This is a genomic window from Alloalcanivorax xenomutans (assembly GCF_032810065.1).
Taxonomy (GTDB): domain Bacteria; phylum Pseudomonadota; class Gammaproteobacteria; order Pseudomonadales; family Alcanivoracaceae; genus Alloalcanivorax; species Alloalcanivorax xenomutans.
In genome coordinates this window covers 3,825,001-3,938,526 of sequence record NZ_CP136538.1, presented here as the reverse complement: position 1 = coordinate 3,938,526, position 113,526 = coordinate 3,825,001, and the positions used below count along the sequence as shown (strand labels likewise).

Annotated in this window: 107 protein-coding genes, 2 tRNA genes, 1 other RNA gene and 1 pseudogene (2 of these 111 cut by a window edge); 70 read left to right on the top strand and 41 right to left on the bottom strand. The window is 61.8% G+C overall.

Annotated elements, in window-relative coordinates:
* The 3 genes in view from alc to uraH are tightly spaced (at most 31 nt apart) and all read right to left on the bottom strand, a layout consistent with a single transcriptional unit that may run on beyond the window.
* A protein-coding gene (gene alc / locus RYH70_RS18240; protein ID WP_080531610.1) for an allantoicase crosses the window boundary here: on the bottom strand, positions 1–595 show its 5' portion. It extends 392 nt beyond the left edge of the window; only the first 595 of its 987 coding nucleotides appear in the window; it begins with the start codon at positions 593–595; its stop codon lies off the left edge, out of view.
* Positions 596–626: 31 nt separating this feature from the next.
* Positions 627–1,841, bottom strand: a complete 1,215-nt coding sequence (locus RYH70_RS18235) for a urate hydroxylase PuuD (protein ID WP_317009479.1) — start codon at positions 1,839–1,841, stop codon at positions 627–629.
* A gap of 15 nt (positions 1,842–1,856) precedes the next feature.
* Positions 1,857–2,210: a hydroxyisourate hydrolase gene (gene uraH / locus RYH70_RS18230; RefSeq protein WP_022993608.1), complete on the bottom strand. Its 354-nt coding sequence runs from the start codon at positions 2,208–2,210 to the stop codon at positions 1,857–1,859.
* Between the two features lie 84 nt (positions 2,211–2,294).
* On the opposite strand from uraH, the gene puuE reads away from it, so the two are divergent.
* Both puuE and uraD read left to right on the top strand, forming a co-directional pair.
* Positions 2,295–3,200 (top strand): allantoinase PuuE, encoded by a 906-nt coding sequence (puuE, locus tag RYH70_RS18225; RefSeq protein ID WP_055099509.1) that lies wholly within the window; start codon positions 2,295–2,297, stop codon positions 3,198–3,200.
* On the top strand, positions 3,193–3,723 hold the full coding sequence (gene uraD, locus RYH70_RS18220) for a 2-oxo-4-hydroxy-4-carboxy-5-ureidoimidazoline decarboxylase (protein ID WP_022993606.1): 531 nt from the start codon (positions 3,193–3,195) through the stop codon (positions 3,721–3,723). Before puuE ends, uraD begins: the two co-directional genes overlap by 8 nt.
* On the opposite strand, the gene RYH70_RS18215 is transcribed toward uraD, so the two are convergent.
* A complete protein-coding gene (locus tag RYH70_RS18215) occupies positions 3,703–4,944 on the bottom strand; it encodes an amidohydrolase family protein (protein WP_317009478.1) in 1,242 nt (413 codons plus the stop codon). The genes uraD and RYH70_RS18215 overlap by 21 nt on opposite strands.
* A gap of 223 nt (positions 4,945–5,167) precedes the next feature.
* On the opposite strand from RYH70_RS18215, the gene wrbA reads away from it, so the two are divergent.
* The 16 genes from wrbA to RYH70_RS18135 all read left to right on the top strand — a co-directional run bounded on the left by wrbA (position 5,168) and on the right by RYH70_RS18135 (position 22,319).
* On the top strand, positions 5,168–5,842 hold the full coding sequence (gene wrbA / locus RYH70_RS18210) for an NAD(P)H:quinone oxidoreductase (protein WP_026948220.1): 675 nt from the start codon (positions 5,168–5,170) through the stop codon (positions 5,840–5,842).
* Between the two features lie 108 nt (positions 5,843–5,950).
* Positions 5,951–6,958, top strand: coding sequence for an ABC transporter substrate-binding protein (locus RYH70_RS18205; RefSeq protein WP_022993603.1), 1,008 nt, complete (start codon positions 5,951–5,953; stop codon positions 6,956–6,958).
* Positions 6,959–6,990: 32 nt separating this feature from the next.
* Positions 6,991–8,007, top strand: a complete 1,017-nt coding sequence (locus tag RYH70_RS18200) for an ABC transporter substrate-binding protein (RefSeq protein WP_317009477.1) — start codon at positions 6,991–6,993, stop codon at positions 8,005–8,007.
* A 220-nt stretch (positions 8,008–8,227) separates the two neighbouring features.
* Positions 8,228–9,274 carry an aromatic ring-hydroxylating dioxygenase subunit alpha gene (locus tag RYH70_RS18195; RefSeq protein WP_317009476.1) on the top strand — a complete coding sequence of 349 codons (1,047 nt, stop codon included), beginning with the start codon at positions 8,228–8,230 and terminating at the stop codon, positions 9,272–9,274.
* A complete protein-coding gene (locus RYH70_RS18190; protein WP_233917915.1) occupies positions 9,271–10,632 on the top strand; it encodes an amidohydrolase family protein in 1,362 nt (453 codons plus the stop codon). The genes RYH70_RS18195 and RYH70_RS18190 overlap by 4 nt, the downstream gene beginning before the upstream one ends.
* The gene (locus tag RYH70_RS18185; RefSeq protein ID WP_317009475.1) at positions 10,632–11,849 is read left to right on the top strand and encodes an MFS transporter; all 1,218 of its coding nucleotides are present in this window, start codon (positions 10,632–10,634) and stop codon (positions 11,847–11,849) included. Before RYH70_RS18190 ends, RYH70_RS18185 begins: the two co-directional genes overlap by 1 nt.
* A 5-nt stretch (positions 11,850–11,854) precedes the next feature.
* The gene (locus tag RYH70_RS18180; protein ID WP_022993598.1) at positions 11,855–12,838 is read left to right on the top strand and encodes a Rieske 2Fe-2S domain-containing protein; all 984 of its coding nucleotides are present in this window, start codon (positions 11,855–11,857) and stop codon (positions 12,836–12,838) included.
* A 558-nt stretch (positions 12,839–13,396) separates the two neighbouring features.
* Entirely contained in the window at positions 13,397–14,455 is a 1,059-nt protein-coding gene (locus RYH70_RS18175; RefSeq protein WP_022993597.1) for a porin, read from the top strand.
* A 93-nt stretch (positions 14,456–14,548) separates the two neighbouring features.
* Positions 14,549–15,343 (top strand): cysteine hydrolase family protein, encoded by a 795-nt coding sequence (locus RYH70_RS18170; protein ID WP_317009474.1) that lies wholly within the window; start codon positions 14,549–14,551, stop codon positions 15,341–15,343.
* Complete coding sequence (locus RYH70_RS18165; protein ID WP_022993595.1) at positions 15,340–15,765, top strand: cupin domain-containing protein; 426 nt, start codon at positions 15,340–15,342, stop codon at positions 15,763–15,765. Before RYH70_RS18170 ends, RYH70_RS18165 begins: the two co-directional genes overlap by 4 nt.
* Positions 15,762–17,390: a CocE/NonD family hydrolase gene (locus RYH70_RS18160; RefSeq protein WP_317009473.1), complete on the top strand. Its 1,629-nt coding sequence runs from the start codon at positions 15,762–15,764 to the stop codon at positions 17,388–17,390. The genes RYH70_RS18165 and RYH70_RS18160 overlap by 4 nt, the downstream gene beginning before the upstream one ends.
* 19 nt (positions 17,391–17,409) lie before the next feature.
* Entirely contained in the window at positions 17,410–18,282 is an 873-nt protein-coding gene (locus RYH70_RS18155) for an ABC transporter ATP-binding protein (protein ID WP_022993593.1), read from the top strand.
* Positions 18,282–19,085: an ABC transporter permease gene (locus RYH70_RS18150; RefSeq protein ID WP_022993592.1), complete on the top strand. Its 804-nt coding sequence runs from the start codon at positions 18,282–18,284 to the stop codon at positions 19,083–19,085. The genes RYH70_RS18155 and RYH70_RS18150 overlap by 1 nt, the downstream gene beginning before the upstream one ends.
* 23 nt (positions 19,086–19,108) lie before the next feature.
* Positions 19,109–20,461 carry an FAD-binding oxidoreductase gene (locus tag RYH70_RS18145; protein WP_022993591.1) on the top strand — a complete coding sequence of 451 codons (1,353 nt, stop codon included), beginning with the start codon at positions 19,109–19,111 and terminating at the stop codon, positions 20,459–20,461.
* The gene (locus tag RYH70_RS18140; protein ID WP_097058662.1) at positions 20,458–21,276 is read left to right on the top strand and encodes a creatininase family protein; all 819 of its coding nucleotides are present in this window, start codon (positions 20,458–20,460) and stop codon (positions 21,274–21,276) included. The genes RYH70_RS18145 and RYH70_RS18140 overlap by 4 nt, the downstream gene beginning before the upstream one ends.
* Before the next feature lie 14 nt (positions 21,277–21,290).
* Positions 21,291–22,319: an ABC transporter substrate-binding protein gene (locus RYH70_RS18135; protein ID WP_317009472.1), complete on the top strand. Its 1,029-nt coding sequence runs from the start codon at positions 21,291–21,293 to the stop codon at positions 22,317–22,319.
* Here RYH70_RS18135 and RYH70_RS18130 read toward each other — a convergent pair.
* From RYH70_RS18130 to RYH70_RS18110, 5 genes are all read right to left on the bottom strand, one after another.
* Positions 22,304–23,032 carry a GntR family transcriptional regulator gene (locus RYH70_RS18130; protein ID WP_317009471.1) on the bottom strand — a complete coding sequence of 243 codons (729 nt, stop codon included), beginning with the start codon at positions 23,030–23,032 and terminating at the stop codon, positions 22,304–22,306. The genes RYH70_RS18135 and RYH70_RS18130 overlap by 16 nt on opposite strands.
* Before the next feature lie 5 nt (positions 23,033–23,037).
* On the bottom strand, positions 23,038–23,421 hold the full coding sequence (gene hpxZ, locus RYH70_RS18125) for an oxalurate catabolism protein HpxZ (protein WP_022993587.1): 384 nt from the start codon (positions 23,419–23,421) through the stop codon (positions 23,038–23,040).
* Between the two features lie 39 nt (positions 23,422–23,460).
* Positions 23,461–24,630 carry an amidase gene (locus tag RYH70_RS18120; RefSeq protein ID WP_317009470.1) on the bottom strand — a complete coding sequence of 390 codons (1,170 nt, stop codon included), beginning with the start codon at positions 24,628–24,630 and terminating at the stop codon, positions 23,461–23,463.
* A gap of 492 nt (positions 24,631–25,122) precedes the next feature.
* A complete protein-coding gene (locus RYH70_RS18115) occupies positions 25,123–26,715 on the bottom strand; it encodes a gamma-glutamyltransferase family protein (RefSeq protein WP_284455479.1) in 1,593 nt (530 codons plus the stop codon).
* Positions 26,716–26,739: 24 nt separating this feature from the next.
* The gene (locus RYH70_RS18110) at positions 26,740–27,579 is read right to left on the bottom strand and encodes a sulfite exporter TauE/SafE family protein (protein WP_022993584.1); all 840 of its coding nucleotides are present in this window, start codon (positions 27,577–27,579) and stop codon (positions 26,740–26,742) included.
* Between the two features lie 390 nt (positions 27,580–27,969).
* On the opposite strand from RYH70_RS18110, the gene RYH70_RS18105 reads away from it, so the two are divergent.
* Positions 27,970–28,350 carry a VOC family protein gene (locus RYH70_RS18105; protein WP_284455478.1) on the top strand — a complete coding sequence of 127 codons (381 nt, stop codon included), beginning with the start codon at positions 27,970–27,972 and terminating at the stop codon, positions 28,348–28,350.
* Between the two features lie 149 nt (positions 28,351–28,499).
* Here the strand turns inward: RYH70_RS18105 and RYH70_RS18100 are convergent, their stop codons facing one another.
* Positions 28,500–29,462, bottom strand: a complete 963-nt coding sequence (locus RYH70_RS18100; RefSeq protein WP_022993582.1) for an isopenicillin N synthase family dioxygenase — start codon at positions 29,460–29,462, stop codon at positions 28,500–28,502.
* A gap of 121 nt (positions 29,463–29,583) precedes the next feature.
* Positions 29,584–30,492: a LysR family transcriptional regulator gene (locus RYH70_RS18095; RefSeq protein WP_233917929.1), complete on the bottom strand. Its 909-nt coding sequence runs from the start codon at positions 30,490–30,492 to the stop codon at positions 29,584–29,586.
* A gap of 125 nt (positions 30,493–30,617) precedes the next feature.
* On the opposite strand from RYH70_RS18095, the gene RYH70_RS18090 reads away from it, so the two are divergent.
* Genes RYH70_RS18090 through RYH70_RS18080 form a run of 3 tightly spaced genes read left to right on the top strand, consistent with a single transcriptional unit; the run spans position 30,618 to position 33,686 of the window.
* Entirely contained in the window at positions 30,618–31,412 is a 795-nt protein-coding gene (locus tag RYH70_RS18090) for an SDR family NAD(P)-dependent oxidoreductase (protein ID WP_317009469.1), read from the top strand.
* 49 nt (positions 31,413–31,461) lie between these two features.
* Positions 31,462–32,376 (top strand): aldo/keto reductase, encoded by a 915-nt coding sequence (locus RYH70_RS18085; RefSeq protein ID WP_233917931.1) that lies wholly within the window; start codon positions 31,462–31,464, stop codon positions 32,374–32,376.
* 2 nt (positions 32,377–32,378) lie between these two features.
* Entirely contained in the window at positions 32,379–33,686 is a 1,308-nt protein-coding gene (locus RYH70_RS18080; RefSeq protein WP_233917933.1) for an NTP/NDP exchange transporter, read from the top strand.
* On the opposite strand, the gene RYH70_RS18075 is transcribed toward RYH70_RS18080, so the two are convergent.
* Positions 33,683–34,789 (bottom strand): hypothetical protein, encoded by a 1,107-nt coding sequence (locus tag RYH70_RS18075; protein WP_316308858.1) that lies wholly within the window; start codon positions 34,787–34,789, stop codon positions 33,683–33,685. The two genes, RYH70_RS18080 and RYH70_RS18075, sit on opposite strands and share 4 nt — an antisense overlap.
* A gap of 628 nt (positions 34,790–35,417) precedes the next feature.
* Between RYH70_RS18075 and RYH70_RS18070 the strand changes: the two genes are divergently transcribed.
* From RYH70_RS18070 to RYH70_RS18060, 3 genes are all read left to right on the top strand, one after another.
* Positions 35,418–36,542 carry a Fic family protein gene (locus RYH70_RS18070; RefSeq protein ID WP_284455471.1) on the top strand — a complete coding sequence of 375 codons (1,125 nt, stop codon included), beginning with the start codon at positions 35,418–35,420 and terminating at the stop codon, positions 36,540–36,542.
* Between the two features lie 83 nt (positions 36,543–36,625).
* The gene (locus RYH70_RS18065; protein WP_284455470.1) at positions 36,626–36,838 is read left to right on the top strand and encodes a helix-turn-helix transcriptional regulator; all 213 of its coding nucleotides are present in this window, start codon (positions 36,626–36,628) and stop codon (positions 36,836–36,838) included.
* Positions 36,828–37,181 (top strand): hypothetical protein, encoded by a 354-nt coding sequence (locus RYH70_RS18060; RefSeq protein ID WP_041356890.1) that lies wholly within the window; start codon positions 36,828–36,830, stop codon positions 37,179–37,181. The genes RYH70_RS18065 and RYH70_RS18060 overlap by 11 nt, the downstream gene beginning before the upstream one ends.
* Positions 37,182–37,262: 81 nt before the next feature.
* Here the strand turns inward: RYH70_RS18060 and RYH70_RS20940 are convergent, their stop codons facing one another.
* Together RYH70_RS20940 and RYH70_RS20935 are read right to left on the bottom strand one after the other, a co-directional pair.
* Complete coding sequence (locus RYH70_RS20940; RefSeq protein ID WP_202935623.1) at positions 37,263–37,571, bottom strand: helix-turn-helix domain-containing protein; 309 nt, start codon at positions 37,569–37,571, stop codon at positions 37,263–37,265.
* A 123-nt stretch (positions 37,572–37,694) separates the two neighbouring features.
* A pseudogene (locus RYH70_RS20935) lies at positions 37,695–38,141 on the bottom strand (hypothetical protein); the annotation flags it as partial.
* 198 nt (positions 38,142–38,339) lie between these two features.
* On the opposite strand from RYH70_RS20935, the gene RYH70_RS18050 reads away from it, so the two are divergent.
* Positions 38,340–38,642, top strand: coding sequence for a putative quinol monooxygenase (locus RYH70_RS18050; RefSeq protein WP_007182542.1), 303 nt, complete (start codon positions 38,340–38,342; stop codon positions 38,640–38,642).
* Positions 38,643–39,069: 427 nt separating this feature from the next.
* Here RYH70_RS18050 and ssrA read toward each other — a convergent pair.
* Positions 39,070–39,427: a transfer-messenger RNA gene (gene ssrA, locus RYH70_RS18045) on the bottom strand.
* Between the two features lie 300 nt (positions 39,428–39,727).
* On the opposite strand from ssrA, the gene RYH70_RS18040 reads away from it, so the two are divergent.
* Complete coding sequence (locus RYH70_RS18040) at positions 39,728–40,012, top strand: hypothetical protein (protein ID WP_022993563.1); 285 nt, start codon at positions 39,728–39,730, stop codon at positions 40,010–40,012.
* A 66-nt stretch (positions 40,013–40,078) separates the two neighbouring features.
* Here RYH70_RS18040 and smpB read toward each other — a convergent pair whose 3' ends face one another.
* Positions 40,079–40,555: an SsrA-binding protein SmpB gene (gene smpB, locus RYH70_RS18035; RefSeq protein ID WP_022993562.1), complete on the bottom strand. Its 477-nt coding sequence runs from the start codon at positions 40,553–40,555 to the stop codon at positions 40,079–40,081.
* Between the two features lie 140 nt (positions 40,556–40,695).
* Here smpB and RYH70_RS18030 point away from each other — a divergent pair, with 140 nt between their 5' ends.
* Together RYH70_RS18030 and RYH70_RS18025 are read left to right on the top strand one after the other, a co-directional pair.
* Positions 40,696–42,096, top strand: a complete 1,401-nt coding sequence (locus tag RYH70_RS18030; RefSeq protein WP_063140245.1) for a sodium-dependent transporter — start codon at positions 40,696–40,698, stop codon at positions 42,094–42,096.
* A gap of 4 nt (positions 42,097–42,100) precedes the next feature.
* Entirely contained in the window at positions 42,101–42,397 is a 297-nt protein-coding gene (locus RYH70_RS18025; RefSeq protein ID WP_022993560.1) for an RnfH family protein, read from the top strand.
* 7 nt (positions 42,398–42,404) lie between these two features.
* Here the strand turns inward: RYH70_RS18025 and RYH70_RS18020 are convergent, their stop codons facing one another.
* Complete coding sequence (locus RYH70_RS18020; protein ID WP_063140244.1) at positions 42,405–42,812, bottom strand: outer membrane protein assembly factor BamE; 408 nt, start codon at positions 42,810–42,812, stop codon at positions 42,405–42,407.
* A 109-nt stretch (positions 42,813–42,921) separates the two neighbouring features.
* Here RYH70_RS18020 and fur point away from each other — a divergent pair, with 109 nt between their 5' ends.
* Positions 42,922–43,326: a ferric iron uptake transcriptional regulator gene (fur, locus tag RYH70_RS18015; RefSeq protein WP_014996190.1), complete on the top strand. Its 405-nt coding sequence runs from the start codon at positions 42,922–42,924 to the stop codon at positions 43,324–43,326.
* Between the two features lie 120 nt (positions 43,327–43,446).
* On the opposite strand, the gene recN is transcribed toward fur, so the two are convergent.
* Entirely contained in the window at positions 43,447–45,117 is a 1,671-nt protein-coding gene (gene recN, locus RYH70_RS18010) for a DNA repair protein RecN (protein WP_284455799.1), read from the bottom strand.
* A 245-nt stretch (positions 45,118–45,362) separates the two neighbouring features.
* Between recN and hrcA the strand changes: the two genes are divergently transcribed.
* The 8 genes from hrcA (at position 45,363) to greA (ending at position 56,604) form a co-directional block, all read left to right on the top strand.
* Positions 45,363–46,406, top strand: coding sequence for a heat-inducible transcriptional repressor HrcA (gene hrcA, locus RYH70_RS18005; RefSeq protein ID WP_317009467.1), 1,044 nt, complete (start codon positions 45,363–45,365; stop codon positions 46,404–46,406).
* 227 nt (positions 46,407–46,633) lie between these two features.
* Entirely contained in the window at positions 46,634–47,227 is a 594-nt protein-coding gene (gene grpE / locus RYH70_RS18000) for a nucleotide exchange factor GrpE (RefSeq protein ID WP_022993555.1), read from the top strand.
* 113 nt (positions 47,228–47,340) lie between these two features.
* The gene (gene dnaK / locus RYH70_RS17995) at positions 47,341–49,263 is read left to right on the top strand and encodes a molecular chaperone DnaK (protein ID WP_022993554.1); all 1,923 of its coding nucleotides are present in this window, start codon (positions 47,341–47,343) and stop codon (positions 49,261–49,263) included.
* Between the two features lie 98 nt (positions 49,264–49,361).
* Positions 49,362–50,495, top strand: coding sequence for a molecular chaperone DnaJ (dnaJ, locus tag RYH70_RS17990; RefSeq protein ID WP_317009466.1), 1,134 nt, complete (start codon positions 49,362–49,364; stop codon positions 50,493–50,495).
* A gap of 47 nt (positions 50,496–50,542) precedes the next feature.
* Positions 50,543–51,370, top strand: coding sequence for a 4-hydroxy-tetrahydrodipicolinate reductase (gene dapB, locus RYH70_RS17985; protein ID WP_022993552.1), 828 nt, complete (start codon positions 50,543–50,545; stop codon positions 51,368–51,370).
* A 258-nt stretch (positions 51,371–51,628) separates the two neighbouring features.
* A complete protein-coding gene (gene carA, locus RYH70_RS17980; RefSeq protein WP_233918247.1) occupies positions 51,629–52,759 on the top strand; it encodes a glutamine-hydrolyzing carbamoyl-phosphate synthase small subunit in 1,131 nt (376 codons plus the stop codon).
* A gap of 87 nt (positions 52,760–52,846) precedes the next feature.
* A complete protein-coding gene (gene carB / locus RYH70_RS17975) occupies positions 52,847–56,062 on the top strand; it encodes a carbamoyl-phosphate synthase large subunit (RefSeq protein WP_022993550.1) in 3,216 nt (1,071 codons plus the stop codon).
* Between the two features lie 65 nt (positions 56,063–56,127).
* On the top strand, positions 56,128–56,604 hold the full coding sequence (gene greA / locus RYH70_RS17970) for a transcription elongation factor GreA (protein ID WP_022993549.1): 477 nt from the start codon (positions 56,128–56,130) through the stop codon (positions 56,602–56,604).
* Positions 56,605–56,646: 42 nt separating this feature from the next.
* Here the strand turns inward: greA and RYH70_RS17965 are convergent, their stop codons facing one another.
* Positions 56,647–56,958: a YhbY family RNA-binding protein gene (locus RYH70_RS17965; RefSeq protein ID WP_022993548.1), complete on the bottom strand. Its 312-nt coding sequence runs from the start codon at positions 56,956–56,958 to the stop codon at positions 56,647–56,649.
* 121 nt (positions 56,959–57,079) lie between these two features.
* Here RYH70_RS17965 and rlmE point away from each other — a divergent pair, with 121 nt between their 5' ends.
* The 16 genes from rlmE to RYH70_RS17885 all read left to right on the top strand — a co-directional run bounded on the left by rlmE (position 57,080) and on the right by RYH70_RS17885 (position 73,071).
* Positions 57,080–57,697, top strand: coding sequence for a 23S rRNA (uridine(2552)-2'-O)-methyltransferase RlmE (rlmE, locus tag RYH70_RS17960; protein ID WP_022993547.1), 618 nt, complete (start codon positions 57,080–57,082; stop codon positions 57,695–57,697).
* 64 nt (positions 57,698–57,761) lie between these two features.
* Positions 57,762–59,684, top strand: coding sequence for an ATP-dependent zinc metalloprotease FtsH (gene ftsH, locus RYH70_RS17955; RefSeq protein WP_022993546.1), 1,923 nt, complete (start codon positions 57,762–57,764; stop codon positions 59,682–59,684).
* A complete protein-coding gene (gene folP / locus RYH70_RS17950) occupies positions 59,684–60,535 on the top strand; it encodes a dihydropteroate synthase (protein ID WP_026948183.1) in 852 nt (283 codons plus the stop codon). Before ftsH ends, folP begins: the two co-directional genes overlap by 1 nt.
* Positions 60,525–61,859: a phosphoglucosamine mutase gene (glmM, locus tag RYH70_RS17945; RefSeq protein WP_022993544.1), complete on the top strand. Its 1,335-nt coding sequence runs from the start codon at positions 60,525–60,527 to the stop codon at positions 61,857–61,859. The genes folP and glmM overlap by 11 nt, the downstream gene beginning before the upstream one ends.
* Before the next feature lie 23 nt (positions 61,860–61,882).
* Positions 61,883–62,632: a triose-phosphate isomerase gene (gene tpiA / locus RYH70_RS17940; protein WP_026948182.1), complete on the top strand. Its 750-nt coding sequence runs from the start codon at positions 61,883–61,885 to the stop codon at positions 62,630–62,632.
* A 10-nt stretch (positions 62,633–62,642) separates the two neighbouring features.
* Positions 62,643–63,143, top strand: a complete 501-nt coding sequence (gene secG / locus RYH70_RS17935) for a preprotein translocase subunit SecG (protein WP_022993542.1) — start codon at positions 62,643–62,645, stop codon at positions 63,141–63,143.
* Positions 63,144–63,156: 13 nt separating this feature from the next.
* Positions 63,157–63,243 (top strand) — tRNA-Leu (locus RYH70_RS17930).
* A gap of 232 nt (positions 63,244–63,475) precedes the next feature.
* Positions 63,476–63,552 (top strand) — tRNA-Met (locus tag RYH70_RS17925).
* Between the two features lie 134 nt (positions 63,553–63,686).
* Positions 63,687–64,142: a ribosome maturation factor RimP gene (gene rimP, locus RYH70_RS17920; protein WP_022993541.1), complete on the top strand. Its 456-nt coding sequence runs from the start codon at positions 63,687–63,689 to the stop codon at positions 64,140–64,142.
* A 35-nt stretch (positions 64,143–64,177) separates the two neighbouring features.
* Positions 64,178–65,683 (top strand): transcription termination factor NusA, encoded by a 1,506-nt coding sequence (nusA, locus tag RYH70_RS17915; RefSeq protein ID WP_022993540.1) that lies wholly within the window; start codon positions 64,178–64,180, stop codon positions 65,681–65,683.
* A gap of 53 nt (positions 65,684–65,736) precedes the next feature.
* Positions 65,737–68,457: a translation initiation factor IF-2 gene (gene infB / locus RYH70_RS17910; protein ID WP_022993539.1), complete on the top strand. Its 2,721-nt coding sequence runs from the start codon at positions 65,737–65,739 to the stop codon at positions 68,455–68,457.
* 13 nt (positions 68,458–68,470) lie between these two features.
* Positions 68,471–68,881 (top strand): 30S ribosome-binding factor RbfA, encoded by a 411-nt coding sequence (gene rbfA / locus RYH70_RS17905; RefSeq protein WP_022993538.1) that lies wholly within the window; start codon positions 68,471–68,473, stop codon positions 68,879–68,881.
* Positions 68,882–68,898: 17 nt separating this feature from the next.
* A complete protein-coding gene (gene truB / locus RYH70_RS17900; RefSeq protein ID WP_063140252.1) occupies positions 68,899–69,816 on the top strand; it encodes a tRNA pseudouridine(55) synthase TruB in 918 nt (305 codons plus the stop codon).
* Positions 69,817–69,899: 83 nt separating this feature from the next.
* Positions 69,900–70,169, top strand: coding sequence for a 30S ribosomal protein S15 (gene rpsO / locus RYH70_RS17895; protein ID WP_014996168.1), 270 nt, complete (start codon positions 69,900–69,902; stop codon positions 70,167–70,169).
* 188 nt (positions 70,170–70,357) lie between these two features.
* The gene (gene pnp, locus RYH70_RS17890; protein ID WP_022993536.1) at positions 70,358–72,451 is read left to right on the top strand and encodes a polyribonucleotide nucleotidyltransferase; all 2,094 of its coding nucleotides are present in this window, start codon (positions 70,358–70,360) and stop codon (positions 72,449–72,451) included.
* Positions 72,452–72,570: 119 nt separating this feature from the next.
* The gene (locus RYH70_RS17885; RefSeq protein WP_181950540.1) at positions 72,571–73,071 is read left to right on the top strand and encodes a hypothetical protein; all 501 of its coding nucleotides are present in this window, start codon (positions 72,571–72,573) and stop codon (positions 73,069–73,071) included.
* Positions 73,072–73,104: 33 nt separating this feature from the next.
* On the opposite strand, the gene RYH70_RS17880 is transcribed toward RYH70_RS17885, so the two are convergent.
* A complete protein-coding gene (locus tag RYH70_RS17880) occupies positions 73,105–74,424 on the bottom strand; it encodes a Na+/H+ antiporter family protein (RefSeq protein ID WP_317009465.1) in 1,320 nt (439 codons plus the stop codon).
* A gap of 176 nt (positions 74,425–74,600) precedes the next feature.
* Here RYH70_RS17880 and RYH70_RS17875 point away from each other — a divergent pair, with 176 nt between their 5' ends.
* The 4 genes from RYH70_RS17875 (at position 74,601) to RYH70_RS17860 (ending at position 78,230) form a co-directional block, all read left to right on the top strand.
* Entirely contained in the window at positions 74,601–75,044 is a 444-nt protein-coding gene (locus RYH70_RS17875; RefSeq protein ID WP_022993533.1) for a MarR family winged helix-turn-helix transcriptional regulator, read from the top strand.
* A 1-nt stretch (position 75,045) separates the two neighbouring features.
* A complete protein-coding gene (locus RYH70_RS17870) occupies positions 75,046–76,077 on the top strand; it encodes an HlyD family secretion protein (RefSeq protein ID WP_022993532.1) in 1,032 nt (343 codons plus the stop codon).
* A gap of 1 nt (position 76,078) precedes the next feature.
* The gene (locus RYH70_RS17865) at positions 76,079–77,563 is read left to right on the top strand and encodes a DHA2 family efflux MFS transporter permease subunit (protein WP_022993531.1); all 1,485 of its coding nucleotides are present in this window, start codon (positions 76,079–76,081) and stop codon (positions 77,561–77,563) included.
* Positions 77,564–77,888: 325 nt separating this feature from the next.
* On the top strand, positions 77,889–78,230 hold the full coding sequence (locus RYH70_RS17860; protein WP_143247742.1) for a hypothetical protein: 342 nt from the start codon (positions 77,889–77,891) through the stop codon (positions 78,228–78,230).
* Positions 78,231–78,300: 70 nt separating this feature from the next.
* Here the strand turns inward: RYH70_RS17860 and acs are convergent, their stop codons facing one another.
* The 12 genes from acs to dksA all read right to left on the bottom strand — a co-directional run bounded on the left by acs (position 78,301) and on the right by dksA (position 92,925).
* Positions 78,301–80,238: an acetate--CoA ligase gene (gene acs / locus RYH70_RS17855; RefSeq protein WP_022993529.1), complete on the bottom strand. Its 1,938-nt coding sequence runs from the start codon at positions 80,236–80,238 to the stop codon at positions 78,301–78,303.
* A gap of 338 nt (positions 80,239–80,576) precedes the next feature.
* Positions 80,577–80,957, bottom strand: coding sequence for an aspartate 1-decarboxylase (gene panD / locus RYH70_RS17850; RefSeq protein WP_014996160.1), 381 nt, complete (start codon positions 80,955–80,957; stop codon positions 80,577–80,579).
* Between the two features lie 118 nt (positions 80,958–81,075).
* Positions 81,076–81,930, bottom strand: coding sequence for a pantoate--beta-alanine ligase (gene panC / locus RYH70_RS17845; protein ID WP_317009464.1), 855 nt, complete (start codon positions 81,928–81,930; stop codon positions 81,076–81,078).
* 57 nt (positions 81,931–81,987) lie between these two features.
* Positions 81,988–82,773, bottom strand: coding sequence for a 3-methyl-2-oxobutanoate hydroxymethyltransferase (gene panB / locus RYH70_RS17840; protein ID WP_022993527.1), 786 nt, complete (start codon positions 82,771–82,773; stop codon positions 81,988–81,990).
* An 88-nt stretch (positions 82,774–82,861) separates the two neighbouring features.
* Positions 82,862–83,542 (bottom strand): deoxynucleoside kinase, encoded by a 681-nt coding sequence (locus RYH70_RS17835; RefSeq protein WP_022993526.1) that lies wholly within the window; start codon positions 83,540–83,542, stop codon positions 82,862–82,864.
* On the bottom strand, positions 83,514–84,035 hold the full coding sequence (folK, locus tag RYH70_RS17830; protein ID WP_022993525.1) for a 2-amino-4-hydroxy-6-hydroxymethyldihydropteridine diphosphokinase: 522 nt from the start codon (positions 84,033–84,035) through the stop codon (positions 83,514–83,516). Before folK ends, RYH70_RS17835 begins: the two co-directional genes overlap by 29 nt.
* Positions 84,032–85,417, bottom strand: a complete 1,386-nt coding sequence (gene pcnB / locus RYH70_RS17825) for a polynucleotide adenylyltransferase PcnB (RefSeq protein ID WP_026948177.1) — start codon at positions 85,415–85,417, stop codon at positions 84,032–84,034. The genes folK and pcnB overlap by 4 nt, the downstream gene beginning before the upstream one ends.
* A 666-nt stretch (positions 85,418–86,083) precedes the next feature.
* Entirely contained in the window at positions 86,084–87,418 is a 1,335-nt protein-coding gene (locus tag RYH70_RS17820; RefSeq protein ID WP_022993523.1) for a sigma-54-dependent transcriptional regulator, read from the bottom strand.
* 185 nt (positions 87,419–87,603) lie between these two features.
* The gene (locus RYH70_RS17815) at positions 87,604–90,525 is read right to left on the bottom strand and encodes a sensor histidine kinase (protein ID WP_022993522.1); all 2,922 of its coding nucleotides are present in this window, start codon (positions 90,523–90,525) and stop codon (positions 87,604–87,606) included.
* Positions 90,515–90,691 (bottom strand): hypothetical protein, encoded by a 177-nt coding sequence (locus tag RYH70_RS17810; protein WP_022993521.1) that lies wholly within the window; start codon positions 90,689–90,691, stop codon positions 90,515–90,517. The genes RYH70_RS17815 and RYH70_RS17810 overlap by 11 nt, the downstream gene beginning before the upstream one ends.
* Before the next feature lie 166 nt (positions 90,692–90,857).
* Positions 90,858–91,751 carry a tRNA glutamyl-Q(34) synthetase GluQRS gene (gluQRS, locus tag RYH70_RS17805; protein WP_097058642.1) on the bottom strand — a complete coding sequence of 298 codons (894 nt, stop codon included), beginning with the start codon at positions 91,749–91,751 and terminating at the stop codon, positions 90,858–90,860.
* A 112-nt stretch (positions 91,752–91,863) separates the two neighbouring features.
* A complete protein-coding gene (gene dksA, locus RYH70_RS17800; RefSeq protein WP_026948176.1) occupies positions 91,864–92,925 on the bottom strand; it encodes an RNA polymerase-binding protein DksA in 1,062 nt (353 codons plus the stop codon).
* 252 nt (positions 92,926–93,177) lie between these two features.
* Here dksA and RYH70_RS17795 point away from each other — a divergent pair, with 252 nt between their 5' ends.
* The gene (locus tag RYH70_RS17795) at positions 93,178–94,353 is read left to right on the top strand and encodes an aminotransferase class I/II-fold pyridoxal phosphate-dependent enzyme (protein ID WP_022995118.1); all 1,176 of its coding nucleotides are present in this window, start codon (positions 93,178–93,180) and stop codon (positions 94,351–94,353) included.
* Positions 94,350–95,072: a DNA/RNA nuclease SfsA gene (gene sfsA / locus RYH70_RS17790; protein WP_022995117.1), complete on the top strand. Its 723-nt coding sequence runs from the start codon at positions 94,350–94,352 to the stop codon at positions 95,070–95,072. Before RYH70_RS17795 ends, sfsA begins: the two co-directional genes overlap by 4 nt.
* Here sfsA and RYH70_RS17785 read toward each other — a convergent pair.
* From RYH70_RS17785 to RYH70_RS17775, 3 genes are read right to left on the bottom strand one after another with little or no spacing between them, the layout of a single operon-like run.
* Positions 95,067–96,032, bottom strand: coding sequence for a serine/threonine protein kinase (locus RYH70_RS17785; protein ID WP_022995116.1), 966 nt, complete (start codon positions 96,030–96,032; stop codon positions 95,067–95,069). The genes sfsA and RYH70_RS17785 overlap by 6 nt on opposite strands.
* Positions 96,029–96,361 carry a Rieske (2Fe-2S) protein gene (locus tag RYH70_RS17780; protein ID WP_022995115.1) on the bottom strand — a complete coding sequence of 111 codons (333 nt, stop codon included), beginning with the start codon at positions 96,359–96,361 and terminating at the stop codon, positions 96,029–96,031. Before RYH70_RS17780 ends, RYH70_RS17785 begins: the two co-directional genes overlap by 4 nt.
* 26 nt (positions 96,362–96,387) lie before the next feature.
* Positions 96,388–97,392: an adenosine kinase gene (locus RYH70_RS17775; RefSeq protein WP_026948174.1), complete on the bottom strand. Its 1,005-nt coding sequence runs from the start codon at positions 97,390–97,392 to the stop codon at positions 96,388–96,390.
* A 204-nt stretch (positions 97,393–97,596) separates the two neighbouring features.
* Here RYH70_RS17775 and mrcB point away from each other — a divergent pair, with 204 nt between their 5' ends.
* From mrcB to RYH70_RS17755, 4 genes are all read left to right on the top strand, one after another.
* Positions 97,597–99,921 (top strand): penicillin-binding protein 1B, encoded by a 2,325-nt coding sequence (mrcB, locus tag RYH70_RS17770; protein ID WP_284455179.1) that lies wholly within the window; start codon positions 97,597–97,599, stop codon positions 99,919–99,921.
* A complete protein-coding gene (locus RYH70_RS17765; protein ID WP_231504658.1) occupies positions 99,897–100,409 on the top strand; it encodes a tetratricopeptide repeat protein in 513 nt (170 codons plus the stop codon). The genes mrcB and RYH70_RS17765 overlap by 25 nt, the downstream gene beginning before the upstream one ends.
* Positions 100,406–100,870, top strand: a complete 465-nt coding sequence (gene ybaK / locus RYH70_RS17760) for a Cys-tRNA(Pro) deacylase (RefSeq protein WP_022995111.1) — start codon at positions 100,406–100,408, stop codon at positions 100,868–100,870. Before RYH70_RS17765 ends, ybaK begins: the two co-directional genes overlap by 4 nt.
* 299 nt (positions 100,871–101,169) lie before the next feature.
* The gene (locus RYH70_RS17755; RefSeq protein WP_233917054.1) at positions 101,170–102,114 is read left to right on the top strand and encodes an IS110 family transposase; all 945 of its coding nucleotides are present in this window, start codon (positions 101,170–101,172) and stop codon (positions 102,112–102,114) included.
* Between the two features lie 120 nt (positions 102,115–102,234).
* Here RYH70_RS17755 and hemL read toward each other — a convergent pair whose 3' ends face one another.
* The 4 genes from hemL to hemJ form a co-directional block, all read right to left on the bottom strand.
* Positions 102,235–103,524, bottom strand: coding sequence for a glutamate-1-semialdehyde 2,1-aminomutase (hemL, locus tag RYH70_RS17750; RefSeq protein ID WP_022995110.1), 1,290 nt, complete (start codon positions 103,522–103,524; stop codon positions 102,235–102,237).
* A 146-nt stretch (positions 103,525–103,670) separates the two neighbouring features.
* Complete coding sequence (thiE, locus tag RYH70_RS17745) at positions 103,671–104,309, bottom strand: thiamine phosphate synthase (RefSeq protein WP_284455180.1); 639 nt, start codon at positions 104,307–104,309, stop codon at positions 103,671–103,673.
* Positions 104,306–105,100 (bottom strand): bifunctional hydroxymethylpyrimidine kinase/phosphomethylpyrimidine kinase, encoded by a 795-nt coding sequence (gene thiD, locus RYH70_RS17740; RefSeq protein WP_317009463.1) that lies wholly within the window; start codon positions 105,098–105,100, stop codon positions 104,306–104,308. The genes thiE and thiD overlap by 4 nt, the downstream gene beginning before the upstream one ends.
* Positions 105,101–105,205: 105 nt before the next feature.
* A complete protein-coding gene (hemJ, locus tag RYH70_RS17735) occupies positions 105,206–105,631 on the bottom strand; it encodes a protoporphyrinogen oxidase HemJ (protein ID WP_022995107.1) in 426 nt (141 codons plus the stop codon).
* A 136-nt stretch (positions 105,632–105,767) separates the two neighbouring features.
* Between hemJ and RYH70_RS17730 the strand changes: the two genes are divergently transcribed.
* The 5 genes from RYH70_RS17730 to RYH70_RS17710 all read left to right on the top strand — a co-directional run bounded on the left by RYH70_RS17730 (position 105,768) and on the right by RYH70_RS17710 (position 109,677).
* Complete coding sequence (locus RYH70_RS17730) at positions 105,768–107,144, top strand: chloride channel protein (protein ID WP_022995106.1); 1,377 nt, start codon at positions 105,768–105,770, stop codon at positions 107,142–107,144.
* Positions 107,145–107,307: 163 nt separating this feature from the next.
* Complete coding sequence (locus RYH70_RS17725; protein ID WP_031228276.1) at positions 107,308–108,060, top strand: DUF6776 family protein; 753 nt, start codon at positions 107,308–107,310, stop codon at positions 108,058–108,060.
* 68 nt (positions 108,061–108,128) lie between these two features.
* Positions 108,129–108,566: a bactofilin family protein gene (locus tag RYH70_RS17720; protein WP_014996135.1), complete on the top strand. Its 438-nt coding sequence runs from the start codon at positions 108,129–108,131 to the stop codon at positions 108,564–108,566.
* Positions 108,567–108,692: 126 nt separating this feature from the next.
* Entirely contained in the window at positions 108,693–109,031 is a 339-nt protein-coding gene (gene erpA, locus RYH70_RS17715; RefSeq protein ID WP_172800767.1) for an iron-sulfur cluster insertion protein ErpA, read from the top strand.
* A 103-nt stretch (positions 109,032–109,134) separates the two neighbouring features.
* Positions 109,135–109,677 (top strand): phosphatase PAP2 family protein, encoded by a 543-nt coding sequence (locus tag RYH70_RS17710; RefSeq protein WP_258954022.1) that lies wholly within the window; start codon positions 109,135–109,137, stop codon positions 109,675–109,677.
* Here the strand turns inward: RYH70_RS17710 and RYH70_RS17705 are convergent, their stop codons facing one another.
* Entirely contained in the window at positions 109,678–110,769 is a 1,092-nt protein-coding gene (locus RYH70_RS17705; protein WP_317009462.1) for an anhydro-N-acetylmuramic acid kinase, read from the bottom strand.
* Positions 110,759–112,060 carry a peptidoglycan DD-metalloendopeptidase family protein gene (locus RYH70_RS17700; protein ID WP_022995101.1) on the bottom strand — a complete coding sequence of 434 codons (1,302 nt, stop codon included), beginning with the start codon at positions 112,058–112,060 and terminating at the stop codon, positions 110,759–110,761. The genes RYH70_RS17705 and RYH70_RS17700 overlap by 11 nt, the downstream gene beginning before the upstream one ends.
* A gap of 295 nt (positions 112,061–112,355) precedes the next feature.
* Here RYH70_RS17700 and tyrS point away from each other — a divergent pair, with 295 nt between their 5' ends.
* Positions 112,356–113,526, top strand: partial view of a tyrosine--tRNA ligase gene (gene tyrS / locus RYH70_RS17695; RefSeq protein WP_317010176.1) — the 5' portion only. 29 nt of this gene lie beyond the right edge of the window; only the first 1,171 of its 1,200 coding nucleotides appear in the window; its start codon is at positions 112,356–112,358; the stop codon falls past the right edge of the window.

Below are 113,526 nucleotides of genomic sequence, written 5' to 3'. Positions count from 1 at the left end.
GCGGCCAGCCGTAGTGGGCGTCGCTCAGAGCCAGGACCTGGCCGCCAAGCCGGGCCGCCGACAGTTCCACTTCCTGGTCCGCGTCAACGCCGGCCCAGTCCACTCTTGGGCGGCCCAGCACACGAAAGCGCGCGACGCCGCCGTCGGGATGGAGGTTCAGACGAACGTGGGTGGCATGGCCTGGGGTCGGCAAGGTGAAGCGGTGCAGATGGTCGCCTTGCAGAGCGGTCATGGTCAGCAGGGGCTGCCAGCGAGCGGAAGCCGGATCCTCGCCATCGCCGAGGACGCAGGCGTCCACGGAGGCGGCCATGGGGTAGTTGCCGGTGAAGTGAGCGGTATCGATTTCCAGTTGGTGGACGTCACCGGGGGCGCCCAGACGCACGATTGCACTGTCGTGTCCGGGGCCGCGGCGGCGGCGGGTTTCCCAGCCATCCATCCACTTGCCGTGATCATCGAACTTGTCGGCGATGAATCGAGGGGGCGTCTCCGCCAGCATGCGTTCGGCGCTGGCGAAGAACTGGTCGGTAACCGATACGATCTCGGTGCCCAGCCGGGCGGCGGCGAGATTCGGGTAGGCGATGATGGTGTCCGTCATTGAGAGCTCCATGGTTCCGGTCATGGCCGGGTTATTCCGTCGGACGGTTTTCCGAATTGTGTTCCACGCCTTGTTGCAACCAGCGGGCCAGCAAAGCGCGTTCGTCGTCGGTGATGCGGGTGATGTTGCCTGGCGGCATCACCGAAGTGGTCACGGCCAACTGGCCGATCTGGGTTTTGTGGGCGCGGATTTGCGCCGGTGTATCCAGCCGCACGCCCTTGGGCGGTGTGGCGAAGCCGGCGAAATCCGGGCGCGCCGCATGACAGCCTGCACAGCGTTCCTGCACGATGCTTTGCACCTGGGAGAAGGGCACCGGTGGCAGGTTCGCATCCACCGGTGCTGGTCCGGATGGTTTGGTCAGTACGATCAACACGACCAGCCCGGCCGCGCCGACCAACGGTAATGCGATCTTGGCGGGCCGGGGCAGATGGCGGATGTTGAAGTAGTGACGGATCACCATGCTGGCCGCCATCAGGGTGGCCAGAATCAACCAGTTCCAGTGGCTGCCGTAGGTACCGGGGAAATGGTTGCTGATCATGATGAACAGCACCGGCAGAGTCAGATAATTGTTGTGCCGGGAGCGTTGCGCTCCGGCCAGGCCCCTGGCGGCATCCGGTTCGCGACCGGCGGTCATGGCGTCCACCATGGCGCGCTGGCCGGGAATGATCACGAAAAAGACGTTGGCGACCATGCAGGTGCCAATGGCGGCGCCGACATGAATATAGGCGCCACGGCCGCTGAAAATCTGGCTCAGTCCCCAGGCCAGAGCCACCAGCAAGATAAAGCCCACTGCCGCCAGCAGCGCAGGACGCCGGCCCAATGGTGAGCGGCACAGTCCGTCGTACACCAGCCAGGAGAGAATCAGCACGCCAATGCCGATCAGGCTGGCGGTAAGCGGGGATAACTCCGCCACCGAGGGATCGATCAGATTGGTTCCGGCATTCAGGTAATACACTACGAACAACAGCAGGAAGCCGCTCATCCAGGTGTAATAGGCTTCCCATTTGAACCAGTGCAGACGTTCGGGCAGTTGTTCCGGCGCCACCTGATACTTCTGCAGGTAGTAAAAGCCGCCACCGTGGATGGCCCAGAGAGTACCAGCGACGCCCGGTGGCTTTTGGCCCTCTCGCTGCAGATGGTTCTCCAGCCAATTGAAATAGAAAGAAGCCCCTATCCAGGCTATGCCGACAGTGATGTGCAGCCAGCGGATCAGCAGGTTGGCCCATTCGTACCAATGCGCTTCCATCGTTTCTCCCCCCTGTTAACTGCCGCGGTAGGTGCTGTAACCGTAGGGAGAGACCAGCAGTGGAACGTGGTAATGCTGGTCGGGGGTGCTGATGCCGAAGCGGATCACCACGTCATCCAGAAATGAGGGGGTCGGCAAGGATATCCCCCGGGCAAGGAAGTAGTCCCCCACCGCGAAGTTTAGTTGGTATACCCCGCTTGCCATCGTGACGCCTTCAAGCAACGGCGTGTCGCAACGTCCATCGGCATTGGTTTTGCATTCGGTCAACAGACGGGCCTGGCTTCCCTCGATTCGCCACAACTGGAGAGAGAGATCGGCGGCGGGGCGGCCACTACTGGTGTCCAGAACGTGGGTGGTCAATCGGCCCATGTTCGCTCCTGTGTTCGTTTTAATGTCGACAATTATTAAGTCTAAATGTATACATGCATGATTAATGCCAGAGTGGAGGCAAGCATGAGTAACCCGTCTTATCCCCGTGACCTGATCGGTTACGGGGCCAGTCCGCCCAATCCACGCTGGCCCGGTGAAGCCCGTGTGGCGGTGCAGTTCGTGCTTAATTACGAAGAAGGAGGGGAGAATTGCGTCCTGCATGGTGATCCGGCTTCGGAGTCCTTCTTATCTGAAATGGTCGGGGCCGACGCGCGCGAAGGCGTACGTCACATGAGCATGGAATCGCTCTATGAGTACGGCAGCCGGGTCGGGGTGTGGCGCCTGTTGAAGCTGTTTCAACGCTATCGGATTCCGCTCACCGTGTTTGCCGTGGGCATGGCGGCGGAGCGGCATCCGGAAGTCATTCGCACCATGGTGGAGCAGGGCCACGAAATCTGCAGTCACGGCTATCGCTGGATTGACTATCAATATGTGCCGGAGTCGCTGGAGGCGGAACATATCGGTCGCGCGGTTGAGGCGCTGACACGCGCCGCCGGCACGCCGCCGCTGGGCTGGTACACTGGCCGCACCAGTCCGAATACCCGGCGGCTGGTGGTGGAGCACGGCGGCTTTCTCTATGACGCCGACGACTACAGTGATGAGCTGCCGTTCTGGACTACCGTGTCCGGGCGCAAACATTTGGTGGTGCCCTACACGCTGGATGCCAACGACATGCGTTTCGCCAGCCCTGGTGGTTTCAACAGCGGCGATCAGTTTTTCACATATCTGCGTGATGCTTTCGACACACTGTATCAAGAGGGGGCGGAGCAGCCGCGCATGTTGTCGGTGGGTTTGCATTGCCGGCTGGCGGGGCGTCCAGGCCGGGCCGCGGCACTGGAACGCTTCCTCAAATACCTGTGCGCTCATAACCGGGTGTGGTTCGCCCGGCGTATCGATATTGCCCGACACTGGATGGAGCACCATGGCTGAAACCGTCGTCCGTCTGACCCCACGCCCGAGCCGGCTCAGCGAGGCTGATTTCGTTGAACGGTTCGGCGATGTTTATGAACATTCTCCATGGATTGCCAGAGAGGCTTACCAGTTGGGGCTCGGTGAGCCGCAGGACACCCCGCAAGGATTGGCGGAGGTGATGGCGCGGGTATTTCGCGCGGCGGATCCGGAGCGCCAGCTGGGCGTATTACGAGCGCATCCGGATCTGGCCGGCAAAGCCGCGCTGGCCGGTGAACTGACCCGGGACTCCAGCGCGGAGCAGGCATCCGCCGGCCTTGACCAATGCACCCCGGAAGAATTTTCCCGGTTTCAAACGCTTAATGATGCCTATCAAAAGCGTTTCGGTTTCCCTTTCATCATCGCGGTAAAAGGGTTGCACCGTGGGGACATTCTGAAGGCCTTTGCCGACCGTTTGGAGCATGACCTGGAACAGGAGCGCAGGGCCGCGGTGGAGCAGGTGAATCGTATTGCGTTACTGCGTTTATGTGACCGGGTCGGGTGAGACCGGAGTGCCGCCGAGCCAGGTCTGTAATGGGCGCCGTTCCAGATCGGCGGCATCGCCGCGCAGTAATTCCTCGAACCAGTCCTCGATACCGGCTTTGCCCGCCGGGCGTGGCAGTAGAACGAAGTCCGCCCTTTTTCCCGCGGCCAGACTGCCGGCTTCGCCGCCACGCCCCAGGCAATCCGCGCCGGCCTGGGTGGCCCGGTAGAGCGCTTCTTCCGGTGTTACCGGGACGCCGGCGGCACGATGCTGGTCCACAAAGCGCTGCATGACGTGCAGCATGCTGTGGCTAGGCCCTGCTCCCACATCCGAAGCCAGAGCAAACCTCAGCCGGTGCCGCCGTACCGCTTCCAGATCCATCCGGCCGCTATCCAGGGCCTCGTTGCTTGAAGGGCAATGCGCGATCCAGCTGCGCCGTTGGGCAAGGGTGTGGTACTCGCGCTGCGAAAGGTGAATGCAATGGCCGAGCACCGTGCGTGGGGTCAACAGCCCGGCCTGATCATAAACGTCGGTGTAGTCCCGCGCTTCGGGGAAGGCTTCCCGGACTTCACGGATTTCCCGCGGGGACTCGGACAAATGCGTCTGCACGAAGGCGCCGGTGCGTCGCGCCAGTTCTCCCAGCTCCCCCATCAGCCGGGCACTGCAATTGAGAGCGAAGCGCGGAGTAATGGCGTAGCGCGCGGTGCCCAGTTCCTCCAATAACGGCGCCACGGCCTCGGCGTTGTCCGGGCTGGCCCTGCGCAGCGGCTCCGGGGCGGATTTTTCCATGATGGCGTTGCCCAGGATCCAATCGCCTCTGGCGTGCTCGGCGGCGATGCGCAGGGCGCCGTCGTGCGGGCTGGAATAGGCCATGCCCAGGGTGGTGCCGGCGCGGATCGTGTCGCTGAAGAAAGCACGGGCATGGCCATGGGCCAGCCCGGCGTGCTCGAAGCCGGCTTCTTCCGGCCAGATGTGTTCGCGTAACCATTCCATCAAATCGGTCTGGAAGCGCCCGCGAACATGATGTTGCACCCAATGAATATGAACATCCGCGAAACCGGGCACCAGCAGGCCGTCCAGCTCCAGAGTGTTGCGGTCCCGGCCGTCGGCGAACTGTTCTATCCGGTCCACGTCGACGATGCGCCCAGCCTCGATCAAAAGGCCCCCGTCGCTGATGTATCGCCAGCGGTCAGCGTCCAGTGGTGTCAGCAGGCTGGCTCGGATCAGCAAAGTCTTGGGCATGGTCGGAAATCCCTAATGTATACATCAGGAGAGAACCATATCGCTTGATACGAAGCGAGGGAAGCGGTTCCTTGAAGTGGACGAAAAGACTTAAAACAGTGATCAAAAAAGGGGCGAGCGCACAAATTTAACGCATGAATTCGGCAAGGCTGTATCAGTATTCGGGGTGTTGTCACCATGGCATGGGAGTTGCCTGTATACATTTTTTATTGAGGAATGTGCCATGACATCGATTGATCCGGACGGCGCCACCGTGTGTGTGATCTGCGACTCCCGCTACGGCAGTACCCTGGCGCTGGCACGGGAAATCGCCGAGGGGGCGGGCAGCGGTGGCGCCCGGGTCCGGCTCTGCCGGGTGGAACTGAGTGAGCCGGAATTCAGTGTCGATAGTGAGCGGGCCGACTACCGGGAGGCACAACGAATCTATCGTGAACTGCCCCGCGCCACGGCGGACGATTTGCGTTGGGCCAAGGGGATCGTTTGGGGATCGCCTACTCGCTACGGCCTGATGAGTACCCCATTACGCGCCTTTATTGACGAAGTGGCCCCGTTGTGGCGGGAAGGCGCTCTGATCGGCAAGGTCGGCGCCGCTTTCACCTCCACCGGTGGCATGCATTCAGGTAACGAGATGACGTTGTTGTCTCTGCTGCTCCCATTCATGCAGCACGGGATGATCATTGCCGGTGTACCGCATAGTGTTCCCGCGCTGGTGCGCACACGTAAGGGCGGCTCCCCCTATGGCGCCTCGGCGGTCACTGGTTTCGATGGCACTTTGTCCGTGGACGATAACGAGAAGGCGATTGCCCGCGCGCTGGGGGCGCGGGTGGCGCGACTGGCCGCGCAGGTACGTCCGGAGCCGGCATCGGTGGAACTGGCCGGCGCCAACCGGGAGCCCTGAAAAGGGGCATGCCTCATGCTTCTTTTTGTGGCCGCAAAAAGGCGGCACGAAGGTTGCTTGCATACAAAGCCGAGGGCCGATCAACACTTTTTTGTGGAGTCTGAAATCATGTCATTCGGTTTTTTAAAGCATCTGTTCGGATATCGTCGCACTGGCCTGGGGGTGGTCATGGCGGCGATTGTGGGGAGCGTCGCGGGCGGTGTTCAAGCCGACGACAAGGTGACCATAGGCACCAGCTGGTACGCGCAGGCGGAGCACGGCGGATTTTATCAGGCCAAAGCCACGGGGATTTACAAGAAGTACGGTCTCGACGTGAACATCAAAATGGGTGGGCCCCAAGTGAATGGCCTGCAATTGCTGGTGGCTGGGCAGTACGACTTCACCATGGGGTATCCGATCCGCAACATCAATGCGGTGAAGGAGGGGCTCCCGGTAGTGACCGTGGCGGCGACCTTTCAAAAGGACCCCCAGGGACTGATCGCCCATCCGCAGGTGGCATCGCTGGAAGACGTTAAAGGGCACACCGTGCTGATATCCACTTCGGCGCGCACCACCTACTGGCCCTGGCTGAAAGCTGAATACGGTTTCACCGACGACCAAGCCAAGCCCTATACCTTCAGTCTGGGTCCCTTCCTGGCCGACAAAGAGCTGGTGCAGCAGGCGTATATCAGCTCCGAGCCTTTCGCCGCGGAAAAGGGTGGCGTCAAACCGAACATTTTCCTGTTCGCGGATCATGGTTATCCGCCCTATGCGGCGACATTGGAAACCCGCAGGGATCTGGTCGAGGAAAAGCCGGATGTGGTGCGCCGATTTGTCCAGGCCACCCTGGAAGGCTGGAAGAGTTACCTGCAGGACCCGCAAGCAGGTAATGCCCTGATCAAGAAAGACAATCCGCAAATGACCGATGAACAACTGGCTTTCGGTATCGAGAAGTTGAAGGAATTCGGCATCGTCACCGGCGGGGATGCGGGGGAGAAGGGCATTGGTTACATGAGCGATGAACGCTGGAAGAAGACGTTCGACTTCATGGTGGAAGCGGGCCTGGTCGGTGCCGACGTGGATTACCACAAGGCTTACACCCTGGAATTTCTGCCGCAAACACCGGTACTTCCCTAGGACACCTGCCTCTGTTGGTGAAAAGGAGAACGATGATGGCATTTTCCCTTAAGGCCTGGACGGGCTTTCCGGCTGAACATCTGCGCGGGTTTTTGCTGTGCTGCGCTTTATTGATTCCGGCTCTGGCGGTGGCGCAGCAGCCGCTGACCAAGATCACTTTTGGCACCAACTGGTTCGCCCAGGCGGAACATGGTGGCTTCTACCAGGCCAAGGCCACCGGAATATATGAGAAGTACGGACTCGATGTGACCATCACAATGGGCGGGCCGCAGGTGAACAATCTGCAGCTTCTTCTTGCCGGGCGGCAGGATTTCACCATGGGGTATCCGATCCGCAACCTCAATTCGGTGAATCAAAACATGCCCGTGGTGACCGTGGCGGCGCCGTTCCAAAGCGATCCACAGGCCTTGTTGGCGCACCCTCACGTTAAGTCTCTGGAGGAGATAAAGGGGCAGCCGGTGTACGTCTTCTCCGGCGCGCAACAGACATTCTGGCCCTGGTTGAAGCAACGGTTCGGATTTTCCGACGATATGATCCGCCCCTATACGTTCAGTGTCGCGCCATTCCTGGCGGATAAGAGTGTGGTGCAACAGGGCTATGTCACTTCCGAGCCATTCGCCATGGAGCAGGGCGGCGTCAAGCCATCCATCTTCCTGTTCGCCGACTACGGCTATCCTCCCTACGCTCAGACCATCGAAACCACTCGGGAGATGATTGAAAGCAACCCGGAAGTGGTGCGTAAGTTCGTGCAGGCGTCCATGGAGGGTTGGAAAAGTTACTTTGAAAATCCGGCGCCGGCCAATGCCCTGATCAAGAAGGATAACCCGGAGATGACCGATGCCCAGATCGCCTTTGGCATTGGCAAGATCAAGGAGTATGGCCTGGTGGCCGGTGGTGACGCCGCCACCAAAGGGCTCGGAGTGATGACGGATGAACGCTGGAAAGCCACCTTCGACTTCATGGCGAAGGCCGGGTTGGTACCGGAGGATATGGACTATAAACAGGCTTATAGGCTGGAATTCCTGCCGAGCCCGCCGGTGATGCCATAACCGGGTTCCGATGGCACGGTAACTGCATACATTTCTTTCAATGACGGTATACCGCTTTGTGTCCATGGTGGCGAGGCGCAAAGCGGTGCACGACTCTCGCCACCCTGATCAGAGGACAAGCCGGCCCTGGGGTAATGGGCGGGGGCTGCCTCGCCTGGGCCCGCTGCCGTTACGGCAGTGCTACCGGACGTGGAGCGGGCCCCAACTGGAGAGACTGGCCATGCTTGCAACTCAACAACCCGTACTGCGTCGTTTTTGGTATCCGGTGATGCCACTGGAACAACTTGACGATGGCCCCAAGCCCTTCCGGCTGATGAACGAAGAGCTGGTGCTGTGGCTCGATTCCGAAGGCAAACCGCACGCCGCTGAGGACCGCTGCGCGCACCGTACCGCGCGTTTATCCCTGGGCTGGGTGGAGGGCGACAACATTGTTTGCCCCTATCACGGTTGGACCTATGACGGCGGTGGCGGCTGTGTCCGTATTCCGCAGACGCCTGATCGCCCGGCCGGCCGTGCCAAGGTCCGTGCCTTCAACGCCGAGGCTCGTTACGGCTACGTGTGGGTGTGCCTCGGTGATCCGCTAACCGATATTCCTCACATACCAGAGGCGGACGAGCCCGGTTACCGCGTGATCCATCAGTTTTATGAAGTCTGGCGCACCGCCGGCCTGCGTCTGATGGAGAATTCCTTCGACAATGCTCACTTCAGCTTCGTGCATCGGGAGAGCTTCGGCCAGTTCGACAAGCCGATCCCGGCCAAGCTCAACATCGTCGAGGAGGACTTTGGCTTTCGCTTTGAAACCGTGGCGCCGGTGAACAACCCGCCGTTGCAGAAAAAGCTGTTGAAGATGGACAGCGATACCACCGAGCGGCACATGACCAGCAACTGGTTCATGCCGTTCGGTCGCAAGCTCAATATCCGTTACCCCAACGGGCTGGTGCACGCGATCATCACCTACGCCACGCCAATCGACGATGAGCACTCCATGATCTGTCAGTGGGCTTATCGGAGCGACTCCGAGGCGGACGCGCCGGCGGAGCAGATCATCGCTTTCGATCGTCAGGTGACCGAAGAGGACAAAAGGGTTCTGGAAAGCACCGAGTACGACGCGCCTCTGGATACCGCCAGTGGCGAGGAACGTCATATGCCTTCCGATCAGCCGGGCATGGTGATGCGCAAAATGCTGTTGGCGTTGCTGGCCCGCTTTGGAGAGGAAGAAGCACGCATTTCTGGGGCCCGCATTCCGATGAAGGAAAAGGCCTCATGAGCGACCTGCTGATTCGTGGCGCCGAAGCGGTGATGACCGGACTGCCCGGGGATCAGGCCCGGGCGGGAGCGGTGGACCTGCGTATCCGTGACGGTGTGATTCACGAGATGGCGGCGGGGTTGATCCCCGCCGCCGATGAACGGGTAATCGAAGCGCGCGGCTGCGTGGTCTATCCGGGTTGGGTCAACACCCATCACCACCTGTTCCAGAGTCTGCTGAAAGCGGTGCCGGAAGGTATCAACGAACCGCTGTTCGGCTGGCTCGGCGCGGTGCCTTATCCGCGCCTCACCCGTATCCGTGACCATCATCTGGAAACCGCGGCGATGGTGGGGTTGGCGGAACTGTTACTCTCCGGCACCTCCACCTGTGCCGACCACCATTACATCTACTACGCCGGCCTCGACAGTGAGATGGGGGATGTGCTGTTCGAGGTGGCGGACCGTTTGGGATTGCGATTCGTATTGTGCCGTGGCGGCGCCACGGAGAAAGGGCGGCACCCGGGCTATCCCAACAATCTGGAATCGGAGAGTGTCGACGACATCATCAACGATGTGCAGCGGCTGCGCGAACGCTATCACCAGGTGGGGGCCAACCCCATGCGGCAGGTGGTGATGGCGCCGACCACGCCGACCTTTTCGGTGAATCCCGCGGTGCTCAGGGAGTTGGCCCGGGCCGCCCGATCCATGGGGGTTCGGCTGCACAGTCATCTGTCGGAGACTCGGGACTACGTTACCTACTGCCGGGAAGTGCACGGCATGACGCCGGTGCAATTCTGCGCCGAGAACGAATGGCTCGGAGAGGACGTGTGGTTCGCCCATATGGTTCATGTGGCGGACGATGAACTGCCGTTGTTGCTGCAAACCGGCACAGGGATTGCCCATTGCCCGCAAAGCAACTGCCGGCTGGGCAGCGGTATCGCCCGTGCTCCGGAAATGTCGCGCCTGGGCATTCCGGTATCGCTGGCGGTGGATGGCGCTGCCTCCAATGAGGCCGCCGACATGATCCAGGAAGCGCATCTGGCCTGGATGGTGCACCGCGCCCAGGGAGGCGCCGACGCTGTCACCGCCGAAGAAGTGATCGAATGGGGCACGCGAGGCGGGGCCCGGGTGCTGGGACTGGACGGCATCGGCACTTTGAGTGTCGGCAGTGCCGCGGATCTGGCGATTTACGATCTGGACCAGCCCCGCTACTTCGGCGTGCACGATGTGGCGGTGGCTCCGGTGTGCGCCGGGGGAACCGCATCGTTGCGCTACCTGTTGGTGAACGGAAAACCGGTGGTGGAGAACGGGGTTATTCCGGGCCTGGATATGGAGGCGTTGCGGGAGCAGGCCGCCAGGGCCACGGCGGAGTTGCATTGATGAAGCGGATGCCGCAAGCGCCTCCGATAAGACCTCCGGCGCTGTGGTGGCTGGTGCTGATGGTGCTGCTGGCGGGCCTCAATCTGCGCCCGTTGCTGACCACGCTCGGAACCAATCTGGAATTGATCCGGGTGGCCCTGGGATTGTCCAGCACTCTGATCGGTGCCCTGGCGGCGATCCCTACACTTTGCATGGGGCTGGTCTCCCTGGCCGGTGGTTGGGTGATCACCCGGCTCGGTGTCGGTGCCGGTATGCGCCTGGCGTTGTTGCTGATCGCGGTGGGCTGTGTCCTGCGCTGGGCTGGTGACTGGTTGCCGATGCTGGCTTTGGCGACGGCACTGGCGGGATTGGGGATTGCCTGTGGCCAGGTACTGATCCCCGTGGTGATCAAACGCTATTTCCCTTCCCGGGCGGCGTTGATGATGGGGGGCTATACCACTGCCATGAATCTGGGCGCGGCCCTTGGGGCCCTCGCCGCGCCTCTGGCGATCAGCACCCTGGGTTCCTGGCAGGCGTCGCTGGCGATCTGGGCATTGCCCGCCTTGCTGGCGGCGCTGCTGTGGCCCGGCCGCCTTAGGGTATTCACCGAAGACGGCCCGGCCGGCGTACCCTGGCGCAGTGCTCTTGGGTGGCGAATGGCGTTATTTCTGGGAACCGGTTCACTGGCCTACATGACGTTACTAGCGTGGCTGGTGCCGCTCTATATGGCTCTTGGCCTGACTCAGGAACAGGGTGGCGCCATGTTGGTGGCCTATACCGCGGCGCAAATCGCTGGCGCTTTGCTGGTGCCGCCCGTGGCGCAGTTGCAACCGGACCGGAGGCCGGCCTTGGCACTGACTTTGGCTCTGCTGTCGCTGGGACTGGCTGGTTTATGTTGGGCGCCAACCTGGGGCGGCGCCAGTTGGGTGGTGCTGGCCGGGTTCGGGTTGGGTGGCTCCTTTCCCCTCGCGTTGACACTGCCGCTCGATTACGCCCATACGCCGACGGAAGCTGGCCGGCTTTCCGCCATGGTGCTGGGGTTCGGCATGCTGATGGGGTCGTTCGGACCTTTATTGTTCGGGGTGTTGCGGGATGGCTTTGGCTTTTCCGCGGCGCTGATCTTTTTACTGCTGGCCACGGTGGCTTCGTTCCTGCTCGGCCTGACGTTCCGCCCGCCGAACAGGGACCGGAGCGGAACCGGCCCACTGACCGTTGATATAAAGGAGATATCCCCGTGAATGTTATGGAGCACGCGGTATTTCGCCGGTTCTGGTACCCCGTTATGCCGATGTCGGAACTGAAACAGGGGCCACGAAGGTTCGAGTTGCTCGGCCAGGCGCTGGCATTGTTTCTCGATGACGACGGCGTTCCGGCGGCACTGGAAGACCGGTGCTGTCATCGTACCGCCCGCTTGTCCCTTGGCGAAGTTTGTGACAATGCCATTGCCTGTCCTTATCACGGCTGGCGCTACAACCGGGAAGGACAATGTGTTCTGGTGCCGCAGATGCCGGATCGTGATCCGGGGCCGAAACGCCGGGTCAAAGCGTTCTCCTGCCGGGAAAAATACGGCTACGCCTGGGTGGCGCTGGAGCAGCCCTTGTTCGACATTCCGGATTTCCCCGAGGCGGTGGACGATAGCTTTGTCCTGATCCACGAGTTTTATGAGGAGTGGCGGGTTTCCGGTCTGCGGGTGATGGAGAACGAGCTGGACATGGCTCACCCCAGCTACGTGCATCTGGGCACCTTCGGCAGCCCCGAACATCTGGTAGCCGAGGACGCGAAGATCGAAGAGTTTCCCGGTGGTTTTCACTATACCGGCCGATTGGGGGTCAAGCAGGCCCATCACGCCCAGGATCGCAATAATGAGCGCTTCCTGGATTGCAGTTGGTATGCCCCCTTTATTTGCCGGTTGCGTATCAACTATGCCGACGGTCCCGCCCACGTGATCATCAATTGCCAGGTACCGCTGGCCCATAACCGTTCACAGGTGGTGCAGTTTTGTTTTCAGGAAGATGATGGAACCGGTATTGATGAAGCCGCGATCCTGGCGTTTGACCGCAAGGTGACTCTGGAGGATAAGCACGTGCTTGAAAGCACCGACGCGGATGTGCCTCTGGACCCTCGTGATGAGCGGCACATGGTGTCGGACAAGCCGGGGCTGGTGATGCGGCGCATGATTCAGGCCTTAATAGAGGATCACGAAACGCGGGCGGTTACGTTTCAGTAGTCTTTACACCGCCTTATTTTCTTTAACCGGGGTATGCCCCGGTTTTTTTTTGGGCTGGAAAAAAAGCTGAAAGATTCATGAGGGCTCTGGCGGTTGATGGAAGTAACGATGCCTTTTTGTATGCACGGCGAACTAAAAAAGGTATCGGTTGTGGGCGCGAAAGGAGATGAAAAAGCCCTATGGTGGGGCGAAATAATCGGCGCCTTGCCCTTTTAGAGCGCGTCTTTGGTTTTTCCCGTCAGGTTAATAAAAAAGAAAAAAATAGAATTTGAATAAGCTGTTGTTTTTTCTCGTTAAATCCTTGTGGCATGCATTTTGAAAGGTTTTCGCTGTTCTGTATGCAAGACCGATTCGGTTGCGCATGTGAACGGGGTTCGGCGCCGTTGTGTTGAGGGGCCGGCACATTGCTCTAGGGGAACGAAGAGCATTTTAGGTATCGGACACCAGCCATAGGGAGGCAGGTGCGGTCACGGGAACGGTGAAACCTTCGGGATCACCGGATGCCCACCGGCCTCATGAGTGGCGGGTATGTCCTGGCTGATTTAACGAGGAATAGACGTGAAACTGAAGAAGCAAGCTGCAATCGTTCTGGGTGCCGCCGCGCTGATGTCCGCCGCCGGGCCAGTGTCCGCCGAGGCGAAAGTCTCGTTCTATGGTCTGCTCGATCTCTGGGCGGGTAGCGCGGGTAACAAAACCACGGGGGATGACACTCTCAAGATGGACGCGGGGGGAATGGCCACCTCGTTCCTGGGTTTCAAAGCCAGTATGGATTTGACGCCGGGGATTACCGGTATCGCCGCCGCCGAGATGTTTTTCCGCCCGGATAACGCCGAAGACGGACGCTATGGTGGTGACGAATTCTTTGCTCGCAGTGCTTATATAGGCGCCACCGGCGATTTCGGTACTCTCAAGGCCGGACGAAACACCGCGCCGTACTACCTGCCAGTGGTGTTCAGCAACTCGCTGGGAGGCTCCTTCACCTTTTCTCCCTCCATCCTGCATTCCTTCCAGGGGGGTAACTACGGACCGATCATGGGGGACTCTGGCTGGAGTAACTCCCTGGCCTACACCACTCCGGAGATGGGCGGTCTGACCGCCACTCTTATGTATGCCTTCGGTGAAGAAGAAGACGAACACGGCGAGAACAAAGTCGGCGGTAACGCGGTTTACCGCAATGGCAAGTTCATGGCCACTGTCGCCGCGCACAGTGTCAAACAGGGCGCTCTTGCCGTCGGTGATGTCAGTGCCGGCGAGTACGGCGCCATTCCGGACGCCACCGATCAGGATGCGGTGATGGTCGGGGTCGCCTACGACTTCGACATCATCAAACTGTTTGCCCAGTACCAGAACCTGGCCACCGATACCCTCAATGGTGACGTGGACACCGATACCTATGTCTTCAGCTTCGCGGTGCCGGCGGGTGGTGGTTCGGTGCTCGGTTCCTACGGTTACTCCGATTTCACCGGAGCCTGGGAGACGGAGCGCGACACCTGGTCCGTGGCTTACAGCTATCCGCTGGCCAAGCAGTTGGACCTGTATGCCGTCTTCATGCATGACGACGTTGAGATCATTGGCGATGCCGATAGTTACGGCGTGGGGGCCCAGTTCCGCTTCTGATCGCCTTGAGCGTCTCGTCTTGGGGCTTCGTTGCCCCTCTGCATCGTGGCCCCAAGGCGAGCTCTTTTTCAACAGCGAATGCGAGGTCGTGTCATGACTCAATCGGATGCTCTTCATCCTCTGCCGGCCAAGGCCAAGCCCTGGAACCGCTGGCGGGTGAGTGATGATCACGCGGACCTGAGCCGCGCGGGTCATCGTGTCCGTCCGCTGACCATAGCGGCGCGGCCCAAGAACCTTACTCTGGATGTGTCCCGGACCGCGTTGCTGGTGGTGGACATGCAGAACGATTTTTGTAGCGCCGGTGGATGGCTGGATCACATCGGCGTGGACTACCGGCCGGCGCGGGCGCCGATCGAGCCATTGCGAGCGGCGCTGCCTTGTTTCCGGCGCGCGGGCATGCCGGTGGTCTGGGTTAACTGGGGAAACCGCCCTGACCTCGGCAACATAAGTCCGGCTCTGCTGCACGTTTACAACGGATCAGGTAACGGTGTCGGGCTTGGCGATACTGTTCCGGCCACCGGCGCCGCGGTGCTGCAGTCCGGAAGCTGGGGCGCTGCCGTCGTCGATGAACTGGCCGTGGACCAGACCGACATCCAGGTGGCCAAATTCCGCATGAGTGGATTCTGGGACACGCCGCTGGACTCGATCCTTCGCAACCTGGGCATCACTACCTGCCTGTTCGCCGGCGTCAACGCCGACCAATGTGTATTGCATACCCTGGCGGACGCCAACTTTCTCGGTTACGACACGATTTTCCTGGAAGACTGCTGCGCCACTACCTCGCCGGCGTTCTGTTGGGAGGCCACCTTGTACAACACGCGGCAGATATTTGGGTTTACCGCCCAGGCCAGCGACGTATGCCGGGCTTTGGAGGAAACACAACCATGATGCCGCTGTTCAAGCATCCCGAGCAGTTTGAAGCTTTTCGTATCAAGGAAGGGGAGAGTAACCGACTGGTGGTGATCTGCGATGGGCCCGGCGACGGTCTGGGCTTCATCGCCTGTGTGGAAATTTTCGATGAGGGCGGCACCACGCCACCAAACACGCATAAGGAAGCGGACGAGTTCTTTTTTGTATTGGAAGGGGAAGGGCGCGCCCGTTGCGACGACCAATGGGTGACATTGAGAAAAGGGGACGCTCTGGTAGTGCGCGCCGGCTCCGAGCATGTGGTGGAAAATGTCGGCAAGGGCCGTTTTTATACACTTACCGTGATGGTACCGGACGAGAATTTTTCCAGATTGATACGCTCCGGTGTCCCCGATGTGCTTGATGACGACGACATGCGTGTGCTCAAGGGGGCGTCATCATGAGCGCCATTCCGCCCACGGTAATGAGCATGCGAACCCGTGATGGGGTTCGTCTGGACGCCGATGTCTACAGCCCGGACGGGCAGGGGCCCTTCCCGGTGTTGCTAATGCGCCAGCCGTACGGCCGCCGTATCGCCTCCACCGTGACCTATGCCCACCCGAGCTGGTATGCCGCCCGTGGCTACCTGGTGGTGATTCAGGACGTGCGTGGCAGGGGTACATCCGAAGGGGAGTTCGAGCCGTTCATCCATGAGCGGGACGATGGCGAGGACACCTTGGAATGGGTATCACGGCTGCCCGGCGGTAATGGGTGCGTGGGCATGTACGGGTTTTCCTACCACGGCGCCACCCAACTGTTCGCCGCCGCCAGCCGGCACCCGGCATTGAAGGTGATGGCGCCAGCCATGTGCGCCTTTCATCTGGATCGGGACTGGGCCTATGAAAGCGGCGCGTTGCGACTGTACAACACCCTGAGCTGGGCGGCGCAACTGGGTGCCGAGAGCGCACGGCGGCGGGGTGATGCCGACGGCTTCAGCGCCTGTTATGGCATCGGGCATGCTCCTTCCCCGGTACAACTGGTCGATCCGGCGGCACCGGCCTTGCGTGAAACGCTTGCCGATACGTTCTACGGCGACTGGCTGGACCAACCACCAGGCAGTGATTATTGGCGGCGACGCTCTCCGGGCACCATGCTCGACGGTGTCGATATCCCGGCTTTGCATGTGGGGGGCTGGTACGACAGCTTCCTCACCGGCACCCTCGCCGCCTATCGGCATTTCCAGAAAGGCCGACAGCCGCAGCGGCTGCTGGTGGGCCCTTGGGGGCATCTGCCCTGGATTCCCCAGGTGGGGCAGCGTTGGTTGGGCGACAGCGCCTGCTCCCCAGTGGACGATCTGCAATTGCGCTGGTTCGACTTTTTCCTCAAAGGCGAGAACAACGGCGTGACGGCGGAGCCGCCGGTTTCCCTGTATGACCTGGGCGAGAGCGATTGGAAGGCGTTTCCGGCCTGGCCACGGCGGCAAGCGGGAAAATGGTATCTGGCCAGCAACGGCCGGGCGGGTATTGATCCTCACGGCGGCTTGCTGCGCGACAGGCCCGGTGAGGGGGAACCGGCGGAAGACGTTTGGGTGCACGATCCCTGGCGACCGGTGCCGACATACGGGGGGCACTTGCCGCCGTCTCCGGGCATTCAGGACCGTACCGCGCTGGATGCCCGCCCGGATGTGCTTACCTACACCACTACTGCCCTGGCCGCGCCTCTGGCTCTGGCTGGCGAAGTGCGCGTGGTGCTGTCGTGCGCCGCCGATGTGGACTGCTTTGATCTGTGCGCGGTGCTGGGCGTGGTGGATCCGGAAGGGCGTAGCCACAACCTGACCCAGGGCTACGCGCGCGTTGCTGGCGGGGTGGTGACCGTATCCATGCGTGCGGTATGCGCCACCATCGCCACCGGCCAGTGTTTGCGCCTGAGCATCAGTGGCGCCTGTTATCCCGGTTATGCGCTCAATGATGGCTCCGGCCGGGTTCAGGGCGATATCCGTTGCAGCGATTATCCGATCATGACTTTGCGGCTCGATGTCGGCGAAAGCTGGCTGGAGCTGCCCGTGGTATCCGCCACGGACAATGACTGACGAATCCGGAGGGAAACTCATGGTGAAACAACTCAAGGCGATTCGTGATGAGGTGGTGGTGTCAATGACGGCATCGACGAAGACGGACGATCAGGCGCGGGCGTTTGGTGGCCGCCCGGTGGTGGAGGTCGCTGGCGTGGACAAGGTCTACGGCAACGGCACCGTGGCACTGAAGGAAGTGAATCTGACCGTCGGGGAAGGGGAATTCGTCAGCCTGCTGGGACCCAGTGGTTGCGGTAAATCCACCTTGTTACGGGTGATGGCGGGTCTCGGCGAGGCCTCATCCGGCACGGTGAAGTGGTGGGAACAGGATTATCAGGTGGTGGGCCAGAAGGGGCGTAAGCTGGCGTTTGTATTCCAGAACGCCACGCTGATGCCATGGGCGCGGGTGCGCAAGAATGTACGCCTGCCGCTGGATCTGGCCCATGAACATGGCGAGGCCTCGGAAGCCCGCATCGATCAAGCGCTGGAAATGGTGGGGTTGAGCAAGTTCGGCAACGCTTACCCGAGGGAGCTGTCCGGGGGGATGCAGATGCGGGCTTCCATCGCTCGCGCCATGGTCACGGAGCCGAACCTGCTGCTGATGGATGAGCCGTTCGGTGCTCTCGATGAGATGACCCGCAACCGGCTCAACGATGATGTTCTGCGTCTGTGGAAAGAGAAAGGCTGGACCGTGGTGTTCGTGACGCACAGCGTTTACGAGGCGGTGTATCTCTCCAACCGGGTGGTGGTAATGGCGGCGCGTCCGGGCCGGGTGGTGGAGGACGTCAGGATCGACGCGCCCTATCCGCGTGGCGCCGAGTTCCGCGTGTCCACCGAGTTCGCCAATTACTGCCGGCGGGTGTCCCTGGCGTTGGAAAAGGCCAGCGCTCAAGGTGAGGAGGACCACTGATGAAACAGCCTCTATTGCAGAATGAACGGTTCGTCCAGATCGCCGCGCCTTTATTCGTGGGTGTGGTGTTCCTGTGTTTTTGGGAGCTGGCGGTGCGCGCCGCCGAGTTGCCGGTGTACATCCTGCCCGGACCGGTGGCCATCGCCAAATCCTTCGTCACGGACTGGGCGGTGTTGTTTCACAGCCTGATGATGACGTTGAAGGTGACGTTGCTGGCATTCGTTATCGCCGTGGTGCTAGGCACCGCCGCTTCCCTGCTGTTCGTGCAGAGCCGCTGGATCGAGGTGAGTCTGTTCCCCTATGCGGTGCTGATGCAGGTGACACCGATCGTCGCCATCGCGCCGCTGATCATTATCTGGGTCAAGGACACCACTTGGGCACTCACCGTGTGCGCGGTGATCATCGCGATCTTTCCGATCATTTCCAATACCACGCTGGGGCTGCGCAGCGTGGATCCCAATCTGATGAGTATGTTTCGCATGTATCGGACCGGACGCTGGCAGCAGCTGATCCGACTGCGCATACCCAGCGCCCTGCCGTACTTTTTTGGCGGCATGCGTATCAGTACCGGTCTGGCGCTGATCGGCGCGGTGGTGGCGGAGTTCGTGGCCGGCACCGGCGGCAGCCAGGCCGGGCTTGCCTATTTGATTCTGCAGGCCGGCTACAACCTGAATATTCCTCGCATGTTCGCCGCTCTGGGCCTGATCACCGTCACCGGCATTCTGTTGTTCGCGCTGATGGTGTGGCTGTCCGACCGGGTGCTGCGCAACTGGCATGAAAGCGCTCTCAAGGTAGAGCAATGACCGATTCCATAGGGAGCCATGCAATGGACCAAAACACGATGCAGCGGCTGGCGGCGGATCTGGGTGATCTGGAACTGATCACCGACAGTACCGCCTTGCAGCGCTACTCCAAAGACTTCTCCTGGTTCAGTCCGGTTCTGACCGAGGCGTTGGAGGGCAAACGGGCGGACGCGATTGTGCGCCCCACCAGTGAGGAGCAAGTGCGCCGGGTGGCTGCTGCCTGCTATCGCCACCGGGTGCCGCTGACACTGCGTGGCAGCGGTACCGGCAACTACGGTCAGTGCACGCCGTTACGTGGCGGTGTGCTGATGGACATGAGCGGACTGAACAAGGTGCTGTGGATCGCCGATGGCGTGGCGCGGGTCCAGGCCGGTGCCCGGCTGGTGGATATCGACAACGCGGCCAGGGAAAAAGGCTGGGAGTTGCGTTTACTGCCATCCACCTATCGGTTGGCCACCGCCGGTGGTTTCTTTTGCGGCGGCTTTGGCGGTATCGGCTCGATCACCTACGGTTCCATCGGCGACCCCGGGAATGTTCTGGGGGTGCGGGCCATGAGCCTGGCCGAGCAACCGGAAGTCAGCGAATTCCGCTCCGCCGAGGCCCGCGACCTGTACCACGCCTATGGCGTCAACGGGGTGATCACCGAGCTGGAGTTCGCGCTGACACCGGCGATGAACTGGCAGGAGGCCGTGCTCAGCTTTCCCTCCTTCATGGAGGGCGTGCGTTTTTGCCAGACACTGGGGCGGGCCACCGGCGTCATTAAAAAGCTGTTGACCCTGCTGGCGGATCCGCTGCCGCAAATGTGCGGTCTGGGCAAGGACGTGGGTGAAGGGCGCACCGCCGTATTGTGTCTGGTGAACCGCGCCGCCATGGAGGCGGTGGAGGAAATCGCCGCGAACTTCAACGGCCGCATCGAGCGTCAGCAAGATAACGCCGAGGTCTACGGCACCGCCAAAAGTCTGGTGGAGCACACCTGGAATCACACCACGCTGCACATCCTGCGCAAGCACAAGGATATCACTTACCTGCAGAGTGGCTTCCGGCCTTGGGAAAACGTGGAAAAGGTGGAGCAGATGTACCGGCACTTCGGTAACGAAGTGATGATGCATCTGGAATTCCTCAAGGCGGATGGCGCGGTCACTTGTAGTGGCTTGCAGGTGATCCGCTATACCTCCGAGGAGCGCCTTAACGAGATCATTCAGTATCACCGGGATAACGGTGTCCATGTCAGCAACCCGCACACTTATATTCTTGAGGATGGTGGCAAGCTCAGCGTGGATCCTGGACAGCTGGCAATGAAACAGCGGCTGGATCCGGCCGGGCTGCTGAACCCTGGCAAGATGCGCAGCTGGGATGAAAAAGGAGCGGCGGCATGAGTCAACTGAACGGCTGCGTGCCACCCCACCGTTTTTTGCCTTACCTGACCGCGCCGGAGATCGAGGCGTTGCCGGACAAGGCCAACACCGTGATCGTATTGCCGATTGGCGCCATCGAGCAGCATGGTCCGCATCTGCCCATTTGCACTGACACCGCCATTGCCACCGAGGTAAGCGGCAAGGCGCTGGCGGCGTTGCCGGAGTCGGTGCCGGCGTTCGCGTTACCGCCGGTATGGTGCGGTAAATCCAACGAGCACATTCAATTCTCTGGAACGGTGATTCTCAAGGCCGACACCTTGCTGCGGGTACTTTGGGATATCGGCGAGAGTGTGTACCGCATGGGGTTCCGCAAGCTGGTTCTGGTCAACGGACACGGCGGTCAGCCTCAGGTGGTGGAAATAGTGGCCCGTGATCTGCGCGCTGAGTATCCGGATTTCTGTTTGTTTCCCGTATTCACCTGGGGGGTGCCGAATCGAGCCGGGGAGTTTCTTTCCGAGCGTGAAAAAGCCGAAGGCATTCACGCCGGCCGCGCGGAAACCAGTTTGATGCTGGCGTTGACGCCGGATCATGTGCATCTGGACCGGGCGGTGGGGGAGTATCCCTGTCCGCATCATCATGGCCTGCTCACTCCGGAAGGGCGTTTCCGTTTCGCCTGGTTGACCCACGATCTCAGTGCCAGCGGCGTGGTCGGGGACCCGGAGGGTTCCAGTCGTGAAGAGGGGGAGACGGTCCTGGCCTCTCTGGTGGAAGGCTGGGTTGCCGCGCTGGAGGAGATTCACCGATTCCGCATGCCTGTACCGGGCTCGAACGATTAAATGAGGGTAATAGCATGTCGACGCTGAAGCGACGGACCCTGAAACAGCCGATATTGAAACGACGATGGTGGCTCGATGGTGCTCTGGCACTGGCGGGCTGGTGCCTGTCGGTGACGGCGCTGGCGGAGGAGTTGACCCCGGTGACGGTTTCCACCACCTGGTATGCCCAGGCTGAGCACGGTGGTCTCTACGCCGCCAAGGCCATGGGGTTGTACCAAAAGCACGGCCTGGATGTGACCATAAAAATGGGCGGCCCGCAGGTCAACAATGTGCAACTGCTGGTCGGAGGCGCCACCGATTTCAGCATGGGCTACAGTCTGCAATCCTTCAATGCGGTGAAGCAGGGACTGCCGCTGGTGACGGTGGCCGCGTTTTTCCAGAAGGATCCGCAATCCCTGATGGTGCATGAAGGGCAGGGTTACCACACTATCGCCGATCTGAAAGGCGCGGGGCTCCGCATTCCCACGGCCGGCCGGGTGGCGTACTGGCCCTGGCTCAAGGCCAAATACGGTTTTACCGATGATCAACTACAGCCCTACGACTACACCATCGGGCCCTTCATTACGGATCCGAAGGTCGCGCAGCAGGGCTACATCACCAACGACGGCTACTTTCTGCGGAAAGAAAACGTGGCGGCAAAAAGTTTGTTGCTGGCGGACGCCGGTTGGGAGGCCTACTCGGCGACACTCGACACCACCCGCGAGATGATCGAGAAGCACCCTGAGGTGGTTCAGGCGATGGTGGCGGCCACCGCGGAAGGCTGGAAAGCCTACTTTGAGGATCCGCGGCCGGCGAACAGCTTGATCAAGGCGGATAACCCGCAGATGGAGGACGCGTTGATCGCTTACAGCATCGATAAAATGCAAAGCGAGGGGATCCTGCTGTCCGGTGATGCCAAGGGCGGCCGGTACGGCATCATGAGCGACCGGCGCTGGCGGGAGTTTTATCGGCAGATGGTCGATGCCGGCACTTTGCCGGATGACCTGGACTATCAAAAAGCCTATGACCTGCGTTTCGTGCAGGCGCTTTATCCGGAGGATTGATTCTCCGGAGGGCTGGCCGGGGCGGTCTCGGTGCCGCCGCGGGTCTCCAGATAATCCTGTGAAGTACGGTGGGCGTGCAAAACGTGATCCCGGATCAACTGCGCGGCCCGCTCGCTTTCACCGCGCACGATGGCCATGACGATGTCGCTGTGTTCGGTGAAGGACGCGGCCAGACGTTCCCCCACTCTGAATTGCGCACGGCGGTAAGCCAGCACCCGGGAACGGGCGGCCATGGCGGTTTCATATAAGTAGCTGTTATGGCAGCCGCGAAACAGCTTCTCATGGAAGCTCAGGTTGGCCGCGTCGTAGGCGTCCACGTCGCCGTCGGCCACATGGGTATGGCTGTCCAGGTGGCTGGCGAGCAGGTCCTCCCGTTCCGCGCGGGTCATATTGAGCGCCGCCATGCGCGCGCAGGCCGCTTCCATTTCCGCCGCGTATTCGAACATTTCGCTGAGCCGCTGCTCCGGCACTTCGATGACGAACACGCCGCGCCGGTGCTGGTGTTCGACCAGCCCGGCGGAGGCCATTTCCCGCAAGGCCTCGCGTACCGGAGTACGTGAAACGTTGAAGCGGCGGGCCAGGGCAATCTCGTCCAGACGCGTGCCCGGCGGCAGCAGGCCGCCGAGAATCTCATCGGACAGGGCGCGCCGGATCTGCTCCGCCAGCGGACGGTCATCCTCGCCGGCGGCACTGAGCACAGTCTGTTGTGTCATGACGCTTACTCCTCCATGAACGACACATGGGCGGCCACTACCCGCCATCCCTCCGGACGGCGGGCCCAGACCTGACTCTGGCGACCGATGCGCGGGTTCCCCGGGCGGCGGAACTCGGTCCAGGCGGTGGCCAGATCGTTGCCATGGGCGGTGATCACGGTGTTATGTAACTGGCGTTGCAATCCCGAGGACGGCCGCTGCGCGCGGAAGGCGGCAATTTGCCGGTAGCCGTAGAGATTCTCGCCGGCACCGTAGCGCACCACACGTTCGTCGTTCCAGAACAATTCGTCCAGCACGGTCACATCATTTTCGACCAGCGCTTTCTCGTAGCGCAGGAACGCGGCTTTGACTTCCGCCACCACGTCCGGTCGGTCCAATTCCAGGGCCATTATTACTACTCCTCATTATTACTCTTCGGGGCCGGCGCGTCAGGTGCTGATGAATTCGGGCAGGCGGGCCGCCAGATCCAGCAGCTGTTGATCGCTGCCCGCCGGGCCGATCAATGACAGACCCACCGGGCCTTCACGGTCACGCAACAGCGGCAAGCTCAATTGCGGCAGCCCGGTGGTGCCGGCCAGGGCCGTCATCCGCAAGGTGCGGCCGCGGATGTCTTCCACTCTGGTCTGGTCGGCTTGCAAAGGCAGAGCCGAGGTCGGCGTGGTGGGCAGGCAAAGCAGGGTGTCCTCACCGAGCAGGGCGCGGATCCTGGTCCGCAAAGCCTGGCATTGTTCACGGGCGTCCTCGGCCTCGGCGGTGGTGATGCGGGACGCCGCTTCGAAGCGCTCCTTCACGCCGGGGCCGAATACCGGTTGCTCGGCTTCGATCCAGGAGCCGAAGCGGGCCCAGGCTTCGTAAGCTTGCAGTGGCCGGAACGCGTTGAAGTAGGTGTCCAGGTTGCCAACACTGATGCTGCCGCCAAAGGTCACGCCGGGCAGGCCGTTGCCGACCCGCGCTTCCAGTTGCGATACGACGTCGGCATCGGATTGCGCCAGTGCCTCCTCCACCAGCAGTAAACGGCGCGGCGCGGGCCGGTCGCCGGCGGGCAGCAGAGTCCGGCCAATGCGGGCCATGAGCCGGGCGTCCCGGGCGAACCAGCCAAGGGTATCGAAACTCTCCGCCAGATGGGCGCAGTGACGGTAGTCCACCACGCCATGGGTGGGACGCAGGCCATGGATGCCGCAGTAACTGGCGGGCACCCGCACCGAACCGCCGGTGTCGCTGCCCAGCGCGAAGTCCACCAGCGCGGCGGCCACCACCGAGGCGGAGCCGCTGGAGGAGCCGCCCGGCACCGCGCCCGGCACCGCCGGATTGGGTGGGGTGCCATAGTGCGCGTTCTGGCCCGCCAGGCTGTAAGTCAGCTCGTCGGTGTGGGTCTTGCCGATCAGTTCCGCGCCCGCCGCCAGCAGGGTTTCGATCATCGGAGAGGTGTGTCGCGCTGGCGGCTGGCTGGCGCGCCAGCTCGGCTGGCCGACGCCGGTAACGGTGCCGGCTATGTCGAACACGTCCTTGACGGCGAAAGTCAGGCCTTGCAGCGGGCCCTCTCCGGTGGCGTCGAGGTGCACCGGGTCGAAATCGAGAAAGCCGTTTTCCAGTATCACCGCCGGCCCCTCCAATGTTGGCGGCTGGGAAGGTTTTGCATTGGTGTGCTCCTTGAGAACCTTGGGACGTCCAAAGCAGACGGAGCAGTGTTCGTGCCAACCTTCGGTGCTGGAAAAATGCGGATTTGCGAGGCAGTGGGGAGAAGTGGGGCCCCGTAAAGGGGCAGAGGGGCGTGGATGTATACAGAAATGGGGCAAGCGGCTAGACGGAACGACAGGAAAAAGTGGCTCCATCAAGGGCATGGTTGTGGGTTTGTCGACCGCTGGCACAGAAGGGACTACGAAGCCGCTGTGGGAGCTTGCCTGCAAGCGAATCTTGGGGCCCGGAAGCCCACTCGCTTGCAAGGCAAGCTCCCACAGCGGCGTTCCTGCAAAGGCGTAATGTGGTCTTGCTGTCCATGATGGAGGGCATTGCCGTTTCCCTTGAAACGGCAATGAACCAAAAAAAGGGCGCCTGGCGGCGCCCGAGAGGGTTACAAAAAGGGATGGCGTTCAGAGCGTCGCGACGATGCCGTCGCTGCGCGGGTCGGCGGCGCCTTCAAGCAGGCCGTTGGGATGACGCACCACGGCGCCGGCGTGGCCCATGGTATCGCTGAAGTCCTCGCCCAACACTTCCACCTGATGGCCGGCGTCGCGCAGTTGTTGCACCAGGGCGGGGTCAAAACGCGCTTCCAGTTTCAGGCTGGTGCTTTGTTCCCCCCAGGTTCGACCGAGCAGCCAGCGTGGCGCGGTCACGGCTTGTTGCAAGGGCTGATTGAAAAGGGCGTAACGGCTGAATACCGCCGCCTGGGTCTGGGGTTGGCCCTCGCCCCCCATGGTGCCGTACACCATGGTGCGGCCGTCGTCGAAGCGGGCCATGGCCGGGTTCAGGGTATGGAACGGTTTACGCCTTGGTTTCAGGGTATGCAGAGCGGCTTCATCCAAGGAGAAACTGATGCCCCGGTTTTGCCACAGTACTCCGGTGCCGGGCAGCACGATGCCGGCACCAAATTCCCAGTAAATGCTCTGGATGAAACTGGCGCAGCGGCCTTCACGGTCGATACAGCCCATCCAGATGGTGTCGCCGGGTTGCGCCGGGTATGGCCAGGGCAGCGCGCTCCGGCGGTCGATGCGTTGCACCCGCTCGGCCAGATCCGATTGGCTGAGGAAACGGGCCGGATCCTCGCTCATATAGGCCGGGTCGGTGCAATACTGGTCGCGTACCAGGAATGCCTGTTTGGTGGCCTCCACCAGCCCGTGCAGGTGATCGAAACCTTCGCCGTCCGTTACCCCGAGCCGGTCGAACAGGCCGAGAATCATCAACGAGGCCATGCCCTGGGTGGGCGGCGGCTGGTTATACAGCGTGCTGCCCCGCAGGCGCACCGACAGCGGCGGTAACGTCCGCGCCTGATAGCCGGCCAGATCCTCGCGGGTGAGCGGACTGCCGGCCCGGGCCAGATCCTCGGCCATGGCGGTGGCCAGCTCGCCCCGGTAAAAGTCCTCGGTGCCGGCCCGCCCGATGCGTTCCAGGGTGGCGGCCAGTCGCGGCTGCCGCAGAATGGCACCTTCCACCGGCACCTGACCCTGATCCAGGAAGGTGTCGGCGAAGCCGGAAACGGAGGCCAGCTCCGGCAGCTTCTGCCGGGTCAGTTGTTCCTGACTGCGGGTCACCGCCACGCCGTCCCGGGCATGGCGTTGGCCGTCTTCCAGCAAGCGTGAGAGTGGCAGCTTGCCCCCCCATTGGCGCGCCACGTTCATGGCCTGACCCCAGCCGCCGACGGTGCCGGCCACGGTGAGCGCCGCCAACGGGCCGCGGGTGGGGATGCTGTCGTGGCCGCGTTCCCGGTAGTAGTCGACATCCGCGGCGGCGGCAGCGGTTCCGCAGGCTTCGATCGCCACCGGTTCCTCGCCGGGAGCGCCCAGGATCCAGAAACCGTCGCCGCCGATGGCGTTCATATGCGGGTACACCACGGCAATGGCCGCCGCCGCCGCCACCATGGCTTCGGCGGCGTTACCGCCTTCGCGGAGCACGTCCCGGCCGGCTTGGGCGGCCAGATGATGGGGTGCCACCATGACACCGCCGAGCGCGCGTTTGGTCGTCAACATGTCGTGTTCTCCAGGCCGTGGCGGTTACAGCAAACCGTACAGCATGCGTAGTGAAGTCAGGAAAAGGAAAAAGGCGAAAACCTGCCGTAACCGATTGGCGTTCACCGCGTGGGCAATGCGCGCGCCGATTGGCGCCATCATCATGGTCATTGGCACGATCAGCGCCAGACCGGCCAGATTGATGTAGCCGAGGCTCAGCGGCGGGCGATTGGGCACGCCAAGACCATTGATCAGAAAACCAATGGCGCCGGGCAGGCTGATCACCATGCCGATGGCGGCGGCGGTGCCCACCGCGCGGTGGATCGGATAACCGAAGGCGGTCAGCAGCGGTACGCTCAGCGTGCCGCCGCCGATCCCCATGAGCGTGGAGAAACCGCCCACCAGGGTGCCGATGATCTGCTTGAACGGGGTCGGCGGCAGGGCGTCGGTCAGCGCCAGACCCTTGCTGCGGAACGCCATGTTGGCGGCCACCAGCAGAGCGACCACGGCGAAGATCGCGGTCAGAGTGGTGCCACGCAGATAGCCGCTGATGGCGATGCCGATCAATACGCCTACCAACAAGGCGGGCCCCCAGGTACGTAACAGGGAGACGTCCAGGTTTCCCTTCCTGGCGTGGGCCCGGGACGACATGATCGAGGCTGGAATAATGGTGGCCAGGGAGGTGCCCACCGCCACGTGCATTTTCACCGACTCGTCCACGCCCAGCAGCGTGAAAAGGTGGTACAGCACCGGCACCACAACGATGCCGCCACCCACCCCCAACAGACCGGCCAGCAGGCCGGCGATGATGCCGGTGGCCAGCAGGGCCACCACCAGCCCGGCCAGCCATCCGACACTGTGACCACTCAAAAGCTCCACGATCATCCCCAGACGATTTGATCTGCGCCGGCCGGTTGCTTCCCGGGCGCGGCTCCTGATTTCCCTTCGAGGAAATTCTGGCCAGAATGCCATTTTTGTATACAAGAATAAAGTGCTGATTTATAGGTATTTTTAGGAATTTTATGGGCTATTTTGGGGCGATATCATGTTATTGCACCAATATTGTGCATTGCTGTTTAGGGTTTGGCACGGCGTAGTGGTTGCAATGTGTTTCGTTGTGGCAAGAGAAGCGGGGGTAGACTTCAGATCGAGGTTTGTAACTTGTTGACTTTTATGGTTTTGTTTTGTCTTCCGAAGCCGGTGAGTTGATTGGATGCTCGGTCCGGCATTCCAATAGTGGTTATTGAGTATCCACTCTTCTGAACGGGGGCATCCGTGTTTGCAGTAAAAGCCACCCAGCATGTTTTGGCGGTCAAGGATCTTGAGAAGACTGAAAGCTACTTTCTCGACAAACTGGGGTTTTCCGCCCGGTTCCGTGTGGACGGTTGGTCGTTCTTGAGTCTTGGTGATTTTCACGTGATGTTGGGGCACTGCCCGGACGAGCTTCCAGCCAGTGATACGCATGAGCACTCGTACTTCGCCTATGTAAACTGTGAGGGCATAGACGAGATTTACCGAGACTACCAGCAGCGTGGTGCCGAAATTTTCCAGGCAATATCCGATAAGCCCTGGGGTTTGCGTGAGTTCGGCGTGGCGACGCCCGAGGGGCATCGAATCATGTTCGGTGAAGACATTGAGCCATCAGGGAACTCATAACCCGTTGCTCAAGTACGCTCCCTGCCTTGCGGCCGTCCAGCGGAACGCCTTGGTTGGAGGTAAACCTGGCCCTGACCCATCGCACCAAATCACGCTTTCGGCGCCCGGACACTTGCCTTTGTGTGTGTCAACAATTCGTTATGGCTTAGTTAACGATTGGCCTGGCGCGGTTCGGCGCGGAAGTCGTAGGTGGCGTTGAGTCGTTGCGCCAGATAGTCGCTACAGCTGACCGGCGGGTAGTGGGGCTCCTGGTCGGGGAACAGATCGCGAGGATCGACCATGGCGTCCGGATCCGCTTCCATGAAAAACGCCACCGAGTAGCGCTCCGCTTTCGGGGTGCGTACCCGATGAGGCGTGGACTGGTAAAGGTCGTTGCTCCAGCGCATCAGGCAGTCGCCGATGTTGCAGACAAAAGCGCCGGGAAAACTGGGGGCATCAATCCACTGGCCATCCTTGGTGCGCACCTCCAGACCGGGGACGCCATCGGTTTTCAATAGCGTGACGTTGCCGTAGTCGGTGTGAGTGCCGGCGGCGCCGTCCGCCCTTCGCGGGTCACCCTGGGCGGCCGGGTAGCGCAGCATGCGCAGGGTGGCGATGGGCTCGATCAGGCGGGACTCGAAGAAATCCTCCGCGGCGCCCATATCCAGGGCGAAGCCCCGGTGCAGGGTGCGGGCCACGTTCAGGCAGCGGTGGTAATAGTCCAGGGTCCGCTCACGCCAGCCGGGTAGATCCGGCCAGTAATTCACTCCGCAGAAGGGCTTGTTATTGAGCACGTCGGGGTGGTCCGCCGGCAGGTCATGGCCGATGTTGAACGCTTCCTTGCTGTCGGCGCCGGAAACCGGGTTGAGTTTTTCGTCCTGGATCGCCACGTAGCCGCGATTATGCGGGGAGCGTTTGATGGAGAGCGCCTCCTTGCGGTCGGACGGCAGTGAGAAGAAAGCCGAGGCGTCCTCGAACAATGCCTCGAACACGGAGTCCGGAATCCCATGATCCACCAGGTAGAAAAAACCGATATCCCGGCAGGCGCGACCCAGTTCGTTGGCCGTGGCCTGACGCTCCGCCGGTTGCTCGCTCGACAACCCCGCCATGGAAATGATCGGTAAGGATTCCATCGTTGTGTCCTTGATTCACCACTCGCCCGAAATCGGATTCTCGATCATGGTGGCCCGGCTTGCGTGGGGTCAACGGTTGCACCGGCAATTGGCGATGCCGATTTTCGCGCGGGGTGAGCGCCTATTTAGCGCGGCTGCTCTGGGGATGGGCATGCAGATACTGTTTGAGGAAATCCAGGAACAGGGTAACCCGTGGGGCCAGATGGCGGCCGTGCAGGTAAAGGGCATTCAAGGGCGCGGCGGCGGGAGCGTGGCGGGGTAATACCTGGATCAGACGGCCACAATGCAGATCCTCGCCCACGTCCCAGATCGACTTCAATACGATGCCGGCGCCTTGCAGGGCCAGGGCATGGGCGGCTTCGCCGTCGTTGCAGCAGAAGGCGCCGGTGATGCGCACGGCGCTTTCACGTTGCCCGCGACCGAAATACCAGTCCGCTTGCGGCTGCTGTCCAATCAGGATGCAGTCGTGATCGGTCAGGTCCGCCAGTTTGCGCGGGGCGCCCTTGCGTTGCAGGTAATCCGGGCTGGCACACAGCACCCGGCGGTTGGGGGCCAGACGGCGTGCCACCATGCGCGAGTCCAATGGCTCGCCATAGCGGATCGCCAGATCGAACCCGCCTTTGGCCAGGTCTTCCACCGTGTCGGTCAGGGCCAGTTGTACCCGCAGTTCCGGGTATTCGCGGGTGAAACGTGACAGTGCCGGCACCAGGTGGCGGCGCCCGAACCCGGTGGGGGCGGTCAGGTGCAGGGTGCCGGTGACGCTGTCATGGTGATGCAGCAGGGCCGCTTCCGCCTCGTCCACCTGGGACAGCAGGCGCAGGCAATGCTGATGAAGAATGTCGCCTTCCTCGGTGAGTGACAGTCGGCGGGTGGTCCGGTGCAGCAACCGTGCATCCAGCTGCCGTTCCAGTTCTCCCAGACGTTTGCTTACTACCGCCAGGGACAGGCCCAGTTCGCGTGCGGCGGCGGAGAGGCTGCCCCGTGCCACGATGCGTTCGAAGATGCGCAGGTCGTTGATGTCCTTAAGCATGATTATTCTCAACGATTTGGAAACAATCCTTATCCGATTACGGTGATTGTGCAACGCCTTTTGAATGCGCACATTATCTGTTCATGACGGTTTGCAGGTTTGAATCCGAAATCGGAAGGCTGAGTATGAATATTGATTTATCCGGTAAGACCGCGCTGGTCACCGCTTCCACTGGCGGTATTGGTTATGCCATTGCCGTGGGGTTGGCGGCCTCCGGCGCGGAGGTAATTCTCAATGGCAGCGGTGATGAGTCGGTGGCCCGGGCCAGGGACAGGCTGGCCGCGGACGTGCCGGGCGTGAATTCACGCGGTGTGGCCGCGGATCTCGCTAATCTTTCTGGTTGCAAGGCGCTGCTGGCGGAAATTCCGGCGGTGGATATTCTGGTCAACAATGTCGGCATCTATGGTCCAAGGGATTTTTACGATACTGACGACGACACCTGGGATGATTACTGGGAAACCAATGTCATGTCCGGCGTACGGCTTTCCCGGGCCTATCTGCCGGGAATGGTGGAGAAGAGCTGGGGCCGGGTGGTGTTCATTTCATCGGAGTCGGCCCGCAATATTCCCGCCGACATGATTCATTATGGCGTCTCCAAAACCGCGCAACTGGCCTTGTCGCGCGGCCTTGCCAAACATGTGGCCGGCAGCGGCGTCACCGTTAATGCGGTCTTGCCCGGGCCCACGCTTTCGGATGGCTTCCGCGCCATGATGCAGGATGAGATGGAACGCACCGGCAAGTCGGTGGAAACGCTGGGCCGGGAATTTGTTATGGCGGAGCGTCCGAGCTCGGTGATCCAGCGCCCCGCCAGTGTCGAGGAAGTGGCGAACATGGTGGTCTATGTCTGCTCCACCCAGGCTTCCGCTACCAGTGGTGCCGCGCTGCGCGTGGATGGCGGTGTGGTGGACGACATCTGCTGACCCGGTTTTCGATACGAAGCGGTCGATACAAGGATAAGGAGGTGTGCCGATGCTGTCCCGACGTACTCTGTTGAAGGCCGGCGCGGCCTCCGCCGCCGGCCTGGCTCTGTCGCCGCTTTGGGCGGCCAGCGAAAAGGACGCCGCCATGGCGATGCGGACCATTCCTTCCAGTGGTGAAGCGATTCCGGTTATTGGCATGGGATCGTCCGGCAGTTTCGAGGTGGGCACCTCCGATCAGGAACGCGATCCCCTGCGCGAAGTGCTTCGGCGTTTTTTCGCCGGTGGCGGACGTTTGATCGATACCGCGCCCAGCTATGGTTCGGCGGAAACGGTGATCGGTGACTTGTTGAGCGAGCTGGGACTGCGGGAAAAAACGTTTCTGGCCACGAAAATTTCCAGCACTGGCAGAGAGGCCGGCAAGGCCCAGTTTGAAAACTCGCTGCGCCGCCTGAAAACCGACAAGGTGGAACTGCTGCAGGTGCACAACATGCAGGACTGGCAAACTCAGATGGCGCTGATCAACGACCTCAAGAAAGAAGGCAAGGTGCGTTACAGCGGCGTGACGCACTGGCTTGATAGTGGTCAGGATCAGTTGGCCGAGGTGGTGGAAGCCAGCAAGCCGGATTTCCTGCAGATCAACTATTCGGTGATTTCCACCAAGGCGGAAGAGCGACTGTTTCCGCTGGCCCGGGATTTGGGCGTGGCGGTGTTAATCAATCGGGCCTTTGACGATGGCCGCCTGTTCCGCCAGGTGGCGGATCGGCCGCTGCCGGAATGGGCGCCGGAAGTCGGGATCGATTCCTGGGCCCAAGCGTTCCTGAAGTTTTCCATCAGCCATCCGGCGGTGACCGCGGTCATTCCCGCCACCGGAAAGCCCCATCGCCAGAGCGATAATCTGCAGGCGGGCTATGGGCCGATGTTGACCGAACAACAGCGCCGCGATTTGCGGGCCCTATTCTCCTGACCATGGCGCCCACCCACCCGGTGTCGCGGCTGGTGGTCCGGCTGTTCAATGTTCGCCCTATTGAGGCCCCGGCCGTGGTGGCGGGGCTGTTGATGTTTTTCTGCCTGTTCACTGGCTATTTCATGCTGCGGCCGGTACGCGAAACCATGGGCGTGGCCGGCGGTGTGGACAACTTGCAATGGCTGTTCACCGCCACCTTCGTGGCCACCCTGGTGGCGCTGCCGGCGTTCGGTTGGATCGCGTCGCGGGTATCCCGGCGCCATATTCTGCCCTGGGTGTACGGCTTCTTCGTTATCAATCTGCTTGGTTTCGCCGCTGCCATGGTCTGGCTGCCCGGAGAGGTCTGGGCCGGGCGGGTGTTCTATGTCTGGCTTTCGGTGTTCAACCTGCTGGCTATTTCTCTTGCCTGGAGTGTGCTGGCGGATGTGTTCGTCAGTGCCGAAGCCAAGCGCCTGTTCGCCTTGATTGCTGGTGGCGCCAGCCTGGGGGGGCTGACCGGGCCGGTGCTGGGCACGGTGCTGGTGGGACCTGTTGGCCACGCCGGGTTGCTGGTGCTGGCGGCCGGCCTGCTTGCCGCCAGCGCGGCCGCGGCGGGCTGGTTGCATCGCTGGCGGGACCACCACCGGGAGCCGGATAGAGATCGCGCCGGCGACGGGCGCCGCGAACGCGCTTTGGGCGGCAATCCCCTGGCCGGTATCAGCGAGGTGTTCGGCTCTCCTTATCTGATCGCCATCGCGGTTTTCGTGCTGTTGCTGGCCAGTGTCAGCACCTTTCTCTATTTCGAGCAGGCCAGGCTGGTGGCTGAGACGTTCCCCGACCGTACCCGGCAAACCCAGGTGTTCGGATTAATCGACACAGTGGTGCAGGCGCTGGCCATTCTGACCCAGGTGTTCCTGACCGGCCGCATTGCCCAGCGCCTTGGTGTGGGGGTTCTGCTCACGGCGGTGCCTTTGGCGATCACCGCGGGGTTTCTCTGGCTCGCTCTGGCGCCTACGTTCGCGGTCTTCGTTGTCGTTATGATCGCCCGGCGTGCCGGCGAGTACGCGCTGGTTCGTCCCGGCCGCGAGATGCTTTACACCGTGGTCCCCGCCGAACAGAAATACAAAGCCAAGAACGCCATCGACACCGTGGTCTACCGGGGTGGCGATGCGATTAGCGGCTGGGTGAAAAGCGGGCTGGATCTGATCGCTTCCGTCCCCGCGTTGCCGATGGTGATTGGCGCGGGGATCGCCCTGACCTGGGCCGGTGTGGGGGCCGGCCTGGGCAGGGCGCAGAAGCGAAAGGAAACCGGGGCGGACGGTGGGCGTTAATCCAGATTCAAATAATAGGTTTGTCCCCAGGCCTCATCGACCTCGCCCGGTTTAGCGGAAAAATGCACCTGCCGATACGTGGCGGAAGACAATAACTTGGCCAGTGTCTCGCTGGGAACGCTGTAGTTCCGGGAAGTCAGGTTCAATTGGCGTGCCCGCCGGTTGGGGCTCAGCGCCGGTTCGGACAGGCCCTGGCGGAAGGCGTCCATGGAAGGCCGGAGCCGTTGCATGGTGAAGCCTCGCAGCTCGCACTGCAGTATGCCGGCGACCGAGCTTTCGACACAGGCGTCGTCCACGAACCAGTTGTTGGGTGGTTTGGCGAAAACACCGTCGATCATCACTACCTCGCCCGCGCTCAGGTCAAAGGTGGCGAAGTCGCGATCCAATACCGTGGCCACGTCGACGGCGGGCTTGGCCACCTCCTTCACCGTGGTGTGATAGCCGGCTTCCCGCATCACCCGTTTGCGGGATTCCATTACGTTATGGGGGATGCAATGGCCGCCCATCGTAGGGGTGCAATAGGTCTTGAGGCGAGGGCGGTCATTCCAGGAGATCTCGTCTTGCCACTCCTGGGTCCATTCATGGCCTTTGTAGGAGCCGCTGCTCAGATAGGTGACTCCCAGACCTCGTGAAGCGACCGGTTTGTCGGCCCGTTTCATGCCGTCGAGATTGGCGTCCCTGGCCTGATAATTGACCACTTTGAGGCTGTAGCGGCCCGGCTCTTCCACCGAGACCAGATAATCCCGGCCATCGACCCGGATCTGGGTGGCCCGCAGCCAGGTAAGAGAGTAACTGCCGCCGGCCTGATTAGGGTTCTCCCAAAGCACATCCAGGCCGTCCTCGCCACGGAAGCCCTGGTGGTAGGCGTCCTTGGTGAAAATGGGGGACATCACCACGGACTTGCCGGCGGCAAGCGCGGTCTTGAGCTGCCGCGCCAGATCGTCCATTTGCGCCTTTTCTTTTTCCGGATCGACCCCGGCCAGTTCGGGCGGGATAGGGAGCAGATCCGGCGCATTGTGGGACTTATAGGCGTTGTAGACGCCGCAGCCGGAGCTCAATGCCAGGCTCGCCAGCAGCATCGATAACAAACCGATTCTGATCATGATGTTATTCCTGTCCCTATTCCGAGGGTTCCGAGGAGGCCAGGTCCGGCCAGAACGGTAACCGGGGCGCCACGGATCCGGCGTGCGCGTCTGATGGATCAAGAGAATATCGCGGCCCATGGGCCGCTCCTACCCTACGGTGGTTGGGTCTGTCGGGGGGGGGCGTCCTCACCAAATCAACGGCCGGGAACGAAAAAGGGGCGCTCCGAATGGAGCGCCCCTTTGCTTTCACCGGTCTTTCATCGGTGAAGCGTTGATTGGTGGTGGGGTGGTACCCCGCATCAAACGACTATTGAAAGTACGGAATCGAAGCGCTGCGGGTTGCTGCGAACCAGTGCGAACCGGAGCGAAAAGCCTGCCGGTACGCCCGTCGGCAGTGGACGATCAAGCAGGTTTTTCGGAGTGATTGGTAGTCGGAATACGGCCTCAACCTCGTCTGCTTTCCGTGGCCAGTTCAATTCCCGAAACGGGAACTGAACCCGCGTCCGTTGCCACAGCCAATAACACACCCATTTACACCCATTCCTGGGGCAAGGCGATCCGTCATGCGGCGAATGGTGACCACATTCACCGCACAATGCGCGGCGATTGACTTGCGCGTGCGGAGATTGCAGTCCATAATCTCCGCATGAATAGCGGTGAATACAAATACATCTGGCAGGCCAGTGACTGGCCAAACTGGCGCTTCGACCTGGCGGCGCTGGCCGAGCCCATGGCTGAGGTCAGTCGTGCCCAAGGGCTCTTGATGGGGCGTCTGGCTGACGTCGGCATGGCCTTGCGTGACCAAGCGAGTCTCGCGGCGCTCACCGAGGACGTGGTCAAGACCAGCGAGATCGAAGGCGAGCAGCTCAACGTTGAATCCGTGCGCTCGTCCATCGCCCGCAGGTTGGGCGTGGACATCGGCGCGCTCGCTCCGGTCGATCGGCATGTCGAAGGCGTGGTCGAGATGGTACTTGATGCCACCGCCAACTGCCAGGCACTGGTGTCGCGTGAGCGTCTGTTCGGCTGGCATGCCGCACTGTTTCCTACCGGCTATTCTGGGCTCTCCAAGATCAACGTCGGCGGCTGGCGCGACGATGCCACCGGCCCGATGCAGGTGGTGTCCGGACCCATCGGCCGCCAGCGGGTGCATTTCGAAGCACCGCCGGCCGATCGCCTCGAGACCGAAACCAGCCGCTTCCTCGACTGGCTGAATGGCACATCAAACGAACCGCTACTGCTCAAGGCAGGCCTTGGCCATCTGTGGTTCGTCACTCTGCATCCATTCGATGATGGCAATGGCCGTATCGCCCGGGCCATTGGCGATCTGCTGCTGGCGCGTGCCGATGGCAGCCCGCAACGCTTCTACAGTTTGTCGGCGCAGATCCAGCGCGAACGCAAGGCTTACTACGACATCCTGGAGAGGACGCAGAAGCGGTCGATGGATGTCACCGAGTGGCTTGCGTGGTTCCTCGACACGCTTCATCGCGCCGTCGACCAGGCCCAGCACACGCTGGACGTTGTCCTGACGAAAGCGCGGTTCTGGCAGCGCTGGGCGACGACCCCGTTGAACGAGCGGCAGGTGAAATTGCTGAACAAGCTGCTCGATGGTTTCGAGGGCAAGCTCACCAGCAGCAAGTGGGCGGCCATCGCCAAATGCTCGCCGGACACGGCACTGCGCGACATCAACGATCTGCTGACGCGGGGCGTGCTGCGCAAATCGGATGCCGGCGGGCGTAGCACCAGCTACGAGCTGAATGATCTGCCCGAGTAGTGGCGCTTCCTGGAATTGCCTTGGCTCGCGGACGGAACAGCGCCTTCATGGACTCCTGCCAACTCGTTCGGACGGAGACCAAGATGGAAGTCGCTCACCTTAATCAAAAACAACTCGCTGCCCGCTGGAGTATCAGTGAGGCCACCCTTGAGCGCTGGCGCAGCGCGGGGGTCGGCCCCAAGTTTCTGAAGCTCTGCGGGCGCGTGCTCTACCGGCAGGCCGACATTGAGGCCTACGAGGAGTCGTGCCTGGCGACCTCGACCAAGACCGTGGTGGCCCAGGTCAGTGTCAGCTGAGAAATGTTCCGATTCGTCGGTAGATATCGACAAGTACCGACGATTTGCAACGTCGGCGGCACCGCCGGCCATCTGGGCGATTCAGTCGCCGGAAACGGGCATCAAACTCGTCTGCGATGGGATGTCGGTTCAATTCCCAAACCCTGAATCGAACCCGTGTCCGCACGGTAGTTCAAACGGTGGGCTCGGCGGCTGCGTCATTGTCGGTGGCGGGGTCGGTGAGCCGCCGAATCGTCAGTGCACAGCGTTGCTCAATCAAGGTATTGATTTGCTCAACCACGACATTGCCAGCAAAACTTTGTCCGGGGTCAAACTGGAGCTTGCGCGCCGTGGCGGGCAGTAGTTTTGTCAGGTCAAAATGCGCCGTTTGGCCTGCGTCAGTTTCCCGGCGGTCTCCAGCCGTACATACACCAAACGCCTCTGGTCATCCACCGCGTCGCAACTCCCTGACACCCCGGCCCAGCTTACGGCGCAACAGGGCCCGCAGGGTCACCCCATCCGAGTACCCGACCTGTGCGGCGACTTGGTCGACGCTCGCGTTTCCGGTGCGCAAGAGATGGACGGCATGCTCCACGCGCAGGTCCTGGAAATACGACAGCGGTGTCTTGCCCAAAACGCTTTGCAGCCGCCGCGCCAAGGTGCGCTCGCTTGTGCCCGCGGCGCTGGCCGCCTCGGCCAGCGAGAACCCCTGCGCGAGCCGACGTCTGGCCCAGCACTCGAAGCGCTCCACCATCGGGTCGGTATGCGCAAGGTGGTCGGGAATCACGAACTCGGCTTGCGAACTGCGTGTCTCGACCAGCAGATAGCGTGCCACCAGGGCCGCCAGCGCCGGACTGCGCCCTCGGATGATGCGCAAGGCCAAGTCGACGTGGGCCAAAGCGGCACCCGCGGTGGTGAAGCGTGTCGAGTTCACGATCATGCGTGACTCGTCCAGCGTGACGTTCGGATAGCGCTGCCGAAACATCGGCCCCAGCCACCATGACGTCGTCGCACGATGTCCATCAAGCAGGCCACTCTCTGCAAGCAAGAAACTACCGGTGCAAGCGGCACCAAGGTGCGCGCCAGCGGTGGACCACTGCTGTAGCGCCGCGACCGCGTCGGGCACATCGGGGCGTGTGAGTCGAGCCGAGAGCGTGTCAGGCATCTTGTCACCAAACGCGGGCACGAGCACGACGTCTGGTTCCGGCACACCACGCGCAGTGACCACGGGGACCGTCAAGCCTTGCGCAGTTCGGATGCGACGCCGCACGCCCACCAGCGTGAGCTCTATGTGCGCGGGAGCCTGTGGCAGCGAGCCCGCCATCGCATTGGCCAAGCCCACTGTGTCGGTGAGCGCCGCAAGCCCCAGATCAAACACGCCATCACAAACAAGGATGTGGAGTTTCATGGCAACAATGATATCAAAGTTGTCATTATTGTCTATAGAGATGGCTGTCATGACGACTTAGACTGCAGGCTCGTTGATCCATTCACCTAACCCATTTACCCAAAGGATTACAGTATGACCAAGCTCGCCCTGTTTGTTCGCCTCGAAGCCAAACCCGGCCAGGAGGCTGCGCTTGCCGACTTCCTGGCCAGCGCACTGCCGCTCGCCAACGCCGAGTCCGGCACCACTGCCTGGTTCGCATTGAAGTTTGGCCCTTCGACGTTCGGTGTGTTCGATGCCTTTGCCGATGAGGCAGGTCGCCAAGCACATCTGAACGGCCAGATCGCCGCGGCCTTGATGGCCAACGCCGCGACCTTGCTCAGTTCTCCGCCCAATATCGAGAAGGTCGAACTGCTTGCAGCCAAACTGCCTGCATGACAACCCGGCCTTGACCCAATCAGGTCACGCTGCAGGATGGGGGTCACACGGCCCTACGCAGCGATCCCCCTCCAATTGCACTTGCCCAGGGAGCTACCTTCCACAGCGATTGGGGGGGGGGCAATATTGCAGCCAGAACTTCCAAGCTGTGTCAGCAAGCAGGGGCAACATCAGGGCGAGCTGAGATGTTCCGATTCGTCGGGTAACCCTTTGATCTGTATGGGCCTGCGTTGCGGACTTCGGGCCAGTTTCAGGGAGCGAGGTCGGAGCGAGGAATGGTCAGGAGAGAGTGGAATGTGGCCCGGAACGGCCAATTCAGGCGGCGGGCGAAGTCCGCAGGCTTCCGCAGGAGCCCCCAAGAACACGCGGGAACCGGCACGATCAGGCAAGAAAAAACCCCAACCGAGAACGGTTGGGGTTTCATTATTGGTGGAGCCGGCGGGAATCGAACCCGCGTCCGTCAGCAATCCGCCTGCAGATCTACATGCTTAGCCGTGTCTATTGATTTAAGCCCTTTCAGCCCGACGGGCAGGACGAAAGAGCCGAGCCCCTTTAAGTTTTAACAGCGCGGCCCGGGGCGGACTTTGCTGCGAGCCTGTGTAGCGATGCCGGTCGCGCTTCCCCACAGGCTGGGTCGCTTGACCGTAGGCGGGCCTTAGGCCGCCAGTGCGTAAGTATCGTCGTTTGCGATTACTTTAAAGATGCCACAAATGTTTTACGAGACTCGTGACCTTCTCGGCATGCACCACAGAGTTCAATACCGGCGTCGAAACCTTGTCGGCCCCAGGGTGGCGTAGTGTACGAGATGGGGGTGAAGAAGTCGAAAACAAGTGGTGGAAGGGCGTGTTACAGAGCTTTACATAAATTGTCGAACAATCGTACATATTGTCATGGTTGTGTCGTCGGACGGGCGCATTATGGGCTCGTCGCACGGGGTGCGGCTGGGTGTGCCGACGGGCCAGGCGCCAAAAGCGAAGGGCTGCGGGGACACCCATGTGATCCACACGATGACTTACAGCGAGCCCCCAATCAGACTGAGAAAGTGGCCGTTGATCAAGGCATCGTCATTCATTGAGGAGAAAACGATGAAGACGATCTTTCGGTCAGCCAAAGAGGGTGCCACCTATTTGCTGGCTCCAATAACCGCGCGGCCCTTGCTGGCCCGTAGTTTGCAGTTACTGCTGGTGCTCTGTGCCTATGGCGCGGGTGTGCTGCTGGTGGAACGGGTTTCCGGAGATGCCCGGGTGCCGGTGATTCTGTTCGCGGTGTACTTCCTGCCGGCGGTGCTGCGCTCCTGGTTGCTGTTCTACTGGTGTGTCCGTGACGAGGTAAAGGCGCTGATGGCTAACCATCGCCACACTGCCTCCTGACCGTCCCGCACTGCCTGATCAACGCGCCTCGGCGTCGCGACTATCGGAATGTAGTAGATGATAGCGCTAGTTGCGGCGCAAGAGGCGTTGTTTCTGGCGGTTCCAGTCGCGTTCCCGCTCGGTGGCGCGCTTGTCGAACTTCTGCTTCCCTTTGGCCAGGGCGATGTCCAGCTTGGCCAGTCCGCGCTTCCAGTACAGGCTCACCGGCACGCAGGTGTAGCCGTCCTTTTGCACGCCGCTGAAGATGCGGGCGAGTTCGCGCCGGTGCAGGAGCAGCTTGCGGTTGCGCAGCGGGTCCGGGGTGATGTGAGTGCTGGCGGTGGGGAGCGGCTCGATGCGGGCGCCGAACAGGTAGGCCTCCCCGTCGCGGAGCAGGATGTAGGCCTCCGACAGGTTGGCTTTCCCTTCACGCAGGGATTTCACTTCCCAGCCTTCCAGCGCCAGTCCGGCCTCGAAGTGCTCTTCCAGGTGGTAGTCGAAGCGCGCCTTGCGGTTCTGCGCCACGGTGCTGGATGGTGTTTTCGCTTTTTTCGCTTTGCCCATGGGGGCGCGATTATAGAGACAGCCCGGTGCTTTAGCGAGCGTCATTGGCATGCCGGCATGGATGGCCTGCGGTTTTGCGGCTTGAGCGCCTGTCGCAAAATCAACACAATGATCGCATTTCACCAAGGGGTAAGGTTTGCATGAAGCAAGGTGACAAGCCGGTCCACGGCATGTGGACCAGCCGGTGGGCGTTTATTCTCGCGGCTACCGGATCCGCCGTCGGGCTCGGCAATATCTGGAAGTTCCCGTATTTCGCCGGGGAATATGGCGGTGGCGCCTTCGTGCTGGTCTATCTGCTGTGTATCGCTCTGGTCGGTGTGCCGATCATGGTGGCGGAGGTGATGCTCGGGCGCAAAGGCGGCATGAGCCCGGTGCATACGATGAAAAAGCTGGCGGCGGAGAGCAAGGTGAGCCGCCGCTGGGCCGGGATCGGTTACATGGGAGCCCTGGCCGGGTTCCTGATCTTGTCGTTCTATTCGGTGATCGCTGGCTGGACGCTCTATTACATCTGGGACATGGCCCAGGGAGGTTTCCAGGGCATCTCCGCCGCCGGCTCTCTGGCCCATTTCGAGGGGATGCAGGCGAACGCCTGGTTGATGTTGGGTTGTCACACCGCCTTTATGGTTCTGACCATGTGGGTGGTGGCCCGTGGCGTCAGCCGGGGGTTGGAAAAAGCGGTGCAGGTGCTGATGCCGCTGCTGTTCGTGCTGCTGATTGGCCTGGTGGTTTACGCCAGCACCACGCCGGGGTTCGCCCAGGGCGTGAACTTCATGTTCCACTTCGATTTCTCCAAGCTCTCCGGCGAGGCGGTAATGGCCGCTCTGGGGCAGGCGTTTTTCACCCTGAGCCTGGGGATGGGCGCGATCATGGTGTACGGCGCCTATATGCCCCGTGAGGTCCAGGATCGCCGTACCGGCAAGACCCGGCGGGTGTCGATCGTCTCCACCGTGGGGATCATCGCGTTACTGGACACGCTGGTGGCGCTGGGAGCGGGTTTGGTGATTTTTCCGGTGGTGTTCAGCAATGGCCTGGAGCCTTCTCAAGGGCCGGGGTTGCTGTTCGTGACCCTGCCGTTGGCGTTCGGTCAGATGCCTGCTGGCGTCATTGTCGGGACGGTGTTCTTCGTGCTGGTGATGTGCTCGGCGCTGAGTTCCTCGATTTCCCTGGGTGAGCCGATGGTGGCCTGGCTGGTGGAGCGGGGGCTGGGACGGCCGCTGGCGGCCTTGGCCGTGGGGCTGACGGCCTGGGTGATCGGTGTTGGCACGGTGCTGTCGTTCAATTACTGGAAGGACGTGACCTTCCTGGTGGGCACCTTCTTCCAGAACATCGATTTCCTCGCTTCCAGCCTGATGTTGCCCCTGGGGGGGCTGTTGATTGCCATTTTCGCCGGCTGGGTCATGAAGGAAACGCAGGCCCGCAAGGAGTTGGCGATGAAGAGCTTCGGGCTGTACATGGTATGGCGGGCGGTGGTGCGTATTGTCGCGCCACTGGCGGTGGCGGCGGTATTCCTCAATGCTCTGATCGGCGCCCTGGGAGGTTAGGCCCATGGCCGGGACTATTCGCGTCGAAGTGGTTTACGCCTTGCCGGAGAAGCAGAAGCTGATCGCGGTGGAGGTGCCGGAGGGCGCTTCCATGCTGGATGCCGTGACCGCTTCGGGTATTGCCGAGCATTTCGATGGGCTGGATCCGGCGAGGGTCAGCATGGGGGTGTTTGGCAAGGTCGAGCCGAATCCGGCGGGGCGCAGGCTGGCGGAAGGGGAACGGGTGGAAATCTACCGGCCGCTTAAAGCGGATCCGAAATCAGCACGCCGGGCCAGGGCCCGGCGTGCCAGCCAAGGCTGAGATTGGATCAGTTGGCGGCTTCCTGGCGCCGGTCCTCGGCGCGCCGCAGCAATTCTTGATCCTGGTAACCGGAGGTGCGCTCGCGCAGATCGCTGGTGACCTGGCCGTCGTAATGACTGTAATGTCCCTGGTCGAAATGCACCACGATCTGTTGTTCCACCATCTCCCCGTTACCCGGCTGGTACTGCAGCAGGTAATACCAGGTGTTGGGGGTGAACGGGTCGGTCAGCGTGGGCGGACCGAGCACGAAGCGAACCTGCTCGGGGGTCATGCCCGGTCGCAGGCCGGACAACATATCCTCGGTGACCACATTCCCCTGGGGAATGTCGATGCGGTACACCCCCGGGAAGCGCAGGGAGCTGCAACCGGCCAGCAGGGTGGTCAATATGGCAAAAAGGGCGATGATCCTTGGCATGGGTTTTCGACTTGGCATAATGTTCGGGCGATAATACAGACTTGAACGGGGGGAACAAGGTTCCCTGAAAGTCAGGCGATCCCCAAAAGGCGGCTACGGAGCAAGTACATTGGATAATCAGGATCTTAGAAAGGCTGGGCTCAAGGTGACCTTGCCGAGGGTGAAAATCCTTCAGCAACTGGAATCCTCCGATTCCCGGCATCTCAGCGCGGAAGACATCTACAAGGCGCTGATGGAGGCCGGCGAGGATGTGGGGCTGGCCACCGTCTATCGGGTGCTCACTCAATTCGAGCAGGCGGGCATCGTATTGCGCCACAACTTCGAGGGAGGCTCCGCCGTATTCGAGCTGGCCGATGAAGGCCACCATGATCATATGGTCTGCACCGAGACCGGTGAGGTGATCGAGTTCGTCGATGAGGAAATCGAGAAGCGTCAAAAGATGATCGCCGACAAGCACGGCTACGACATCGTCGACCACGCCCTGGTGTTGTACGTTAAGCCGAAGCGCAAATAACCGATCGGCCCAGGCCCGGTTCACCGCCAGCCAGCCCGACGCCGCATAGCGGCGCCACGCCCGCAAGCCCCGCTCCCCGACCCAATCCCCGTGCCTCAGGGCACGGGCGGTGGGGTTTTGTCAGGCCACTTCCTGACCCTTCTCGAGCATTTCCCGGGCATGGGCCAGGGTGGAGTCGGTGATTTCCACGCCGCCCAGCATCCGCGCCAGTTCTTCCACCCGGGCATCCGGGGCGAGGGGCTGGATGCGGGTGCGGGTGGTGTTCTTGCCCTGAATTTTGTGCACTTGCCAGTGCTGATGTCCCTGGCTGGCCACTTGCGCCTGGTGGGTGATGCACAGTACCTGGGCGTGTTCGCCCAGTTCCCGCAGCAGGCGGCCGACGATTTCGGCCACCCCGCCACCGACCCCCACATCCACTTCATCGAACACCAGGCTGGGCACCGTCAGGTTGCGCGCGCAAATCACCTGGATTGCCAGGCTGACCCGGGACAATTCGCCGCCGGAAGCGACCTTGGCCAGCGGCCGTAATGGCTGCCCGGGATTGGCGGAAAAACGGAATTCCACCAGATCCAGGCCTTCGGCGCCGGGGCTGTCGTCTTCCACCACGGTTTCCAGTCTGGCGGCTTTCATGCCCAGGGCCTTGAGCTGGGTGGCGATCTGACGAGTGAGTGTGGTGGCGGCGGTCTTGCGGGCCTTGCTGAGCTTGCGGGCTTCGCTCATGTAATGTGCCTGGGCATCTTGCTCCGCTTTGGCCAGGGCCTCCAGGTGCTCATCGAAGTGCTCCAGGGTGTCCACTTCCCGGGCCAGTTGCTGATGATGCTCCACCAGTTCTTCCGGGCGCACCCGGTGTTTGCGGGCCAGGCTGTAGGCCTGCCCCAGGCGCTCTTCCACTTGCGCCAGCCGCTCCGGGTCCAGGTCCAGGCGGTCCAGATAGTGACGCAGGGCTTCGGCGGCCGCTTCCACCTGCAGGCGGGCGGATTCCACCGTGTCCAAAGCTTCCGACAAAGCGTTGTCGTGGTCGCGGGCTTCTTCCAGCCAGTGGCGGATCTGGCCCAGCTGATCGTTACAGGTGCCTTCCTCGCCGTCGTACAGGGCCGTCACCGATTGCTGGCACAGGCGGATCAGGGCGTCGGCGTGGCCCAGGCGTTGTTGTTCCTGATCCAGCTCCGCCAATTCGCCTTCGGCCAGAGACAGGGCGTCCAATTCGTCCAGTTGGAAGCGCAGCAGTTCCTGGCGCTCGTTCTGTTCGCGGGCGCCGGTGAGAGCCTGGTCGTGCTCCTGGCGGGCCTGTTGCCACTGGCGCCAGGCGTTTCGCACGGAAGCCGCCAGCTCGCCAGCGCCGGCGAAATTGTCGAGCAGTTGGCGGTGAGTGTCCCGATGCAGCAGGGCCTGGTGTTCATGCTGGCTGTGAATGCTGATCAGCAACTCGCCGAGCTGACGCACGTCGGCCAAGGGGGCCGGCGTGCCGTTGATATAGGCCCGGGAGCGGCCGTCGGCACGGACCGTGCGGCGCAGCAGGCAGTCATCGCCGTTATCCAGTTCCCGCTCTTCCAGCCAGGCCCTGGCCTGGGCGTGGTTGGCCACGGTGAAACTGGCCAGCACTTCCGCCCGTTCGCAGCCCGGCCGAACCACGGCGGAATCCGCCCGTTCTCCCAGGGTCAGGGAAAGGGCATCGATCAGTACGGATTTGCCGGCGCCGGTCTCGCCGCTGATGACGGTGAGGCCGGATTCCGGTTCCAGCTCGAGTTGATCGACGGTGGCGAAATGGCGAACGCTCAAGTGAGTGAGCATGTACGGAACCCCCGTGTTTCCTGGTTTGGGCGTTTGTAGCGGGTGGCGCGGCGGTACTCGCTGCGCGGCTCGGACAACTGTTATTCTGACCAGTGCCTCGTTGATGTTAGGCGATTCCGGCCGCGAGCGTAAGAGTAAGGTGAAGAGGAGTAACACTGGACGGCGACCGTTTCGCTGGCAACAATCGGCAATGGGTGGGCGCTCCGCCCATCCCGATTGGCAGTAATGGGTGACGAAAGGCAGCTGTGGAACTCAACGAACGCAAGCAACGGTTACTCATGGCCCTGGTGGAACGTCATATCCGTGACGGCCAGCCAGTGGGCTCGAAAACCCTGGCCCAGGGGGGCGGCCTGGCGGTAAGCCCGGCGACCATCCGCAATATCATGGCGGAACTGGAGGATCTGGGGTTGTTGGTCAGTCCCCACACTTCGGCGGGCCGGGTGCCCACCGAGCGTGGGTATCGCCTCTATGTGGATACGCTGCTGGCGTCCAGCGCCATGCGCAGCCCGGATCACCAGCAGTTGCGTGATGAATTGCGCCAGTTGCTGGCACCGGATCAGTCGCCGCAGGAGTTGGTGTCCCAGGCATCCCGTACTCTGGCGGAACTGACCCGCATGGCCGGTCTGGTGGCGGCGCCAAGACGCCAGGTCAGCACGCTGAGGCAGGTGGAGTTCCTGCCGCTGTCCGGTCAGCGCGTGCTGGTGATTCTGGTGGTGAACCGCTCCGAAGTGCAAAACCGTATCATCCATACCGCCCGCCAGTACGATGAGACGGAATTGCGCCAGGCCGCCAACTACATCAATCACACCTACGGTGGTTGTGACCTGGACGCCATCTGTGACGGCCTGTTGAGCACCATGGCGGCGGACCGGGCGCAGATGGACGCGCTGATGCGGACCACCCTCGATGTGGCTGGTCAGGCCTTGAGGCAGCCCGAGGACGAAGAGTCCGATTACGTGGTGTCCGGGGAGTCCAATCTGCTGGATACCGCCCAGGCCGACAGCATCGACAAGCTGCGCGACCTGTTCAATGCCTTCAACCACAAGCGCGATATCCTGCATCTGCTGGAGCGCAGCATGAAGGCCGATGGCGTGCAGATCTTCATCGGCCGGGAGTCCGGCTATCAGCCGTTCGAGGAGTATTCGCTGGTGTCGGCGCCGTACCGGCTGGAAAACGGCCCGGTGGGCGTGCTGGCCGTGGTCGGCCCCACCCGCATGGACTATGAAAAAGTCATCCCCACCGTGGATATCACCGCCCGCATCCTGTCCGCCGCCCTCAATCAACTGTGAAAAGCAATGAAGAGTTAATAGTGAACAGTGAATAGCGGCCCGGCTCCGCGAAAAGGGAGGGCGAGGGCACAGCATTGGTGCTCGGAGGTGTCCTCGCGCGCGCTGTTAGCTCTTCACTATTAACTGTTAACTGCTTTCTCGCTTGCCCTTGAATCCGCTCAACCTGTTCCCATATCTTTGCCCGCCTTCCCGAGATGGATCCCGCATTCGGGTATTTTGGAGTGGATATGAGCGATCAGGACAAACAGAAACCCCAAGATGAGGCGGTGACCCAGGATTCAGAACTGGAGAACCCCCAACCTGCCGCCGAGGTGGCTGACGAAGAGGCCGCCGCGGAGCCGGATGCGGCCCGGCAGCTGGCTGAGGCGCAGGAGCAGATGCAGCGTCTGGAGAAAGCGTTGGCCGAAGCGGACCTGCGTGCCCAGGCGGAAATCCAGAATGTGCGCCGCCGTGCTGAACGCGAGGTGGAGAACGCCCATAAGTTCGCCCTGGAGAAGTTCGCCGGTGATCTGCTGTCCGTGGCGGACAGTCTGGAGCGTGGCCTGTCCACCCTGGATGCCGAGGATGAGGCGCTCAAGCCCGCCCGCGAGGGTCTTGAGCTGACGCTGAAGGTGCTGATGGATGCCTTCGGCCGGCACAACCTGGAGCAGGTGGATCCCCACGGCGAGCCCTTCAATCCGGAGCGTCACGAAGCAATGACGATGATTCCGGCCCCCGGGGCGGAGCCCAACACCGTGATTGACGTATTGGAGAAAGGCTACCTGCTCAACGGCCGCCTGATCCGTCCGGCGCGGGTGGTGGTCAGCAAGGCGGAAGGTTGATCCGGCTCCCTTGAAAAGACTCGGGGCGCCGCCATATAGCTGGCAAGTTCATTGAGGTTCAACTGTCCGGGTGGCCTTTGGCATTCGGATCGTGTGAAGGAGAAACAGACGTTATGGGTAAGATTATTGGTATCGACCTTGGCACCACCAACAGCTGTGTGGCTGTGATGGAAGGTGACAAGACCAAGGTGATCGAAAACGCCGAGGGCGCGCGCACCACGCCGTCCATCATCGCCTACACCGAGGACAACGAGGTGCTGGTGGGTCAGGCCGCCAAACGGCAGGCGGTGACCAACCCGCAAAACACCGTGTACGCGGTGAAGCGCCTGATCGGCCGCCGTTTTGAAGACGAGGTGGTGCAGAAGGACATCAAGATGGTGCCCTACAAAATCACCAAGGCCGACAATGGCGACGCCTGGGTCGACGTGAAGGGCGAGAAAATGGCGCCCCCGCAGATTTCCGCCCAGGTGCTGAAGAAAATGAAGAAGACCGCGGAGGACTATCTGGGTGAGCCGGTGACCGAGGCCGTCATCACCGTGCCCGCGTACTTCAACGATTCTCAGCGTCAGGCCACCAAGGACGCCGGCCGTATCGCCGGTCTGGACGTGAAGCGGATCATCAACGAGCCCACCGCCGCGGCCCTGGCCTATGGCCTGGACAAGAAGGGTGGTGATCGCACCATCGCGGTGTATGACCTGGGTGGTGGTACCTTCGACCTGTCCATCATCGAGATCGCCGAAGTGGACGGTGAGCACCAATTCGAGGTGCTGGCCACCAATGGTGATACCTTCCTGGGTGGTGAGGATTTCGACCTGGCGCTGATCAATTTCCTGGCGGATCAGTTCAAGGCGGACTCCGGCATCGATCTGGGCGGCGACCCGCTGGCCATGCAGCGCCTCAAGGAAGCTGCCGAGAAGGCCAAGATCGAGCTGTCCTCCGCCGAGCAGACGGAAGTGAATCTGCCCTACATCACCGCGGATTCCACCGGTCCCAAACACCTGGTGGTGAAAGTGACCCGGGCCAAACTGGAGTCCCTGGTGGAAGGGCTGGTGAGCCGTTCCCTGGAGCCCTGCAAGACCGCGCTCAACGATGCCGGTGTGAAAGCGTCCGACATCACCGACGTGATCCTGGTAGGTGGCCAGACCCGGATGCCGCTGGTACAGAAAAAAGTGGCTGAGTTCTTCGGTAAGGAAGCGCGCAAGGACGTCAACCCGGATGAAGCCGTGGCCATTGGCGCCGCCATTCAGGGTGCCGTACTCAGCGGTGACGTGAAAGATGTGCTGCTGCTGGACGTGACCCCGCTGACTCTGGGTATCGAGACCATGGGCGGTGTGATGACGCCGATCATCGAGAAGAACACCACCATCCCGACCAACGCGTCGCAGGTGTTCTCCACGGCGGACGATAACCAGACCGCGGTGACCGTGCACGTGCTGCAGGGCGAGCGTAAGCAGGCGGCGCAGAACAAGTCCCTGGGGCAGTTCAACCTGGAAGACATTCCGCCGGCGCCGCGCGGCGTGCCGCAGATCGAGGTGACCTTCGATATTGATGCCAACGGTATTTTGCACGTGGGCGCCAAGGACAAGGCCACGGGCAAGGAACAGTCGATCCAGATCAAGGCGTCTTCCGGTTTGTCCGACGATGAGATCGACAAGATGGTGCGCGACGCCGAGGCCCACGCCGACGAGGATCGCAAGTTCGAGGAGCTGGTGCAGACCCGCAATCAGGCGGATCACCTGGTTCACGCGACTCGCAAGACCCTGGAGGAAGCGGGCGACAAGGCCACAGAGGAAGAGAAAGAGGCGATCAATAAAGCCATCTCCGATCTGGAAGCCGCGCTCAAGGGTAACGACAAGGACGACATCGAGGCCAAGACCAAGGCGCTTACCGAGGCGTCCGGTTCCCTGGCACAGAAACTGTATGCGGAGGCGCAGCAGGCCCAGGGCGGCAACGCCGGTGATGAACAAGGCAAGCAGGCCGCAGACGATGTGGTCGATGCCGAGTTCGAAGAAGTGGATGACGACAAGAAGAAGTAAGTCGAAATCCGCCGGACGTTGACGCCGGGCGCGGGGCGCTGCCGAGAGCAGCGCCAAGCGTCCGGCGTTCGGCGTCTGGCGCCATATAAAGGCTCACTATGTCCAAACGCGATTATTACGAAGTGCTGGGGGTGTCCAAGGACGCCAGTCAGCAGGATCTGAAAAAGGCCTATCGACGCCTGGCGATGAAATACCATCCGGACCGTAATCCGGATGACGCCGAGGCGGTGGCCAAATTCAAGGAAGCCAAGGAAGCCTACGAGGTCCTGTCCGACGAGGACAAACGAGCTGCCTACGACCGCTTCGGCCATGCCGGAGTGGAAGGCCAGGGTGGCTTCGGCGGAGCCGGTGCCGGAGGTTTCGGTGGCGGCGGCTTCGGCGACATCTTCGGCGATATTTTTGGCGACATCTTCGGTGGCGGCGGCCGTGGTGGCCGCGGCCCGGCCCGTGGCGCGGATCTGCGCTATACCCTGGAGCTCAGCCTGGAACAGGCGGTACGCGGCTGTGAGGAGAAGATCAGGATTCCCTCCTGGGACAGCTGTGAGGTGTGCCATGGCACGGGGGCTGAAGCCGGCGAGGAGCCGGTGACTTGTCCCACCTGTAACGGTATGGGGCAGGTGCGCATGCAGCAGGGCTTCTTCACCGTGCAGCAGACCTGTCCGGCCTGTCACGGCGAAGGCCGGATCGTCAAGAATCCGTGCCGCAACTGTGGCGGCCAGGGCCGGGTGCAAAATACCAAGACGCTGTCCGTTAAGATCCCGCCGGGAGTGGGTACCGGTGACCGTATCCGTCTGGCCGGTGAGGGTGAGGCGGGCATGCACGGGGCGCCGGCTGGCGACTTGTATGTCCAGGTGGCGGTGCGTGAGCACGAGATTTTCAAGCGTGACGGCAGCGATCTGCACTGCGAGGTGCCGGTGAGTTTCGTGGACGCCGCTCTGGGCGGTGAACAGGATGTGCCCACCTTGAACGGCAAGGTCAAACTCAAGGTGCCGCCGGAGACGCAGACCGGTAAGCTGTTCCGGCTGCGTGGCAAGGGGGTGACCCCGGTGCGGGGTGGTCCGCCGGGCGACCTGATCTGCAAGGTGGTGGTGGAGACCCCGGTCAAGCTGAGCAGCGAGCAGAAAGATCTGTTGCGCAAATTCCAGTCCTCCCTGGACAAGGGCGGTAACCGGCACAATCCCCGCCGAACCAGCTGGTTCGAGGGCGTGAAGCGCTTTTTTGACGGGCTTTAAGCCCTGGACGGGCTCTGAGGGCAACCCTCTGAAATAGGGTGAAAACCATGAAAGTAGGCATCATCGGCGCCGCCGGGCGCATGGGGCGCATGCTCATCGAGGCGACGCTGGCCAATCCGGAAACCGAGCTGGCGGCGGCGGTGGACGTGCCGGGTTCTTCCCTGATCGGGGTGGACGCCGGTGAACTGGTGGGCGCGGGCAAGCTGGGCGTTACCGTGGGTGATGATCTTGCCGCGGTGGCGGATCAGGCTGATGTGTTCATCGATTTCACCGTCCCGGAAGCGACGGCGCGCAACATCGAGACTTGCCGTCAGGCGGGTAGCCGTCTGGTCATCGGTACCACCGGTCTGAACGATGAACAGAAGGCGCGGTTGCGCGCTGCCAGCGAGGAGGTGGCGATCTGCTTCGCGCCAAACTACTCGGTGGGCGTGAATCTGTGCTTCAAGCTGCTGGAAACCGCCGCCGCCGTGCTTGGCGATGACGTCGATATAGAGATTATCGAGGCTCATCACCGCCATAAGATCGATGCGCCGTCCGGTACCGCTCTACGCATGGGTGAAGTGGTGGCCCAGACCCTGGGGCGGGACCTCAAGGAGTGCGCGGTGTACGGTCGGGAAGGCCGCACCGGTGAGCGTGACCGTCAGACCATCGGATTCGAGACCATCCGTGGTGGTGATATTGTTGGCGATCACACCGTCCTGTTCGCCGCCGAGGGCGAACGGGTGGAGATTACCCATAAGGCATCCAGCCGCATGGCCTTTGCTCGCGGAGCAGTACGCGCCGCTCTGTGGCTGGGCGCTCAGCCCAAGGGGTTGTTCGATATGCAGGATGTGCTTGGGCTGGCGGGAGAGAGTGCCGGCTGGGGCGCCCGCTGAGATTGGCCGCCACGGTGCCGCTGACGGGCTTCCGCCCGTGACACTGGCGGCCGAAAGCACTAGAATAGGTCAAGCCTGAGGGCGCGTGGGGCGCATGAATCGCTGAATAACATGAAAAAGCGAGGTGGAGGAATCCATCTCGCTTTTTTGCGACCGGCCCCCGCCCCGAATCTTCCAAGGGTTTGTCCGCTGTATACGGTGTTGCCCGCCCTGGCTTCACGCGGACAACCCGGAACCCTATCAGCCTTGGAGGTTGCGTTGACGGTACCCGCCATACTCGCATTAGAAGACGGCAGTCTCTTTCGGGGTGTTGCCATTGGCGCCACGGGTGAGACCGTGGGTGAGGTGGTGTTCAACACCGCGATGACCGGATATCAGGAAATCCTCACGGACCCGTCCTATGCCAAGCAGATCGTCACACTGACGTATCCGCACATTGGCAACACCGGGGTCAATGAGGAGGACGAAGAGTCTTCCCGGGTATGGGCCGCCGGCCTGATAATCCGGGACCTGACCCTGACGGTAAGCAGCTGGCGTGCCGAGCAGACCCTGCCGGAGTACCTGCAGCAGCGGAACATCGTGGCCATCGCCGATATCGACACCCGCCGCTTGACCCGCATCCTGCGGGAAAAAGGGGCTCAGAACGGTTGCATCGTCGCCGGTGATGATATCGACGAGGAAAAAGCCCTGGCCGCCGCGCGCGCCTTCCCCGGTCTCAAGGGGATGGATCTGGCCAAGGAGGTCAGCGTCAGCGAACCCTATACCTGGACCGAGGGGACCTGGGTTCGCGGCGAAGGCCATCGTCCTCAGGCGGAGGCCCTGTTCAACGTGGTCGCCTACGATTTCGGCTGCAAGCGCAATATCTTCCGGATGCTGGCGGACCGCGGCTGCAAGCTGACCGTGGTGCCGGCCCAGACCCCGGCGTCCGAGGTGCTGGCGATGAACCCGGACGGCGTCTTCCTGGCCAATGGTCCCGGTGATCCGGAACCTTGTGATTACGCGATCCAGGCGATCCGCGAGATTCTGGAGCGCAAGCTGCCGCTGTTCGGTATCTGCCTGGGGCATCAGTTGCTCGGCCTGGCCAGCGGCGCCCGCACCATGAAGATGAAGAACGGCCATCACGGCGCCAACCACCCGGTCAAAAACGTGGAGGACGGTACGGTGATGATCACCAGCCAGAACCACGGTTTCGCGGTGGACGCGGAGACCCTGCCGGATAACCTCAAGGTGACTCATGTGTCACTGTTCGACGGTACGCTGCAGGGCGTGCATCGCACCGATGTGCCGGCGTTCAGTTTCCAGGGGCACCCGGAGGCCAGTCCTGGTCCCCACGACTGCGCGCCCCTGTTTGATCACTTCATCGAGTTGATGGAGGCGCACCGCGCCTGAGACGCGCCGGACGCCTCACCCCTGGCGTCCGGCCCGGCAATGAATTAACCCGGTAACGAATTAACCAGAGTCCGACGGTCAGCAAAAATGCCCAAGAGAACAGACATCAAAAGCATCCTCATCATCGGTGCCGGTCCCATCGTGATCGGCCAGGCCTGTGAGTTCGATTACTCCGGTGCCCAGGCCTGCAAGGCGCTGCGAGAGGAAGGCTACCGGGTGATCCTGGTGAACTCGAACCCGGCCACCATCATGACCGACCCGGCCATGGCCGACGCCACCTATATCGAGCCCATTACCTGGGAGACGGTGGCCAAAATCATCGAGAAGGAGCGCCCGGACGCGCTGCTGCCCACCATGGGTGGCCAGACCGCGTTGAATTGCGCCCTGGATCTGGAGCGCCACGGCGTGCTCGAGAAGTTCGCCGTGGAAATGATCGGCGCCAACGCCGACACCATCGACAAGGCGGAAAACCGTGACCGCTTCGACAAGGCGATGAAGAACATCGGCCTGGAGTGTCCGCGCGCGCGGGTCGCCCATACCATGGACGAAGCCTGGGAGATTCAGGCCGAGCTGGGCTTTCCCTCGATCATCCGTCCTTCCTTCACCATGGGCGGCTCCGGCGGCGGGGTGGCCTATAACAAGGAAGAGTTCGAGGAAATCTGTACCCGGGGTTTCGAGCTGTCCCCCACCCACGAACTGCTCATCGATGAGTCGCTGCTGGGATGGAAGGAATACGAGATGGAGGTCGTGCGTGACCGCAACGACAACTGCATCATCGTCTGTGCCATCGAGAACTTCGACCCGATGGGCGTGCACACCGGCGACTCCATCACCGTGGCGCCGGCGCAGACTCTGACCGACAAGGAATACCAGGTCATGCGCGATGCCTCCCTGGCGGTATTGCGTGAGATCGGCGTGGAAACCGGTGGGTCCAACGTGCAGTTCGGCATGTGCCCGGATACCGGCCGGATGGTGGTGATCGAGATGAACCCGCGGGTGTCGCGGTCCTCCGCCCTCGCTTCCAAGGCCACCGGCTTCCCGATCGCCAAGGTGGCGGCCAAGCTGGCGGTGGGCTACACCCTGGACGAGCTGCAGAACGATATCACCGGCGGCGCGACCCCGGCCTCCTTCGAGCCGTCCATTGATTATGTCGTCACCAAGATTCCGCGTTTCAACTTCGAGAAGTTCGCCGACGCGGATCCGGTGCTGACCACGCAAATGAAGTCCGTGGGCGAAGTCATGGCCATCGGCCGTAATTTCCAGGAGTCCCTGCACAAGGCCCTGCGCGGACTGGAAGTGGACTCCGTGGGCTTCGACCCGAAAGTGGATCTGGACGCTCCGGATGCCGCCGAGCGTATCGCCCAGCAGCTGTCGACGCCGGGGCCGGAACGCATCTGGGTGATTGGGGATGCCTTCCGTAGCGGTCTTGGTGTGGACGACGTGTTCGCGCTGACCAAGATCGATCGCTGGTTCCTGGTGCAGGTGGCTGACCTGATCGCCGAGGAAAGCCGGCTGGTGGACTTCACGTTCACCGACCTCAGCCGTGACACGCTGTACCGTCTCAAGCGCAAGGGATTCTCCGACGCCCGCCTGGCCCAGCTGCTGGGCGTGCGGGAAGCGGATGTGCGCAGCAAGCGTCATGACCTGGGCGTGCGGCCCGTGTTCAAGCGGGTGGATACCTGTGCCGCGGAATTCCCCACCAGTACCGCTTATATGTACTCCAGCTACGACGAGGAGTGTGAATCGAACCCCTCCGACCGTGACAAGATCATGGTGATCGGCGGTGGCCCGAACCGGATCGGTCAGGGCATCGAGTTCGACTATTGCTGCGTGCACGCCGCCTTCGCCATGAAGGACGACGGTTACGAGACCATCATGGTCAACTGTAACCCGGAGACCGTGTCCACCGATTACGACACCTCCGACCGCCTCTACTTCGAGCCGGTGACGCTGGAAGACGTGCTGGCCATTGCCGATGTCGAGCGGCCCAAGGGTGTGATCGTGCAGTATGGCGGGCAGACGCCGCTGAAACTGGCACGGGCTCTGCAGGCAGCGGGCGTGCCGATTATTGGCACCAGCCCGGACGCCATCGATGAAGCGGAAGATCGCGAGCGCTTCCAGCAGATGGTCAATAAGCTTGGCCTCAAGCAGCCGCCGAACCGCACCGCCCGTTCCCTGGAAGAAGGCCTGAAGCTGGCGGAAGAAATCGGCTACCCGCTGGTGGTGCGGCCCTCCTACGTGTTGGGCGGCCGGGCCATGGAAATCGTTTACAACGAGGCGGAACTGCGCAGCTACATGAACAACGCGGTAAGTGTCTCCAACGATTCTCCGGTGCTGCTGGACCGCTTCCTGGACGACGCCATTGAAGTCGACGTGGACGCTATCTGCGATGGTTCCGACGTGGTTATCGGCGGGATCATGCAGCATATCGAGCAGGCCGGCGTGCACTCCGGCGATTCCGCCTGCTCGCTGCCGCCGTACTCGCTGGACGACAAGGTACAGGACGTGATGCGCCAGCAGACCGCCGCCATGGCCCGCGAGCTGGGCGTGGTCGGCTTGATGAACGTGCAGTTCGCGGTGAAGGGCGAGGACGTTTACGTGCTCGAAGTGAACCCGCGGGCGTCCCGGACTGTGCCCTATGTGTCCAAGTGCATTGGTGTTTCCCTGGCCAAGGTGGCGGCCCGCTGCATGGTGGGGATCAGCCTGAAGGATCAGGGCTTTACCTCGGAGGTCACACCGCGCCACTATTTCGTCAAGGAAGCGGTTTTCCCGTTCGCCAAATTCCCGAAAGTGGACCCCATTCTCGGCCCGGAAATGAAATCCACCGGCGAAGTGATGGGTATTGGCGGCAGTTTCGCCGAAGCCTTCGGCAAGGCCTCCCTGGGTGCGGGCGAACGTTTGCCCCGGGAGGGCACGGCGTTTATTTCCGTGCGCGAGGTGGATAAGCCCGCGGCGGTGGACGTGGCCCGTACCCTGAGTGAGCTGGGCTTCGAACTGGTCGCCACCCGTGGTACCGCGGCGGTCATCGCCGAGGCGGGGCTGCCGGTGACGCCGGTCAATAAAGTGCTCGAGGGACGGCCGCATATTGTCGACATGATTAAAAACGACGGCGTGGCACTGATCGTGAATACCACCGAAGGCAAGCAGGCGATCCGCGATTCCTTTGCGATTCGCCGTTCCGCCCTGCAGCACAAGGTGTTTTACACCACCACGATCACCGCCGCGCAGGCGGTGTGTCAGGCCATGGCCCTGCGCGATGAGCCGCAGGTGCGCCGGCTGCAGGATTTGCACGCCGAAATTTGATCGTACGGGGTACCCGGGGCCGGGTGCCCCGCGCTACCCACGGACGATTATTTGAGGTTGAACCTATGCAACGCATTCCGATGACGGTCAGTGGTGCCGAAGCATTGCGCAAAGAGCTGGATCATCTGAAAAAGGTGGAACGGCCCCGTATCAGCGCGGCCATCGCCGACGCCCGTGAGCACGGTGATCTGAAGGAAAACGCGGAATATCACGCCGCTCGCGAGCAGCAAAGCTTCTGCGAAGGGCGCATCAATGAGATCGAAGGCAAGCTGTCCGCCGCTCAGATCATCGATATTACCCAACTGGACAACACCGGTAAGGTCATTTTTGGCGCGACCGTGACCATCATCGATGTGGATACCGATGAAGAGAAGGTCTACCAGATCGTTGGTGACGACGAAGCCGACATCAAGCAAGGTAAGATCAGTGTGAATTCACCCATCGCCCGCGGCCTGATCGGCCGGGAGGAAGGCGATGTGGTGCAGATCGACACCCCGGGAGGCACCCGGGAGTACGAGGTGGATAAAGTCGAGCACCTGTAAGGGGCTCGCGTGGGGCTTCGGGCTGGACCGGGAGCCCCTGCTTCAGTCCTGGGCTCTCAGGATATTGGACAGTTTGGGGTTGGGCTTGGCGGCCGCCCGGTAAAGCAGGGCGATGTTGCCGATACGCTGGATCAGTTCGGCTCCGCTGGCCTCGCACAGCGCGTTCACCAGATCGGTGCGCTGGTCGCGGGTGGGGGCGTTGACACGCACCTTGACCAGTTCGTGATCTTCCAGGCGCCGGTTCAATTCCTCGGTGAAGGATTCGGTCAGGCCCTTGTCGCCGGTCTGCAGCACCGCTTTCAGGTGGTGGCCGATGGTGCGCAAGCGCTTTCTGTCCTGTGGGCTCAAAGGCATGGTGTTCTCCAAATCGGGGGCGCTATTCTAGGTACGCGGCTGCTGCCCTGCAATCATCACCGGGGCTCCGGGCACTATTCCTTCGGGCGGGCATCCGGACCGGGTAACAGGATGAACCTTTATGGCCAGATCAAAAAGTAGCCAGCGATGGTTGCGGGAACATTTTGACGACCACTGGGTGGCCCGTGCCCAGGCCGAGGGCTATCGCTCCCGGGCCAGTTTCAAGCTGCTGGAGATCCACGAAAAAGACAAGTTGTTCCGGCCCGGTATGCGTGTGCTGGATCTGGGGGCCGCCCCCGGGGGCTGGGCCCAGGTGGCCGGGCGGCTGGTCGGTTCGCGGGGAACGGTGGTGGCCAGCGATATTCTGGCCATGGACCCGATCCCGGATGTCGCCTTCATCCAGGGGGACTTCCGTGAGGAGGAAGTTTACCAGCAAATCCTGGACAGCCTGGGTGGGCACAAAGTGGACCTTGTAATGTCCGATATGGCCCCCAATATGAGTGGTAACCGTGCCGTGGACCTGCCGCGGGCCATGTATCTGGCCGAATTGGCCCTGGATATGGCGGAGAGCGTCCTTGAACCGGACGGCGTTTTCCTGGTCAAGGTGTTTCAGGGAGAGGGCTTCGATGAGTATCGGCGGAGTCTTCAGAGCCGGTTTCGCCGGGTGGTGAGCCGCAAACCGGCGGCCAGCCGCCCACGCTCCAATGAAGTGTATCAATTGGGGTGGCACCTGAAATAGTGTAAGGTTTAGATGTCAGTATGCGCACTTGCGCCCGAACGAATCGAGGTCTCCCTTGAACGACATGACCAAGAACATCGTACTGTGGCTGGTGATTGCCGGGGTCCTTTATGTGGTGGCCTCCAGCATCAACCCCCAGCCCAGTCAGCAGATGCTGAACTACTCCTCCTTCATTGAGAGCGTGGAGAGTGGCAAGGTGGCCCGGGTAACCATCGGGGATACCCGGATTTCCGGCGAAATGAAGAATGGTGGCAAGTTCGAAACGGTCAAACCGCCGGCGCTGGACACCAATCTGATTCCCACCCTGATCCAGAATAAAGTGGATGTGGTCGGCAAGGAGCCGGAACGTCAGGGCTTCCTGACCCAGTTGTTCCTGTCAGTGCTGCCGATCCTGTTGATCCTGGCCATTTTTATCTTCTTCATGCGGCAGATGCAGGGCGGCGGCAAAGGTGGCGGCGGGCCGATGACCTTCGGTAAGTCGAAGGCGCGGCTGATGAGCGAAGATCAGATCAAAACCACCTTCGCGGATGTGGCCGGTGTCGAGGAAGCCAAGGAAGAGGTGCAGGAACTGGTGGAGTTCCTGCGTGATCCCGCCAAGTTCCAGCGGCTTGGCGGCAAGATCCCCCGTGGTGTGTTGATGGTGGGGTCTCCGGGTACCGGTAAGACCCTGCTCGCCAAGGCCATCGCCGGCGAGGCCAAGGTGCCGTTTTTCAGCATCTCTGGTTCTGATTTCGTGGAAATGTTCGTTGGTGTCGGCGCCTCCCGGGTGCGCGACATGTTCGATCAGGCCAAGAAGCACGCGCCCTGTATTATCTTCATCGACGAGATTGATGCCGTGGGCCGTTCCCGTGGGGCGGGCCTTGGCGGTGGTCACGATGAGCGTGAGCAGACCCTCAACCAGTTGCTGGTGGAGATGGATGGTTTTGACGCCAATGACGGCATCATCGTCATCGCCGCCACCAACCGTCCCGACGTACTCGACCCGGCGCTGTTGCGTCCGGGCCGGTTCGACCGTCAGGTGACCGTGCCGCTGCCCGATATCCGTGGCCGCGAACACGTCTTGAAAGTGCATATGCGCCCGGTGCCGGTGGCCGAGGATGTGGACGCCAGTGTGATCGCCCGTGGTACCCCGGGTTTTTCCGGCGCCGATCTGGCCAACCTGGTCAACGAGGCCGCTCTGTTCGCCGCCCGCGCCAACAAGCGGGTGGTGACCATGGAGGAGTTCGAGAAGGCCAAGGACAAGATCCTGATGGGCGCCGAGCGCCGCTCCATGGTGATGAGCGAGAAAGAAAAGCTGAACACCGCCTATCACGAATCCGGCCACGCGATCGTGGGCCGGCTGGTGCCGGACCACGATCCGGTTTACAAGGTGAGCATCATCCCTCGTGGCCGTGCCCTGGGCGTGACCATGTACCTGCCCGAAGAGGACAAATACTCCCAGTCCAAGAGAGGGCTGGAGTCGTCCATTTGTTCTCTGTTTGGCGGCCGTATCGCCGAGGAAATCACGCTTGGGTTTGATGGTGTGACCACTGGTGCCTCCAATGACATTGAACGGGCCACGAAGCTGGCCCGGGCCATGGTGACCAAGTGGGGCCTGAGCGAGAAGATGGGGCCGCTGGCCTATGAGGAAGACGAGGGCGAGGTGTTCCTGGGTAAACAGGTGGGGCAGCGCAAGCACATGTCCGAGCAGACCACCGAGGAAATTGACCGGGAGGTGCGCTCCATCGTTGATCGCTGCTACGCAAGAGCCAAGGAAATCCTGGAGAATAACCGGGATAAGCTGGATCTGATGGCCGAAGCGCTGATGCAGTACGAGACCATCGATGCCGAGCAGATCGACGATATCATGGCCGGACATAAGCCCCGCCCGCCGAAGGACTGGCGCGACCAGGGGCCCGGAAGTGGTGCTTCCTCATCCGGCGAGAACGCCTCCGACGACGCCAAGCCCGGCGACGATCCCATCGGTGGACCCGCCAATACTCACTGATGCGCCAGATTACTAAACTGACCTGTGGGGCGCGGACACTGGACCTGTCCGCGCCCGTCGTTATGGGTATCCTTAATGTCACCCCGGACTCGTTCTCGGACGGTGGCCAATTCACTTCCCTGGACTCGGCTCTGCGTCGGGCGGAGCAGATGCTCGCCGACGGCGCCGCCATCATCGATGTTGGTGGCGAGTCCACCCGTCCCGGCGCTGATCCGGTGTCCGAACAGCAAGAGCTGGATCGCGTGGTGCCGGTGGTGGAAGCCCTGACCCGCGAACTGGACGCCCTGGTGTCGGTGGATACCAGTACCGCGAGTGTGATCCGTGAAACCGCCCGCGCCGGCGCGGGGCTGATCAATGATGTGCGCTCATTGCGCCGTGACGGCGCCTGTCAGGCGGCGGCGGAAAGCGGTTTGCCCGTATGTCTGATGCATATGCGCGGCGAGCCGGGGGACATGCAGGATAATCCCCGATATCAGGATGTTACCGCCGAGGTGATCCAGTTCCTGGAGGAGCGGGTGGCGGCGTGTGTGTCGGCGGGGATCGCCCGTGACAGGTTGTTGGTGGACCCGGGCTTTGGTTTCGCCAAAACCGTGGGCCACAATCTGAAGCTGCTGGCGGAAATGGACCAGCTCAAGCGTTTGCAACTGCCGATACTGGTGGGGTTGTCGCGTAAATCCATGGTCGGAAAAGTGCTGGACCGGCCAGTGGAGGAGCGCCTGCCCGGTTCACTGGCGGCGGCGGTGATGTGTGTTGAACGGGGTGCGCTGATCGTGCGTGCCCATGATGTCAAAGAGACCGTGGACAGCGTGCGTTTTGCCCGCGCTGTAATGGAGACAGTGGATGAGTCGTAAATATTTCGGTACGGACGGGATCCGTGGCACCGTGGGTGAAGCGCCGATTACCCCGGATTTCGTGCTCAAGCTGGGTTGGGCCGCCGGCCGTGTGCTGGCCGCGCGTGGCGGCAGCAAGATTCTGATCGGCAAGGACACCCGGATTTCCGGCTATATGTTCGAATCGGCGCTGGAGGCGGGTATTTCCGCTGCCGGGGTGGATGTGCGGCTGCTGGGGCCGATACCGACGCCGGGTATCGCTTATCTGACCCGCACTCTGCATGCCCAGGCCGGGATCGTCATCTCGGCGTCCCACAACCCCTACACCGACAACGGCATCAAGTTCTTTGGTGCGGATGGCCGTAAGCTGAACGATCAGATCGAACAGGACATCGAGCATATGCTGGATGAGCCGATCTCGGTGGTCGGCTCGGATCGCATCGGCAAGGTGCGCCGTATCGATGACGCTCGTGGGCGCTATATAGAATTTGTCAAAAGCACGGCACCGGGGCTGAGCCTGGCCGGGCTGACCATCGTCGTCGATACCGCCAATGGCGCCGCCTACCACATTGCTCCTGATGTTCTGGAGGAGCTGGGCGCCAATGTGTTGCCGATGGCCAACACTCCGGACGGCTTCAATATTAACCGGGGGTGCGGTTCCACCAGCCCCGAGGCGCTGCAGCGCAAGGTGCTGGAGAGTGGCGCCGATCTCGGTCTTGCTTTGGATGGGGATGCCGACCGCCTGATCATGGTGGACGATCAGGGTGAGGTGGTGGATGGCGATCAACTGCTGTATGTGATTGCTCGTGACCGCCAGCGTAATGGTGCCCTGCACGGTGGTGTGGTGGGAACCCTGATGTCCAACTACGGCCTTGAGCTGGCGCTGGAGCAGCAAGGCATTCCGTTTGCCCGGGCCAAGGTCGGTGACCGTTATGTCATGGAGCAGTTGGACAGCCGCGGCTGGCTGCTCGGCGGTGAGTCTTCCGGGCATCTGGTGTGTCTGGATCGCACCTCCACCGGCGACGGCATGGTGGCGGCGTTGCAGGTGCTGGCGGCGCTGAGCCGGGAAGGCCGGGGGCTGCGCGATGCGGTGGCGGAAGCGCCGCTGGTGCCGCAGACCTTGATCAATGTGCGCGGCGATAATCGCGACGGTTTCATGGAGCGCCCCGAGCTGCGGCAGGCGGTGAGTGACGTGGAGGCGGAGCTGGCCGGCAAGGGCCGGGTCCTGTTGCGTCCTTCCGGTACCGAGCCGCTGGTGCGGGTCATGGTGGAAGGGTTGGATGGCGCGCAGGTGGAACGCCTTTGCCAGCGTCTGGCGGAACAGGTACAGGCGATTATCGCCTGACCGCTGAATACGGGAACAAGTGAATGACAAGAACGCCGCTGGTAGCCGGTAACTGGAAAATGAATGGCCGGCTGGACATGGTGGAGGCTCTGGGGGCTTCCCTGGGTGGATTAAGGAACAGCCGGGCGGAAGTGGCCGTGTGTCCGCCGTTTCCCTATCTGGCGGCCCTGGCCAGCGCTCTGGGCGGCAGCGGAGTGCAAATTGGCGCGCAAAACGTAAGCAGCCACGAGGATGGCGCCTTCACTGGCGAAGTCTCCGCGGAAATGCTGGCTGATATGGGGTGCCGCTACGTGATAGTGGGGCATTCCGAGCGCCGTGCTCTGTACGGTGAAGATGATGAGCTGGTGGGTGAAAAGTTTCTTCGTGCCCAGCAGGGAGGGCTGATACCGATCCTGTGCGTCGGCGAAACGCTGCGTGAAAGGGAGGCGGGCGAGACCGAGCAAGTAGTCGTGCGGCAGGTCTCATCGGTGCTGGATGTGGCGGGTATCGGTGCTTTCGACCAGGCGGTGGTGGCTTATGAGCCGGTTTGGGCGATCGGCACCGGTGAAACCGCCACCCCCGAACAGGCCCAGGAAGTGCACGCCCGTTTACGCTCGGCGTTGGCCGCGGAGGACGCAAGTGTGGCTTCCCGCATCCGGCTGCTTTACGGCGGCAGTGTAAAGTCGGATAATGCCGCCCTTCTGTTCGCCCAGCCGGATATTGACGGTGGTCTTATCGGCGGGGCCTCACTGAGCGCGGATGAATTCAGCGCGATTTGTCTCGCGGCGGAATAAACGGTTACTTATGGATATTGTGCTTCATGTGGTCCACGTGTTGGCGGCTCTGGGCCTGATCGGCCTGGTCCTCATTCAACACGGCAAAGGTGCCGATGCCGGCGCCTCTTTTGGCGGCGGCGGTTCACAGACAGTGTTCGGCAGCGCGGGCTCCGCGAACTTCCTGACCCGGTCCACGGCGGTGCTGGCGGCGGTGTTCTTCATCACCAGTCTGGCTCTGGCCTGGATGGCTCGTAACGAGGCCACCCAGAGTTCCAGTATCCTGCCGATGGTGGAAACCGTTGATGAAGTGGATGTGCCGGAAAGTGATGCGCCGGCGGTGCCGCAATCCTCCGATGTGCCTTCCAGTAGTCAAGGCGATGTTCCGGCCGCGGGCTCCGATGTGCCTGCCAGCGGTCAGGGCGATGCTCCGGCCATGGAAAGTTCTGAAAAAGGCACTTCAGATGTGCCGGCGAGTGATGTAGAATCCCCGGCCCTGGATGAGAGTCAGGCTGGTTCTCAACCCGAGTGATACCAGGTTCTTTGCCGAAGTGGTGGAATTGGTAGACACGCTATCTTGAGGGGGTAGTGGGCTTACGCTCGTGCCGGTTCAAGTCCGGCCTTCGGCACCAATTTGGAATGGGCTTTTGGTAACCGCCATTCACGGTTGGTCACCCTTTCCGGCTCAGGGAAGGATGTATTGGTAGTAACTTCGAATGTGCCTTTCAGGGTGCTTCGGATTCCCTGGCCGGGATTAATGGCTCCGCGATGATGCCGCGGTTAAGACTCGGAAAAATAAATACTTTTTTTGAGTTTGCATTGACAACGGCGGCACGAATACATACTATGTGCGCCGCGATTTAGTGCGGGGTGGAGCAGTCTGGTAGCTCGTCGGGCTCATAACCCGAAGGTCGTAGGTTCAAATCCTGCCCCCGCTACCACTTAACGGAACCGCATCCCGGTTCTGTGGTAAGAAAGCCCCTCATCGTAGGGGCTTTTTGTTATTCAAAGCCGGGATGGCGAGTGGGAATGGGCGTTATGCCCATTTTTTGTTTCTGGCGCCGGAATCAAGGCAATGTCAAAACGCACGGAACAGATCAGGGAGCTGCTGGCTCCGGTAGTCAACGACATGGGCTACGAGCTCTGGGGTATCGAATACCTGCAGGGGCGTGGCGCGGTATTGCGTCTGTACATTGATCATGAAGCCGGCATCACCGTGGACGATTGCGTCGCGGTGAGCCATGAAGTCAGTGGCGTGCTCGACGTGGAAGACCCGATCCCTGGCGAGTACAACCTTGAAGTGTCCTCTCCGGGCATGGATCGGCCGCTGTTCGAACTTTCCCAGTTTGAACGTTACCTAGGCGAGCAGGTGCAACTGAAACTGTTGGCCCCGGTAGCGGGCAAGCGCAAGATGATGGCGACTCTGGTGGCTGTCGATGGTGATACGCTGGTGGTGATGCTCAATGGCGACACCCTGCGTATTCCTTACAGTCAGGTGGACCGCGCTCGTCTGGAGCCACGCTTCGACTGAGCGTGACCTGAAAAAACCTTTGTAAAGGCCTGGCCATGAACAAAGAGATCCTGCTGGTAGCGGAAACCGTTTCCAACGAGAAAGGCGTCAGCCGTGACGTCATTTTCGAGGCCATCGAACTGGCCCTGGCGGCGGCAACCAAAAAACGTTTCAAGGAAGAAGACGTGGAAATCCGCGTGCACATCGACCGGGTTACCGGCGATTCCCGCACCTTCCGCGTCTGGCATGTGGTGCCCGATGAAGACCTCTATGAGTTCGGCAGACAGCTGACTCTCGACGAGGCCCACGAGCACGACGAGAACCTGCAGATTGGCGACGTTTACGAGGAAGAAGTGGAATCCGAGGCCTTTGGCCGTATCGGTGCCCAGACCGCCAAGCAGGTGATCGTCCAGAAAGTGCGTGAAGCCGAGCGTCATCAGGTGATCGAGGAATATCGCGACCGCATCGGCGAGTTGATCAGCGGCACGGTGAAGAAAGCCACGCGTGACGCCATCATTCTGGATCTGGGTGGTAATGCCGAAGCGCTGATCACCCGTGAGCACATGATCTCGCGTGAGAGCGTGCGCCAGAACGACCGCGTACGTGCTTATCTGCTGGGTGTGAACGAAGAAAATCGCGGTCCGCAATTGTTCGCCAGCCGGGCTTGCCCGGAGATGCTGATCGAACTGTTCAAGATTGAAGTGCCGGAGATTGGCGAGGAGCTGATCGAAATCAAAGGCGCAGCCCGCGATCCGGGTTCCCGCGCCAAGATCGCGGTGAAGACCAACGATCAGCGTATCGATCCGGTGGGGGCTTGCGTTGGTATGCGCGGTGCTCGCGTGCAGGCGGTGTCCAACGAGCTCGCTGGAGAGCGTATCGACATCGTGCTGTGGGACGACAATCCGGCGCAATTGGTGATCAATGCGATGCAGCCGGCGGAAGTGGCGTCCATCGTGATGGACGAAGAAAGTCATTCCATGGATATCGCCGTGGAAGACGAATCCGCCCTGGCTCAGGCCATTGGTCGCAGCGGCCAGAACATTCGCCTTGCCTCCGAGCTGACCGGCTGGGAGCTGAATGTGATGACGCTGGACGATGCGCAGAACAAACAGCAGGAAGAAGCCCAGATGGCCATGGAAACCTTCATGAGCCTGCTGGATGTGGATGAAGATGTGGCGGCGATACTGGTGGAAGAAGGCTTCACCTCCCTGGAGGAGGTGGCTTATGTGCCCACCGAGGAAATGCTCGCCATTGAAGGCTTTGACGAAGATATCGTCGAAGCGTTGCGCCAGCGCGCCAAGGACGCTTTGTTGACCCGCGCGCTGGTGTCCGAAGAGAAATTTGAATCGGCCGAACCCGCCGACGACTTGCTGGGTATGGACGGCATGACCCGCGATCTGGCGGTGGAATTGGCCTCCCGTGGCATTGTCACCATGGAAGACCTTGCCGAACAAGCGGTGGATGACTTGCTGGATATTGAAGGGATCAACGAAGAGCAAGCGGCTCAGTTGATCATGACCGCCCGCGCTCCCTGGTTTGAAGATGAGAACGCCGGTGAGTAAGTAGAGCGGTGGGGCAGGGCGCCACCATAAGCGGACAGGAGAGTGTTGCTGACATGGCAGAAACGACCGTAAAAAGTCTGGCAGAGGTTGTGAAGATTCCGGTGGATACGCTGCTTTCGCAGATGAAGGACGCCGGACTTCCTCACACCGACGCAGGTGATGTGGTCTCCGATGAACAGAAGCAGCAGCTGCTCGCGCATCTGCGTAAGTCCCATGGCGCCCAAGACGCGGAGCCCAAGAAAATCACCCTCAAACGTCGCTCCACCAGCACCATCAAGACGACGGGTGCCGCCGGTAAAGCGAAAACCGTGAACGTGGAAGTGCGCAAGAAGCGTACCTACGTGAAGCGTGAGTCCATCGAAGAGCAAGAGCGTTTGGAAGCGGAGCGTCAGGCGGAAGAAGCAGCCCGTCTGAAGGCCGAGGAAGAGGCCCGCCGCGCCGAGGAAGAAGCCCGCCGTAAGGCGGAGGAAGAAGCTCGCCGCAAGCAGGAAGAAGAGGACGCCCGCCGCGCTGAGGAAGAAGCGCGCCGTAAAGCTCTGGAAGCCGACAGTGCGGCTTCCGGTGGCGCGGAAAAAGAGGCCGAGGACAAGAGCAAGCGCGTTTCCGTGCCGAAGACCGCCAAGAAAGCCGACAAGGTGGAGACGGCGGAAGAGCGTGCCAAGCGCGAAGAGGAAGAGCGTAAGCAGCGCGAGGCCGAGGAAGCACGGCGCAAGCAGGAAGCCGAGGCCCGCCGCAAGGCGGAGGAAGAAGCTGCCCGCCGTACCGCCGAGGAAGCCCAACGTATCGCCGAGGAGCTGGAGAAGCGCGGCGGTGAACAGTCCCAGGAGAAAAAGGAAGAGGAAGACGACAAAGCCTCCTCCATTGTCCGGGATGCCGTGGAAGCCGGGTATCGTACCGAGGAACGGCAATCGCGCCGGCGTCGTCGCAAACCCAAGAGTGGCGGCGTGGTCCACGGCCAGATGAAGAGCTCCATGAACCGGGAGCACGGGTTTAAAAGCCCCACGGAGAAAATGGTGTACGACGTAGAAATTCCGGAAACCATCACCGTGGCGGAACTGGCTCAGCGCATGAACATCAAGGCCAAGGAACTGATCAAGGCCATGATGAAAATGGGCGAGATGGCCACCGTCAATCAGTTTATCGACCAGGAAACCGCTGTCCTTCTCACCGAGGAAATGGGGCACACCCCCAAATTGGTGAAAGGCGAGGAAGAGGCTCTGGAGGACGATCTGGCGTCTCTGGTGGACCGTTCCGGCGAACAGGAAGTCTCCCGTGCACCGGTAGTGACCATCATGGGTCACGTCGACCATGGCAAAACCTCCCTGCTGGACTATATCCGCCGCGCCAAAGTGGCCGCCGGCGAAGCCGGGGGGATTACCCAGCACATCGGTGCCTACCATGTGAACACCGAGCACGGCATGATCACCTTCCTGGATACCCCGGGCCACGCCGCCTTCACCGCCATGCGTGCCCGTGGCGCCAAGGCCACCGATATCGTGATTATCGTGGTTGCCGCGGATGACGGTGTGATGCCGCAGACGGAAGAGGCGATCAACCACGCCAAGGCCGCCGGCGTGCCGATCATCATCGCGGTGAACAAGATCGACAAGGAGCAGGCCGACCCTGACCGGGTCAAGAACGAACTGGCCGCCAAGGATGTGATCCCCGAGGAGTGGGGGGGCGACATTCAGTTCGTCAATGTCTCCGCGCACAGCGGCGAGGGTGTGGATTCCCTGCTGGAAGCGGTGCTGTTGCAGGCCGAGGTGCTGGAACTGAAAGCCGCCGCCGTGGGCCCCGCCAGTGGCGTGGTGATTGAATCCCGGGTGGAAAAAGGTCGCGGTAACGTGGCTTCTATCCTGGTTCAGGCCGGTGAGCTGGAAGTGGGCGATATGCTGCTGGCCGGCGCATGTTTCGGCCGGGTCCGCGCTCTGGTGGATGAGAATGGCCAGCAAGTGAAGAAAGTGGGCCCGTCCATTCCGGTGGAAGTGCTTGGTCTGAACGGCGCGCCGGAGGCCGGTGAGCAGGTCCAGGTGGTGCCGGATGAGAAGAAAGCCCGTGAAGTGGCCGAATTCCGTCAAGACCGTGACCGTGACGTCAAACTCAAGCGTCAGCAGGCTTCCAAACTGGAAAACCTGTTCCAAAACATGGGCTCCGAGGAAACCAAGCACGTCAATATCGTGCTCAAGGCTGATGTGCGCGGTTCCCTGGAGGCATTGATCGGCGCGCTGACCGACCTGTCCACCGATGAGGTGAAAGTGGGGCTGGTCTCCACCGGTGTCGGCGCGATCAATGAGTCCGACGTCAATCTGGCGATGACCAGTGAGGCGGTACTGCTCGGCTTCAACGTACGGGCGGATGCCAAGGCCAAACGCCTGTGCGAGGCGGAAGGCATCGACCTGCGTTATTACAGCGTGATCTATGAACTGATCGACGATGTGAAACAGGCCATGAGCGGTCTGCTGGCACCGGAGAAGCGCGAGGAAATCCTTGGCGTGGCCCAGGTGCGGGACGTCTTCCGCTCCTCCAAGTTTGGTGCCGTGGCCGGGTGTATGGTGGTGGAAGGAACCATCCATCGGAATCGCCCGATCCGTGTACTGCGTGACGATGTGGTGGTCTTCGAGGGCGAGCTGGAATCCCTGCGCCGCTTCAAGGACGACGTTCAGGAAGTTCGTAACGGCATGGAGTGTGGTATCGCCGTGAAGAGCTACAACGACGTCAAGGAAGGCGACAAGATCGAAGTCTTCGAAGTGAAGGAGGTGGCGCGCTTCCTGTAAGCGCGTCCGCACTATGAGTCGTCATCGCCGTCCCCAAGGTTTTCAGCGTACCGACCGTATCGCTGATCAGATTCAACGCGAACTGGCCCGGGTCCTGCGTTTTGAAATGAAGGACCCGCGCGTGGACATGGTGACGATTCAGGACGTCCGGGTTTCCCGCGACCTGTCTTTCGCCGATGTGTATTTCACATTGCTGGGGCGGGACGCGGACGCGGGAACCGAGGCCGAAGCCGTATTGGGTGGCGCCGCCGGCTTTCTGCGCAGTGCTCTGGCCCAGACCCTGAATACCCGCACCACGCCCCGGTTGCGTTTCCATTACGACCTGACCCCCGAACATGCCTCGCGGCTGTCACAGCTGATTGACGAAGCACGGGCGGAGGACCGGGCACAAAGCCCGGATCAGGAAGACCAAGACCACGATTGATCTCGGAGCATAAGACGGTGGGAAAACGACGCCGCGGAGGCCGTCCTCTGAATGGCATTTTGTTGTTGGACAAAGCTGATGGCGTGACCAGCAACGGGGCTTTGCAAATGGCCAAGCGCATGTTCGCCGCGGCCAAGGCCGGGCACACCGGTAGCCTGGATCCGCTCGCCACCGGCATGTTGCCGGTATGCTTCGGTGAGGCGACCAAATTCAGTCAGTTTTTGCTCGACGCGGATAAGCGCTACCGGGTCACCGCCCGTCTCGGCGTGACCACGGAAACCGGCGACGCCGACGGCGAGGTGGTGGAAACCCGCCCGGTCTCGGTCACCGAGGCCCAGGTATTGACCGCGCTGGATCGTTTCCTGGGAGAAATCGAGCAGGTGCCGAGTATGTATTCGGCGATCAAGCACAATGGCACACCGCTGTATAAGTTGGCGCGGGAAGGTATTACCGTGGAGCGCGAACCACGCCGGGTGACCATTCACGAAATTCGCGGGGCGCGCCTGGAAGGCGAGGACCTGACGTTCGAGGTGGCCTGTTCCAAGGGCACTTATGTCCGTTCCCTGGTGGAAGACCTGGGTGCGGTGCTCGGCTGCGGTGGCCATGTGATAGCTTTGCGGCGCCTGTCCGCTGGTCCCTATCCGGAAGAGCGGATGATTACCCTTGAGCAGTTGGGACTGCTCAAGGAGCAGGGTGGTTTCGAGGCAATTGATGATTTGCTCTTGCCTTTATCCACCAGCGTGGCAGACTGGCCGCGCGTCAATCTGGGTGACAATGCGGCGTATTATCTGCGCCAGGGTCAGCCGGTGATGGCCAGCGACCGCCCGGCCGAGGGCTGGGTCAGTCTTTATCAGGCTTCCACGGAGCAGTTCCTGGGAGTCGGAGAAGTACTGGAGGATGGGCGAATAGCGCCCCGTCGTCTGGTATCGGAGTGACCCGAGCGGGTCGCGCAAGCGGGACGACAGCTATAAATATGCATGGCTGACCGTGACTAATGTTGCATATTGGAGTGTATACAATGGCTTTGAGCGTCGAAAAGAAAGCGGAAATCCTGAAGGAATTCGGTCGTAAGGAAGGGGACTCCGGTTCCCCGGAAGTGCAGGTTGCCCTGCTGACCGAGAACATCAACCAGCTGCAGGGTCACTTCAAGGCCCACAACAAGGACCACCACAGCCGTCGTGGTCTGATCCGCATGGTTAACCAGCGCCGCAAGCTGCTGGACTACCTGGCTGGCAAGGATCGTAGCCGCTACCTGCAGTTGATCGAGCGTCTGGGGCTGCGTCGCTAAGCCCTGGTCATGTTCGATTCACGACGGAAGCTCGGCCATGCCGGGCTTCTGTTGTTTTTGGCGTACCGAAAAAGCAGTGACGAATGCCGGGACGATCCATGGTGAATGAAGGCTATGGCGCCCACGGAGCCAGGGTTATGATGCCCTGGCAAAGACTGATGGAAGAGTGAAGAGAAGAGACGAGAGATATGTTCAATATAGTGCGCAAAGAGATTCAATACGGCGCGGATACCGTGGTGCTGGAAACCGGGCAAATCGCCCGTCAGGCCACCGCCGCCGTTATGGTCACCATCGGTGACACCCAGGTCCTGGTGACCGTGGTGGGCAAGAAAGAAGCGGATCCCGGTAAAGGCTTTTTCCCGTTGACCGTGAACTACCAGGAAAAAACCTATTCCACCGGCCGCATTCCCGGTGGTTTCCTCAAGCGTGAGGGGCGTCCCAGCGAGAAGGAGACCCTCACCTGCCGCCTGATCGATCGCCCGATCCGGCCGCTGTTTCCCAACGGTTTCATGAACGAAGTGCAAATCGTTGCCACCGTGATGTCCTCTGACAAGAACCAGGATCCGGACATCGCCGCCATGATCGGCACTTCCGCCGCCCTGGCCATTTCCGGTATTCCGTTCAATGGCCCGATCGGCGCCGCCCGGGTGGGCTTCAAGGACGGTATGTATCTGCTCAACCCCAGCTATTCCGAGTTGGAGGATTCCCTGCTTAATCTGGTGGTGGCGGGTACCGAGCCGGCCGTGCTGATGGTGGAGTCCGAAGCCAAGGAGCTGAGCGAGGACCAGATGCTGGGCGCTGTGCTTTACGGCCACCAGGAAATGCAAACCGTTATCCAGGGCATCAAGGCATTTGCCCAGGAAGTGGGCACCCCGGCTTGGGAGTGGCAGGCGCCGGCGGAGAACGCCGAACTGAAAGCCGCGATCAAAGCCAAGTACGAAAGCGCCCTGGCCGAGGCTTACACCATCACTGAAAAGCAAGCGCGCTACACCAAAGTGGGTGAGCTGCGTGACGCTTGCGTGGCCGAGTTCGTCACTGACGACGAGAACAGCCCGGAAGCCGGCGAAGTGAAAAGCCTGTTCGGCAAGATCGAGAAGAACGTGGTGCGTGAGGGTGTGTTGTCCGGCAAAGCACGTATCGACGGTCGTGCCCTGGATCAGGTTCGCGCGATTGACTGTAAAGTCGGGGTGCTCAAGAAAACCCACGGTTCCGCTCTGTTTACCCGGGGTGAAACCCAGGCCATCGTTACCGCTACCCTTGGCGGCATGCGTGATGCCCAGTTCATCGATGCCCTGGAAGGCTCCCGTCAGGACCACTTCATGCTGCAGTACAACTTCCCCCCGTACTGCGTGGGTGAAACCGGCATGATCGGCTCTCCCAAGCGCCGTGAAATCGGGCACGGCCGTCTTGCCCGCCGCGGCGTGGAAGCGGTGGTGCCGAACGAGAAGGATTTCCCTTATACCATCCGTGTGGTCTCCGAGATCACCGAATCCAACGGCTCCTCCTCCATGGCCAGTGTGTGTGGCACCTCCATGGCGCTGATGGATGCCGGTGTGCCGTTGAGCGCTCCGGTGGCTGGTATCGCCATGGGTCTGGTGAAGGAAGAGGACGGCCGTTTCGCGGTACTGTCCGACATCCTGGGCGACGAGGACCACCTGGGTGACATGGACTTTAAAGTGGCCGGCACCGAGCGCGGCGTGACCGCGCTGCAGATGGACATCAAGATCGAGGGCATCACCGAAGAGATCATGGAAAAAGCGCTGGAACAGGCTCAGCGCGGCCGCCTGCATATCCTCGGCGAAATGGCCAAGGCGATCTCCGTGTCCCGTGACCAGGTTTCCGACAATGCGCCGACCCTGCTCACCATGAAGATCAATTCGGAGAAAATCCGCGACGTGATCGGTAAAGGTGGCGCGGTGATCCGGGCTCTGACCGAGGAAACCAGCTGTACCATCGACATCGAGGACGACGGCAGCATCAAGATCTACGGCGAGACCCGCGAGGCGGCCCTGGAAGCGCAACGTCGCATCGAGGAAATCACCGCCGAGGCCGAAGTGGACAAAATCTACGAAGGCGAAGTGACCCGCGTGGTGGATTTCGGTGCTTTCGTGCGCATCATGCCCGGTACCGAAGGGCTTCTGCACATTTCCCAGATCGCCGAAGAACGTGTGGAGAAGGTCTCCGATTACGTGAAGGAAGGTGATGTGATCCGAGTGAAAGTGCTGGATGTGGATCAGCGTGGCCGCATCAAGCTGTCCATGAAGGAAGCGAAAGAAGGCTGATTGCATGTAATTGCACCCTTTTGGGAGTTCAGCCAAAATAAGAAGGCCCGCGGATGCGGGCCTTTTTAATGCCTGACCGACAGGCATTGGGGACAAAAAATCAAAAAAGGGAAAGATACATGAAGACCACTTTGGGGACCGCGCTGGTAACCGGCGCGGTACTGCTGTCCGGCTGTGCCACCATCGTTTCCGATTCCAAATACAACGTCGCCATTCAGTCCGATCCGCCCGGGGCTCACTATCTGGTTCGCAATACCAAAAAGAACCAGGAAGTCACCTCCGGTGTAACCCCGGACACGGTGAGACTGAAAGCGGGTAACGGTTTCTTTTCCAAAGCGACCTATGAAGTCACTTACGAGATGCCCGGCTACGAGAGCATTTCAGTCCCGGTGGAATCGGGCATGGATGGCTGGTATATCGGCAACATTGTGTTTGGCGGCGTGATCGGCTTGCTTATCCTGGATCCGGCCACCGGGGCCATGTGGCGCATGGATGAGAATGTTCATGCCACTCTTCTGGGCATACCGGAACCGGAGCCGGAGCAGGCGTCGCCGGTTGAAGTGCCAGACCTGCAAGCCGCGCCGGATGTGGAGATGACGGAACCGGCTCCCGCCGCCTGAGTCAGGAATGGTGCGGGGCTGACCTGGCGGTGGTTACGACACCATGGCGGCGATCCAGCCCGCCACCAGTAATGGCAGGTTGTAGAACACAAAGGTTGGAATCACGGTGTCCCGGATATGGTCATGCTGGCCGTCGGCGTTGAGCCCCGCTGTGGGGCCCAGCGTTGAATCCGAGGCCGGTGAGCCGGCGTCTCCAAGTGCCGCCGCGCTGCCCACCAGGGCCGCGGTGGCCAGGGGGGAAAAGCCCAGCGCCAGACACAGCGGCACATATAAGGTGGCGATAATCGGGATGGTGGAGAATGAGGAGCCGATGCCGAGGGTGATGAATAACCCGAGCAGCAACAGGCCTGCCGCCGCCACACCCGGGCTGTTCAATTGGCTGGTGACGGCTTCCACCAGCAACGGCACCTGCCCGCTCCCCTTCACCACCGCCGCGTAGCCGTTGGCGGCGATCATGATGAAGCCGATCAAAGACATCATCTTCACGCCTTGAGTAAAGGCGTCCTGGGATTCCCGCCAGGGCACCACTCCTCCAGCGGTGAACAGCAGAAAGCCGATCAGTGCGCCCAACACGATGGAGTCGGTGAGCAGTTGCAGGCTCACCGCGCTGCCCAGGGCGAGCGCCGCTACTACAAGCGTCCGTGGGGATAACCGTGCCTGATCCTCTTCGCCGGGTAGGGTCACCGGCGGATAATTCCGGGGCTTGCGAAACCACCACAGTGCCAGCAACAGGCCCGTCAGCATGCCGCCGGCAGGTAACAGCATGGCCCGGGGAATCTGCTCCTTTGCCAGATCAAGGCCGGCCTGGGCCAAGCTGGGTTCCAGTTGTTTGTAGAGAAACAGACTGCCAAAGCCCACGGGCAGCACCATATAGGGGGTGATCAGGCCGAACGTCAGCACGCAGGCGGCCAGCCGCCGGTCCAGCCTGAGCCGGGCCATGACTCCGAGCAGCGGTGGTACCAGGATGGGGATGAAGGCGATGTGCACCGGAATCAGGTTCTGGCTGATTACCGCGGCACCGAGCAGGACCAGAATGATCAGGTTGCGCAGCCGCCGCAGCTGTCCGGGGTCGGGTGTGCCGCCGAGGCGCCGGATCAGCCGTGCCGCCAGCCACTCTGTGACGCCGGAGCGGGCAATGCCCACCGCGAAGGCGCCCAGTAAAGCGTAGCTGAGAGCAATCGGGGCGCCGCCGCCCAGCCCTTCGGTGAACAGTGTCAGGGTGTCATGCAGGGACAGGCCACTAAACAGGCCGGCGGTGAGGGCGGCGCACACCAGCGCCAGAACCACATTCAAGCGTGCCAGGCTCAGGCCCATCAGAACCAGAACGGATATCACGACCGCATTGGTCAACATTGCATTGTCCTCGACGCTGGTGCTCGCGAGGGGCGCAGTCTACCGGGGTTGGCTATGGCTGTCTCCGGTGTGGACCCGGATATGGGTCAAACAATTTGACCCTATTGCCAAATTCATAAGCATGCTTACAATGGGGAGATTAAATAGCTTCCAAAGTTGTTATCCGAGGAGCCAGCATGGGTGGAACGGACACCACGGTTGGGATGAGCCTGAACGATGTGGCGCGCATGATGCGGCGGGACTTCGATCGTCGGGCCCGGGAGCAGGGCCTGAGCCGGGCACGCTGGCAAGTGCTCTGGCAGCTTTCCCGGCGGCAGGGCTTGCATCAGGCCGCTTTGGCCGAGGTGATGGACCTGGCTCCCATCTCGCTGACCCGCCAACTGGACCAACTGGAAGCGGAAGGCCTGGTGGAGCGGCGTCCGGATCCGTCCGATCGGCGGCGCCGGTTGTTGTTTCTGACCGATCAGGCCCAGCCGGCGCTGGAGCGATTGAGGGGGCTGGCCGAGCAAACCCGCGCGCGGGCTTTTGCGGGATTGGAGCCCTCGGATATCGACACGCTCATTCGGATTCTGGCCGCCATGCGCGCCAACTTGTGTGATCGCCCGGACCAGGGAGACTAGAGTGACCTCGATACAACGAACCCGCCGTCTGGGCATGGGCTTGGGCTTGCTGGCGGCGGTGGTGCTGATGCTGTGGCTTATTTTCGGCGGCCAGCGCTATGTCAGCACGGATAACGCCTACGTCAAGATCGATATGTTGTCCCTGGCCGCCAACGTCAGTGGACAGCTGGTGGCGGTGAACGTGGAACGCAATCAGGTGGTGGAGAAGGGGCAGGTGCTGGCGGAAGTGGATCCCCGGCCGTTTCGCATCGCCGTTGCCGAAGCACGAGCGGATCAGCAGGCGGTGCGCAATCGCATTCTGTCGTTGCGGGGAGACTACGCCCAGGCCATGGCGGAGCGGGACCAGGCCAACCGTGATGTGTCCTATTACCGGCGTGAACTGCAACGTCTGCAGCGAATGAGGCGCAGCTCGGTATCCGAGGCACAACTGGACAGCGCGCGACAGAAGCTGGACCAGGCTCGCGCCAACGGCTCCGTGGCGGAACAGCGCCTGGTCAGCTTGCGGGCGCAACTGGCGGGCGGCCCTGATGTGGCGGTGGAGGATCATCCGGATTACCAGGCCGCCACCGCCAAGCTGGAGCAGGCGGAGTACGATCTGTCTCAGTGCCAGGTTATCGCGCCGGCTTCCGGCATCGTCGGTGGTGAAGTGCCGATGGTGGGGGAGCGGGTGAACGCCGCGGTGCCGATCATTTCCTTGTCGAAGACCGATACGTTGTGGGTGGAAGCGAACCTCAAGGAAACCCAGCTGACCCGGATCGTGCCGGGGCAGGCCGCGGAAGTGGAAGTGGACACCTTCCCGGGAGTGAAATGGGAAGCGGAAGTCATCAGCCTGAGCCCGGCCACCGGCTCCGAGTTCGCGCTGATTCCTCCTCAGAATGCCAGCGGCAACTGGGTGAAAGTGGTTCAGCGGCTCCCTGTGCGGCTTCGCTTGCTACCCAAGGATGGCCAGCCGGTCCTGCGCTCCGGAATGAGCGCCGAGGTGACCATCGACACCGGTGACGAGCCCGCGCAACAGACCGCGCAGGCGCGGTAATATGACGCGTATCGAGGACCAGCGTCTGGTCACCGCCAGTATCATGCTGGCGACGGTGATGCAGGTGCTCGATACCACCATCGCCAATGTGGCCCTGCCGCATATGCAGGGCAGCCTCTCCGCCAGTACCGACCAGATTACCTGGGTCCTGACTTCCTACATCGTGGCTTGCGCCATTATGACCCCGGCGGTGGGGTTCGTGACGTCGCGTATCGGCCGGCGCCAGGTGTTTCTATGGTCGGTGGCCGGATTTACCGTGGCTTCCGGTTTGTGCGGCCTGTCCACCTCGCTGGAACAGATGGTGGCGTTCCGTATCTTGCAGGGCATCTTCGGTGCGGCCCTGGTGCCGCTGTCCCAGGCGGTGCTGCTGGATTCTTATCCGGTGGAAAAACACGGGCAGGCCATGGCGGTCTGGGGGGTGGGTGTGATGGTCGGGCCAATCCTTGGTCCGACACTGGGAGGCTGGCTGACCGAATGGTACAGCTGGCGCTGGGTGTTCTACATCAACCTGCCGTTCGGCCTGCTGGCTTATCTGGGGATCTGGCTCAGTGTACCGGACACGGAAACCCGGAAAACCCGGTTTGACCTTACCGGTTTTGCCCTGCTTGCGCTGGCCATCGGTGCTTTCCAGTTGATGCTGGACCGGGGCGAACACCTGAAATGGTTTGGCAGCCTTGAGATCCAGCTCGAGGCGGTGCTGGCGGTGGCCGGCCTGTATCTGTTCGTGGTGCACTCGCTGACCCATAAAGCCCCTTTCATCGATATGGCGTTGTTCAGGGACCGCAATTTCGTCACCGGTGTAGTCTTTATTTTCGTGGTGGGGATCATCCTGCTCGCCACCATGGCATTGCTGCCGCCTTTCCTGCAGCAATGGAAGGATTACCCCGCCGCCACCACCGGTATCGTGCTGGCCCCCAGGGGGCTCGGGTCGATGGTGTCGATGATGCTGGTGGGGCGTTTGATGCGCACCCGCCTGGATCCCCGCGCTCTGGTGATCACCGGGCTATGCCTGACCAGTTTGTCGTTGTACCAGATGGCGGGCTTTACCTTGCAGGTTTCTCAGAGTGACCTGATCTGGACCGGCGTCCTGCAAGGGTTGGGGCTTGGTCTGGTGTTCGTGCCGGCCTCCGCGCTGACCTATGCCACCCTGGCGCCTTCGTTGCGGACCGAGGGGACATCGCTGTTCTCCCTTTCCCGTAACCTCGGTTCCAGCGTCGGTATCTCGATCATGACCGCCATGCTGACCCGCAACCTGTGGATCAACGAACAACAACTGGGCGAGCAACTGCAACTGAAGGCCTGGATTGCACAGGGCTTGCCGATGAAGGATCTGGTGTCCGGGGTGCCGGCCCAGGTGTACCACACTCTGTTGAGTCAGGCGGCGGAGATCAGCTACATGAACGATTTCCGCTTGCTGATGTGGATTAATATGGCGGCCATTCCGCTGGTGCTGTTATTACGGCGCCAACCCCCTTCGACGGCCTGACCGTTTCTCCATCCGCATGTTTTCCCGTGGCTGCTCCGAGCCCGCTGACGAGTCGCGGGAGCCGCTATTTCTTGCCGGCCAAAAACAAATTATCGGCTGCGCAAATCAAAACTTTAGCTTTTTCTCCGTGGGTATAACGGCATTAGTTATTAATGCTGTTTTGGTTTAAAGATAAGGAAAAAAGACTTTTTTTGGTTAAGGATTTTCTATTAGAGTCGGAAATATGAACAAATGAAAATGAAAAAAACACCGGAAAAGGGCTGATGAAAAGGGGAAAGACATGGACGCGATGGAGCAAGGAAATCGGCGGCTGTTTCGGAAGGGTATGGGTGTTGTTGGTGGACAATGGTGGCGATGGGGGGCGGGGATCGCCTGCTCGTTGCTGATGTCACAAGTCCTGGCCAGTGACGGGCAGGTGCGTTTTCGTGGCAAGATCGCGGTGGCGACGTGTGAGGTGGGCGTGCCCGCCGCCTCCGGGGGGGCGGTCCCGGTATCCAGCTGCGAACGGATCAGGCAGGAAGTGGCGGATCCGATGGTGTTGATGAACACCCCCAGCCCCCACATGAGCTGGCACCGGCTCGATGGCAGCATCATCACGGGGGATGTGGAAACCATCGTCAGTCAGGCCGCGGATACGCCGACCATTCTGTATCTGAATTATCCGTGACAAGATTAAAAAGCCCGGCCCCTTACTATACGGGGGCCGGGAGACAGGCTAACGGTGATACCGATCCGCCTTAGCGGTTGCGGCGGGTATCGATTAATTGGTCAACCACACTGGGATCCGCCAGGGTGGAGGTGTCGCCCAGGCTGTCCAGCTCATCGGCGGCGATTTTGCGCAGGATACGGCGCATGATTTTGCCGGAGCGGGTCTTGGGCAGCCCTGGCGCGAAGTGGATCAGGTCCGGTTTGGCGATCGGACCGATTTCCTCGGTGACCAGCTTGCGTAGCTCCTCGATCAATTCCTCGCTGCCCGTGGCGCCGGCCATCAGGGACACATAGGCGTAGATACCCTGGCCTTTGACATCGTGTTGATACCCCACCACGGCGGCTTCGGCGATGCTCTTGTGCAGCACCAGAGCGGACTCGATCTCGGCGGTGCCCAGGCGGTGACCTGACACGTTCAGGACATCGTCGACCCGGCCGGTGATCCAGTAATAGCCGTCTTCGTCGCGGCGGGCGCCGTCACCGGTGAAGTAGTAACCCGGATAAGCACTGAAGTAAGTGTCGACCATGCGTTGATGATCGCCGTAAACGGTGCGGATCTGGCTCGGCCAACTCGCTTTGATCACCAGGTTGCCGGAAGTGGCGCCGTCCAGCTCCTTGCCGTCCGGATCCATCAGGGCCGGCTGTACACCGAACATGGGCAGGGTGGCGGAACCGGGTTTCAGATCCACGGCACCGGGCAAGGGGGCGATCATGATGGCGCCGGTCTCGGTCTGCCACCAGGTATCCACGATCGGGCAGCGCTCCTCGCCCACCACTTTGTAGTACCACTCCCAGGCTTCCGGGTTGATTGGCTCGCCCACTGTTCCCAACAGCTTCAGGCTCTGCCGTGATGTCTTGGTGACGGGCTCATCGCCGAGCCCCATCAGCGCACGAATGGCGGTGGGTGCGGTGTAGAAGATGTTTACTTTGTGCTTGTCCACCACCTGCCAGCAACGGGAAGCGTCCGGGTAGGTGGGCACGCCCTCGAACATCAGGGTGGTGGCGCCGTTGGCCAGTGGACCATAAACGATATAGCTGTGGCCGGTGACCCAGCCCACGTCGGCGGTGCACCAATAGATGTCGCCGTCGTGATAGTCGAATACATATTTGTGGGTCAGGGCGCTTTGCAGCAAATAGCCGGCGGTGCTGTGTACCACGCCTTTGGGTTTGCCGGTGGAACCGGAGGTGTACAGGGTGAACAACGGATCCTCGGAGTCCATCCATTCCGGTTCGCACTGCGGGTCGGCCTGCGCCATGGCTTCGTGGTACCAGAGGTCGCGGCTGTCGTTCCAATCCACGTCGCCGCCGGTGCGTTGTACCACCACGCAGCTGTGGACGCTGGATTGGCCATTCATCGCTTTATCAGCGTTGAGTTTCAGCGGTACCGTACGGCCGCCGCGTACGCCCTCATCAGCGGTGATGACGGCACAGGCATCAGCATCGTTGATGCGGTCCTTGAGGGCTTCCGGAGAGAAGCCGCCGAAAACCACCGAGTGGATGGCGCCGATGCGGGCGCAGGCGAGCATGGCGTAGGCGGCTTCCGGAATCATGGGCATGTAAATCACCACCCGGTCGCCCTTTTTGACGCCGCGGCCGCGCAGCACATTGGCCAGTTTGCTGACCTGCTCGAACAGTTCCTGGTAGCTGATGTGCTTGTCCTGGTCCGGTTCGTCGCCTTCCCAGATGATGGCGGTCTGCTGGGCGCGTTGCGGCAGATGACGATCGACGCAGTTGTAGCAGGCGTTCAGTTTGCCTCCGGCGAACCAGGCCGCGCGACCTTCCTTGAAATCCCAGTCGCTGACGGTATCCCAGCGGGTATGCCAGTCCAGCAGCTCTTCGGCGCGGGCCGCCCAGAAGGTTTCCGGATCATTGACGGATTGTGCGTACCAGCGCTCATAGGTGTCGCGGTCCATGAGGGTCTGACGCTTGAATGACTCCGGAACCGGGTGGATTTTATGCTCGGACATTGCGGCCTCCTTCCATACTGCTCGCCGGTGGCTTGTTGTTAGACATTGTCCGCACCCGCCCCGGGTCGGGACACGCCCTTGGGCGATGGTGATGACAAGGGTCGGGTGAGGTGAAAGTGCGGCCGCATTATGGCGCGGCAAAGGAACGCACAGGAATTAAACTATGGTCTAACTCCCTTTGGCGCAAGGGTGGGGGATACTTTGGAGGTAGGTCGATGAGGGAATCGCGGTGCACGGGCGGTTGCCGCACAATGGCCGTGAGCATGACAAACAAAAACGCCGGCCTCGGGGGCCGGCGTAGGCGAATCAGGGTACGGGCGCGAGCGTGGCGCGCAATATCAGGCGACTTGTACCGGGATCGCGTTGCTGGAGCCTTTGACTTCGTTGCCTTCGCCGACGTAAATCAGCCGTGGCTTGAAGTTAATCAGCTCTGAGCTGCCGTAGCTGGCGTAAGCGCAAATAATCACGCGATGGCCAGGTTGGGCTTTATGGGCGGCGGCACCATTGACGGAGATGATCTTGGATCCTTCTTCCGCGCGAATGGCGTAAGTTTCAAAACGCTCGCCGTTATCCAGGTTATAGATCTGGATTTGCTCATACTCGAGAATGCCGGCCATATCCAGCAGATTGCCATCGATGGCGCAGGAGCCTTCATACTCCAGTTCCGCGTGGGTAATGCGGGCCTGGTGCAGCTTGGCTTTCAGCATGGTGCACTGCATATCGGGTACCTCTCTGAACAAGCCACGGACGGCCTGGGCAGGCTGTCTGCGGGGCGGCAGTATGCATGAATCACCGGTCACATACAAGGCGCCGCGGAACCGCCAAATCCGTGCTTATTTATGTGTTAAGTAACGAAATCGTCACGTTGTCGATCAACCGCGGTTGTCCCAGCCGGGCGGCGGCGGCGACCACCAGATCCTGGTGTTGCGGGCCCGCCGGGGCCAGTGTGTGGGCGTCGGCCACGGTGAAATAATCCACCTGGAAGCCTTGCTCGCCGAGGGCCCGGGCCAGGCGCGCTTCCAGGGCCCGGTAATCCCTTTCCCCGGCGGCGATGGCATTGCGCGCCTGCTGCAGATGCTGGTGCAGCAACGCCGCCCTGGGCCGTTCCGCGGCGGTCAGGAAGCCATTGCGGGAACTGCGGGCCAGGCCATCTTCCTCGCGGTCGGTGGGGGCACCGACAATGCGGATCGGCATCATCAATTCCGCGGTCATGCGGCGGATCACCGCCAATTGCTGGAAGTCCTTTTCACCAAATACGGCGACATCCGGCTGCACAATATTAAATAATTTGCTCACAACAGTGGTGACACCGCGAAAGTGCCCCGGCCGGTTGGCGCCGCACAAGTGATCCCCCAGGTCGTCCACGGATACCCAGGTTTTGTTGCCGCCCAGGGGGTACATCTCGTCCACGCTGGGTATAAACAGCAGATCGGCCTTTTCTTCCCGCAGCAGAGCGCTGTCCTGGTCCAGGGTGCGCGGGTAGGCGTCATAGTCCTCGCCGGGGCCGAACTGGGTCGGATTGACGAAGACCGAAACCGCCACGCGGTCGGCCTGCCGGCGTGCCTCACGAACCAGACTGAGGTGACCGTTGTGCAAATTCCCCATGGTGGGGACCAGGGCCACGGTTTCGCCCGCCCGTTTCCAGGCGGCGATGGCGTCGCGGGTGGCGCTCACGGTTTCCGCGATATGCATGGTGGGATGCCTCCACGATAAAAAGACGTCCCGGCACGCTCGTGCCGGGAGGGGCATTTAGAAACAGTGTTCCTCGGCGGGGAAGCTGCCTTCCTTGACGGCCTGATCATAGGCGCGGATCGCGGCGGCGATGTCGCCGGCGTCGGCCATGAAATCCTTGACGAAGCGCGCTGGCCGCGGGTTCAGGCCGAGCATGTCGTGCAGCACCAGCACCTGGCCGTCGCACTCCGGCGCGGCGCCGATGCCGATGACCGGCGCCTGCACGTTGGCGGTGATCTCGGCGCTGAGACCGCGCGGCACGCACTCCAGCACGAACAGGGCGGTTCCGGCCCGGTCCAGGGTGATGGCGGCTTCCAGCAGTTCCTTGGCGCCGGCTTCATCCTTGCCCTGTACCCGGTAGCCGCCGAAGGCATTCACCGATTGCGGGGTCAGCCCCATATGGACGCAGACTGGAATGCCGTTGCGCTTGAGCACCGTGACGGCTTCTTCAAGCCAGGCGCCGCCTTCCAGTTTGATCACATTGGCGCCGGCGCGCATCAACTGGGCGGCGGCGTCCAGGGTGCGTTCCAGGGTGGCGGCCCCCATGAACGGCACGTCGGCGATGATCAGGCTGTTCTGATTGCCGCGGGCCACGCATTCCGTGTGATATACCATCTGTTCCAGAGTGACCGGCACGGTGCTCTGCTGCCCCTGGATCACGTTGCCAAGGGAATCTCCGATCAGCATGGCTTCCACGCCGGCATCGCTGATCAGGCGGGAAAAGGTCGCGTCATAGGCGGTCAGCACTGAAAATTTGCGGTGCTCTTGTTTGTACTTCTGCAGGGTGCGGATGGTTACGGGCATGGGGCTCTCCCCTGACAAATAGACGGAGGCGCCTGGAAGGTAAAGGCAGGCGCCCGGGGCGGGCTTGGGGACTCGGAGGCAAGGCGGTTCAGAGGTTCCCCAGCGGCCGGGGGTTAAAATAGTGGCGCCCCGAGCGGATGTCCAGCAACTCGGCCACCAGTTGCTGGTAGTCCCGGTCGCCCTCCACCAGATCGATGTCGGCGGTATTGACGATCAGCAGCGGCGCGCCGTCGTAGAAATGGAAAAAACGGGTATAGGCGTCGTTGAGCCGTTCCAGGTAGCCGGGATCCATGCGCTGTTCGAAGTCAGTGCCGCGTTTGAGCACCCGTTGCCGCAGGGTGGCGGTGGGGGCCTGCAGGTAGATCACCAGATCCGGTGTCGGGGCGTCGATCAGCATGTGCTTGTAGACGTTGTCGTAGAGCGGGAACTCTTCGTCGCTCAGCGTCACCTCGGCGAACAGCCGGGTCTTGTCCACCAGGAAATCCGCCACCCACGGGCCGCTGAACAACTCCTGCTGGTGCAGGTTGCGCAACTGTTCCGCCCGCTGGAACAGGAAAAACAGCTCGGTTTGCAGGGCGTAGCGGGCCGGGTCCTGATAGAAGCGGGACAGAAAGGGGTTGGCTTCGGCCTGTTCCAACAGGGTATCGAAACCAAACGTATCCGCCAGGCGCCGGGTCAGGGTGGTCTTGCCGACACCGATGGGGCCTTCCACGGCAATCAGACGAGGCAGATTGCCGGCTTCACGACGCTGTTGAATGCGCTGGCTCAACAAAGTGGTTCTCCTCCAGGTCGGGCAGACGGCGCAGTGGCTGATCCGCCACTCCAGGCCAATAGTCGGACAGCGGGCGGCCGTCCGGCAAGCGTGCGTCCGGGGCAATGTCCAACAAGGGGCGCAGAACAAAGGCGCGTTTGTGCATTTCCGGGTGAGGGACGGTGAGACGGGGCAAGCGGATGGTCTGGTCCCGCCACAGCAGAAGGTCCAGATCCAGGGTACGTTCGCCCCAGCGCCGATGCCGTACTCGTCCGGCTGCTTTTTCCAGGTCCTGTAAAGCGCTGAGCAGGGACAGCGGCGGCAGGCGGGTTTCCAGCAAGGCCACGGCGTTGACGAAATCGGGCTGATCCTGCGGGCCCACCGGCGCGGTATCATAGAGAGCGGAATGCGCCAGCAGGCGAGTCATCGGCAATACCGCGATGGCTTCCAGGGCGCGGCTGACGCGCTCGGCGGGACCATCCAGATTGCTGCCCAGACCGACGGCGATCATGCTTCGCTGTCGCCTCCGCCCCCGCTGCGTCGGCGCCGACGCCGCCGCCGGCCGCCCTGGCGTCCGGCCTGGCCCAGATCCTGAACCATGGCCCGTTGCTGGGACTCGTCGGCGGCTTGATAGCGGGTCCACCATTCTCCCAGTCCGGGTTTGATTTCACCGGCCTGTTCGCGCAGCAGCAGAAAGTCGTAAGCGGCACGGAAGCGGGGGTGCTCCATCAAGGTATCCGCCCGCTTGCCATTGCGTTTATCCAGACGCGGTTGCAGGTCCCACATCTCGCGCATCACCGAGGAAAAGCGGCGAGGCACCGAAGTATGGTGGCTTTGCTCGTTAAGCGCCCAGGTGGCGGCTTTGTGCAGGGCTGGCGCTGGCGGAATGCCGTCCTCGCGGTAGCGATTCAACTGAGTAACCAGCACCGGCCACAGGAACACCGCGTAAAGGAAGGCCGGGGTAACCGGCTTGTTCTCGGACAGGCGCCGGTCGGTGTTGTCCATGGCGGCCAGGATCAGCCGTTCCCAGACTTCCCCCTGTTCACTTTCCAAGGCTTCATGGGTGTTGGGGAACAAAAAGGCGAACAGACCCAGCTTCCGCAGCTGTTCAAAGGATTCCCGGGCATGGCCGCTGAGGAATAGTTTGAGCACCTCGTCGAACAGGCGGGCGGGCGGAACCTGCAGTAACAGCGGCGCCATTTCAGGAATTGGCGCCCGGGTGGCGCGATCCAGCTGAAAGCCCAGTTTGGCGGCGAAGCGGGCGGCGCGCAGCATGCGTACCGGATCCTCGCGATAGCGTTGCTGGGGATCTCCGATCAACCGGATGACGCCGCGCTCGATGTCCTGTCGGCTGTTGACGAAATCGTACAGGGCGAAATCGGCGATATTGTAGTAGAGAGCGTTGATGGTGAAGTCGCGGCGCAGCGCGTCTTCCTCGATGCTGCCCCAGGTGTTGTCTCGCAGCACCAGGCCGGTTTCCTCATGGGCCCGGTGCTGATCGTCATCCAGATCGTCATCCCGTTGGAACGCGCGGAAGGTGGAGACCTCAATGACCTCGCCACCGAAACGCACGTGCACGATCTGGAAGCGGCGGCCAATGATGCGGCTGCGCTTGAACAGCCGGTAGACCTGCTCCGGAGTGGCATCGGTGACCACGTCGAAATCCTTGGGTTGCCGCCCGCACAGCAGATCCCGCAGGCACCCTCCGACCAGATAGGCTTCGAACCCGGCCTTATGCAATCCGTAGAGTACATTGAGTGCGGCCCGGGACACCTGTTTACGGGAAATAGGGTGGGCGTCGCGGGGAATCACCTTGGCCTTGGGAAGGCGGGGCGTGCGTGGGGAACCAAACTGAATAAGGCGGGTCAGTTTCTCCAGAAGCTTTGACGCCATTGAGCGATTATCGTCCTAGCTGAATGAAAGGCGGCATGGTAGCACCTTTTTCGCGGCGCAGGTTATTGATCGGCGCCTTGCAACGGAAAGAGATCGAAGGCAAGCTGGGCGTTTAAAAGTAAAAAGGCACCACAACCTTGGTTGTGATGCCCTATGCGCTGATTCTGTTGTTGTTATTGTTTGTGTTGTTTTCTGCCTTGCGCCGTACGCACATGGTGTTACGGCATTTCTCTCGTTCGGCTCATCCACTTTTTGTTCTTCTTTTCTTGTTCTTATTTGAGCCTTGCCGCCTTGGTTGTTTTGTTTATCTGGCGTGGGATTCATAGTGCATGGATGGATTTTTCTTTGCAATAGCATGTTAAATCCTTATAAATCAGCAACTTACGAAAAACATGAAAAAGCGGTTCCAAAGCTGGGGGTGTGGGGTAACGTTCTTGTTACCCGCCTTGTGTAGTAAGGTAACACTTGATCGTTGAGTGCGACTGAGGGAGTAACAATGAGGGGTCCACAAGCCATTTCCGGCAAAGGTGGGGCAATCACTTCCACACGGCGCGCTATTGGCGAGTGAATTTGCTTTCCACGGACGAGGCTGCGAGTCGCCGTGGGGCGGCCTTGCTGGCGAATGGGCTCCAGGGCGGAAAGATTCGCCAGCCGACGGTATCGGATTCAGCGCCGGCCGCCCTTGCGGCGGGGAATGCCCAGGCGTTGACGGCGCTCCCACAGGCTTTTGCGGCTGATGCCGAGCTTATTGGCCAGCTCGGTCTCGGTCATGCTGTCCTGGTTTTCCAGGACAAAGCGGGTGAAGTAGTCCTCCAGCGACAGATCCTCGGAGGGATCCAGGCTGGCGCGGCTGGCACGGGTGGTGCGTTGTGGCGCGCGGTCCGGATTCAGGCCCAGTTGACCGGGACCTATGGCTTCTTCCTCGGAGAGAATCACGGCCCGCTCGATGACGTTTTCCAACTCCCGCACGTTGCCCGGCCAGCTGTAACCACGCATCGCCTCCAGTGCTTCCTGAGTGAAAAACAGGTTCTGCCGCCGCAGTTTCTCGCTGCCACGAGCCAGAAGCGCGCTGGCCAGATCCTCGATATCCTGCTCGCGGGCCCGCAATGGCGGCACTTCCAGCTCCATCACGTTAAGCCGGTAATAGAGGTCACGGCGGAATCCGCCTTCGGTGACCCGGGTGGGCAGATCGGTTTGGCTGCTGGCCAGGATGCGTACGTCCACCCGGCGTGTGGCCAGGGAATCCTGGCGATGAATCTCGCCCTGTTCCAGCAGCGTCAGCAGCCGGCTCTGCGCTTCTCCGGACAGTTCGCCCACTTCGTCCAGAAACAAGGTGCCGCCTTCCGCTTCTTCAATGCGGCCGGGCTGTTCATCGTTGCCGAACAGATCATCCAGTTGCAGGGTTTTCGGCAGGGAGGCGCAGTGCACCGTAATCAGCGGGCCACTCGCCCGTTCACTGTGTTCATGGATGGAACGGGCGGTCAGTTCCTTGCCGGTGCCGGCTTCCCCAAGAATCAGCACCGGGGTGTCGGTGGGCGCTACTCGGGCGATGCGATGTTTGAGCTCGCGCATGGCCTGGCACTCACCGACCATGGCGTTAACCGGATAGCTGCGTTCCATATCACGGCGCAGCGCCTGGTTGCCGCGATTGAGCCGGCCTTCCTTCAGCACCCGTTCCACGGCCAGCAGCATTTCCTCGTGATCGAACGGTTTGGGAATGTAGTCCACCGCGCCCTGGCGCATGGCGTCCACCGCCGAACGCAGACTGGCGTAACTGGTCATGATCAGCACCGGCGTCGGGTTGGCCTGTTCAATCAGAGCCGTGCCCGGCTCCCCCGGTAATCGCAGATCGCTGATGATCAGGTCGTACTGATGCAGGCTTTTCTCCTGGGCCTGCTCCACGGATTCCGCTTCCGTCACGGAGTGATCATGCCGCTCCAGCAATTTTCGTAGCGCGCCGCGAATCACGGGCTCGTCTTCCACGATCAGTATGTGACTCATACTGCCTTCCTTCTAATTCTAAGAGCCTGTTTAAGATCTATTCACCGCCGCGCCGGGGTTCCCTCTTCACCTGGTAGAAAGTGTCGTCAGGTCGTGATTCCGATTGTGCAGTGTAGTCATTCTACATAAACAAGCGTAATCGCGGGCTGGCGGCAACGCGGTGGCGTATAGACCTTGAACAGGCTCTAATAAGCGGGCAGGTCGATGATAAACCGGGTGCCATGGTCGCCTTCCACCGGGCTCTCCACGCGCACCGTCCCCTGATGGTCTTCGATGATACTGTAAACCAACGCCAGTCCCAGACCCGTACCGCGGCCCGGCGGCTTGCTGGTGACGAAGGGTTCAAACAGGGCATCGCGCAGTTCAGCCGGTATGCCATGGCCGCGATCCTCGACTTCGATACGCACATTCTCACCCTCCGGGCGGCTGCGGACCGTGATCGGGGCGTCGTCCTCGCTGGCGTCCGAGGCGTTGCTGAGCAAGTTGACGAACACCTGCAGCAAACGTTGCGGGTCACCCATCACTTCGTGGGTCGGGTCGCAGAGATTGCGGAAGTGTTGCTGGCGGCGGTCCGGGTCCAACTGCAGCAGGGCGATGGCTTCGGCGACGGTGTCGAAGACTCGCACCGGGCCATGAATCACGTCGCGCATGCCGCCGGAATGACTGAACGTTACCAGTGATTCGACGATGCGGGTGATGCGGCGGGTTTGCTCCATGATCTGGCGTCCGCTGAGGCGCTGCTCCTCATCGATGCTGTCGCCTTCCAGATTCTGTGCGAGACAGGCGATGGCGGTAACCGGATTGCCGATCTCATGAGCCACCCCGGCGGCCAGGCGGCCGATGGAAGCCAACCGCTCGTTGTGCGCCAGATGCGCTTCCATATGACGCAGATCGGTAATGTCCTCAAGCACCAGCACCAAACCGCCGGCCTGCTCGGACGGGCCGGCGCCACGGATCAGCGATTTATGCAGACTCAGCCAGCGAGCCTGGCCGTTGACCTCGATGCTGCGTTTGGGGTCGTGGGCGTCCTCGCCGCGGCTGAATTCGGTGAGCAACTCTCCCCAGGGGGAGGGCAGATGGTCCAGCCGCGAGCCTATGGTGTCTTCCGCCTCGATGCCGGTCAGGGTTTCCACCGCCCGGTTCCAGCCAATGATCTCGCCGTCGGCGCCCAGGGAAATAACCCCCATCGGCAATTCAAGCAGGGTTTGCCGGTGGAAACGGCGCAGGCTGTCCAGTTCCGCCGCCAGACCGGAAAGGCGATCCCGGTACTTTTCCAGACGGGTTTCGATAAAGCGAATATCCTCGCTGGATTCCTCACCCTCGCGCGGCCGATAGGGCACGTTTTCATCCATCAGCTGATGGGCGACGGAGGGACCGAGCAGGCCGGACAGGTTGGTCTCCAACTGATCGCGCAGCCGCCGCAGGGCGTAGGGGCGGGTCTCGGTATATTTCAGGCGCAGGTCCCGCAGCGCCATTTCCACTTCACGGGCGGCGGTTACCGGCCCCAGCGGGCCGCTCAGGGACGCGATGAAATCGTCCACGGACTGAGCGCTCAATTCCCAGCGATACGGGCGCCGCAGGCTGTCCACCGCGCAGGCTTCGGCGGCGGACCGTTCCGCCCGGGACATTGGCGTGACGATCGACACCACCGCGTAGATCAGGCCATTGAGACTCACCGACGCCAGTGCCACCCGGTGCCATTGGGTGGCGCCTTCCGGATACTGCCAGCCGAGCCATTGCAGGACTTCCTGGGCGTGCCAGTGCGGCGTGATCAACGGGAACAACAGAGCCACCGCCCAAATCACGAACCCGGCCAGCATGCCGGCGAACAGGCCACTGCGATTGCCCGATGGCCAGAACAGCGCTCCGATCAAACCCGGTACGAACTGCAGCGTCGCGACGAACGACAACACCCCCAGCTCCACCAGGGAATGGTTGGGACCAGTGAGCCGGTAGAATAAAAAGGCCAACGCCAGAATGGCGGCGATCAGCACCCGCCGGGTCCACAGCAGATTGCGGTACAGATCCTGGGCGGAACTGAGAGGGCTGGCCGGCAGCACCAGGTGATTCAGGCACATGCCGGAAAGCGCCAGAGTGGCGACGATCAGCATGCCACTGGCGCCGGCGAGCCCGGCCAGATAGGCGAGCACCGCGCCGTGGCCGTTTTCCCGGCCGACGCCGAGCGCGAAATAATCCGGAATGGTCGGCGCGTCGATGGCGAGCGCGGACCACAGGATCAGCGGCACACACAGCGCCATGATCAAAAACAGCAGCGGCAATCCCCAACTGGCGGTGATCAGGGCTCGAGGATTGAGGTTCTCGGTGAAGGCCATGTAGAACATATGGGGCATCACCACGGCGGAGACAAAAAACGCCATGATCAGACTGTGCCAGGTGCCGTCCTGCAATGGCTGGTAAAGACGGGTGAGCATCTCCGGATTGGTGTCCAGCCACTGATTCAGGCCGCCGAGACCACCAAAGACGCCGAACAGCCCGAGCAGGGCCACCGCCACGAACGCCACCAGTTTGATCAGCGATTCGGTGGCGATGGCCACCACCAGCCCCTCATGCCGTTCCCGGGCGGTGGCATGGCGGGCACCGAACAAAATGGCGAACAGCGTGATCAGCAGACAGAACCAGAACGCCAGCCAAGCGGGATCCGGATCCCCGGTCAGGATCTGGATCGACTCCGCCACGGCCTTCAACTGCAGTGACAGTAGCGGCAGCATGCCGATCACCATCATCACCGTGGTGAGTGCCCCGGCCAGGCGGCTGCGATAGCGGAAAGCGAACAGATCCGCCAGGGAGCCCAGCTGATAGGTCGTGGTCAGACGCAGGATCGGCGCCAGCAGGATCGGCGCCAACAGAAACACCCCGGAGATGCCGAGAAAATAGGCGAGAAAGTTGTAGCCGTAACGATAGGCGTAACCCACCGAGCCATAGATTGCCCAGGCGCTGGCGTAGACTCCGAGTGACAGTACATAGACTACCGGGTGACGCACCCAGCGTGAGGGGATCCAGCCCCGCTCGGTGATCCAGGCCACCAGGAACAGAAACAGCAGGTAGCCACAGGCGATCAGGATCAGTTCGCTGACACTATACGTCATTCGTGTCCCGGCTCTTGGCGATCCAGTAGCTGAGAGCGATCAGGGCCAGCCAGATCAGATAGGGGCGATACCAGCCGCGCCCGCCCTCGCTCCACCAGCCAATGATGGCGGGGGAAAGAAGATAGGTGCCTAAAATGAAAATGATCAGTAGTCGGTCGGTATACATGCACTCTAGTCCGGCGGCGAGGGCGCCTCGACCGATTCAGGCTCGGTTCGGCCCAGTATGATTGAGCAAACGGCTGGGATTGAGCATACCAGAGCCCGTTTATGATCTGTACATCACTGGAGAAGGCCTCAGCCGGCGTGGCGATGTACAGATCATAAACGGGCCCTCAGACCTGCCCGCCTTGTAAAAGCGCGGGAGCGGGTAACTCGGTGCCGCGCGGTAGTAGTGCCGGTGTCCAGTTTTCCCGAGCCCATTGCAGCAGATCGGTGACCGGTGCCTGTTGCAACCCGGCCGGCGGGGACAGCCCCAGGCAGGTCAGTGCCGCATGCGTGAGCGGTCCCTTGAGGTCCGGGTTCAGTGCGGCGCCACCCACGGATTTACTAATCTTCCCACGACCATCCGGCTGCAGGATCACGGGCAGATGAGCATAGCGGGGCGCGGTTGCGCCGAGACAATCCAGAACACGGATTTGCCGTAGTGTGGAGGTCAGCAGATCGGCGCCGCGCACCACATCGGTGATGCCCTGATCACGGTCATCCAGTGCGCAGGCCAGTTGATAGCTGAACAGGCCGTCACGGCGGCGGATCACGAAAGGGCCTTCCTCGTCGGCGAGCTGAGCGCACACCCGGCCCTGTAACCGATCATCGAAACACAATGCCGCCACCGGTACGGTCAGGCGCACGGCGCGATCCGGTCCGGGCGGCTGCGCCACCGACGGCCCGGGATGCACATTGCCCAGTGCTTTCAATTGTTGCCGTGATAGCGTGCAGTAAAAGGCCTGCCCCCGTTCCATCAGGGCGTCGAGTGCCGCCTGATAGGCATCACCGCGCTTGCTCTGATAGAGCAGAGCCCCGTCCCAATGCAGTCCGAATGCTTCCAGTTGCCGCAGAATGGTGTCCGCCGCCCCCGGTTGCTCCCGTGGCGGGTCCAGATCATCCATGCGTACCCGCCACTCCCCCCGGTGATAGCGGGCATCCAGCCAACTGGCCAGAGCGGTGACCAGAGAACCGAAATGCAGCGGGCCGGAAGGGGTGGGGGCGAAACGACCGCGATAGGACATAAAGCAGCTAACAGTGAAAAGTTAATAGTTAACAGCGCAAAGAGAAGAAGCAGGACTAGGTCCTGCTTCCCGGGTTTTTAACTGTTCATTGTTCACTATTCACTTGGTGGGCCTAGCCCGCCAGTTGCTTTTCCTTGATCTCGGCGAGTTCCTTGCAGTCGATGCACAGCTCCGCGGTGGGGCGGGCCTCCAATCGGCGAATGCCGATCTCGATGCCGCAGGCCTCGCAGTAGCCGTAGTCATCCTTGTCGATCTGATCGAGGGCTTTCTCGATCTTTTTCAGCAGTTTGCGCTCGCGGTCGCGGGTGCGCAGTTCCAATGCGAATTCTTCCTCCTGGGTTGCCCGGTCGGCGGGATCGGGCAGATTGGCCACCTCGTCCTGAAGGTGGTGCATGGTGCGATCCGCTTCTTCCATCAACTCCTGGCGCCAGGCCAGAAGAACCTGACGGAAATGGGCGCGCTGAGCGTCGTTCATGTACTCCTCGCCTTCTTTGGCGACATAAGGAGTGACTCCATGAATAAGGTTGTCCGCTTTGTCGGCGGCTGTTGCGGGTTTTTTCACCGTCGATTTCACCTGAACTGAAGAAGAGGAACGGGACGGCCTGCGCTCCTGGCTGCCGGGAGCCTTCCTGGCGGTTCCCGATGACGTCGTCGTATTCCGGGCCGGCGCTTGGGCCGGAGCCGGCTTGGCCTTGGCTGCGCGCTTGGCGGTGCCGGAAGCCTTGGATTGGGGTGTGGTTGTGGCGCTCGATTTGCTTTTGGGCGTGCTTTTCACCTGTTTGCTGCGAGTGGAGGAAGCGGGGCCCGGGGTTGATTTGCGGGCCGCCTGAGTCTTCGGTTTGGCTTTCGTGGCCGTTGCTTTGGTGGTGGTCTTGGCGGTTTTGCTGACCGCTGCCTTTTTGCTGGCGGCCTTGCTCTTGCCGCTGCCGGAAGGGGCTGCCTTGGCCGTGGTCTTTGCGCTGGCGGGGCGCTTGCTGACGGCTTTTTTCGTGGTCGTGACCTTCTTCGCCGCGGCTTGGGCCGCCGCTTTCTTGGGAGCGGCCTTTTTAGCTACAGCCTTCTTCTTGACGGCGGCTTTTTTCACCGCGGCTTTCTTGCCGGCGGCGGAAGTCCGGGCTGCACCGGCCTTGGATTTGGCGATGGCTTTCTTTTTAGCTTTTTTCCCGGTGGCCATTTTGATCAACTCCCTTAACATAGTCACGACTCGCTATTCGGAGCCCAGTTCCCTGAGCGTTCCCTGAACAGGGCCCCGCCCAACCGGAGCCCGTCAATAGTGTAATCTTCGACCTTACCGCGTTACTGCCTGCCATGCCACTGTTGGCGATGGCAGTCAACCCGGTGGGCTTTCCCTCGCCCGGCGGCGTTTCTTGACGCCACGAAACCACGGGATTATAGCCACAACATAGCGACAGAAAAGGGGTTTTTCTTGACTGATTCGCAAAGAATTTCCCGCCTTGCCAACACCGTTCCGCCTTTTCACGTGATGGCGTTGCTGGAGCGGGCCCAACAACTGGCGGCCCAGGGCCGGGATATCATCCACCTGGAGGTGGGGGAGCCCGACTTTCCTTGCCCGTCGCCGGTGATGGCGGCGGCCCGCCACGCCCTGGATCTGGGGCAGACCCGGTACACTCCCGCGGCGGGGTTGCCGGCATTGCGTGAGATCATCGCCGCGGATTACCGCGACCGCTTCGGTGCGCAGGTGGATCCGGCCAGGATCGTGGTCACACCGGGGGCCTCCGGTGCCTTGCAACTGGCTCTGGGGGCATTGCTGGACCCTGGCGACGGTGTGTTGTTGTGCGATCCGGGGTACCCCTGTAACCGCCAGTTCGTTCGTATGTTTGGCGGTGTACCGCAGCCCATGCCGTTACAGGCATCGACGGGGTTTCGTCCCAGCGGTGACATACTGCGCTCCGCGTGGGGTGAAACGACCCGCGTCGCCCTTGTGGCCAGCCCGGACAATCCCACCGGTAATCGTATCCCGGCCGGAGAACTGAATGACTGGGCGCGGTGGTGCCGGGAGCGGCAGGGCACTTTGATCGTTGATGAAATTTACCAGGGGCTCTGCTACGGCGCCGAAGCGGAAACCGTATTGGCGCATGGCGACGCCGCCTGGGTCATCAACAGCTTCAGCAAATATTTCGGCATGACCGGCTGGCGGCTGGGTTGGCTGGTGGCGCCGGCGGGGGCGGTGCCGGCGGTGGAGCGGCTGGCGCAAAACTGGTTTCTGGCTCCGGGCACGGTGGCACAACATGCGGCGATGGCGGCGTTCAGCGAAGACACTCTGGCTATCGCGGAGCAGCGCCGGCAGTTGCTGGCCCGGCGCCGTACCTTGTTACTGGAGGCGTTGCCGGGAATGGGGCTGCCGGTGGTCGGTGACAGCGAAGGTGCTTTCTATATCTACGTGGATGTCAGCGCCCACACCCGGGACAGCTTCGAACTTTGCCGGCGCTTGCTGGAAGAAGCCGGTGTGGCGGTAACCCCCGGGCTGGATTTTGGTGAGGCTCACCAGCCCGAGCGTTACATTCGTCTCGCCTACACCTGCGACGAGGAGCGCTTGCATCAGGCGCTGGAGCGTCTGGCCCGCTTCCTGGAGAGGCAATGAAGTTTGATCCTCCCATGCAGGCGGTCACCCTGTTGCGCCGCTACAAGCGTTTCCTGGCCGATGTGCGTCAGGCCGATGGCAGCGAGATCACCGTGCATTGCCCCAATACCGGTTCCATGAAGCATTGCGTGTTGCCGGGCCGGGAACAGGCGGCTCTGATCTCCGACAGCGGCAATGACAAGCGCAAGTATCGCCACACACTGGAAGCGGTGCAGGTGGCCCACGGCCATTGGGCCGGGGTCAACACCGGCCGCCCCAATACACTGGTGGCGGAAGCCATCGCGGAAGGGCGGGTGCGGGAGCTGGAACCGGGCGCCGGGGTGTTACGCGAGATCACCTTCGGTGACAGCCGTTTCGACCTGGCCCTGGGTGATCGCGCCGCGCCTCATACTTTCATTGAAGTGAAGAACGTCACTCTGGGGCCTGGCCCCGACGATCCCGACGATGGCGTCATCGCCTTTCCGGATTCGATCACCGAACGCGGCCAGAAGCATTTGCGGACACTGATGTCGGTGGCGGCTTCGGGCAAGCGGGCGGTGCTGTTCTTCTGTGCACAGCATTCCGGCGCGGTGGCGGTGCGCCCGGCGGACGAAATTGACGCCCGCTACGGCGAGCTGTTGCGAGAGGCGGTGGACAAAGGCGTGGAAGTATTGGCCTGGAAAACCGCGATGACCGAGTTCGAGAATCGGCTGGAGACCCCTTTGCCTGTCAGGTTATGACAGCCGCTGAACCTGCTCCGCCATGGTGGTGACCCGGTCCTGCCAATAGCGCGGGCTGTCGAACCAGGGAAAGGCGGGAGGGAAGGCCGGATCGTCCCAGCGTTGGGCCAGCCAGGCGTCATGGCAGATCATGCGGCGAATGCGCAGCGGTTCGATCAGCACGCTCTGATCCCAGGGGAAGGGCAGAAACAGCTCATAGCCACGGGCCACGACCTGCAGTTGATGGCGCTGTTCTTCCTGTTCACCGGAAAGCAGCATCCACAGGTCCTGCATGGCGGGCGCCCGCACGCTGTCGTCCAGGTCGACGAAGTGAGGGCCGCCCCCGGTTTCTCCGTATTCGCGCCAAAGAATGTTGCCGCCGTGGCAGTCGCCATGAACGTTGAGCAGGGGAAAGTCTCGACCCGCCAGGTGGGTTCGCAGCCGTGATACCAGAGCAGCGGTCAGGTCCCGGTATTGGCCCCGGTAGTTCAGATCCACCACTTCCTCGGTAAGTTGGGCGGCGGCTTTTTCGATGTCGGCGATCACATCCAGGGTGGGGCGGCGCCGGTAGGGACGGTCGTTCCCGCACGCGTGCCAGCGCGCCAGGGTTCGCCCCAGTTGCTCGAGATGAGCATCATTGGCCAACTCCGGCGCATGACCGCCAGCGCGGGGAAAGACGGCGAAGCGGAAGCCGCCATGCTCGAACAAAGTGCGGCCGTCCCGTTGCAAGGGCGCCACTACCGGCAAGTCCCGTTCCACCAGAAAGAGGCTGAAACGGTGCTCCTCCAGGATTTGTTCGTCACTCCAGCGCTGAGGGCGGTAGAACTTGACGATCACCGGCGGTCCTTCTTCCTGACCGATCTGATAAACCCGGTTTTCGAAGCTGTTGAGCGCCAGCAAGCGGCCGTCGGTGAGAAAGCCGACGCCGTCCAGGGCGTCCAGCATGAGATCCGGGGTCAGGTGGTCGAAGGGATGGCTCATGCCGGTTGCGGTACCTCGCCCAGCCAGATTTGTTCCTCGCGGACTTCCAGGGGGACCGCCAGCAGGGCATCGCCACTGCAGGGGCCGGACAGGCAATCGCCGGATTCGATTTCGAACAGAGCGCCGTGATTGGCGCAAATGAGAAACTGATTGTCACTGTCGAGGAACTGGTCCGGCATGAAATTCAGCTCGATCCCCAGATGCGGGCACCAATTCAGGTAGGCATGGAACTGCCCGTCCCGTTTGACGATCACCACCGGCTGGTCATCCACCTGGAATTCCCGGGCACTGTCGTCCTCGATATCGTGAATACTGCATACGGCCTGCATCGCGGTCTTCCTCTCCTTTCGCTTGCCTACTCGCCCAGAATGCGCTGGCGGATTTCCTGGTGAGCGCCGCTGGGCAGGCGCGGGCCAAATTCAACGATCAGGCGGCCCGCGGCGGCGTTGGCCAGACGGGCGGCGGTGACCGGGTCGTGGCCATGGGTGATGGCATAAAGATAGGCGCCGGCGAACATGTCCCCGGCGCCATTGGTGTCAACCGGTTTCACCGGATCGCAGGGGACAGAGTGTGTCTGCTGGCCGTCCCACAGCAAGGAACCTTCCGCGCCCCGTGTCATCACCAGGGTGCGGCACAGCGGTTTCAGAGCTTCCAAGGCGGCTTCCGGAGTATCGGTGTCGGTAAAGCCCTTGGCCTCGTCTTCGTTGCAAAACAGCAGATCAACACCGTCGCCGAGCATTTCCGTCAGGCCATCACGGAAGAAACGCACCATGGCCGGATCGGAAAACGTCAGAGCCGTGCCGACGCCGTTTTTTTCCGCCAGTTGGCGCAGGCGGATGGCGGCGGCCCGGGCACTGGGGGAACTGACCAGATAGCCTTCCAGATAGACGTAGCGGGAGGCCGCCACGATCTGTTCGTCAACCTCGTCTTCGGAGACCTGCTCGGAAATGCCAAGGAAGGTGTTCATGGTGCGTTCGGCATCCGGCGTGATCATCACCAGGCAGCGACCGGAAATGCCCCGCGGGCGGTTGCCGTTCATGTTGGTGTCGACGCCGGCGGCCAGCAACTCGCGCACGAAGATATCACCCGTGTCATCCCCGGCCACCTTGCAGGCGTAATAGCCGCTGCCGCCAAATTGACGGGCCGCCACCACGGTGTTGCAGGCGGAGCCGCCGCTGGTCAGCTTGTGGGGTTCGGCTTCGCCTTCCAGTGCCCGGAGTAACTCCGCCTGGCGCGCCTGGTCCACCAGGGTCATCAGCCCCTTGCCCACCTCCATGCGTTCGAGAAAGGCGTCACTGACCTCGATTTCCGTATCCACGAGGGCATTGCCGAGGGCGTAGACGTCGTATTTCTTTTCCATGGTGGCTCCGTTGGGGCTGTTCCCACCTCTGATCATCCCGGTTCCGTGCGGGACGGAAGGCGGCCCGGGTGGGGGACGGGCCTGGCGGGGCCTATTATGGAGATGGCCGGGGCGGTTGCAAAATTTCCTCAAAGATCGCCGCCGGCGCATCAATCCTTCCGGGGCCCTCATAAAATCCCCACACTTTTCCGTATACTCCCGGCCATGGCAAAAAAAGCGAAGAGAGCGGCTCCGCGCCGCCGTAAGAAGAAAGCGTCGGCGCGGCGCTGGATCAGCGGGCGTTTCCTCGCCAAGGTCCTGGCGGTGGGGCTGGTGGCGATGGCCGCCGGCCTGATCTATCTGGACGCCCTGGTGCAGGAACGGTTTGACAGCCATGTCTGGCAGTTGCCGGCGCGGGTCTATGCCCGGCCGGTGGAACTGTATCCCGGCCGGGTTCTGTCACGGGCGGACATGCTCAAAATGCTGGAGCTGATGCGCTACCGGCAGGCGCCGGGCGCGCCCACTCCGGGCAGTTATTCGGTGAACGGCAATCGGCTGATCATTCACACCCGGGGGTTCCGCGACAGCGATGGCGGCGAACCTTCCCAGCGCCTTAATCTGCGTCTCGGCGGTGGAGAGATTGCATCGTTGCAGGCGGGGCAGGGAGGCTCCCTGGCACGGCTGGAGCCGATGCAGATCGGCAGCATCCATCCGGGGCACAGTGAGGACCGGGTCTATGTGCCGCTGGACCGCGTGCCACCGCTGATGGTGAAAATGTTGCTGGCCACCGAGGACCAGGATTTCTACGAGCACCACGGGGTGTCCCTGCGCGGACTGGCCCGGGCCATGCTGGCCAATATCAAAGCCGGCCGTCTGGTGCAGGGCGGCAGTACACTGACCCAGCAGTTGGTGAAGAATTTCTGGCTCACTCAGGATCGCACTCTGTTGCGCAAACTGGTGGAACTGCCAATGGCGGTACTGCTGGAGCTGCATTACAGCAAGGAACAGATCCTCGAGGCCTACATCAACGAAGTCTATCTCGGCCAGGACGGATCCCGTTCCATCCACGGCATGGGGCTGGGCGCGCAGTTCTATTTTGGGCGTCCTCTGGAAGAGCTGGAACCACATCAACTGGCGACCCTGGTGGGGTTGCTCAAGGGGCCCAGTTGGTACGATCCCCGGCGCCGCCCGGAGCGTTCGCTCAAGCGCCGCAACACGGTGTTGCAGGTGGCTCGTCAGCAAGGCGCGCTGAGCGAGGAGGAATTGCACCGCTTCAGCAAACGGGGGCTTGAAGTGGTGCCGCGAGGCGAGTCGCCGCTTTATGCGTTCCCGGCGTTCATCGATCTGGTGCGGCGGCAACTTGCCCGTGACTATCCGCCGGAGGTGCTGGGCGTCGACGGTCTGCGCATCCACTCCACGCTGGATGTGCTGGCCCAGTTGGCGGCGGAAAAGGCGCTGCGCGATCACCTGGAAAACAAGGACCCCGGAGGCAAGAACCATCTCAATGGGGCGGTGGTGGTGGTGGCGCCGACCCAGGGCGATGTGCTGGCGGTGGTCAGCAATCGCCGCTCCCGGGAGCACGGGTTCAACCGGGCGCTGGACGCGGTGCGGCCGATCGGCTCGCTGGTGAAGCCGGCGGTGGTGCTGGCGGCGCTGGAGCAACCGGAAAAATACAGCCTGGCGACCATCGTCAACGATGAGCCGCTGTCGGTGCCGTTGCGCAATAATGAACCCTGGCAGCCGAAGAACTTCGACAACAAATCCCTGGGCCCCATGCCGATCCATGACGTCCTGGTGCGCTCGCGCAACCAGGCTCTGGCACGACTCGGCATGGAAGTGGGCTTGAGCAAGGTGGCGGAGACGCTGAAAACATTGGGCGTACAGCGGGACATTCCACTCTATCCGAGTATTTTGCTGGGCAGTCTGGGACTGACGCCGTTCGAAGTGGCGATGATGTATCAGCCGCTGGCTACCGGCGGTTTCTCCACGCCGTTGCGTTCGATCACCGATGTGCTTGACAAGGATGGCCAGCCGATCGCCCGTTATCCCATCACCACCGAGGAGGTGTTGCCGCAGGAACCGGTGTTCGTGTTGCAACAAGCAATGCAGGACGTGGTCGATCAGGGCACCGGTCGTGGAGTGCGCGCCAAGTTGCCGGCTTCGGTGAAGGTGGCCGGGAAGACCGGCACCAGCGATAATTTCCGCGATGCCTGGTTTGCCGGTTTCTCCGCCAATCATCTGGCGGTGGTATGGGTAGGCCGGGACGACAACAGCCCGGCCGGGGTCAGCGGTTCTTCCGGCGCGGTGCCGGTGTGGGCGCAATTGATGGCTTCATTGCCGCAACGCAGCCTGTCGCAGAAACCGCCGGACGGCGTGGAGTGGGTTTGGATGGATCCGTCCGGTACCCTGGTCAGCGGCGAGAGCTGTGATGGTGCCCGCCGCTACCCGATGCTGACAGCATCGATTCCCGAGGAGGCCGACCGTTGCGGATCCCGTGACGGCGACAAGAAGAAAGGGGTACTGCAATGGTTCAAGGGCTGGTTCGACTGATGCTGCTGGCGGCCATGCTGGCCGGCTGCGCGACGACACCAACGACGGGGACGGGGGGCGACTACGGCACTTCCGCGTCTTCGTCCTCGTCCCGATCATCACCGCCCTCCGGTGAGCCGCGACAGCAACCGGTGGATGCCCGGGCTGATCTGCAGGGGTCGCCGGCGCTGGCTTTGCTTGATCGCGCTGAGGGGGCCCGCAACCAGGGCAATATGTCCGCGGCCGGACGGTACCTGGAACGGGCGCTGAGCATGGAACCGGATTCCTCCTGGGTGTACCGGCAGTTGGCCCGCTTGCGTCTGGAGGAAGGCGACGCTCACTCCGCTGAAGGGCTGGCCCTGAGAGCCCTGCGGCTGGCGCCCTACAATCCGGGTTATCAGGCGGAACTGTGGGATCTGGTGGCCACCGCCCGCGAACGGCAAGGGGATAAGGAAGGCGCCCGTGAGGCACGCGAACGGGCTCAGGAACTGCGCCGGGGGACGGCATGACACCGGCGGTAAAGGCCGCCGAAAAAGCCGGCGTGGCCTTTCGGACACACAGCTACCAGGCCGATCCACAGGCACCCAGCTATGGGCTGGAAGCCGCGGACGCTCTGGGGCTGCCTGTTGAACAGGTATTCAAGACGCTGCTGGCGATGGTGGATGAGCGGCCTCAGGTGGCCATGGTTCCGGTGCACAAACAACTGGATCTGAAAGCCCTGGCCAAAGCCGCCGGTGGCAAGAAAGCGGCCATGGCGGATGCCGCCGTGGCGCAACGCCTTACCGGCTATGTGCTCGGGGGTATCAGCCCATTGGGGCAGAAAAAGCGGCTGCCGCTGTGGTTGGACCACAGTGCCGAAAGCCAAGGTGTTTTGTATATGAGCGGCGGCCGGCGCGGCTTGGAAATTGAAATGGCGCCGGTGGACCTGTTGGCACTGACCGGCGGTCGCTTGGCGCCGCTGGCCCGCTGACCACTGTTGTCTCACAATTCGATGGGCCAGCGGTAGGAACTGAGAGCCCATTCGCTTGCAAGGCAAGCTTGTATGGTTTCCCGGCAAGTCTTAGAAGGAGAAGACTTGTCGGGGTGGAGGGACCAGGCAAGCTTCTGACCCTAGGGTACAGACTGTGGGAGATATGGCCCCACCCCGCACCTTCAAACGCCGATAAGGAATCCATCGGCTGAGCGCACACTCAGACCGACGATACTCTGCAAGCCAGCGTGACGGTGCGCCCCGACAAGCCCATTTAACCTAGCTGACAGGGGTGCCCCATGGCAATGCCGGCAAGCCGCCCGGAGATCGGGATCGACGTTGCGAAAGATGACCTGGTGATTCACCTCCAGGGCCTGAACCAAACCTTCACCATCGACAACACGCCCCAAGCCATTCGCCAATGGCTGGCCACCCTCCCCGAGGGCTGCGATATCGCCATTGAGGCGACCAGCACCTATCACATGGACATTACCGAGCGCGCACACGCCAAGGGGCATCGGGTCTATGTGGTGGACGGTTACCGCCTCAGCAACTACCGCAAAGGCGTTGGAGGGCGGGCCAAGACGGATCTGGCCGATGCCCAGTTGCTGGCCCGCCATCTGCACAAGGAGAAAGACGAGTTACGCCCGTGGAGCCCGCCCCCAAAGGCGTACCGGATGCTGCAGAGCCTGCTGCGTCGCCGGGCCGCCTTGGTTAAGGCCCGCACGGCATTACGTCAGAGCCTGAGCGGAGAACCGGAGCTCAAGGCCCCTCTGCGTGCCCTGATCGCCAAAATGGACCGGATTGACTCTCTGATCCAGAAACGGCTCAAGAGCGCGGTGAGCGCCGCCGGCTTACAGACTCAGGTCCAACGCTGCGACGCGATCGACGGGGTCGGCGAGATCACCGCCACCGCCTTGGTCATGGCCTTCCTGAGAGGGGACTTCAAGAACAGCGATGCTTTCGTTGCCTTCCTGGGGCTGGATGTCCGAGTCCGCGACTCCGGCAAACTCACAGGCAAGCGTAAGCTGACCAAGCAAGGGGATACGGAGGTCAGGCGACTGCTGCACTGTGCCGCCATGAGTGCGTCTCGACACCCGGTCTGGCGCGCCTTCTATCAGCGCTATCGGGACCGGGGACTGCACACCACGCAAGCCTTGGTGATCCTGGCCCGGAAGATCGCTCGCACCGCCTTCGCCCTGATGAAGCAGCAACAAGAATATTGCCCCGCAAAGCTCTTCTAAGCATTGCAGGGCACCATAGAATCTCCCACAGCGGCTTCGTAGTCCGGTCCGTGGGAAGCTGCTTTAGAAGCGACATGTGTAAGCGCCCAGCGAACTGTGTGCCGCTGGGTCCACGGATCGCTACAGCAGCGCCGCGAACGCTTCGCGGGCGGCCTTGATGGTGGCGTCGATGTCTTCGTCGCTGTGGGCGATGGAGACGAAACCGGCCTCAAAGGCGCTTGGTGCCAGATAGATGCCTCGGTCCAGCATGGCATGGAAAAAGCGCTGGAAGCGTTCCTTGTCGCAGGCCATCACATCCGAGAAACGGCTGATCCGGGTCTGCTCGGTAAAGAACAGACCGAACATGCCGCCCACCTGATTGGTGGTGAAGCCGACCCCGCATTCCCGTGCCGCCATCGACAAGCCTTCGGTGAGGCGCCGCGCCTTGGCATCAAGAGTGTCATGGAAGCCCGGTTCGCGTAGAGCCTGCAACGTGGCCAGGCCGGCGGCCATCGCCACCGGGTTCCCGGACAGGGTGCCGGCCTGGTAGACCGGTCCCAGTGGCGCCAGGCTTTCCATGATCTCGCGGCGCCCGCCGAGGGCGCCCACCGGCATGCCGCCACCGATGATCTTGCCCAGGGTGGTCAGATCCGGGGTGATGCCATAAAGGGCCTGGGCTCCGCCCAGAGCGACGCGGAAGCCGGTCATGACTTCGTCAAAGATCAGCAGCGCGCCGTGCTCGCTGCACTGGGCTCGCAGAGTGTCCAGGAAGCCCTGGGTGGGCGGCACGCAGTTCATGTTGCCGGCCACCGGTTCGACGATTACCGCGGCGATATCGCTGCCCTGTTGGGCGAACACTTCCGCCACGGCGGCGGCATCGTTGTAGGGCAGTACCAGGGTGTCGGCGGTGACCGCCGCCGGCACGCCGGGGGAACTGGGCGTGCCCAGGGTCAGGGCGCCGGAGCCCGCCTGTACCAGCAGGCTGTCCACATGGCCGTGGTAGCACCCTTCGAATTTTATGATCTTGTCCCGGCCGGTGTGGCCGCGAGCCAGGCGGATGGCGGACATGGTGGCTTCGGTGCCGGAGTTGACCATGCGCACCATGTCCATGGAAGGCACCATTTCGCAGACCAGATCGGCCATTTCCACTTCCGCCTCGGTGGGCGCGCCGAAGCTCAGCCCGCGAGCCACCGCCTGTTGCACGGCTTCACGTACCGCTGGGGTGTTATGGCCCAGCACCATGGGGCCCCAGGAACCGACGTAGTCGATATAGCGGTTGTCGTCCTCGTCGAACAGGTAGGCGCCCTCCGCCCGCTCGAAGAACACCGGGGTGCCGCCGACACCGCTGAAGGCGCGGACCGGAGAGTTGACGCCGCCGGGAATGTGCTTCTGGGCACGGCGAAACAGCTGTTCGGATTGCGTGCGACTCATGGGAACTCCTTGCGAAACGGATCCGGGCCCGGCTCACGGAAGGGCCGGGCGAGGGATCATGAGGGTGGCATCCGCCACCGGGGATTGATGGGCATTATGCGTATTCCGGAAACCGGTCGCCACCTCCGGAAGATGACCGTTCCGGGTCAGCGGACCGGGAACAACCGGGAGAGCTGGCGCGCCCTGACCTCGATTTCATCGCAGTCGGCGGTGGCGAACAGACCGTGAATCAGTGCGACCATATCGGCGCCGGCGTCAATCAGCGGCTGGGCGTTGTCCGCGGTGATGCCGCCAATGGCGACCAGGGGCTGAGTGAAGCGGTCACGGGCTTCCCGCAGAGTTTCCAGGGTCACCGGTGGCGCCTTGGGTTTGGTATGGGACGGGTAGAAACGCCCCAGCGCCAGGTAATCCGCGCCCTCGGCGGCGCCTTTGGCGGCCAGCGCCAGATCGCCATGGCAGGAGACGCCAATAATCTTGTCGGCGCCGAGCAAGGCTCGGGCGGCGGGCACGGCGCCGTCACTTTGCCCCATATGCACGCCATCGGCATTGATCGCCTGGGCCAGGGCCGGGTCGTCATTGACGATGAACAGGGCACCATATTGGCGGCACAGTTCGGCCAGGCGGCCGGCTCGCTCCAGCCGCTGCATGGCCCTGGCGGGTTTGTCGCGATATTGCAGTAACCGGGCGCCGCCACGCAGAGCGGCCTGGGCCGCGGGCAGCAGACGCTGATCCGGGATGAGCATGGGGTCGGTGATGGCATAAAGGCCATGCAAGCGGGATGTCATGGTGTCCTCCGGTCTGGCACGTGCTGGCCCTGGCCCGGCCGCCAGGCGGCGCGCAGGTAATGATCCACGCGGGCCTGCCCTTCCGCCACGGCTTGCTCCAGCGGCATTCCCTGGCCACGCAGGCAGGCAATGGAGGACGCCAGGGTGCAACCGGAGCCGTGATAGACGTGGGGCAGGCGTTGCCAGTGCCAGCTTTGTGTCTCACCGGTGCCCTGGAACAGATGATTGCTGACCTGGTCGGTGTCGTCATGGGTGCCGGTGATCAACACCGCTCTGGCGCCACGTTGGCACAGGCGTTGGCCGTATTCGGACACGCTTTGCGTGCCCGTCGCGCCCGTCGTGCCGTCGTCTCCGGCCAGCAGCCGGGCTTCGGGCAGATTGGGGGTGAGCAGTTCGCACCGTGGCGCCAGCTCGCCGATCATGGCATCGCCGAGGGATTCCCGGGTCAGGCTGCCGCCGCTTTCCGCCGCCAGGACCGGGTCCAGGATCACCGGTACACCGGGCAAACGCGCCAGTAGGCGGGCGATGAAGCGGACCGTGGCCAGTGAGCCGGTCATGCCGATCTTCACCGCCTGGAAATCGTAGTCGGCGAGGAGGGTGTCCGCCTGGCGCTCGAGCAGGTCGATATCGGTCAGTTGGAAGCCCTGCACATGCTGGCTGTTCTGCACCGTCAGCGCGGTGATCAGCGTGCTGGCCAGCCCGCCCAGATCATGGATGGCCTCGATATCGGCGTGAATGCCGGCGCCGCCGGAAGGGTCGTGTCCGGCGATAACAAGAATATTGGGTTTCATGGTGTCGTCGTCGAAAGCCGAAAGGCAGAGAGTGGGACGCCGGGCGAAGGCGCCGGCGTATGTCGCTAGCGTCAGCCGTTCAGCCAAGGGCGTCAAGAGCCCCGATCAGAACGGCTTGACCACCACCAGAATCACGATGCCGACCAGCAACAGTACCGGGATTTCGTTGAACACTCGAAAGAACCGGTGGCTCTTGGTGTTGGCGTCGGCGGCGAACTTCTTCAGGTGGACCAGGCACATATGATGATAGCCGATCAGCAATACCACCAACGCCAGCTTGGCGTGCATCCAGCCCTGGGTTTTGTACAGGTCCCAGTGACTGATCAGCATCCACAGGCCCAGCACCACGGTGACGATCATGCTCGGGTTCATGATGCCCCGGTAAAGTTTGCGCTCCATGATCTTGAAGCGCTCGCGACTGACCTGATCCTCGGCCATGGCGTGATACACGAACAGGCGTGGAAGGTAAAAAATACCAGCGAACCAGCATATAACCGCAATCAAATGAAAGGCTTTCAGCCACAAAAACATGGATTGGGGCTCCTTGCAGCGAAAGTGGCCCAGTGGCTGTACCGGGCTTCCGGGCGTACACTATAACGGCTTTCAATGATCACGTCCGGGTTGGCGGAGGGCTGGCCGGGGTGTGCTTTTCTGCTCGGGGAGTCTAGTGAAGAGAGGACCGCGTTCCGGCCGGCTGTTACGTTATTACTTCTTCCGCACGCGGCGCCTTACGCGCAGGCAATTGGGCACCATTCAGGACTGGAAGCTGCGCGCCGTGTTCTGGATCGGTGCTCTGCTGGTCGGGTTGCTGGTGGTGGGGTTCGCCTGGGCGGTGGAGCTGGCCTCGGAAACCTTCAACCGCATTCACGCCTACTCGCCTTACATCCCCGTCGCCATGACCCCGCTGGGGATGATGGTGATCATCTGGCTGATGCGCCGCATGGGGCCGGAAGCCCAAGGTAGCGGGATTCCTCAGGTATTGGTGGTGCTCAAGCAACGCTACCATTGGTTGCGCCCCACCTTCCTGTCGCTGCGGGTGATCGCGCTGAAGTTCGTTCTCACCGTGCTTGGGGTGCTGTGCGGCGCCAGTATCGGCCGCGAGGGTCCGAGCGTACAAATCGGTGCCGCGATGATGTATTCGGTGGGTCAGGTTGGACGTCTGCAGCAAAAATATGTGGATAACGCTCTGATCGTCGCCGGGGGCGCGGCCGGGGTGTCGGCGGCGTTCAATGCCCCGCTGGCTGGGATTGTGTTCGCCATTGAGGAACTGTCCGGCTCCTTCGAACAACGCACCAGCGGTACCCTGATTCTGGCGATCATCCTCTCGGGTGTGGTGGTACTGATGATCAACGGCCACTACAGCTACTTCGGCCACCCCCAGGGCGATCTGGAACTGACGGCCAACTGGCTGGCCATCGGTGTGGTGGCGCTCATCTGCGGTTTGCTGGGCGGTCTGTTCAGTCGTCTGCTGATCAGTGGCAGCCGCTGGTTGACGCCGCATGCCGTCAGGCACCCGTATCGGGTGGTGTTTCTGTGTGGCGTGGTGCTGGTGGCGCTGGGGCTGCTCACCGGTGGTGCGACTTATGGCAGTGGTTACGAGGAGGCGCGCAGCCTGCTGGATGGAGAGCATGTCGGTGACTGGTCCTTCCCGCTGGCGAAAATGGGCGCGACCCTGGTGTCCTATTTCACTGGACTGCCCGGTGGTTTGTTTTCACCCAGCCTGGCCGCTGGTGCTGGCATCGGCAGTGCCATGAGCGGTTGGTTCCCGGAGACCTCGGTGGTCGGCATCACCGTGGTGGCGATGGCGGCGTTTCTGGCCGGCGTGATTCAGCGTCCGATCACGTCCTTTGTGATCGTCATGGAATTGACCGGCAACCGACACGATCTGCTGTTGTCTCTGATGGTGGGCGCCTTTTTGTCCGCCGCGGTGTCGAAACTGGTATGGTCGCGTCCATTGTATGATTCTTTGGCGGAGCGCATGGCCAGCGGCGCGGGGATGGCGGCCGAGGGGCGGCGTCTCGCCGGTGAGGACAAGACGGCCTGAGTTGTCGGGCCGGACGGCCCTGCCTATTATTTTCCGGTTCCGGAGGCCTGAATAGCCCGGGGCTCGGGGGAGTTACCTGTTTGGAGCATTCTATGGCCTTGGCTGAAACGGCAAACAATCCCAGGGCGCGCATCGCTAATAGCGATAGCGGGTTGTGGTCCTGATGGCGAAGTGGGGCGTGAAAAACCGGTTGGACGATGTGGTACTGGTGCCGATCAGTCCCTCCACCCAGCGGCGGCGACGTTTGTTGGCGGGCCTGGCGGTGTTGGTATTGTGCCTGGGGTGTCTGGTGGGCGGCGGTGCCCTAGTCTGGTGGTATGGCGTGCCAGGGCTGTCGGTAATCGCCGGCGACAGTAGCGAGGGTGAGGAGGACGGGCCTGCCCGACGCTCTTTGCACCAGGTCAAACAGGAACTGGATCAGGCCCGCAAGGATCTGGCGGTGTACCGCACCGAAGCTCAGGTGGGGGAACAGGCGCGCGAGCAGCTGCGTCAGGAGATCCGGGCCCTGCGTGATCAGCAGGCGGAACTGGAGCAGGCGGTCTCGTTCTATAAGAGTGTGATGTCCCCCAGTGACGAAAATCATGGGCTGGTGGTGCAAAAACTGGAATTGAGTCCCGCGGAGGGCGAACGGCGGGTGCGTTATCGCCTGGTGCTGGTGCAAACCGGGGAGAACCGGGACGCTCTGTCCGGCCGTGTCAGTTTCACGTTGCGCGGCAGCCGGGATGGCGAGGCGTTTACCGCCGATGCCACGGATTACCTTGAAGAGCACAGTGAGGACAGGTTTCAGTTCCGGTATTTTCAGGAGCTTTCGGGTATTGTAACGGTGCCCGCGGAACTGCAGGTGTCATCTCTGGAGGTGACCGCCACGGCATCCGGGCGAAGGACCGCACAGTCGGAACAACGACTGCCTTGGTGAGCTTCCAGGGGGGGAGCGGGGCGCGCTTCGAAGCGCTCCGCCGCAACGATAATCATCAGGAGACAACGGTGTTGGGTCGAGATAAGAAAGGCAATGCACAAGGCTTTCGCGACCACACCCTGATTGCCGCCAGTGCCCGCATCTTGGGGGATGTGGAATTCACCGGTGGCCTGCATATTCAGGGGGAAGTGGAAGGAAACATTCGTGCCGGCGATGAAGGTGGACAGCTGATCATCGGTGAGACCGGGGTGGTGCGCGGCGAGATTCACGTGCCGAGGGTCACCATTAATGGCCGGGTGGAGGGTGACGTCAGCGCCGCCGAGCACCTGGAGCTGGCCAGCAAGGCGTCGGTGGACGGCAATGTCTATTACATCATGCTGGAAATGGTGATGGGCGCCCGGGTCAACGGTAAACTGGTGCGCATGGACGAGGAACGGCGTAATCTGCCGGCTCCCGGGCAGAAAGCCGGGGAACAGGTCGAGGCGGATCCGGCGGAAACCGTCTGAGCTATCGGGCCTGTTTCAAGCTGATGCCGGTGAGGTTTATGGCGGTGGCACAAGCCGCCGTCGGTCATTCTTGACTAAAACACTCAGGTATTGGACCATGCTCGCCCTGGATATGAAGTGATCATGATGAGCGAATCCGCACCTATTACCCTGACCGAGCGCGCGGCTCAGAAAGTCCAGGAGTTGCGTGATGACGAAGGCAATCCCGATCTGAAACTGCGGGTGTACATCACTGGCGGTGGTTGCGCGGGGTTCTCCTACGGCTTTACTTTCGATGAGCAGGTTAACGACGACGATACCTCGGTGGACCGGGAAGGCGTGACCTTGCTGGTGGATGCCATGAGTATTCAGTACCTGGATGGCTCCGAAGTGGACTATGAGCAGGGGCTGATGGGCTCCCGCTTCGTGGTCAACAATCCCAATGCGGCAACAACTTGCGGTTGCGGCTCCTCCTTCTCTGTGTAAATCTTTCAAGGGCAATCTCCGTGCGAGACACCCCTGACGGATCGTCATAAAACCGTCACCAAACAGTCAAATCATTGTCTCCACGGGCATGGATGCTGGAGGCATGATGATTCAGCGACCCAGTTTCCAACGTATGACCGCCGCCGACGTGCGTGCCATGTGCTGGCTGTCCAAACAGCCGCGGGCAGCCCGTTGGGCCCGAGCGGCACGCCTGGTATCCCGCCTTGGTGATGGGCCTCTGTACGTGGTGCTGGTGGCTCTGGTGTGGACCTTGCTGGATGGCATTGGCACGGTGTTCGCGCAGGCGGCGGCTATTGCCTACGTCATTGAGGTGCCGGCGTTCATGTTGCTGAAGAATCTGATTCGCCGCCCGCGTCCGGCGGACAGCGTGGAGGCGCTCAATGCCTTCATCAAACCGGCGGACCGCTTCAGTTTCCCGTCGGGGCATACCGCCGCGGCTTCCGTCATGGCCACCCTGATTTGTGTTTTCTTCCCGGCACTGGCGCCCATGGCCGTGATGTTCGCTCTTATGGTCGGCGCCTCGCGTGTGCTGCTGGGCGTGCACTACCCCACGGATATCCTCGCTGGCGCCACCCTGGGCATCTCGTCCACGCTGAGCGCGCTTTGGGTTCTCGGCAGCGTGTGATCAGGGCAGCGTGAGCTGGCCGAGCACCGCGGCCCGGCTGGCTCCGGTGACCGCTGGCGCATTCCCGGTTTCTCCTTCGACTCTGGCCCAGGCCAGCCAGGCAAAAGCGCCGGCTTCCACCCAGTCCGGGTGCAGACCAAAATCCTCGGTGGAATGCACCGGGATGTCGAGCAGGATATGGAGGCGGGCGAGTAAGTGCCGGTTATTGGCGCCTCCGCCACAAACCAGCAGCCGTTGTGGCGCGAAATCGCCAAGGGCGTCGGCGATGGTGCGGGCGGTCAGTTCCGCCAGGGTGCCTTGCACTTGCCGCGCGTTGGCGTCCGCCGGCAGTTGCCGTTGCAGCCAGTCCTCGTTGAAATGCTCACGGCCGGTGCTTTTCGGCGGCGGCAGCCGAAAATAGGGGTCGGCCAACAGGGTGTTCAGCAGATCCGGCATGAGGGTGCCGCCGGCGGCCCAGGCGCCGTCCCGGTCATAGGGCTCGCCCTTATGGCGTTGTGTCCAGAGGTCCATCAGGACATTGCCGGGACCGGTATCAAAGCCGCCAATCAGCTTGCCATCATCCAGCAGAGTGACATTGGCCATGCCGCCGATGTTGACCACCGCGACCTTTTGCGCCACCGCGCCGAACAGCCGCTGGTGGAAGCGGGGTACCAGAGGCGCTCCCTGACCGCCGAGCACCATGTCTTTATTGCGGAAGTTGCTCACTACCGGGATGCCAGTGTGGACGGCCAGGGTGTCTGGGCAACCGAGTTGAACGCTGAAGCCGAGATCGCCGGGGCGGTGGCGAACGGTTTGGCCATGGCAGCCTATGGCATGGATCTGCTCCGGCCGGTAACCGGATTGCGCCAGCAAGGCCTGCGTGGCCCGGGTGTAAGCGTCGCCGAGCTGCCGATGAAGGCGCCCGGCCTGATCGATCTCATCGGGGCCGCTGCGGCACAGCTTCAGGATGTCGTCACGAAGGGGGGCGGGTAAGGGAGAGCCCTGGTGGGCGAGGAGTTGAAAGTCCCGCTTGCCGATGCGGGCCAGCACCGCGTCGATGCCATCGACGCTGGTGCCGGTCATCAGACCAATGTAGAGCCCGTCACCGGACATCGCTGCGTGCCAGGGTGGCGGCTCCGGCAAACAGGGTCATCTGCGAGTTCATGCGACGCACCTGAGCCAGGTACTGCTCCTTGTTTCCCGGGCTGACGCCCTGCGCTTTGGGCAACGGGACGGTTTGCGGGTTGCGATGCACGCCGTCAATGCGGAACTCGTAATGCAGATGGGGGCCGGTGGCGAGGCCGGAAGAGCCCACGTAACCGATGGTCTGGCCCTGATTGACTCGCGTGCCCACGCGAATGCCCTTGGCGAAGCCGCGCATGTGAGCGTACAGCGTGGTGTAGCGGCGGCCGTGCTGGACAATGATTACGTTGCCATAGCCGCCTTTGACTCCGGCGAAGATGACCTTGCCTTTGCCGGCGGCCTTGATCGGCGTGCCGGAGGGGGCGGCATAGTCGGTGCCCTTGTGTGCGCGGATCGTGTTCAGCACTGGATGGCGGCGCCCGGGGTTAAAGCCGGAACTGATGCGGGAAAAAGCCACCGGGGTGCGGATGAAGGCTTTGCGCATGGAGTTGCCTTCCGCGTCCAGGTACGCCACGGCACCGTCTTCATCCTGATACTGATAGGCGGTCAAGTGGCGGCCCTGGTTCCAGAACTCGGCGGCCAGGATGTCCCCTTCGCCGACTTTCTCGCCGTCCAGGTACAGCTCCTCGAAGAGCACGCGGAAGCGGTCTCCGGGCCGGATATCGAGAACAAAATCCACATCCCAGCCGAAGATGTTGGCCAGCTGCATGGTCAGATTGTCGCTCATGCCGGCGGCCTGGCCGGCAAGGAACAGCGAACTGTTGATGGTGGCGTCGGCGAAGCGAACGCGGCGCTGGTACTCGCGCTGTTCGCTGCTGGCTTGCCAGGTGCCGTCTCCGGTGAGAGTGGCGGTGATGGTCTGGATCCTGGAAGGCTTGTACTTCAGAGCCTGAAGTTCGCCCTGGTCGTTGAGCAGGACCTCGAAGGTCTGGCCGGGGCGGATATTCTTGAGATCCTGCAGACGCTTGTCGCCGGTCACCAGCCGGTGAACCTGGGCCGCGGTAACGCCGCGGTCCTGTAGCAGGCGGCCCAGGGTGTCGCCCGCGGCCACGGTGATGGTCTCCCATTGGGGCGTGGGCTCGGGAGGTGCTGGTTCGGCGGCGAGATCGCTGTCTGGTGCGGATTCGGTGTCCGCCGCCGGAGCCGGTTTGGCGGCGACAGGGGGATCGCCGGCGGCGTCGAGGTTCAAATTCAGGGTCTGGGGGCGTTCGGGTCGACTTTCTCCGGATTCCGGTAACAGGGTCACCAGGGTAACGATCAAAACAAGGCTTCCGGAGAGCAAAAGGTGGGTGCGGGGAAAATGGCGCACCGATCGACCGAGGGCGGATATATGTTTTCTCATGCTGTAAGTAACGCTCTGAGTTTGTGCCGCCTGAGGCGATGAAAAAAATATTGCAGCAAAGATACCTGTCTTTATATGTCTTTTACAACTATTCCAAGGTGCTACAATGCCGCGGTTCAAACAGGCTGGTGTTATTGGAGCACCGCTAGCGGCGCCGGTTCCCGGACTTTCACGGCGGGAGCGGAGCGCGGATATGGAATGGCAGAGGCAATCGATGATTGATGTGGATCAACAGCTGGCACTGATTCGCCGGGGCGCGGATGAGATTATTCAGGAAGACGAACTGCGGGCTCGTCTGGAAAGCGGGCGCCCTCTTCGTGTCAAAGCCGGATTTGATCCCACCGCCCCGGATCTGCATCTGGGGCATACCGTTCTGATCAACAAGCTGCGCCACTTTCAGGATCTGGGGCACCAGGTGATTTTCCTGATTGGTGATTTCACTGGCATGATCGGGGACCCTTCCGGAAAAAGTGTTACCCGGCCGCCGCTCAGCCGTGAGGACGTGCTGCGTAATGCGGAGACCTACAAGGAGCAGGTGTTCAAGATCCTGGATCCGGAAAAGACCGAGGTGGCGTTCAACTCCTCCTGGATGGGCGAACTGGACGCGGCCGATCTGATTCGCCTGGCCAGTCAGTATACGGTGGCGCGGATGCTGGAGAGGGATGATTTCGATAAGCGCTATCGAGGCAACCAGCCCATTGCCATCCACGAGTTCCTCTATCCGTTGGTGCAGGGGTATGACTCCGTGGCGCTGCGGGCCGATGTCGAACTGGGCGGGACTGATCAGAAGTTCAACCTCCTGATGGGGCGGACGCTGCAAAAGGGGCATGGTCAGCCGCCACAGATCTGCCTGACCATGCCGCTGCTGGAAGGCCTGGACGGGGTGCAGAAGATGTCCAAGTCCCTTGGGAACTATGTTGGCGTCACCGACGCTCCAGGGGATATGTACCGCAAGCTGCTGTCCTTGCCGGACGCACTGACCTGGCGCTATTACGAGCTGCTCAGTGCGGTATCCAATGAGGAGTTGGCCCGGCTGAAGGCGGAAGCCGAGCGCCTGGGCAGCCCCCAGGAGGCAAAAAAGGCGTTCGCTCTGGAGATGGTGACCCGTTTCCATGGCGAGGAGGCGGCGCGGGCAGCGCCGTCCTCCGCCGGCAATATCACTGCCCTGGGAGACATCCCGGAGAATGTGCCGGAAGTCGAGGTGGTCTTGGATGATGGCGATGAAGTGCACATCGTGCCCCTGCTTCGTCTCGCCGGGCTGGCTCAGAATGGCAAGGCGGCCAAGGATGTGTTCGGGCGCGGCGCGGTTTACGTGGACGGTCAGCAACTGGCCACGGAGCGCAGCTTCAAACGTGGCGAAAGCGCGGTGATTCAGGCCGGCAAGA

Excerpts from the sequence above, each read along its gene's own strand:
- pcnB (WP_026948177.1), bottom strand. The coding sequence starts at position 85,417 with ATGGCGTCAAAGCTTCTGGAGAAACTGACCCGCCTTATTCAGTTTGGT.
- RYH70_RS18090 (WP_317009469.1), top strand. The coding sequence starts at position 30,618 with ATGAATATTGATTTATCCGGTAAGACCGCGCTGGTCACCGCTTCCACT.
- recN (WP_284455799.1), bottom strand. The coding sequence starts at position 45,117 with ATGCTCACTCACTTGAGCGTTCGCCATTTCGCCACCGTCGATCAACTC.
- RYH70_RS18145 (WP_022993591.1), top strand. The coding sequence starts at position 19,109 with ATGGACCAAAACACGATGCAGCGGCTGGCGGCGGATCTGGGTGATCTG.
- panC (WP_317009464.1), bottom strand. The coding sequence starts at position 81,930 with ATGCATATCGCGGAAACCGTGAGCGCCACCCGCGACGCCATCGCCGCC.
- dnaJ (WP_317009466.1), top strand. The coding sequence starts at position 49,362 with ATGTCCAAACGCGATTATTACGAAGTGCTGGGGGTGTCCAAGGACGCC.
- rlmE (WP_022993547.1), top strand. The coding sequence starts at position 57,080 with ATGGCCAGATCAAAAAGTAGCCAGCGATGGTTGCGGGAACATTTTGAC.
- nusA (WP_022993540.1), top strand. The coding sequence starts at position 64,178 with ATGAACAAAGAGATCCTGCTGGTAGCGGAAACCGTTTCCAACGAGAAA.
- RYH70_RS18095 (WP_233917929.1), bottom strand. The coding sequence starts at position 30,492 with ATGCTTAAGGACATCAACGACCTGCGCATCTTCGAACGCATCGTGGCA.
- gluQRS (WP_097058642.1), bottom strand. The coding sequence starts at position 91,751 with ATGTCCTATCGCGGTCGTTTCGCCCCCACCCCTTCCGGCCCGCTGCAT.
- hpxZ (WP_022993587.1), bottom strand. The coding sequence starts at position 23,421 with ATGGCCCTGGAATTGGACCGACCGGACGTGGTGGCGGAAGTCAAAGCC.
- infB (WP_022993539.1), top strand. The coding sequence starts at position 65,737 with ATGGCAGAAACGACCGTAAAAAGTCTGGCAGAGGTTGTGAAGATTCCG.
- RYH70_RS18020 (WP_063140244.1), bottom strand. The coding sequence starts at position 42,812 with ATGCCAAGGATCATCGCCCTTTTTGCCATATTGACCACCCTGCTGGCC.
- RYH70_RS18115 (WP_284455479.1), bottom strand. The coding sequence starts at position 26,715 with ATGTTGACGACCAAACGCGCGCTCGGCGGTGTCATGGTGGCACCCCAT.
- puuE (WP_055099509.1), top strand. The coding sequence starts at position 2,295 with ATGAGTAACCCGTCTTATCCCCGTGACCTGATCGGTTACGGGGCCAGT.
- wrbA (WP_026948220.1), top strand. The coding sequence starts at position 5,168 with ATGACATCGATTGATCCGGACGGCGCCACCGTGTGTGTGATCTGCGAC.
- RYH70_RS18180 (WP_022993598.1), top strand. The coding sequence starts at position 11,855 with ATGGAGCACGCGGTATTTCGCCGGTTCTGGTACCCCGTTATGCCGATG.
- RYH70_RS18205 (WP_022993603.1), top strand. The coding sequence starts at position 5,951 with ATGTCATTCGGTTTTTTAAAGCATCTGTTCGGATATCGTCGCACTGGC.
- RYH70_RS18170 (WP_317009474.1), top strand. The coding sequence starts at position 14,549 with ATGACTCAATCGGATGCTCTTCATCCTCTGCCGGCCAAGGCCAAGCCC.
- RYH70_RS17815 (WP_022993522.1), bottom strand. The coding sequence starts at position 90,525 with ATGACGTATAGTGTCAGCGAACTGATCCTGATCGCCTGTGGCTACCTG.
- tpiA (WP_026948182.1), top strand. The coding sequence starts at position 61,883 with ATGACAAGAACGCCGCTGGTAGCCGGTAACTGGAAAATGAATGGCCGG.
- rbfA (WP_022993538.1), top strand. The coding sequence starts at position 68,471 with ATGAGTCGTCATCGCCGTCCCCAAGGTTTTCAGCGTACCGACCGTATC.
- RYH70_RS18185 (WP_317009475.1), top strand. The coding sequence starts at position 10,632 with ATGAAGCGGATGCCGCAAGCGCCTCCGATAAGACCTCCGGCGCTGTGG.
- carB (WP_022993550.1), top strand. The coding sequence starts at position 52,847 with ATGCCCAAGAGAACAGACATCAAAAGCATCCTCATCATCGGTGCCGGT.
- panD (WP_014996160.1), bottom strand. The coding sequence starts at position 80,957 with ATGCAGTGCACCATGCTGAAAGCCAAGCTGCACCAGGCCCGCATTACC.
- secG (WP_022993542.1), top strand. The coding sequence starts at position 62,643 with ATGGATATTGTGCTTCATGTGGTCCACGTGTTGGCGGCTCTGGGCCTG.
- RYH70_RS18050 (WP_007182542.1), top strand. The coding sequence starts at position 38,340 with ATGACCAAGCTCGCCCTGTTTGTTCGCCTCGAAGCCAAACCCGGCCAG.
- rpsO (WP_014996168.1), top strand. The coding sequence starts at position 69,900 with ATGGCTTTGAGCGTCGAAAAGAAAGCGGAAATCCTGAAGGAATTCGGT.
- RYH70_RS17810 (WP_022993521.1), bottom strand. The coding sequence starts at position 90,691 with ATGTATACCGACCGACTACTGATCATTTTCATTTTAGGCACCTATCTT.
- hemL (WP_022995110.1), bottom strand. The coding sequence starts at position 103,524 with ATGAGTCGCACGCAATCCGAACAGCTGTTTCGCCGTGCCCAGAAGCAC.
- RYH70_RS18155 (WP_022993593.1), top strand. The coding sequence starts at position 17,410 with ATGGTGAAACAACTCAAGGCGATTCGTGATGAGGTGGTGGTGTCAATG.
- folP (WP_026948183.1), top strand. The coding sequence starts at position 59,684 with ATGCGCCAGATTACTAAACTGACCTGTGGGGCGCGGACACTGGACCTG.
- folK (WP_022993525.1), bottom strand. The coding sequence starts at position 84,035 with ATGATCGCCGTCGGTCTGGGCAGCAATCTGGATGGTCCCGCCGAGCGC.
- acs (WP_022993529.1), bottom strand. The coding sequence starts at position 80,238 with ATGTCCGAGCATAAAATCCACCCGGTTCCGGAGTCATTCAAGCGTCAG.
- RYH70_RS18215 (WP_317009478.1), bottom strand. The coding sequence starts at position 4,944 with ATGCCCAAGACTTTGCTGATCCGAGCCAGCCTGCTGACACCACTGGAC.
- sfsA (WP_022995117.1), top strand. The coding sequence starts at position 94,350 with ATGAAGTTTGATCCTCCCATGCAGGCGGTCACCCTGTTGCGCCGCTAC.
- ftsH (WP_022993546.1), top strand. The coding sequence starts at position 57,762 with ATGACCAAGAACATCGTACTGTGGCTGGTGATTGCCGGGGTCCTTTAT.
- RYH70_RS17710 (WP_258954022.1), top strand. The coding sequence starts at position 109,135 with ATGATGATTCAGCGACCCAGTTTCCAACGTATGACCGCCGCCGACGTG.
- grpE (WP_022993555.1), top strand. The coding sequence starts at position 46,634 with ATGAGCGATCAGGACAAACAGAAACCCCAAGATGAGGCGGTGACCCAG.
- RYH70_RS18165 (WP_022993595.1), top strand. The coding sequence starts at position 15,340 with ATGATGCCGCTGTTCAAGCATCCCGAGCAGTTTGAAGCTTTTCGTATC.
- RYH70_RS17780 (WP_022995115.1), bottom strand. The coding sequence starts at position 96,361 with ATGCAGGCCGTATGCAGTATTCACGATATCGAGGACGACAGTGCCCGG.
- glmM (WP_022993544.1), top strand. The coding sequence starts at position 60,525 with ATGAGTCGTAAATATTTCGGTACGGACGGGATCCGTGGCACCGTGGGT.
- RYH70_RS17705 (WP_317009462.1), bottom strand. The coding sequence starts at position 110,769 with ATGTCCGGTGACGGGCTCTACATTGGTCTGATGACCGGCACCAGCGTC.
- RYH70_RS18200 (WP_317009477.1), top strand. The coding sequence starts at position 6,991 with ATGATGGCATTTTCCCTTAAGGCCTGGACGGGCTTTCCGGCTGAACAT.
- RYH70_RS17880 (WP_317009465.1), bottom strand. The coding sequence starts at position 74,424 with ATGTTGACCAATGCGGTCGTGATATCCGTTCTGGTTCTGATGGGCCTG.
- RYH70_RS18030 (WP_063140245.1), top strand. The coding sequence starts at position 40,696 with ATGAAGCAAGGTGACAAGCCGGTCCACGGCATGTGGACCAGCCGGTGG.
- RYH70_RS18235 (WP_317009479.1), bottom strand. The coding sequence starts at position 1,841 with ATGGAAGCGCATTGGTACGAATGGGCCAACCTGCTGATCCGCTGGCTG.
- dapB (WP_022993552.1), top strand. The coding sequence starts at position 50,543 with ATGAAAGTAGGCATCATCGGCGCCGCCGGGCGCATGGGGCGCATGCTC.
- mrcB (WP_284455179.1), top strand. The coding sequence starts at position 97,597 with ATGGCAAAAAAAGCGAAGAGAGCGGCTCCGCGCCGCCGTAAGAAGAAA.
- uraD (WP_022993606.1), top strand. The coding sequence starts at position 3,193 with ATGGCTGAAACCGTCGTCCGTCTGACCCCACGCCCGAGCCGGCTCAGC.
- RYH70_RS17965 (WP_022993548.1), bottom strand. The coding sequence starts at position 56,958 with ATGCCTTTGAGCCCACAGGACAGAAAGCGCTTGCGCACCATCGGCCAC.
- erpA (WP_172800767.1), top strand. The coding sequence starts at position 108,693 with ATGAGCGAATCCGCACCTATTACCCTGACCGAGCGCGCGGCTCAGAAA.
- RYH70_RS18130 (WP_317009471.1), bottom strand. The coding sequence starts at position 23,032 with ATGACACAACAGACTGTGCTCAGTGCCGCCGGCGAGGATGACCGTCCG.
- thiD (WP_317009463.1), bottom strand. The coding sequence starts at position 105,100 with ATGAAACCCAATATTCTTGTTATCGCCGGACACGACCCTTCCGGCGGC.
- greA (WP_022993549.1), top strand. The coding sequence starts at position 56,128 with ATGCAACGCATTCCGATGACGGTCAGTGGTGCCGAAGCATTGCGCAAA.
- rimP (WP_022993541.1), top strand. The coding sequence starts at position 63,687 with ATGTCAAAACGCACGGAACAGATCAGGGAGCTGCTGGCTCCGGTAGTC.
- RYH70_RS18160 (WP_317009473.1), top strand. The coding sequence starts at position 15,762 with ATGAGCGCCATTCCGCCCACGGTAATGAGCATGCGAACCCGTGATGGG.
- pnp (WP_022993536.1), top strand. The coding sequence starts at position 70,358 with ATGTTCAATATAGTGCGCAAAGAGATTCAATACGGCGCGGATACCGTG.
- RYH70_RS18110 (WP_022993584.1), bottom strand. The coding sequence starts at position 27,579 with ATGATCGTGGAGCTTTTGAGTGGTCACAGTGTCGGATGGCTGGCCGGG.
- uraH (WP_022993608.1), bottom strand. The coding sequence starts at position 2,210 with ATGGGCCGATTGACCACCCACGTTCTGGACACCAGTAGTGGCCGCCCC.
- RYH70_RS20940 (WP_202935623.1), bottom strand. The coding sequence starts at position 37,571 with ATGGTGGAGCGCTTCGAGTGCTGGGCCAGACGTCGGCTCGCGCAGGGG.
- dnaK (WP_022993554.1), top strand. The coding sequence starts at position 47,341 with ATGGGTAAGATTATTGGTATCGACCTTGGCACCACCAACAGCTGTGTG.
- RYH70_RS17820 (WP_022993523.1), bottom strand. The coding sequence starts at position 87,418 with ATGAGTCACATACTGATCGTGGAAGACGAGCCCGTGATTCGCGGCGCG.
- RYH70_RS17875 (WP_022993533.1), top strand. The coding sequence starts at position 74,601 with ATGGGTGGAACGGACACCACGGTTGGGATGAGCCTGAACGATGTGGCG.
- RYH70_RS18025 (WP_022993560.1), top strand. The coding sequence starts at position 42,101 with ATGGCCGGGACTATTCGCGTCGAAGTGGTTTACGCCTTGCCGGAGAAG.
- RYH70_RS17765 (WP_231504658.1), top strand. The coding sequence starts at position 99,897 with ATGGTTCAAGGGCTGGTTCGACTGATGCTGCTGGCGGCCATGCTGGCC.
- RYH70_RS17725 (WP_031228276.1), top strand. The coding sequence starts at position 107,308 with ATGGCGAAGTGGGGCGTGAAAAACCGGTTGGACGATGTGGTACTGGTG.
- RYH70_RS18080 (WP_233917933.1), top strand. The coding sequence starts at position 32,379 with ATGGCGCCCACCCACCCGGTGTCGCGGCTGGTGGTCCGGCTGTTCAAT.
- RYH70_RS18065 (WP_284455470.1), top strand. The coding sequence starts at position 36,626 with ATGGAAGTCGCTCACCTTAATCAAAAACAACTCGCTGCCCGCTGGAGT.
- RYH70_RS18075 (WP_316308858.1), bottom strand. The coding sequence starts at position 34,789 with ATGATCAGAATCGGTTTGTTATCGATGCTGCTGGCGAGCCTGGCATTG.
- RYH70_RS17775 (WP_026948174.1), bottom strand. The coding sequence starts at position 97,392 with ATGGAAAAGAAATACGACGTCTACGCCCTCGGCAATGCCCTCGTGGAT.
- RYH70_RS18085 (WP_233917931.1), top strand. The coding sequence starts at position 31,462 with ATGCTGTCCCGACGTACTCTGTTGAAGGCCGGCGCGGCCTCCGCCGCC.
- panB (WP_022993527.1), bottom strand. The coding sequence starts at position 82,773 with ATGCCCGTAACCATCCGCACCCTGCAGAAGTACAAACAAGAGCACCGC.
- RYH70_RS17860 (WP_143247742.1), top strand. The coding sequence starts at position 77,889 with ATGGGTGTTGTTGGTGGACAATGGTGGCGATGGGGGGCGGGGATCGCC.
- RYH70_RS17785 (WP_022995116.1), bottom strand. The coding sequence starts at position 96,032 with ATGAGCCATCCCTTCGACCACCTGACCCCGGATCTCATGCTGGACGCC.
- RYH70_RS18040 (WP_022993563.1), top strand. The coding sequence starts at position 39,728 with ATGAAGACGATCTTTCGGTCAGCCAAAGAGGGTGCCACCTATTTGCTG.
- smpB (WP_022993562.1), bottom strand. The coding sequence starts at position 40,555 with ATGGGCAAAGCGAAAAAAGCGAAAACACCATCCAGCACCGTGGCGCAG.
- thiE (WP_284455180.1), bottom strand. The coding sequence starts at position 104,309 with ATGACATCCCGCTTGCATGGCCTTTATGCCATCACCGACCCCATGCTC.
- RYH70_RS18190 (WP_233917915.1), top strand. The coding sequence starts at position 9,271 with ATGAGCGACCTGCTGATTCGTGGCGCCGAAGCGGTGATGACCGGACTG.
- RYH70_RS18070 (WP_284455471.1), top strand. The coding sequence starts at position 35,418 with ATGAATAGCGGTGAATACAAATACATCTGGCAGGCCAGTGACTGGCCA.
- dksA (WP_026948176.1), bottom strand. The coding sequence starts at position 92,925 with ATGGCCACCGGGAAAAAAGCTAAAAAGAAAGCCATCGCCAAATCCAAG.
- RYH70_RS18140 (WP_097058662.1), top strand. The coding sequence starts at position 20,458 with ATGAGTCAACTGAACGGCTGCGTGCCACCCCACCGTTTTTTGCCTTAC.
- RYH70_RS17885 (WP_181950540.1), top strand. The coding sequence starts at position 72,571 with ATGAAGACCACTTTGGGGACCGCGCTGGTAACCGGCGCGGTACTGCTG.
- RYH70_RS18195 (WP_317009476.1), top strand. The coding sequence starts at position 8,228 with ATGCTTGCAACTCAACAACCCGTACTGCGTCGTTTTTGGTATCCGGTG.
- RYH70_RS17865 (WP_022993531.1), top strand. The coding sequence starts at position 76,079 with ATGACGCGTATCGAGGACCAGCGTCTGGTCACCGCCAGTATCATGCTG.
- RYH70_RS18135 (WP_317009472.1), top strand. The coding sequence starts at position 21,291 with ATGTCGACGCTGAAGCGACGGACCCTGAAACAGCCGATATTGAAACGA.
- RYH70_RS18150 (WP_022993592.1), top strand. The coding sequence starts at position 18,282 with ATGAAACAGCCTCTATTGCAGAATGAACGGTTCGTCCAGATCGCCGCG.
- RYH70_RS17755 (WP_233917054.1), top strand. The coding sequence starts at position 101,170 with ATGGCAATGCCGGCAAGCCGCCCGGAGATCGGGATCGACGTTGCGAAA.
- ybaK (WP_022995111.1), top strand. The coding sequence starts at position 100,406 with ATGACACCGGCGGTAAAGGCCGCCGAAAAAGCCGGCGTGGCCTTTCGG.
- RYH70_RS18100 (WP_022993582.1), bottom strand. The coding sequence starts at position 29,462 with ATGGAATCCTTACCGATCATTTCCATGGCGGGGTTGTCGAGCGAGCAA.
- hemJ (WP_022995107.1), bottom strand. The coding sequence starts at position 105,631 with ATGTTTTTGTGGCTGAAAGCCTTTCATTTGATTGCGGTTATATGCTGG.